This is a genomic window from Kitasatospora sp. NPDC001225, from assembly GCF_053597855.1.
On record NZ_JBSFJC010000010.1, the window covers coordinates 1 to 102,358 of the forward strand.

Below are 102,358 nucleotides of genomic sequence, written 5' to 3' on the forward strand. Positions count from 1 at the left end.
ACCTGGTCGCCCACCACCGCACCGGCCTGCTGGTGCCGCCCCGGGACGCCGCCGCGGTGGCCCGGGCGGTCGCCGAGCTGGCCGCCGACCCGGCACGGCGGGCCGGGTACGGGCAGGCCGGGCGCGCCGAGGTGACCGCGCGCACCTGGGAGGCGGTCGGGGACCTGCTGCTGCGGCACTACGCCGAGGTGCTGGCGGAGCACCGCGGAGTGCGGCTGCCGTCCGCCGCCCCGGCGTCGGCCGCGCCGGTGGCGCCCGCCCTGTCGGAGGAGCTGCCGGCATGAGCTCCGTTCCCGACGGCGGGGCGCCTACGGCCGGCGCCTCGCCGATCGCCGGTGAGGCTCCGATGGCCGGCAGGGTCTCGGCGACCGGCGAGGCGCTGACGATCGTCCGGCTCGCCAACTTCGTCACCCCGGTCTCCGGCGGCCTGCGCACCGCACTGCGCCACCTCGGTGCCGGGTACCGGGCGGCCGGGCACCGTCCGGTGCTGATCGTCCCCGGGGAGCGGCGCTCCGAGGAGGAGACCGAGCAGGGCGTGGTGGTCACCCTGCCCGGCCCGGTGCTGCCGGCCAGCGGCGGCTACCGGCTGCTCACCGACCGGAGGGCCGTCGCCGCCGAGCTGACCAGGTTCTCCCCCGACCGGCTGGAGGTGTCCGACCGCACCACGCTGCGCTGGACCGGCGCCTGGGCGCGGCGGCACGGCGTGCGCTCGGTGATGGTCTCGCACGAGAGCGCCGCCGGCCTGCTGCGCACCTGGGGCCTGCCCGGTCCGCTGGCGGGCGCGACGGCCGACCGGTTCAACGCGGCCACCGCCCGCGCCTACGACTCGGTGCTCTGCACCACCGACTGGGCGGCGGCGGAGTTCCGGCGGATCGGCACCCCGAACCTGGTCCGGGCCCCACTGGGGGTGGACCTCGACGCGATGCGGCCGCTGCCGCCGACCGCACGGGCGGCCGAGCGGGCCCGGTACGCCGCTCCGGACGAGACGCTGCTGGTGCTCTGCTCCCGGCTCTCCGCGGAGAAGCGGCCCGAGCGGGCGATCGAGGCGCTGGCCGTCCTGCGGGCCCGGCGGCGGCCCGCGGTGCTGGTGGTGGCCGGCACCGGCCCGCTGCGGGACCGGCTGGCGGCGCGGGCCGCGCGGCTGCGGCTGCCGGTGCGCTTCCTCGGGCACCTGGGCGAGCGGGCGGAGCTGGCCCGACTGCTGGGCTGCGCGGACGTGGTGCTCGCCCCCGGCCCGGTGGAGACCTTCGGGCTGGCCGCGATGGAGTCACTGGCCTGCGGGACCCCGGTGGTGGTCAGCCGCTCCTCCGCGCTGCCCGGCCTGGTCGGGCTCGCCGGGGTGGCGGCCGTCGACACCGGCGACGGATTCGCCTCCGCCGTACGGCAGTTGCTGGGTCGGCCGGAGGAGCTGCGACGGGCCTCCGCCCGGGCCCAGGCCGAACGGTACGGCTGGCCGGCGGCGGTGGCGGCGTTCCTGGCGGCACACGGTGTACGCGACGACGAGGCGGTGGACGGAGGTCGGGGGTCAGGATGAGCATACTGGAGGCCGGGCGTGGCCGGGCCGCGGAAGAACGCCCCACGGCCGGCGAGCTGCTGCGCTTCGTCGCCCTCGGAGACTCGCTCACGGAGGGGGTCGGGGACCAGGTCGGCGAGGGCTGGCGCGGCTGGGCCGCCATCCTCGCCCACGCGCTGCCGCCCGAGGATCGGGACGTCGAGTTCACCAACCTGGCGTACAGCGGGGCGCTCACCACGGAATTGATGACACGTCAGTTACCGGGCGCGCTGGCTCTGCGGCCGCAGCTCGCGGCGGTGGTGGTCGGCGGCAACGACACCCTGCGCTCGGGCTTCGACATCCGGCGCGCCACCCTGGAACTGGACGCCACGATGGGGGAACTGTCCGGCCACGGCGCCAGGCTGCTGACCGCCTGCCTGCCCGACCCGGGCAGCCTGCTCCGGCTCCCGGCGCCGCTCGCCCGTCCCCTGGCGCGCCGGATGCGGGCGGTCAACACCGTGGTGCACGCCCTCACCGAACGCCACCGGGCGGTGCACCTGCACATCGCCGAGCTGCCGTGGCTCACGGAGCGCCGGCTGCTGAGCGTCGACCGCCTGCACCCCAGCGCCGAGGGCCACCACCTGATCGCCCGGCGCTTCCACGACCTGCTCACCGAGGCCGGCCACCCCCTCGGCCCGCCCCCGACCGCCGCTCCCGCCGAACCACCGCCGGGCCTGGCCGCCGACCTCTGGTGGATGGCCACCCGGGGCACCCGCTGGCTCGCCGCCCGCAGCACCGACCTCCTGCCGGGCCTGCTCGTACTGGCCGCCGCGGAGGGCGTCGCCCGCCTGCGCGGCGGGAGCCGGCGGCACGACGAGCAGATGGCCCGGGCCGCGGCGCAGGCCCTCGCCTCGCTGGGGTGAGGAGCGCGCCGGGGTGGCGGGGACGGCGAAGGCGGTGGAACCGGGGACTGTTGCGGAAGTGCGCGCGGCGGCGGGAGTGGCGTAGTACTTGTGGAGGGTCCCGGAGGCATTCCCGTTCTTGTCTGGAGTCGTCGATGTCCGTTCGCCGTGTCGTGCCCAACATCCGGTCGGAGGCCGCGCAGGAGAGCCGGGAGTTCTACGGCCTGCTGGGCTTCGAGGAGGTCATGAACCACGGCTGGATCATGACGCTCGCCTCCCCGTCCAGTCCGGCGGCGCAGGTCAGCTTCATGACCGGCGACAGGACCGCGCCGGTCACCCCCGACCTGAGCGTCGAGGTCGACGACGTGGACGCGGCCTACGCGGCCGTGCTGGCCGACGGTGCGGAGATCGTCCACCCCTTGCAGGACGAGGAGTGGGGCGTACGGCGGTTCTTCGTCCGCGACCCCAACGGCCGTGTGGTCAACGTCCTGGGCCACCGCTGACACCGCCGCTCCCCCACGACCGGGGACGGTGCCGGTCACGGCCGGGATCGGCGGGGCCGCTCGGCGGGAACCATCGGGGTGGCCCGGGTTGTCGTGTCCGGGGAGAGCGTGACGGAGGGAGTCGGGGTGGAGAGCTCGGGCGCGGTGGGCCGGGACGTCATGGCGGCGGCGGGGGTGCTGTTCTCCGACGGGGCCGGGCGGCTGCTGGTGGTGCGGCTGCCGTACGACCGGAAGCACCCGGTGGCGATCCCGGGCGGCGGGTGGGAGCCGACGGACCGGTCGCCGAGGGAGACCGCCCTGCGGGAGATCCGGGAGGAGCTGGGGTTCACGCCCCGGTTGGGGCCGCTGGCCGGCGTGGACTGGGCGCTGCTGCGCGAGGGCGACCGGCCGATCGTCGTGTACCTCTACTGGGCCGAGCCGCTGACGGCGGAGCAGGTGGCGGCGTTCCGGCCGGACACGGCGGAGGTCGGCGGCTGGACCTGGCTGACGGCGGAGCAGGCCGGACACGCCCTGCCACCGCGGCTGTCCCGCCGGGTGACGGCCTGTCTGCGGGCACCGGGCGACACCGGGCCACTGGAGCTGGAGGACAGCCGGCCGGTCGGCCACACGCTCGGGCGGTTGCCCGCCGACGCGCCGGCGCCCGAGTACACCGGACTGGCCGCCGCACCGGGGCTGACGCCGTCCGCCGAGGAGCCGCCGGAACCCTCGCAGCCGCCGATGGACCGGGCGACCTACTACGCCACCCGGCCGCGCATCCGGACCAAGGCGCGGGCACTGTTCACCGACGCCGCCGGCCGGGTGCTGCTGGTGCGGCTGCGGCCGTGGGACGGGCCGCTCGGGCAGGTGCCGCACTGGACGCTGCCGGGCGGCGGGGTCGAGGCGGACCGGGAGATGCCCCGGGCGGCCGCCCGGCGGGAGCTCCGCGAGGAGCTCGGCTGGGACGTGGAACCGGGGCCACTGCTGGCGCTGGACTGGCAGCCGGGTGCGGCGGCCGACCCGGAGGCGGACCCGGCGACCGGCCGGGACACCGCCGTCCTGGTGTACGTGTTCGACGGGGGCACGGTGACGGAGCGGATGCTCGACTCCCTCGTGCTGCCGGAGGACGAGCTGGTCGAGTGGCGGCTCTGCGACCCGGCCGAGGCGCGGACGCTGCTGACCGGCCCGTCCTGGGACCGTACGGCCGCCGCACTGGCCGCCCGGGAACGGTCGGGCGGACCGGTCGAGCTGGTGCGCGGGCGGAGCGTCGGGCCGGACCTGCCGCAGGGGTGAGGCCGGGTGGACGGAGCCCGGCGGGGCATGAGCCGCCGCCGGGGCCTCGTCCGCTTCCTCGCACGTCGGGCGCGGTGGGCCGGCGCGGCGCTTCGGGGCGCCGCGTCAGACCTCCAGCTCGGCCTCGATCCGGCCCAGCTGGTGGCGGGCCATCGCGAGGTTGGCGCGCGCCTTGTCCAGCGCGAGGTAGAGGAACAGGCCCTTGCCGGTACGGCCGGTGAGCGGGCGGATCAGGTGGTACTGGCTGGTCAGGGTGATCAGTATGTCCTCGATCCCGTCCTGGAGGCCGAGCATGTCCATGGTGCGCATCTTGGCGCGGACCACGTCGGTGTTGCCGGCGGCGGCGACGTTGAGGTCCAGGCCGCCGGGGCCGTCGAGGGTGGCCAGCGCCATGCCGCTGTTGTAGTCCACCAGGGCCGCGCCGATGGCGCCCTCGATGCTGGTCATGGCGTGCTTGAGCGCGCCGGCTGCGTCGGTCATCTGGGTAACTCCCGTTCTTTGGTGGGTGGTTCGGTTTCGGGCGGTGCGGTTTCAGGCGGTGCGGTTTCAGGCGGTGCGGTGGTCTGGTGGCGCGGTCAGCCCGCGTCGCGCGGGTCCTTGGGCACGAGGGCGTCGTTGAGCAGCTCCGCGATGCGCTGCGCGCTGCGGCGGGCCTCCAGGTGCAGCCGGCCGACGTTGACGTCGGGGTGCGCCAGCAGCGTCAGCACGCAGCTGCCGCCGGCCGCGTAGGTGGCGACGTAGCCGTTCTCGCCGCGCACCAGCGACTCGCGGAACTCGCCCTGGCCGGTGGTGTCGGCGAGCCGCTGGGCCAGCGAGAGCGAGGCCGCCGTCATCGCGGCCAGACCCGAGGGCTCGGTGCCGTGGGTGTCGTGCGCGATCAACAGGCCGTCCACGCTGGCGACCAGACCACCCGCGAGGTGCGGGACGCGGTGTTTGACGGCGCGCAGTTCGGCGAGCAACTCGGTCTCCAAGGCGATCAGTTGTCTCCTTCCGACACGCTGCTTGAGTGCCCGCCTCATGGCCGGAACGACGGGGTCGCGGGCGGGGAATGGGTCAAAGTCGGGCCTCCAGAAGGTCTCGGACCCGGGTCAGCAGCGCGATGTCCGGGTCGGGAACGGTCAGCGGGTGGGCCGCTGCCGTGGTGGGCGGGCGTTCTGATCGCGTGGGGGCGTCGGTCCCGGCGTCGGTCCCGGTGTCGGTCCCGGCGGGGGTGCCGCCGGCGGGGGTGCCGGTACGGGCTGCGGCGGGGTCGGCCGTGACCGGGGCTCCGGGGAGTCCGGCACCCCGGAGGCTGGCGCCGGGGATCCTGCGGTGCAGCCCTCCGGCCGGTCCGCTCGTGACCGGTGGGGGAACTTCGGGTGCCGGTACGGCCGTTGGCGACACCTCCGGCACCTGGGCCACCGTCGGCACGTCGGGCGGGCGCGGCACGTCGGCCGGACTCGGCGCGTCCAGCAGCCCGGCGGCGGCGAGCCGTCGGACGTCGGCCGTCACGCCGAAACCGGAGCGGCCGAGCAGCCGGGCCAGGTCGGCCGGGGTCCTGCGGCCGTCGGCGTGGTCCAGCAGTTCGCGGCGCCGGCGACCGGACGGGCGGTGGGAGGCTCGGCGGACGTGCTCGACCGGGCGGACGGGCGCGGTGTCGAGCTGCCCCCACGGCCAGATCCCGTCGAGCAGCTGCCGACGGCGTGCGACCTCGCGACGGATCCGGGCCGGGTCGACGTCCGCGACCGGTCCGAGCCAGTGCCTGGCGTCGGCCTCGAACCGCCAGACTCCGCCGCCCGGGTCGGCGAGGACGAAGAACGAGGCGTCGAACAGCGTTCCCAGGTGGCCGAGTTCGAGCTCTCCCCGGGTGAGCAGCCGCCGTTCGACGAGCTCCTCGCCGACCCTCGACCGAGGTCCGTGGATCCGGAGCAGCTCCGCCCAGCCCTCGGGGGTGATCCGGCCGCAGCCGATGAGCAGGTCGGCCAGGCCGGGGGCCCGGGAGGACTGGGCGGCGGCCACCCGCCCGTCGACCAGGTGGAGGCTGCCGAGCGGTCCGTGCAGGGCGCCGGTGGCGCGACGGTCGGCGAGCAGGGCGAGCGCCTCGCCCGGGGTCCTCGGGGTGGCGGCCCCCGCCCAGGGCGGCGGCGCGGTGCCGGTCGCGGCGGTCACGCGCTCACCCCAGCACCAGTTCGTCGGTGAGCGCCTGGAGGCGGAAGCGGGCGGCGGCGAGGTTGCCCTCCGCGCGGTCCAGCCAGAGGTGCAGCACGAGCCTGTTGTCGAAGACGGTGTCGATGAAGCGGATCAGGTGGTAGCTGCGGCCGGCGGTGACGATGATGTCCTCCAGCGGGGCCCGCCGGTCCTCCGTCACGGTGAAGGTCTGGCTCTCAACGGCCGCCCGCACCAGGTCGGTTGCCTCGGCGGCGGAGGTTTCGTGCTCTCCGGTCGGGCTGTCCCCGAGGCTGCCGAGGGCGAGCCCGCTGCTCCAGTCGACCAGGCTCGCGGCGCGGGCCCCGGGGATCGCCATCGCTCCGGAGAGGCATTCGTCGATACCGGGCACACCGGCTCCTTCGCGGGGTCTGGGCGGCCGGACGCAGCGCGGCGCCGACCGGTTCACCACCAGCAGTGGCTAGTTCGACACGGAAGGCTACTGCCGGATTCCATCGGACGAACATTCCGATGGCATATTCACACCGGCAACGGCCAGTTCCGGCCGAGAATTGACGATGCATCAGACCGGGATGGGAGGTGACGCCACTGGTGGGCCAGGGCGGTTGGAGCGCCGTTCACCGGCCGCCTGGCACGGGACCTTGGCCGATACCGGGCCGTGCCGGAGGGTTTCGTCATCGAAAGTGCGATAAGAGGACGAGCTCATGGAGCGCGAACACGCCGAAGGGGCCCGTTCCGTTGGACGGAACGAGCCCCTTCGATGGGAGCGCCAGGCCCGGATCGCACGGACTCTCCCTACTGAAAGTAGGGCGTGCTCTGGTAGCACCGCTGACGCCTGTTCGAGATTCGTTTCCCGGAAGATCACTTCCTCTCGACGGGAAGAACACTAGCAGGCCATCACGCCTGGTCAGAAATCGCGACCGGGGAGCCGCCGGGCGCTGCCGGGCCCGCCGGTGCCGGTCAGCCCAGCAGCGCCCGGTAGCCCCCGATCAGGGCGGTGAGCCCGAGTTCGAAGGCCCGGTCCGCGCGCTCGCGCCCGACGGGGACGGCGTCCAGGGCGTCGGCCAGCCTCGGGGTCGCGGCGCGGTCGACGGCGTCGACCATGACGTCCGGGGCGACCAGGTCCAGCGCCGAGCCCAGGATGAAGCTCTCCAGGGCGGTGATCAGGCCCATCACGTCCTGCGCGGCGAAGCCCGCGTCCTCCAGGGTGGCGACGGCCCGCTCGTACAGCTCGTGCATGAACGATTCGGCAAGCGGCGCGGTGGCGAGCAGCCGGACGATGCCGGGGTGTTCGGCGAAGGCGTCCCGGTAGGCGTGCGCCCAGGTGCGCAGCGCGGCGTCCCAGGGCTGGTCCCACATCGACTGCTCGCCGATCGTGCGCACCAGCTCGGCGCGCATCAGGGCGACGATCTCGGCCCGGCCGGCCACGTGGTGGTAGAGCGCGGAGGGGCTGACCTTGAGCGCACCGGCCAGCGCGGGGATGGTGAGGTCCCCCGCCTCGTCGACCAGCCGGAGCGCGGTGTCCACGATGCGCTGCCGGTCCAGCAGGGGTGTGCGCGGCCTGGGCATGCCCGGTTCCTCACCTTCGGGGCCGCCGGGCGGCCCGTCGGCCCCCGACAGACCAAGATCGTCGTTATCCAAGCGTTATTGAACGGCTTTCAGTAAAACCCTTCCGCACCCGCCGGTGCCGCGCCTACGGTAACCGAACCCCATTCGGTTAGGCAGGCCGCGCACCCGTCGGCCCGCCCTGCCCCGGAGAGGACGCACACCCCCGTATGCGTGCCGAAACGATCTTCACCGGCGGCCGGATCCACACCGGAGACCCCGCCCTCCCCCGCACCCACGCCCTCGCCGTCAGCGCGGGGCGGATCGCCGCCCTCGGCGACGCCGCCCTCGCCCTGCGCGACGAAGGCACCGAGACCGTCGACCTCGACGGCGGCGCCCTGCTGCCCTCCTTCGGCGACGGCCACGTCCACCCGCTGCTCGGCGCCATCGGCCTGCGCGGCGTGCCCGTCCGCGACTGCACCAGCGTGGCGCAGGTCGTGGCGGCCGTCCGCGACTGGGCGCGGCGCCACCCCGAGGCCGAGTGGATCACCGGCGACGCCGTGGATCCGTCACTGGCCGAGGGCGGGCTGTTCGACGCCCGGCTGCTCGACGCCGCCGTACCCGACCGGCCGGTACTGCTGCGCACCATGGACCACCACACCGGCTGGGCCAACAGCGAGGCTCTGCGCCGGGCCGGGTACGGGCCGGACACGCCCCAGCCGGTCGGCGGCGAGATCGTCCGACGGCCGGACGGCAGCCCGCTCGGCACCCTGCGCGAGTTCGGTGCGCTCAACCCCGTCCTCGCGCTCGTCCCGCCGCGGCCACTGGCCGAACAGGTCGCCGCGCTGCGGGAGACCACCGCCGCGCTCGCCGCCGCCGGACTCACCTGGCTCCAGGACGCCTGGGTCGAACCCGCGCAGGTGGACACCTGGCTGGCGGCCGTCGCCGAGCAGGACCTGCCGGTCCGGGCCGGACTCGCCCTGCTGCTCGAACCGGACGGCTGGCGCGAGCGGCTCCCCCGCCTGGCCGCCGACCGCGACCGGGTCGAGGCCGCCGGGCGCGGGCGGCTCAGCGCGCGGGCGGTCAAGTTCTTCGCCGACGGCGTCATCGAGTCCGGGACGGCCGCGCTGCTGGAGCCGTACAGCGACTGCCCGCACTCCCACGGCGTCGCCAACTGGACCGGCGCCGAGCTGGCGGAGGCCGTCACCGCCGTGGACGCGCTGGGCTTCCAGCCGCACATCCACGCGATCGGCGACCACGGCGTACGGATCGCGCTGGACGCCGTCGAGGCCGCCGCCCGCCGCAACGGGCAGCGCGCCCGCCGGCCGGTGATCGCGCACGTCCAGCTGGTCCACCCGGACGACCTGCCGCGGTTCGCCGAACTCGGGGTGATCGCTAACTTCGAACCGCTGTGGGCGCAGACCGACCCGCTGATGACCGAGCTCACCCTGCCCCGGATCGGCCCGGACCGCGGCTCCCGGCAATACCAGATCGCCGCCCTGCTACGCGGCGGCGCCCGGGTCTCCTTCGGCAGCGACTGGCCGGTCACCCGCTACGAGCCGCTCGCCGGGCTGGCCACCGCCGTCACCCGGCAGACGCCGGACGGGCTGCCGGACGGCGGCTGGCTGCCCGAGGAGCGGATCGGGCTCACCGAGGCGCTGGCGGCGTACTCGGCGGGCGTGGCGCACCAGGCCTTCGAGGAGGCCGAGTGGGGCGTACTGCGGCCGGGCCTGCGGGCCGACCTGGTGCACCTGGCCACCGATCCGTACGCGGTGCCGGCCGGTGAGCTGGCCTCGATCGAGGTGGCCGGCACCTGGCTCGGCGGACGGCGCACCCACGGTGGGCCGCCCGGCGGCGACCGCTCGACGCGCTGAGGCGCGCCCCGGCCGGCTGTCCGGCTGCGGCTGGTCCGGCTTGTCTGGCTTGTCCGGCTGCGGCTGGTCCGACTTGTCCGGCTTGTCCGGCTGTGGCTCGACGCGCTGAGACGTCCTGGCCGCCCCGCCGCCCCGCCCGGACGGATGTCCCGACCGGTTCCGGCCGTCCCCCACGGCGTCCGTGCCTCGTTCCCCGGTCGGCGGCCGACGCGTCCGCGCCGCCGACCGCCCTACCCTCGTACCCACGACCCCAGGAGAGCTCCCCCATGACCCTGCCCTCCGACGCGGCCTCCCCCGCCGCACTCCGTCCCCTCGACCCCGGCGCCCCTTCCGCCCCCACCTCCCCCGGCACCCCCGGCGGGCTGGAGCGCGGGGTGCTCGGCACCGGCGACATCGTCTTCTTCGTCGTGGCCGCCGCCGCGCCGCTGACCGTGATGGCCGGCGTGGCGCCGTTCGCCATCTCCTTCGGCGGCATCGGCGCGCCGGTCGCCTACCTGGCCACCGGCGTGGTGCTGGCGCTCTTCGCGGTCGGCTTCACCACCATGACCGCGCACATCCGCAACGCCGGCGCCTTCTACGCCTACGTCACCCGCGGCCTCGGCCGGGCGGCCGGGCTGGGCGCGGCACTGCTCGCGGTGCTCTCGTACAACGCGATCCAGATCGGCATGTTCGGCGCCTTCGGGTTCTTCGCCCACACCACGGCCGAGGACCTGCTCGGGCTGGACCTGCCCTGGCCGGTCTGGGCGCTGCTCGGGGTCGCGGTGGTCTGGTTCCTCGGCTTCCGCTCGATAGACCTCGGGGCCAAGGTGCTCGGGGCGCTGCTGATCGCCGAGACCGGCATCCTGCTGGTGCTCGCGGTGGCGGTGCTGGTCAAGGGCGGGGCGCACGGGCTGAGCCTGTCCTCGTTCGCCCCGGAGCACGTGTTCTCCGGCGGGATGGGCGGGGTGCTCGGCCTCTCCTTCGCCGCCTTCATCGGCTTCGAGGCGACCGCGATCTACCGTGAGGAGGCCCGGCAGCCGCAGCGGACCGTGCCGCGCGCGACCTACGCCGCGATCGTCTTCCTCGGCCTCTTCTACACCTTCGTCACCTGGATGATCGTGCAGGCCTTCGGCGACACCGGGGCCGTCGCGACCGCCACCGCCGACCCGGCCGGGATGTTCTTCACCGCGATGACCGACTACGTCGGCGGCTGGGCGACGGACGTGCAGCGGGTGCTGATCGTCACCAGCCTGCTCGCGGCGCTGCTCGCCTTCCACAACACCATCACCCGGTACGGCTACGCGCTGGCCACCGAGCAGGCAGCCCCGGCCGTGCTGGGCCGGGTCCACCCGCGGCACGGTTCGCCGTGGATCGGCGGCATCGTGCAGTCGGTGGTGGCGGCGGTGGCCGTCGTGGTGGCCGCGCTGATCGGGGCGGACCCGTACAACCAGTTCTTCCTCTGGGCGAACTCCCCCGGGGTGGTCGGCATCCTGGTGCTCCAGGCGCTGGCCGGTCTGGCCGTGTTCGCCTTCTTCCGCCGCAACCGGGCGGCCGCCGCGAGCGCCGGGGCGTTCCGTACGGTCGTGGCGCCGCTGGCCGCCACCGTGCTGCTGTGCGGGGCCACCGCGCTGGTGGTGTGGCGGCTCGACCTGTTCACCGGCGCCGGCCCGGAGGTCAACTGGCCGCTGGTCGCGATCGTGCCGGTGGTGTTCCTGACCGGCGTCGGGATCGCGCTGCGGCTGCGGGCCCGACGGCCGGAGGTGTACGCGCGGCTCGGAACGACCGAGGTCGACGCGGGCTGAGCGGCAGCGCCGGGCAGCGAGCGCCGGGCAGCCGGCGAGGCCCGGCCCGGACCGGTGACGGCTCCGCCTCCTCCGGGCCCGCTCAGGCCCGGCCCGCTCAGGCCCGGCCGACGGCCTCGGCGAGGAGCCGGTAGGAGTCCAGCAGCGCGGCGCGGTCGTAGGTACTGGTGGTGACCAGGAACTCGTCCGCCCCGCTGCGCTCCACCAGCGCCAGCAGCTCGGCGGCGGCCTGCTCCGGGGTGCCCGCGATGTGCCCCTTGAGCGACTGCTCGTACGCGGCCCGCTCCCGGACGGTCATCTCCCGGGCGAGGATCTCCGCCGCCGGGGCCAGGGGCGGGAACTCGCCATGGGTACGGGAGTACGCGCCGGACCAGGCCTCCGGGACGAGCAGCTCACGCGCCCGCTCGGCCGTCTCGGCGACCGCCACCGTGCCCGAGACCACCACGTACGGCTCGGCGGCGTGCGCCGAGGGGCGGAACCGGTCGCGGTAGCGGTCGATCGCCGCGAGCATCCGGTCCTCCCCGTGCGGGGCGGCGATCACCAGCGGCAGCCCGGCGTCGGCGGCCAGGTCGGCGCCCGCGCCGGTGGCCAGGACGAAGGCCGGGACGTGCAGGCCCTCGGCCGGCCGGGCGTGGACCCCGCGGTGCGCCTGCTGCGAGCTGTCGAAGTAGCCGAGCAGTTCGGCCAGCTGGGCACCGAACTCGTCCGCTGCGCCCTTCTCGCGCCCGAGCGCCCGCCGGACGCCGTCGGTGAAGCCCACCGAGCGCCCGAGCCCCATGTCGATCCGCCCCGGGAACAGCGCGGCCAGCACCCCGAACTGCTCGGCCACCACCAGCGGCTGATGGTTGGGCAGCATCACCCCGCCGGTGCCGACCCGGATCCGGGAGGTGGCCGCCGCCACGGCCGCCGCGAGCACGGTGGGCGCCGACCCGGCCACCCCCGGCACGCCGTGGTGCTCGGAGACCCAGAACCGGTGGTAGCCGAGCCGCTCCGCCTCGCGGGCGAAGGCCACCGTGTCCCGCAGTGCCCGGGCCGGCTCCTCACCCTGTCTGGTCCGGGAGCGGTCGAGCACGGAGATCCTGGTCGTGGGCGCAACGCTGGTCACGTCGGTGGACAACGCCCTCCTTCCGCGCGGGCATTCCCCGGGCGGCCCCGGGCCGGGGCCGGCGGCCGTCGGCCGGCCGGTCAGGCGCCCGCCCCGGGTATTCGGCCCCGGCGGGCGTCCGCGTCCGCGGCACCGGCCTTGGTCTTCCGGCGGCCCCAGGGCTTGTACACCGACAGGACCACGGTGAACAGGTAGAGCGACAGCGCCACCGCCGGGACGATCACCGTGTTGTACCGGACGAAGCCGAGGTCCGCCGCCGTGATCGGGCCGGTCGGGTGCGCGTCCACCATCCGCACCGCGTCGTGCAGCCGGTCACTGAGCGCGAAGACGGAGGCCGCCATCGCCCCCAGCGTCAGCCAGAACTTGGTACTCACCCAGTAGTACCGGAACAGCCCCCAGGAGGTGCCGAGCCCGAGCGCCACCCCGCTCAGGAAGGTCAGCAGGCTCAGCGGCAGGATCAGCACGTCGCCGAGCAGGCCCATCGCCCGGTAGGCGGTGCGCAGCCGGTCGGCGTCGCCGGCGCCCACGGCCGTCAGCGCTGTCACCGCCAGGGTGAGCAGGCAGAGCATCAGCGCCAGCCAGCTCACCGAGGCGGTGATGTGCAGGACGACCAGGCGTTTGCGCGCCGCCGGTGTCAGGCGGCGGCCCGCGGACCGCCGCCTGACACCGGACGCCGGTTCGGACGCCGTGACGGCGCCGGTGGGCGAGCGCACGGGGTACCTCCTTCGAGTCGGGGCCACGAGGACGGCCCCAGGCTCTCCCGTCCGATCCTCATCGGGCATCTGACGGTGGAAGTAACCTCGCCTACTCCCCGGCGAGTACACGCACCGGGCGACAGCCGGAGCGCTCCTCCCCGAGGAGCAGCGGGAAGGAGGGGCCGGAGACAGCGGCCGCAGCTCCCCCGGAGCCGGCCTCAGTCGGTCACCGCGAACCCCTGCGCCGCGCCCAGCTGCTGCAGCGAGGCCTGGCCGGGGATCCCGTCCGCCGCCCCCGCCTGGTACCCGCAGCGCCGCTGCCAGGCCGCGTACGCGGAGACCGTCCGGGTGCCGAACGAGCCGTCCACCCACCGCTGGTCGAGCAGCCCCTCGTCCGCGAGCGCCTGCTCCACGATGGCCACCTCGGACCCGTACGTCAGGTGCCCCTGGGCTGCCCCCGGGTCGGTCCCGGCGGCCGCGACCACGTGGGACACCGAGACCGTCCGCTGCCCGGGCAGGTAGCCGAGCAGCCGGCGCAGCGAGCTCTCCCCCGGGACGCCGTCCGCCGCCTGCCCGGCGTAGCCCAGACTCCCCTGGTAGTCCGCGTAGTTCTCGGTGTCCGCGTCCGTCCAGTTCGGGCCGGGGCCGGAGCGGTAGTGGTCGCCGAAGCCGTGCGCGACCAGCGCCCGCCCGACCACCGTCACCTGGTAGCCCTGGGCGCCGTAGCCGTACGGCAGGCCGTTGATGCTGACCTGGTAGCGGGCGGTCGTGACCGGGGGCACCGGCTGCTGCTGGGGCGGGATGCCCGGGGAGCCGGGCCCGGTCGTGAGGTCGGGCCAGGAGCCGGGGTCGGTGTGGTCGTTGTACGGCACGTGGGCGTGCGCGTACCAGCCGCCGAGGGCCTCCCAGGTCCGCTCGTCGCGGTGGCCGGAGAAGTCGGTCGGCCGGCCCATCGGCCAGATGTCGGGCACGCCCCAGGAGGAGATCCAGGCGTGGATCCGGTCCCAGCCCGCGCACGGGGTGTCGACCAGGCGCGGGTAGACGGCGCCCTGGTAGCGGCAGTAGGGGAAGAACACCGCCTCGATCTGGATCACCACCCGCCCGGCCCGGTTGGTGCGGGTGGGGCTCTGGCTGGGGCTGAGCAGGCTCTTCGAGCGGGAGTCGGCCGGGAACAGCTGCGCCGTGCGGCCGCTGAACGGGTCCCAGACCAGGTGCGGCGCGTCGCCGGCGCCGCTGCCGGTGAAGTAGCCGACCAGGTCCTCGTAGGAGCACCAGTCCTGCGGCGCGGCGGCGGTCGCGTTGCGGTCCCAGGTGATGTGGGCGATGGCCTTCGGCGGGTACTGCTGATCGGTCGGCGCGTGGTCGCCGAGGTCGTGGATCTCGGCACCGGGCAGCCACAGTTCGGGCATCGTGGGCTCCTCCGAACGGCGTGAGGGCATCACCTCCGGTATCGGCAGGCAGGGCTCACGGATTGACCCCGACGGCGCAAAACCCCGGCAATGAACCCCCCGTACCCGTCCGGCCGTTCGACTCAGCGAGGGCTCTTCGTCCTCGCGTGCGATTCGGCCGCCCGTGCGGGGACGGCCGGTCGCACGGAAGGGGGCGCATTCCACCCCGTCGGGGCGCCGCTGTCAATCGTTGACTTCACAAGTGGTCTAGTCCACGGTGGTCCGGCAGACCGGCCCGAGCCGCCGTCCGGGGTCCCCCTGTGCGCTCAACTGGCAATCACTGCACCGAATCTGACGATCCGATGGAGAAACCCGCACCATGCAAAGAGTCTGCCTCGCCCTGCCCACCATGCGGTCCTGCCCCGACACCATCGCGGAACTCGCCGAGGAGGCGGCCTACGCCGTCGCGACCTTCGGGGTCGAGGTGCACCTGCTCGTCCTCGACACCACCGACGCCGTCGCCTTCGCGGAGAACGCGGGCGCCGTGGCCGCGCTGGAGCCCACCCCCGGCGTGGTCGTCCACCATCTCGGCGAGGCGCGGCAGCGGGAGTTCCTGCGCCGGGTGGCCGAGCGCTCCGGCGCCGCCGACCCCGAACTGCTGCTCGACATGATGCTGCCGCCGGCCGTCGCGTACGGCTCCTGCGTCAACCGGCTCTTCCTCGGCGCGGCCGCCCTGGGCTGCACCTCGGCGCACCTGCGCAACGACGACGCCGACTTCCAGGTCGTCGACGGCCGGAAGGTCTTCCCGATCCACCACGAGCTGCTCTCGATCGGCCGGCCGGCCGGCGAGGCGGCGGCCGTCGTGTCCCGCTCCGAGCTCGACCCGGCCGACGCGGACAAGCCGGTGATGCTGGTCAGCGGCTCCTTCATCGGCGAACTCAACGTGGACATCAGCGAGATCCACGAGCTGGACCCGGCCGTCTACCGCGAGGTGGTGCGCCTGTGGACCCCGCCGGTGTGGTCGGAGGAGGAGCAGGACGCGATGGTGGACGTCTCCTTCAAGGGCGCCGGCTCCGAGCCGTTCACCACCGACGAGTCCGTCCTCGGCGTGCCCGACATCTGGGACGTCTACATGTGCAACATCGCCCTGGACCACCGGGCCTACGAGGTGCTGCCGCTGCTGCCCTCGATCGAGACGATCGGCAGCGACTACGCCCTGCTGCACGCCATGGTCCACTCCCGGCTGCCCGGCGTCGTCCACAACCGCCACATCGTCAACTACTACACGCCCGAGCGCCGCACCGGCTCCGGCTTCGTCAACTACCAGCTGCGGTTCGTCAAGTTCCTGCTCTCGATGCTGTACCTGTACCCGGTCTACGGCGGGATGATCGACCTCGGCCGCGGGCTGCTGGACGAGCGGCACGGGCTGAAGGTCGAGCCGCTCATCGACCTGGTGCGCGGCAGCGTCGACTGGGACCGGGCCGGGAACGAGCACTGCCTGGACGTCCTGGACCGCTCCTACCGCAAGCTGGGCGGCAAGTACGCCGAGCTCGCGGACGTGGTGGCCGAGCGGCGGCAGCAGCTGCTGGACGAGGCGCGGGCGGACGCCGAGCGCTGGGCGGTGCTGGTGGAGGCCTGGGCGGCACTGGTGGCCGCCTCCCGCGCCGAGGGGCTCGGCGCCTCGGAGGTTCCGGCCTAGTGGGCGAGGACCTCCGGATCCGGCTCCTGGCCGACGGCGACTGGGACGCCGTGGTCGCGCTGGAGTACGACGCCTACGCGGCCGACGGCCTGTCGGAGGGCCGGGAGGCGCTGCAGTCCCGCGCCCTCGGCTCGCCGGAGACCTGCTTCGTGCTGGAGCAGGGCGGCACGGTCCGCGGCTACCTGCTGAGCCTGCCGTACCCGCCGCTGCGCTGCCCGGACCTCGCCCGGGCGGAGGACGCGGTGCACGAGTCGGGCAACCTGCACGTGCACGACCTGGTGATCGCCGAGGACCTGCGCGGCCGGGAGGTCGCGCTGGGGTTCATCCGGCACTTCCGGGAGCGGGCGGAGGAGCTGGGCTTCGAGCGGATCTCGATGGTCGCGGTGCGCGGGGCGGACATCCTGCTGCGGCTGCTCGGCTACCGCGCGCACCGGGAGGTGGCGGTCCCCGCGTCCTACGGGCGACGCGCCGTCTACATGTCGATGCCGGTGCGCTGACCTGCGGGGATACCTGGACGACTGCCCACTCTTTTGGCCTAGTCCGGACGGCGAAGATCACCCCATCGGGTGAAGCTGGTGGCGGCTGCGCCCGCGCGCGCGGCCGCCGGCAGCACCCGTCCGTACGCCCGAGGGAGAAGCGCATGAAGGCCGCCGTCGTCCACGACTTCACCGCACCGCTGGCCGTCGAGGACCGCCCCCTACCGAAGCCCGCCGCGCACCAGGTCCGGGTCCGGATCGAGGCCTCCGGCCTCTGCCACACCGACATCCACGCCGCCCACGGCGACTGGCCGGTCAAGCCCAGCCCGCCGTTCGTCCCCGGGCACGAGGGCGTCGGCATCGTCGAGGCGGCCGGCGACCAGGTCCGGCACGTCCGGGTGGGCGAACGGGTCGCCATCCCCTGGCTCGCGGACGCCTGCGGGCGCTGCGACCACTGCGTCTCCGGCTGGGAGACGCTCTGCCTCCAGCAGCACAACAGCGGCTACTCGGTGGACGGCGCCTACGCCGAGTACGCGCTCGCGCACGGCGACTACGTCGGCCCCGTCCCGGACGGCATCGACCCGCTGGACGCCGCCCCGCTGTCCTGCGCGGGCGTCACCACCTACAAGGCGCTCAAGGTCTCGGACGCCCGGCCCGGCACCCGGGTGCTGGTCTCCGGCATCGGCGGACTCGGCCACCTGGCCCTCCAGTACGCCCGGATCTTCGGCGCCGAGACCATCGCCGTCGACGTCACCGACGACAAGCTCGCCCTCGCCCGCGAGCTCGGCGCCGACCACGTCCTGGACGCCCGCACCCAGGACGTCGCGGCCGAGGTCCAGGCCCTGGGCGGCGCCCACGCCTCGATCGCCCTCGCCGTCAGCAACGCCTCCTTCCAGGCGGCCTACGGCGCCCTGCGCCGCGGCGGCACCCTCGTCCTGGTCGCCCTCCCGGCCGAGGGCAGGCTCGAACTCCCGGTCTTCGAGACGGTGCTGAACGGCACCAAGGTGATCGGCTCGATCGTCGGCACCCGCGAGGACCTCGCCGAGGTCTTCCGCCTGCACGCCCTCGGCCGCACCCGGGTGATCCGCGAGACCCGCCGGCTGGAGGACGTGAACGCCTGCTTCGACGAGGTCCTGAGCGGCAAGGTCTCCGCCCGCCTGGTCTTCGACCTGCGCTGACACCCCCGCTCACCCCCGTCCACGGCGCGGGTCGGCCGACGGGCCGCGCCCGGCTACGTCCGGATCGCGTCTCAGTCGCGTCTCCGTTCGGTTCGGCATGGGTACGAACCGGGCCCCGGTCCGGGATCGTGGGGGCAACCACTCGTGCGGCAAGGGGAGTTGCCATGGGGGACGGCCGGGGCTTGGCACCGGATGCGGTGGCGGCGCTGCTGGGCGACGGGCCGCACCGGGCGGTGGCGGAGGTCGTCCGGGCGCGGTTGCGGACGGTGCCGGAGGGGGCCCGGGCGCTGACGGCGGCGGAGGCGAGCCCGGGGGACGCGCGGGCACGGGCGCTGCTGACCGCCGCCGTCGACCACCTGCTGGCCGCGGACCCGGCGTTCGCGCGGTACCTCGCCACCACCGGGCTCGGGAAACCGGCCGACCCGCCGACCGTCCAGCTGCGGAGCGAGCCCGGCACCGTGCAACTGCGGGTCGGACCACCGTCCACGCCGCCGACGACGAACCCGGCCACCGTCCAGCTGCGGCTCGACCCGGGGGCCGCCCGCGCCCGGACGCTCGCCGCCCGGCGGAGCGGCACCGGCATCGTGGTGGCGCTCGCCCTGGTGCTGATCGCCGCGCTGGTCGCGATCGGCATCCACCTGGGCTCGCGTCCGCTGCTGAAGCCGGGCGGGCCCGGACTGGCGCACGCCGCACCGCCGCTGGGCGACCCGGCGCTGGTCCGGGCGGTGCTGCCCGACGCGCGGGCGCTGCCGGGCGGCTGGCAGGTGCGGCGGGAGCCGACGGCGGGGACCGCCCGGGGCGGCGGGCTGCCGTGCCTGCTCCCGGACTCCTGCGACCTTCAACTCGCCTCCGCCACCGTGACCTTCGGTTCGGCCTCGGCGCAGACCGTGGAGTTCGGCGTGGCCTCCTTCGCCTCCCCCGAGGCCGCCGCCCGCGCCTTCGACCACACGCTCGACCGGACCGCCGGCACCGACCCGGCGGCGGCCGTCCCGCGGATCGGCGACCAGAGCGCCGTCCGCGTCCAGGGCTCCTCGTCGGCGGTGGCACTGGCCAGGGTCGGCAGCGTGCTGCTCGTCGTGCGCGAGGAGGGGTCGGGCGACCAGCTCACCGGGCCCGCGTTCACCGGCCTCGCCGAGCTGGTCGCCGAGCGTGCCCGGCAGGCGCAGGAGGGCCGCACGCCCGGTGCCGCCGCGGACGGCGCGAGCAGCTGACGGTCCGGTCCCGTCGAGGCGGTCCGGGACGGCCGGTTGCCGCCCGTCCCGGACCGCGGACCCGAGCGGGGAGCCGGACGACAACGGGGACCAGGAGCCAGGGAGCACCGGAGGCGCCGGGGAGCGCCACCAGGGCCGTCGCCCGAATGCGTGTATCGCTCTCTTGACTGGCGTCACCGAAGCGCCATACTGGGCCTCACTCCCCGCTCGCACAACGAGGTGCCCGCCCATGGAGCTCTCACCCTCGGCGCACGTGGACACGTTCTGTCGAGACCACCTCCCGCCCTTCGAGCAGTGGCCCGAACTCCTCTTCGAACTCCCGGAGTTGGCCTACCCCGACCGCCTGAACTGCGCCGCCGCCCTACTCGACGACGCCATCGAACGCCTCGGCCCGGACCGCCGCTGCCTGCTCACCCCCACCGGGAGCTGGACCTACGGCGAACTGCGCGGCCACGCAGACCGGATCGCCCGCCTGCTGACCGAGGACCTCGGCCTCGTCCCCGGCAACCGGGTCCTGCTGCGCGGCCCCAACACCCCCTGGCTGGCCGCCTGTTGGCTCGGCGTCCTGAAGGCCGGCGGGGTGGCCGTCACCACCATGCCACTGCTGCGCGCCGCCGAGCTGACCGAGCTCACCGGCATCGCCCGGCCCGCCCTCGCCCTGTGCGACCACCGCTTCCTGGACGAGCTGGACCGGGCCCGGACTCCCGGGCTGCGGGTCCTGCCCTACGGTGGCCCCGGCCCCGAGGACCTCACCGCCCGCTGCGCCGCCAAGCCCGCCGGCTTCCCCGCCGTCCCGACCGCCGCCGACGACGTCGCGCTGATCGCCTTCACCTCCGGCACCACCGGCCGCCCCAAGGCCACCCTGCACTTCCACCGCGACGTGCTCGCCATCGCCGACACCTTCTCCCGCCACCTGCTCCACCCCACCCCCGAGGACCTCTTCACCGGCACCCCGCCGCTCGGCTTCACCTTCGGCCTCGGCGGCCTGCTGGTCTTCCCGCTGCGGGCGGGCGCCGCCGGCCTGCTGCTGGAGCAGGCCACCCCCGAGCAGCTCGCCGAACACGTCCGCCGGCACCGGGTGAGCGTGCTGTTCACCGCGCCGACCGCCTACCGGGCGATCCTGGCCGCCGGGCTGGCCGACCGGCTGGCCGGGGTGCGGCACTGCGTCTCGGCGGGCGAGCCGCTGCCCGCCGCCGTCTGGCAGGCCTTCCACACGGCCACCGGACAGCGGCTGATCGACGGCATCGGCGCCACCGAGCTGCTGCACGTGTTCGTCTCGGCCGCCGGCCAGGACATCCGCCCCGGCTCCACCGGCCGGCCCGTCCCCGGCTTCCGGGCCGCGGTCCTGGACGGGCAGGGCCGCCCGGTGCCGGACGGTGAGCCCGGGATGCTCGCCGTCAAGGGCCCGACCGGCTGCCGCTACCTGGACGACGAGCGCCAGCTGGACTACGTCCGCGGCGGCTGGAACCTCACCGGCGACACCTACGTCCGGGACCGCGACGGCTACTTCTGGTTCCGGGCCCGCAACGACGACATGATCGTCTCCTCCGGCTACAACATCGCCGGGCCCGAGGTGGAACAAGCGCTCGCCGCCCACCCCGACGTGGCCGACTGCGCGGTGGTCGGCGCGCCGGACGAGCGGCGCGGCGCGGTGGTCAGGGCGTACGTGGTGCTGCGCGCGGGCGTACCGGCCGGCCCGGAGACGGCCCGCGCGCTCCAGGAGCACGTCAAGCGCGCCATCGCGCCCTACAAGTACCCGCGGGCGGTCGAGTTCGTGCCCGAGCTGCCGCGCACCGCGACCGGCAAGCTGCACCGCGCCGAGCTGCGCCGACGGGCCGCGCTGACCCCGGCCAGCGTCACCGTCGAGCGCCGGGTGGAGTGGTCCGACACCGACGCCGCCGGGCACTACCACTTCTCCGCCGTGCAGCGCTGGGCCGAGGCGGCGGAGGCGGCCCTGCTGCGCCGGCTCGGGCTCGCCGAGCTGTTCGGGCGGATACCCCGGGTGCACTTCGAGGCCGACTACCGCGAACGGCTCTGGTTCGGCGACCTCGTCCGCACCGAACTGCGGGTCGTCCGGGTCGGCGGCTCCTCCCTGCACTACGCCTTCGAGGTGCACGGCCCGCACGGACTGGCCGCGAGCGGGCGGATGTCGGTGGTGCACGCCGCGCCGCAGGACGGGGGCTCCCAGCCGTGGCCCGCGCAGGTCCGCCGCACGCTGGCCGAGGCGGGGCCGCAGCGGCCCGAGGTGCTCGCATGAGCACGGCACCGGACCGCGCGGGCCGACCGGACGCGGCTCCGCGGGCAGTGCGCCGGATCGCGGTGATCGGCGCCGGCCCCGGCGGGCTCTACTTCGCCGCCCTGGCCAAGCAGCTGGCACCCGACCGGGACATCACCGTCTTCGAACGGGACGGCCGGGACGACGAGTTCGGCTTCGGCGTGGTCTTCTCCGACGAGACCCTGGACGGCATCGCCCGGGCCGACCCGCTCGTCTTCGCCGCGATCAGCGCCGAGTTCGCCCGCTGGAGCGACATCGACATCCGCTACGCGGGCGAGGTCCGCACCAGCGGCGGCCACGGCTTCGCCGCCCTGGACCGCAACCGGCTGCGCGCCGTCCTCCGACAGCGCTGCGCCGAGCTGGCGGTGGACGTCCGCTACCGCACCCCGGCCCCGCCCGTCGACCGGCTGGCCGCCGAGTACGACCTGGTGGTGGCCGCCGACGGCATCCGCTCCGGCACCCGGGCCGCCCACCCCGAGAGCTTCCGCCCCGACCTGGACGAACGCCACTGCCGCTACATGTGGCTCGCCACCGACAAGGTCTTCGAGGCCTTCACCTTCATCGTCGAGCGGTACGACTTCGGCGTCCTCCAGGTGCACGCCTACCCGTACAGCGCCACCCGCTCGACCTTCATCGTCGAGGCGGCCGCGGACGCCTGGCGCCGCGCCGGCTTCGAGGCCCTGGCCGCACGGGAGTCGGCGCGCGGCGAGAGCGACCTGGCGAGCGTGCGGCGCTGCGCCGAGCTGCTCGCCGGGCACCTGGACGGCCACCGGCTGATCCCCAACGCCTCCCGCTGGATCCGCTTCACCACGGTCCGGAACGCGAGCTGGCGCCACCGCAACGTGGTCCTGCTCGGCGACGCCGCGCACTCCGCGCACTTCTCGATCGGCTCCGGCACCAAGCTCGCCCTGGAGGACGCCCTCGCCCTGGCCGCCGCACTGAGCGAACAACCCACCCTGGACGCGGCGTTGGCCGGATACGAGGCCGAGCGGCGCCCGGTGGTGGAGTCCACCCAGCGCGCCGCGCAGGCCAGCCTGGAATGGTTCGAGACCATCGGGCGGCGCACCGGGCAGGGGATCGACCGGTTCGCCTTCAACCTGCTCACCCGCAGCCGGCGGGTCACCTACGGCAACCTGCGGGCCCGCGACCCCGCCTTCGTGGACGCCGTGGACACCGCCTTCGGCGGCTCGCCCGGGGTGCCGCCGATGTTCCGGCCGCTGAAACTGGGCGCGCTGGAACTGCGCAACCGCGTCGTGGTGCCCCCGCTCGCCACCTTCACCTCCCCCGACGCGCTGCCCAGCGGCTTCGACCGCGCCCAACTGACCGGCCACGCGCTCGGCGGCGCGGGGCTGGTGATCGCCGGGATGACCGCGGTCAGCCCCGAGGGCCGGGCCACCGACCGCTGCCCGGGCCTGTGGGCCGACCACCAGGAGGCCGCCTGGCGCCGACTCGTCGACACCGTACGGGCGGTGAGCGACACCCCGCTCGGCATCCAGCTCACCCACGCCGGCCGCCGGGGCGCGACCGCCCTCCCCGGACCGGACGGCGTCGGGCGCCCGCTCGCCGAGGGCTGGCCGCTGATCGCCCCCTCGGCCCTCCCCTGGGACACCGGCAGCCCGGTGCCGCACGAGGCGAACGACATCCAACTGACCGCCGTCACCGCGGACTTCGCGGCCGCCGCCGAGCGGGCCGCCCGGGCCGGCTTCGACGTGCTGGAGCTCCAGTTCGGCCACGGCCACCTGCTCTCCTCCTTCCTCTCCCCGCTCACCAACCGCCGCACCGACCGCTACGGCGGTCCGCTCGCCCACCGGCTGCGGCTGCCACTGGAGGTGCTGACGGCGGTGCGCGCCGTCTGGCCGGCCGGGCGGCCGCTGCTGGTGCGGATCTCGGCGAGCGACTGGGCGCCCGGCGGCACCACCGAAGAGGAGGCCGTGGCGATCGGCCGCGCGCTCGCCGGGGCCGGGGCGGACGCGCTGGACGTCTCCACCGGCGAGGTGGTGGCGCACCAGCGGCCACCGTACGGGCGCGGCTACCAGACGCCGTTCGCCGAACTGGTCCGCACCGCCACCGGCCTGCCGACCATCGCGGTCGGCGCCATCTCCGGGTTCGACGACGCGGACTCCGTCCTGCTGGCCGGGCGGGCCGACCTGGTCGCGGTCGGCCGCGCCCACCTGTACGACCCGCTCTGGACGCTGCACGCCGCCGCCGAGCGGAACCACGCCGGGCCGGGCGCCCGCTGGCCCGAACCCTGGCGGGCCGGCAGCCGAAAGCCGCCCGGGCCGAACGCCGACCGGGTCGCCCCGCGCCTGCACCTGCTGCGCGAGCCGCCCCCGCCCGTCCACCGCCGCTGGTCACCGGACCTTCCGTGAGCGGCGCCCGAGCCCCTCGAGAAGCCGTCGCGTTCCCCACCGCAGCCCCCGAGGAGGGACGAGGAACCATGCCCGACCTGCCCCGCTTCACCGCCGCCGCCGTCCAGGCCGCCCCGGTCTACCTGGACCCGGCCGCCACCGTCGACAAGGCCGTCGCGCTGATCCACGAGGCGGCCGGGCACGGCGCCGAACTGGTGGTCTTCCCCGAGGTCTTCGTGCCCGGCTACCCGTACTGGAACTGGACGATGAACCCGGTGCAGGGCTCGCCCTGGTACGACCGGCTGTACCGGGCCGCCGTGGACGTCCCCGGCCCGTACGTCGACACCCTGCGGGCCGCCGCCCGGCAGGCCGGCGTGGTGCTGGTGATCGGGGTCAACGAACGCGGCCGGCCCGGCCTCGGACCGCTGTACAACACCCTGCTGATCATCGGCGCGGACGGCGAACTGCTCGGCGTGCACCGCAAGCTGGTGCCGACCTGGGCCGAGAAGCTGACCTGGGGGCAGGGCGACGGCAGCACCCTCACGGTGCACCCCACCGCCGTCGGCCCGCTCGGCGCGCTGGCCTGCGGCGAGAACACCAACCCGCTGGCCCGCTTCACGCTGCTGGCCCAGGGCGAACTCGTCCACGCCGCCTGCTACATCGCGCTGCCGGTGGGCCCCGAAGACTACGACATGGCGGACTCCATCGCCCTGCGCACCGCCGCGCACTGCTTCGAGGGCAAGGTGTTCTCGGTCGTCTCCTGCTCCACCGTCTCCCCCGAGATCGTGGACCTGATCGCCGGGGACGACCCGCGGCTCCGCAAGCAGCTCGCCCGCCCGCACAGCGCCCTGTCCGGGATCTTCGGCCCGGACGGCCGTGCCGTCACCGAACCGCTGGTGGACGAGGAGGGCATCGTCTACGCCGAGATCGACCTCGGCCGCTGCGTCCAGCCCCGGCAGATGCACGACATCGTCGGCCACTACAACCGCTTCGACGTCTTCCGGCTGCATGTGGACAACCGCCCGCTGCGGCCGCTGGTGTTCCCCGAGGAGGAGGCATGACCAGCCCCGAACGCACCCCCGGCCACGACGGTCACGACGACCAGGACCGTTACGACAGTCACGACGACGACCGGATCGGCCGGGCCAGGGTCACCGAGAGCCCGGAACTGCTCGCCTACTACGAGGAGTTGGCCAAGTACCAGGCCGGCGCCCTGTGGACGGTCGCCAACGAGATCGAGCCCTGGTACCCGCAGCCGAGGTCCGTCCCCGTGCTCTGGCGCTACGCCGACCTCCGCCCGCTGGTGCACAAGGCCCTGCCGCTGGTGAAGGCCGACGACGCCGGGCGCCGGGTGGTGATGCTGGTGAACCCCGGCCGCCGCGAACTGAGCGCCGCCGTAGGCCTGTTGTACACCGGGCTGCAGATCATGGGCCCCGGCGAGGCGATGACGGCGCACCGCCACCAGGCCTCCGCACTGCGCTTCGTCCACGAGGGCACCGGCGCCTGGACCGTCGTGGACGGGCAGAAGCTCAAGGTCGGCCCGCGCGACTTCGCGATCACCCCGAACAACACCTGGCACGAGCACGGCAACGAGGCCGACGACGCCCCGGTGATCTGGCAGGACGGCCTGGACATCCCGCTGGTCAACACCCTCGACGCCAACTTCTACGAGGTCCACCCGGAGCTGTACCAGCGGCCCGGGCCGGTCACCAACTCCTCGCTGCTCAGCTACGGCGGCAACCTGCTGCCGTACGGCGTCGAGAAGTGGACCCGCCCCTACTCGCCGCTGTTCGGCTGGCCCTGGGAGCCCAGCTACCACGCGCTCTGCCGACTCGCCCGCGCCACCGAGGGATCGCCCTTCGACGGCGTGGTCATGGAGTACACCAACCCCGTCACCGGCGGCCCGGTGATGCCGACCATGTCCGCCCACCTGCAACTGCTGCGACCGGGCCAGGCCACCCGCGCCCACCGGCACACCGGCTCGGTGGTGTACACCGCGGCCAAGGGGCGGGGCGTCTCGGTGATCGCCGGCCACCGCTTCGAGTGGCAGCGGGGGGACGTCTTCGTCGTCCCGTCCTGGGCCTGGCACGAGCACGCGAACCTCGACCAGGGCGAGGACGCCTGCCTGTTCTCCTTCAACGACTTCCCGGTGATGCACGCGCTCGGCCTCCACCGCGAAGAGGCCCACCCGGACGGGCAGCAGCCCACCACCACCGCCTGACCAGGAGCCCCACCGCCATGCACCTGTTGACCTTCCGAATCGCCGACCCCGCTGCCACCGCCGAAGCCGCAGCCGCCCCGCGCCTCGGCGCCCGGCTCGACGGCGACCGGGTCGCCGACCTGACCGCCCTGGCCTCCGCCGCCGGTGTTCGACTCCCGCCCGACCTCCTCGGGTTGATCCGTGCCGGGGAACCGGCCCTGGCCGTCGTCCGCGAGCTGCTCGCCGGCTCCCCGGCCACCAGGCCGCTCGCCGCGGTCTCGCTGTGCGCGCCGCTGCGCCCCGGCAAGATCGTCGGCGTCGGCCTCAACTACGTGGAGCACGTGGCCGAGTCGCACCGCACCCTGGACACCGACCGCGAACTCCCCGACCGCCCGGTGCTGTTCGGCAAGCCCTCGACCGCCGTCACCGGCCCGGGCGGGCCCATCCCGCACAACGCCGACCTCACCAAGCAGCTCGACTGGGAGTGCGAACTCGCCGTGGTGATCGGCGCGCCCGCCTTCCGGGTGGCCGAGGCGGAGGCGCTGCGGCACGTGTTCGGCTACAGCATCGTCAACGACATCAGCGCCCGCGACCAGCGCCGCTCCGGCCAGTGGTTCTTCTCCAAGGGCCAGGACGGCTACGCCCCCTTCGGCCCGGTCGTGGTGACCGCCGACGAGATCCCCGACCCGCAGCGGCTCGACCTCTCGCTGAAGGTCAACGGCGAGCCGCGGCAGGACTCCAACACCCGCCACATGCTGTTCGGCGTCGCCCGGCTGATCGCCGACATCTCCTCCGGCGTCACCCTGGAACCGGGCGACGTGATCGCCACCGGCTCCCCCTCCGGCGTCGGCGCCGGGATGGTGCCCCCGCGGTTCCTCCAGCCCGGCGACCTCGTCGAGGCCACCATCGAGCGGATCGGCACGCTCGCCAACCCCGTGGTCGACGCCCGCTGACCAGCCCCGACCGGAAAGGACCGTCCGCCCGATGACCACCTACCGGATCGGCCAGATCGTCCCGAGTTCCAACGTCACCATGGAGACCGAGGTCCCCGCCCTGTTGCGGGCCCGCGAGGCGGTCGCCCCCGAGCGGTTCACCTTCCACTCCAGCCGGATGCGGATGACCAGGGTCACCCCCGAGCAACTGCGCGCCATGGACGCCGAGTCCGACCGCTGCGCCGCCGAGCTCTCGGACGCCCGGGTGGACGTGCTCGGCTACGCCTGCCTGGTCGCGGTGATGGCCACCGGCCACGGCTACCACCGCGAGGCCGAGCGGCGGCTGCACCTGCGCACCATCCAGAACGGCGCCCCCGCACCCGTGGTCACCAGCGCCGGCGCCCTGGTCGCCGGGCTGCACGAACTCGGGGCCGCCAAGGTCGCGATGGTCACCCCGTACCTGCGGCCGCTGGCCCGGACGGTGGTCGAGTACCTCGCCGCGGAGGGCATCGAGGTGCTCGACCACGCCGCCCTGGAGATCGCCGACAACCTCGACGTGGCCGCCCACGACCCGGCCCGGCTGCCCGCGATCGCCCGCGGGCTCGCCCACGCCGGGGCGGACGCCGTGGTGCTCTCGGCCTGCGTGCAGCTGCCCTCGCTGTCCGCCGTCGAGGAGGCCGAGCAGCAGCTCGGCAAGCCGGTGGTCTCGGCCGCCGTCTGCACCACCCACCAGCTGCTGCGGGCCCTCGGCCTGCCCGCCTTCGCCCCCGGGGCCGGGACCCTGCTCTCCGGCGCCTACGCGTAGCGGGCGGTAGCGGTACGCGCAGGAGGCGTCACCCGTAGCAGGTGTTCCGTGCGCTTCCCGCCGGATCGGCGCATCCGGCAAAGATCGGCAAGACCCTTCCGATGACCCGCACCCTCGTTATGATCGCCACCAGTCGCCGGGGAGGAGGGCCCGCGAATGTCCGAGAACGCACCCCGGCCGAGCTCCCTGATCAACACCGTCTACGGCGAGTTCGTCCGCCGCCTCGGCGGCTGGATATCCATCGCCGACCTGATCGCCCTGCTGGCCGAGCTGGACGTCGACGGCCCGGCCGTCCGCTCGGCGACGTCCCGGCTGAAGAAGGCCGGCACCCTGCTCCAGGAGCGCCGCGGCGGAACCGGCTACCGGCTCGCCCCGGCGGTGGAGCCGGTCTTCGAGGAGGGCGACCGGCGGATCTTCCACAGCCTGGAGCCCGCCGCGCTCGCCGACGGCTGGGTGGTGGCGGTCTTCTCGGTGCCCGAGTCCGCCCGCGCCCACCGCCACCAGCTGCGCTCCCGGCTGAGCTGGCTCGGCTTCGGCAACGCCGCCCCCGGGGTCTGGCTGGCGCCCGCCCGGCTGCTGCCGGACGCCCGCCGGCTGCTGGACCGGCTCGGGCTGAGCGCCTACGTCCACCTGTTCCTCTCCGCCGAGTACGCCGGCTTCGCCGATCTCCGGACGGCGGTGGCGAGTTGGTGGGACCTCCCGGCGATCGAGGCGCAGTACGCGGCCTTCGCCGACGCCTGGCACCCGGCCGCCGAGGAGCGGCGCGACCGGTCGCCGGTCGACCCGGCCGAGGCGTTCCGCGCCTACGTGCCGATGCTCACCCAGTGGCGCCGCCTGCCGTACCTGGACCCGGGGCTGCCCGCGCAGCTGCTGCCCGCCGACTGGAACGCGGTGCCGGCCCGCGCGGTGTTCACCGAGTTGCACGGACTGCTCGCCGAGCCCAGTCTTCGGTACGTCGAGAAGGTCACCGGGCTGTCCCGCGCCCGGGTGTGTCCGGCGATCCAGGAGCCGCAATGACCGACCCCGCCCCCGCCGACCTGCTGATCCGGGCCGCCGCCGTACACACCCTGGTGCCCGGCGAGCCGCCCCGCCGGGCGGTCGCCGTCACCGGCGGCCGGATCACCGCCCTGTCCCCCGCGCCCGACGGCCTGGACGCCCTGGTCGGCCCGGCCACCGAGGTGGTGGACGCCCCGGGCTCGACGGTGCTGCCCGCCTTCGACGACACCCACACCCATCTGGTCATGGCCGGGCACAGTGTCCACGGCGTGCCCGTCCACCGGGCCCACGACCTCGCCGGGTTCCTCGCCCTGATCCGCGAGCGCGCCGCCCGCACCCCCGCCGGGGAGTGGATCCAGACCACGGTCAACTGGCAGGAGGTACTGCTGGCCGAGCAACGGATGCCCACTACCGGGGAGTTGGACGCGGCCACCGCGGACCACCCGGTGCTGGTACGCCGCGGCGCGTACAACATGGTGCTCAACTCGGCCGCACTGCGGCTGGCCGGGATCACCGAGGCCACCGAGACGCCGCCCGGCGGTGTGATCGAGCGCGACGGGCACGGACGGCTCACCGGCCGACTGGTCGACCGGGCGGTCGAGCTGGTCGAGCGGGTGCTGCCGCGCCCCACCCTCGCGGAGCGGATCGAGGGCCTGCGCGCCGCCTCCGCCGACTTCGCCGCCACCGGCATCGGCACCGTCCGCGACTGCCTGGTCCCGGTCGAGGACCTGGCGGTGCTGGACGCCGCGCGGGCCGAGGGCGCCCTGGCCGTCCGGGTCCGGGCGCTGGTCTCCGGCTTCGCCGCCCGCACGCCGGAGCAGGTGGACGCACTGCTGGAGCGGATGGACGCCTGGCGCTCCGCCGGCCGGGACGACGGCCGACTGAGCCTGTGGGGCGTCAAGTTCGGCATCGACGGCGGTTTCGAGGCGGGCGCCGTGGAGGAGCCCTACCGGGGGCAGCCGTGCTACCACGGCCGGCTGCTCTGGGAGCCTGCCGAGCTGCTCGCGGCGGTGGACCGGGTGGTCGGGCGGGGCTGGCGGGTCGGCGTGCACGCCTGGGGCGACCGCGGGCTGCGGGTGCTGCTGGACGTCTTCGAGCAGGTGGCCGCGCGCCGCCCCGGCCTGCCGCCCGGCACCCTGGTGGTCGAGCACGGCGGCCTGGCCCGCCCCGGACAGCGGGCCCGGGCGATCGCCCTCGGCATCCCGGTGACGGTCCAGCACCCGCTGCTGCACGACGGCGCGCTCACCCAGCAGCGGGCCTGGGGCGAGGAGCGCACCGCCGCGCTCTTCCCGCTGCGCGAGTGGCTGGACGAGGGCGCGCTGATCACCGGGGGCTCGGACTTCCCGGTCGGCCCGTACGGCGCGATGGTGTCGGTCTGGGGCATGACCACCCGGGGCACCACGGCCGGGGTGGTCGGCCCGGAGCACGCGATCGGCCGGGCCGAGGCGGTCGCCCTGCACACCGTGAACGCGGCCCGGCTGACCGGCGAGAGCGCGGTGCGCGGCAGCCTGCGGCCGGGGGCGTTCGCCGACCTCACGGTGTGGCCGGTCGATCCGCTGGACTGCCCGGTGGACGCGCTGCGCGACCTTCGCCCCACCCGCACGGTGGTCGATGGCCGCACCACGCACCGGAGTTGATGGATCGTCAGGCCGCCGCGAGCTCCCGCAGGTCGATGCCGCGGTGCAGCGCGCGCAGGTCCTCGTGCAGCGTGGACGGCGGAACGGCGAGCACCCCGCACCGGGCCCGGGCCAGGCACTGCCGGGTGACCGAGCGGCGCGTCAGCCCGCGCAGCCTGACCCGCAGGCCGCCCTGCTCGCCGGTGCTGACCACCAGCAGGTCGCCCGGACGGTCGGCGAGCCCGGTCAGCACCGTGGCGGCATCGCCGCGCACGACCAGCGGCCGCACCGGCACGCCGATCGGCAGACCGCCGAAGGCCTGCTCCAGCGCGCTCGCCATCCGAGCCTCGGCGAGCTCCTGCCAGGCGCGCAGCAGCGGCGGGCACGGCCGGGCCCGGTAGTTGCGCTCGCCGCCGACCGGCGTCCAGGCGAGCACCGGCACCAGCACCGCCTGCCGGACCCGGGCCTCCTCGGCCGCCCGGTGCAGGGCGGTCAGGCTGTGCAGGGAACCGCTGACTCCGACGATGACGCGGGCGCCGTCCGACATGATCCTTCACTTTCCGATGTCAAAACTCTTCAATGTCTGCGATTAGGTTGCCACACTCCCGATTTGGCCTGCAAATCGAAGGCATTAACTGAATATCACCGTGCATCGCTCGGTATACCCATGCCCTGGGCGCAATATTCGAGCACCTGTTCGAACAAGGGCGTACGCTGACCCCATGCACGGCACCGTCCACCTCCAGCCCTCGCTGTTCGACGACACCGACCGCGGCGGCGTCCGCCTCGGCCCGCTCGACGGCCTGCGACGGCAGCCGCTCGGCGACGGCGCCTGGCTCGACCTGCTCCCGGGCTGGCTGCACGGGGCCGACGAGCTGTTCGAACAGCTGGCCGCCACCGTGCCCTGGCGCGCCGAACGCCGCGAGATGTACGAGCGGACGGTCGACGTCCCGCGCCTGCTGGCCTCCTACCCGGCGCACGCCGAACCGCCGCACCCGGTGCTCGGCCTGGCCCGGGCCGCCCTGAGCGACCACTACGCCCGGGAGCTGGGCGAGCCGTTCCGCACCCTCGGACTCTGCTACTACCGGGACGGCCGGGACAGCGTGGCCTGGCACGGCGACCGGATCGGGCGCGGCGCCCGCGAGGACACCATGGTGGCGATCCTCTCCGTCGGCGAGCCGCGCACCCTGGCGCTGCGGCCCCGGTCCGGCGGCACGACCGTCGTCCGCCACCCGCTCGGCCACGGGGACCTGGTGGTGATGGGCGGCTCCTGCCAGCGCACCTGGGAACACGCGATCCCCAAGACCGCCCGCCCGGTGGGCCCGCGGATCAGCGTCCAGTTCCGGCCGCACGGGGTGTCCTAGGCATCGTCGTCGGGGACGCCCGCTTGCCGCGCACCCGCCGGGCGCGGAGGCTGACGGGTGGGGCCGTTGCTCCGGGCACCGGACGCCGGGCGCCGGACACCGGGTCCGCCAGGAGGACCGCATGCCGAAGCCGGGCAACTACCGCCCCGGGGTCCCGTGCTGGGTCGTGCTCACCACGCCGGACACCGCACGGGCGCAGGCCTTCTACGGCGCGCTGTTCGACTGGGAGTTCGTCCCGACCGGCCCCGCCGAGGCGGTGGCCACCCGGTACGGCGCCCAGGTCGCGGCCGTCGAACGGGCCCGGCCGACCGACCCGCCCGCCTGGACCACCTTCCTCGCCTGCCCCGACCCGCTGCGCACCGCCGCCGCCGTCCGGGCCGCCGGCGGCCGCCTCGCCCGCGAACCGTACGAGGTGCCCGAGCAGGGCCGCGCCGCGCTCGCCGTCGACCCGCTCGGTGCCCACTTCGGGCTCTGGCGGGCCGGCACCATCGACGGCGCCGGCCTGGTCGACGAGCCCGGCGCGTTCGCCTGGAACGAGCACCTCTCCCCCGACCCCGACGCCGCGCGGGCCTTCTACCGCCGGGTCGTCGGCTACAGCTACGACCGGCCGCGGGCGGGCCACACCCTCGCCCGGGTCGCCGGTCGGCCCGCGTGCAGCATCGGCCCCTCCGACCCCTCCAGCCCCTCCGGCCCGGGCGCCGGTTCGGAGGGAGGCGCACGCTGGCTGGTCCACTTCGCGACCGAGGACACCGACCGCGCGGCCGACCGGCTGCGCGCCCTCGGCGGCGCCGTCGTCACCGGTCCGGCGCCGGGGCCGTTCGGCCGCACCGCGCTGGTCCGGGACGACGCCGGCGCGGAGTTCGTGCTGGTCGCCGTCCCGGCCAGCGACTCCGCGGCCGCGGCCTGAGCCCGGGCCGCCGACGCTCCCGCCCTTCACCCGGGGAGCCGGCGAGGCCGCTGCCGTCCCGTCAACTTGCCTCTACGGCAAGAAGATTCGGTACGACCCCACCGCCCGAGGGCGGCCGGACCCGCCGACCCGGCTGTCCGTTGCGCCCGCTACCGTGCTGATATGAGTTCCTTCCTGCGCGCGTACCTGGTCGACCCCGCGGAGCTCCGTGCCCGCGTCGGCAGCGGCGACGACGGAGCGGTCGACGAGGCCCTCGCGTACTTCGGCCCGTCCCTGGACAGGTCCGACGAGCACTTCGCCGACGAGATCGCGCAGGGCGCCCCGACCGCCCAGGAGGCGCTGCGCGCCGTGGTGCACGGCGGGCCCTTCTCCGGGAACGAGGACCACGCCTTCCAGTACGGCTACGCGTACCGGCGGCTGTGCTGGCTGGTCGGACAGCCCCTGGAGGTCGACTCCTTCGGCCCGTTCCGGGGCAACTGGCTGGAGGTGGTCGACGACGGTCTGAAGGCGTACGGGATCACCGCCGTCTCGGTCGCGGACTTCCAGTACGGCGGCGGCCTTCCCACCGGACTGCCCTTCTGCGCGGTGCCGTCCTGCGGCACCTGGTCGGCCGGGGACTGCGGGCAGGCGCTGGACCGGTTCGACCGGGCCGGGCGCGAGGGCCGCGCCCCGGTGCCGGAGCGCGAGGTGGCCGAGGCCGTCGCGGAGGTCGTCGGCTGGCTCCGGATCGCACGGAGCCGGAAGGGCACCGACATCGTCGGCTTCGTCTCCTGAGCCGGTGTCGGCGCCCACGCCCGGAGCGCCCACCCTCACGTACGACAGGGAGTCCCGCACGACGACGGGACTCCCGGCCGCTCCGCACGCGCGGGCGATCAGTCCTTCACCGCACCGGCCAGCCCGGAGACCAGCTTGCGCTGCACCGCGATGAAGAAGATCAGCACCGGCACGGTCATCAGCGTGGACGCCGCCATGATGCCGCCCCAGTCGTTCTCGTCCGGCTTGAAGAAGACCAGCAGCGCCGAGGGCAGCGTCTGGTTCTGGGTGGCGCTGATGATGAAGGTCTTGGCGAAGACGAAGTCGTTCCACGCCGCGATGAAGGAGAACACGCTGGTCGCGGCGAGGCCCGGCGCCACCAGCGGCAGCAGGATCCGCCACAGGATGCGGGTCCGGCCGGCCCCGTCGATCTGCGCCGCCTCCTCGATCGAGACCGGGACGGCCGCGACGAAGCCGCGCATCATCCAGATCCCGAACGGCAGCGAGAACGCCAGCTGCACCAGGACCAGCGAGGCCAGGGTGTTCAGCCCGATGCCCGGGGCGAACCGTCCGGCGTCGCGGAACATGAAGAACAGCGGGATGGTCAGCGCCTCGACCGGGATCATCTGGGCGATCAGGAACATCACCATGATGGTGGTGCGGAACTTGAACCGGAACCTGGTCACGGCCACCGCCGCCAGGAAGACCACGATCGCCGACAGCACCACCACCGACAGCGCGACCACCAGGCTGTTCCCGAAGTAGCGGGCGAAGCCGTCCACGCTGAGCACCTGACGGAAGCTCTCCAGCGTGGGGTGGGCGGTCCACGGCCTGGGGTCGAGCGACTGGATCTCGCCCTTGGGCTTGAAGGCCGAGAGCACCATCCAGAAGATCGGGAAGGCGGTGACCACGGCCAGCACGATCGCGCCGCTGTTGGCGGCCAGCCGCCACCGGCCGCGGGTGTTCCGGCCCCGGGTGTTCCGGGGGCCGCCGGTGTTCCGGGGGCCGCTCCCGTCCTGGGGGCCGCCGGTGTTCCGGGCCGGCTTCACGGCCGGGGAGTTCGCCGGGGAGTTCGCCGGGCTCACAGTTCGTTCCCCGTCCGTCGCAGGGTGCGGATGTACAGGACCGTCGGGATCACCAGGATCAGCAGCATGATCACGCCGATCGCCGCGCCCAGCCCGTACTGCGAGGAGGCGAACGCCTTCTGGTACGCGTACACGTTGAGCACGAGGTTCTGGCCGGCGATGCCGCCGCCCTCGGTCATCACATAGATCTGGGTGAAGACCTTGAAGTCCCAGATCACCGACTGGATCACCACGATGGTCAGGATCGGGCGCAGCATCGGTGCGGTGATCCGGCGGAAGGTGGTCCAGGTGTTGGCGCCGTCCAGCGCGGCCGCCTCCATGATCTCCTCCGGGATGGCCCGGATGCCCGCGTAGAGGGTGACCATCACGAACGGGTAGGAGTGCCACACCACCACGGCGCCGACGATCAGGAACGCCGTCCACTTGTCGTAGAACCAGTTGAACTCGTGGAAGCCGGAGAGTCCGAGCCCCTCCAGGGTGTGGTTGACCAGGCCGAGGTTGGTGTCGAACAGGAAGCTCCACACCGTCGAACCGGTCATCGCCGGCGCCGCCCAGGCGGCCATCGCCGCGGTGGTCAGCACCAGCCGGGGCCACCGGCCGACCTTGGTGAGCAGCACCGCGAGGGTGGCGCCGACGGCCAGGGTGGCGACCACGCAGAACGCCGCGAAGCCGATGGTCTGGAACAGCACCGTCCAGAACTGCTCGTCCTCGAGGATCTTCGAGTAGTTGCCGAAGCCGACGAAGGAGGTCGGGGCGCCGCCCGAGGCCTGGGCCTGCCCGAAGTCCAGTACGGACAGCAGGCCGAGCTGGTAGATCGGGTAGGCGACCAGGGGGATCAGGATGACCGCGGCCGGCAGGAGCAGCAGCAGCGGGGGCCGCCGGCGCCGGCCGCCCGGGGGTGCGGCCGGCGCCCTTCCCCCACGGCGCCTCTGCGGGGAAGGCGGCGCCGGGGCGGTCGAGGTGGATACGGACACGTGCGGGACCTGCTCTCTGAGACGAACCGGGAGGGGGGCCGTCCGTACGCGGCCGGGGGCCGGCGGTGCGGCGCCGGTGGCTCGGTGCCGGCGGCGGGCGCGCCGACTCGACGCCGGTGCCGGCGGCGGTGGCGGTGACTCACATGCCGGCGGCGACGGTCGTGGCGCGCCCCCGCCGCCGGCGGTCGGCCGTCAGTGCGCGGCGAAGGCCGAGGAGACCTGCGCGGCCGCGTCGCCCGAGGCCTTGGCCACGTCCGCCTTGCCGGTGACGACCTGCTGGAGCATCGTCGGGATCACCGCCTGGGCGTCGATCTGCGCCCACGCCTGGTCGAGCGGGACGAACCTGGTGCCGGCCGCGATGGTGTCGGTGAAGGGCTTCAGGAACGCGTCCTTCGCCGCGACCTTGCCGCTGACGGACTTGAGCGTCGGCAGGTTGCCCATCGCGTCGTACATCTGCTCCTGGTACGCGGGGCTCGCCAGCAGTTCGGCGAACTCGACGGCCAGCGTGCGGTGCTTGGCCGCCTTCATCACGCCCAGGTTGTTGCCGCCGGCGAAGGCCGGGGCGATCGAGCCGGGCTTCTCGCCGGGCAGCGGCACCACGCCGTACTTGCCCTTGACCGCGCCCGCGTCCACCTTGCCGCGGTTGGAGTTGAGCAGCACCGCCATCGCCGACTTGCCGGCCGCGAACAGGTCGACGGTCTTGCCGCCGGTCAGGTCCGCGCACTGCTGGGCGGGGCAGCCGTCCGCGCCGAAGAGGTCGGTGTAGCGCTTGATCCCGGCCTGCGAGGCGGGCGAGTTGATCGCCGCCTTGAACGCGGCGCCGTCCTTGGTGGCGATGTCGCCGCCCGCGTCCCAGACGAAGGGCAGCGCGGCGAAGGTGTACTTGCCGCCGACGGCGATGCCGAAGGTGTCCGGGTGGGCGGCGTGGATCTTCTGGTTGGCGGCGACCAGTTCGGCGTACGAGGTCGGCGGGGTGAGGCCGGCCTCGGTGAACAGGTCGGTGCGGTAGTACAGCGCGCGCACGCCGACCCACCAGGGCAGGCCGTAGGTCTTGCCGTCCACCACGGCGGTCTTGGCGATCGCCGGGTCGAGGTCGCCCTTGTCCTGCCACGTGTCCAGCTCGGTGGTGATGTCGGCGAGGCCGCCGGCGGCGACGTAGCCGGGCAGGTCGGTGTTGCCGAACTCGACCAGGTCGGGGGCGCTGTTCGGGTCGTTGAACGCGCCCTTCATCTTGGCCGCGCGGGCCGAGGCGTCGGTGTCGATGTAGCTGACGTTGACGGTGACGCCCTGGTGGGAGGCCTGGAAGTCGGTCACGGCCTTGGCGATCACGGCCTCCTTGGCCGCGTTGCCCGCCTCGTTGTACAGCCAGACCTGCAGCGTGCCGGTCCGGTCGTCGGCGGCCTTGTCGCTCGCCGGCGAGGCGGTGCCGGGGGCACAGGCGGTGGCGGCCAGGCAGCCGGCGGCGAGCACGACGGCTGCGGCGGTCCGTCCGATGAGTCGCATGGTGGAGACCTCCCCTCCCGACAGCTGCCGCCGAGACGTCCGCCGCGGGGACGGGCACGTCGAAGCAGGCCCTGACCGGGGCCGATGGTGGGTGAAGTGGTGGGGGTACGGCAGGGCGCAGCGCTCGGGTGGGGCGACGTCGCCTGCTCGATGGCAGGGACGTTAGGCGGGGGCGATCGGCGCCAACAAGAGGGAGTTGGGGAAAGTTTTGCACTGCACAACGTTGTATCGAAGATGAGGCGATCCCGTCACGACCGGGTACGTTCTGACAACCGCCGCCGACCTGCGGGGGAACACCGGCAGAACGACACAGGGAACGGACCCATGACGGAGACGGCGCCCAAGAAACCCGCGACCGAACGCAACCAGTCCTCCTCGCTGCGCCGCGCGCTCGCCGTCCTCGGCTACGTCCGCGACCACGGCGACGGGCGCGGCGTGCCGCTCGCCCAGCTCGCCGACGGGCTCGGCCTGAACAAGAGCACCGTGCTGCGACTGGCCGGCCCCCTGCTGGACGAGCACCTCCTCGACCGGGACCGCGAGACCGGCTGGTTCCGGCTCGGCCACGGCTCCCTGCGGCTCGGCCAGGCCTACCTGACCACCCTCGACCTGCGCAGCGTCGCCGCTGAACACCTGCGGCGGCTCCAGCGCGAGGCGGGCGAGACCGTCCACCTGACCGTCTGGCAGGCCCCCGGGATCGTCTACCTGGACAAGGTCGAGGACGAGACCAACGTCCGGATGGCCTCCCGGGTCGGCAGCCGGGCCCCCGCCTACTGCACCGCCACCGGAAAGGCGATCCTCGCCTGGCTGCCCGAGGAGGCCGTCGCCGAGGTGGTCGCGGCCGGACTGCGCCCGGTGACCGCCTGGACCATCGCCGACGAGCCCCGGCTCCGCGCCGACCTCGCCCGCATCCGCGCCCGCGGCTACTCGATCGACGACCGCGAGAACGAGCCCGAGGTCCGCTGCGTCGCCGCCCCGATCTTCGACCACACCGGCGAGGTGACCGCCGCCCTGTCCGTCTCCGGCCTCACCTCACGGATGACCGCCGCCCGGGTCCGCGCCCTCGGCCCGGTGGTCGCCCAGGTCGGCCTACGGATCTCCCGCGAGCTGGGCTCCGACCGCCAGCCGTCCTGAGAACGCCCCGTCCCGAGAACGCCTCGCCCCGAGAACGCCCCGTCCTGAACGGTCGTCCGGCGGTCACCCTGTTCCCGGAAACGCGAACAGGGCCCGGCGCCGAACGAACGGCACCGGACCCTGTCCGACTCTGGAGCGCCAGGCCCGGGTCGCACGGACTCTTCCTACTGAAAGTAGGACGTGCTCTGGTAGCACCACTGACGCCTGACGAGGAATCCCTCCCTCGCGACGAGAAGTACAGTACCAGCTCCGTGATCATCCACCGAACCGGAGGGGAACCCCGCATGACGAGCGCTCGACCCGAGGCCGGTCCGCCTGCCGCCCCGACTGCCGCTCCGTACGCGGAAGGGCGGCTGATGGACGTCCACCTCCCGGCCGCCGGCACCGCCGGACCGGCTCCCGTCGTGCTGCTCTGGCACGGCAACGGCCCGAACGAGCGTGACGTGCTGCGGCCGCTGGCCCGGGAGGCCGCCGGGCTGGGGCTGCTGGTGCTCGTCCCGGACTGGAGCTCCGAGCAGCCGGACCGCGGCGGCGCCGAACTGCTCGCCTCGCTGGCCCAGGCCCGCCGGATCGCCGCCGAGCACGGCGGGGACCCGGCCCGCTTCGTGCTGGCCGGCTGGTCGATGGGCGGCCGCGAGGCGATAGCCGTGGCCACCCACCCGGACACCCCCGCCGAGCTACGGCCCGTCGCCGCCGTCGGCATCGCCTCGCACTACTCGACCACGGCCGTCACCACCGGCGAGGCCCCGCTCAACCACCTGGCCGCCGGCCCGTCCCCCGTCCCGCTCTGGCTGGTCCACGGCACGGCGGACGGGATCGTGGACATCGAGCACACCCGGCGGTTGAGCGCTGCTCTTACAAAGCAGATGTCGGCGGTACGGACCCTCGAACTGCCCACCGACCACGCCGGCGTGGTGATGACCGCCTACCGCCCCGAGGCCGGCCGCTGCCTTCCGGCCACCGATGCCGACACCCTGGCCGCCGGCCGGCGGACCGCCGCCGTCCTCGCCGAGGCGGCCGGGTCGGCCTGACCTCAGTTCCCCGCCGCCGGCTCCCGCAGCCCGCCACCGCGCTCCAGGGCCTCCAGCTCGCGCTGCAGCGGCGGACGCGGGACGGCCAGGACCGGGCAGGCGGCGTGCCGGACGCAGTAGGCGGTGACCGAGGGGTGCACCAGTCGGGCGAGGCGGCCGCGCTCCCGTCCGGCGCCGAGGACGAGCAGGTCACCGGGCCGGTCCGCGCACCGCACCAGCGTGTGGCCGGTGTCGCCGCGGACGGCCTGGCAGCGCAGCCGGACGCCCGCGTGGCGTCCGGCGAAGGCCTCGTCGAGGGCCTGCCGCAGCCGGGCCACGGCGGCGTCGCGGCCGGCCTCGATCACCGGCGGGCACGGGGTGCGGCGGTAGCCGAGTTCGTCGCCGGGCGGGGTCCAGCAGAGCACCGCGAGCACCTCGACGTCCGAGCGACGGGCCTCGGCCACCGCGCGGTGCAGCGCGGCGAGGCTGCCCAACGAGCCACTGATGCCGACCACGATCCGGCCTCCGTCCGCACCACTGTCCGTCATGGCCCGCCCTGCCTCTCCGTCCGCCCGCGCGCCCGGGTGCCCTCGCACCGGGCCGGACCGGACCGCGCCGATTCCACCCCAGCAAAGCGGCCCGCGCCCGTACGGCCACGGGCCGTTGACGCGGCTCTGACGCGGGGCCCGTCCTTCCGTACGCGTCCCTGATGCGGCACGGGCGGAAGCAGGCTCGGGCTTGCGGCGGGCTCAGGCTTGCGGCGGGCTCAGACTCTGGAGGGCTCCGGCTCAGGCGGGCTCAGAGTCAGGAGGGCTCCGGCTGCTCCGCCTCCCAGAGGTCCGCGAACATCCGGTCCAGGTGCTCCTCCCCGATCGGTGGGACCGGCAGCGGGTGGGTGGCCTGGGCGCGGAAGCCGTCGAGCAGCAGGGCGAGGTAGCGGCGCCAGAGGTCGGGGCGCAGCTCGGTGGCGGCCGGCAGGGCGCGGCAGAGCGGGCCGAGCAGGAAGAGCAGGTCCATGGTGACGACGTCGCGGCGCATGGTGCCCTGCTCCTGGGCGCGGGCGATCAGGGCGCCGACGGTGGTGGCGTGCCCGCGGCTGATCTCGATCATCCCGGGGATGGTCGGGATGGCCTGGGTGACCAGGTCGTTGATGCCCCGGTCGGCGGCGACCAGTTCGAAGATCCGCCCGAAGTACCGTTCGAGGCCGCTCCAGGCGTCCGCGTCGGCGAGCGCCTCCTCGCCCGCGGCGGCCAGGCCGCCCCCGGCGTCCGCGAACACCTCGCCGATCAGCGCCTCGCGGGTCGGGAAGTGCCGGTAGAGGGTGGCGTTGCCGACGCCCGCCTCCTTGGCGATCTGGTCCAGCGGCACGTCCAGGCCGTGCCGGGAGAACATGTCGCGGGCGGCGGCGAGCAGGAGGTCGCGGTTGCGCTGCGCGTCACGCCGGAGCCGCCCCGGGGGGTTCGCGCTGCTCGGTGGTGCCATGCCCCCGACCCTAGCAAGCGGCGGGCGGATCCACCCCGTCCCGCCTCCGCCCCCGTCGACCCGCTCAACTACCCTGTGGGGTTCGCGAGATGGACGGTACGCGGGCGTAGCACGGCACGCCGGCGCGAAGGGGGAGCAGGACGATGGCCACGGTGACGGAACTGCGGTACTACCCGGTGAAGGGCTGCGCGGGGGTGGCGGCCGCGCAGGCGGAGCTCACCCGGGCCGGGCTGGCCCACGACCGGGCGTTCATGGTGGTGGACGAGGAGGGCGTGTTCCGCTCCCAGCGCCGGGACCCGGTGCTGGCCACCGTCCGCCCGACGGTGGCGGAGGACGGCCGTTCGCTGACCCTGGCCGCCCCGGGGACGGAGCCGGTGTCGGTTCCGGTAGACACCGGGGGCCCGCGCCGCGAGGTGCGGCTGTTCGGTGCGCCGTTCTTCGGCATCGACCAGGGCGAGGAGGCCGCCGACTGGCTCTCCGGGGTGCTCGGCGCGCGCAGCCGGCTGGTCCGGGTGCCGCCGGAGCACGACCGGGTGACCGACGGGCTGGTCCCGGGCACCTCGGGCTACGCGGACAGCTGCGCCGTGCACCTGGTGTCGCACTCCTCGCTGGAGTACTTCAACGAGCTCTCCGGCACTCCGCCGCTGCCGATGGACCGGTTCCGCCCGAACGTGGTGGTGGACGGCTGGTCCGAACCGCACACCGAGGATCTGGCCCGCCGGATCGAGGTGGGCGGGGCCGAACTGGGCTACGCCAAGCTCGCGATCCGCTGCGCGGTGACGATGGTGGACCAGTCCCACGGCACCAAGACGGGCCCGGAGCCGCTGCGCACGCTGGCCCGGTACCGCCGGGCGGCGGCGGGCGGGGTGGCGTTCGGCAGCAAGTTCGCGGTGCTGCGGCCCGGCACGCTGCGGGTGGGGGACGAGCTGGCGGTGGGCGCCTGGGGGCCGTCCGAGCTCTGAGCCCGGGGGCGGCCGTAGCGACTACGGCTACGGTTACGGCCGCACGGCGGTGACCTCGGCGGGGAAGCCAGCCGAGGCCACCGTCGTGTCGGAGCGTCCGGGGACGGCCCCGGGGTGATCAGCGGACGGTCAGCAGGTCTGGTCGATCAGCGAGAACGTGGCGTAGTGGTCGCCGGTGTAGTAGTCCTCCTGGCTGGCCTGCCCGGTCACGATCCGGCGGGCGCCGCGGGTCGGGGAGCCCGGGGTGATGACGGTGTACTCGTGGTAGTAGCCGTAGGACTCGCTGGGCAGGACGCCCTCCCGGTTCTGGAAGACCACCCCGTCCTGGGAGTAGGGGAACGGTCCGCCGGAGGCGATCAGGTTGAGGGTGTCGGTGGCCTGCGACGGGAGGGCGGAGAGGCAGACCGAGCCGCTCACGTCGGCGTGCGCCTCGGTGGCGACGGCGACCGGGGCGAGGGTCATCAGGGCGACGGCGGTGACGGCGGCGGCGCGGGTCTTCCACGCGCGTAGAGTGCGAGTCATGTCCACCAGTCTGACGAGACACCGTCAGCTCCGGAAGCCCTCAGAAAAACTATTAACCAGCGAGTAACTACCCTTTACCTACGAGGACTTGAGCCGTACGCCGAGCCCCGCGCCCCTCTCCCGGAGCCGTCCGCGAAACGCCCACGAACCGCCCGTCCAGCGCAAGGGTCGACCGCCATCGAACTCATGTCGGAGCTGTCCCGACCGGACCGTGCCGCATAGAGTGCCGCCTAGCCGGACGGATCACGGCGGGGCCGGGACGACCGCCGGAACGATCGCCGGAGCAATCACCGGAACGATCGCCGGAACGACTCTGACGGGGTGGGCATGGGTACGGGCTCGGGCACGGCACTGACGGCCCACCAGCTGATCGGCCTGCTGGTCGATCCGGGCGGCTTCCGCGGCTGGGACGAGCCACCGGCCGTCGACCGGCCCGACCCCGGCTACCGCGCCTCCCTCGACCGCGCCCGCGAGCGCACCGGCCTGGACGAGGCCGTCCTCACCGGCGTCGGCTCGATCGACGGCCGGCCGGTCGCCCTCATCGCCTCCGAGTTCGGCTTCCTCGGCGGCTCGATCGGCGTCGCCACCGCCGAGCGGATCACCCGCGCCGTCGAGCGCGCCACCGCCGAGCGGCTGCCGCTGCTCGCCCTGCCGGTCTCCGGCGGGACGCGGATGCAGGAGGGCTCGGCGGCCTTCCTCTGCATGCTGCGGATCACCGCCGCCGTCCAGGCGCACCGCGCCGCCGGCCTCCCCTACCTCACCTACCTGCGCAACCCCACCATGGGCGGGGTCTTCGCCTCCTGGGGCACGCTCGGACAACTGGTCCTCGCCGAGCCCGGCGCCCGGCTCGGCTTCCTCGGCCCGCGCGTGTACGAGGAGCTGCGCGGCGTGGAACTGCCGCCGGACGTCCAGCGGGCCGAGACCCTCGCCGGCCAGGGACTGGTGGACGCCGTCGTACCGCCGCAGGAGCTGCGCGAGCTGCTCCGCCGCACTCTCGCCGTCCTCGCCGCCGCACCGCCGTCCCCTACTACAGACCCCACCGCCTCTCCGGCCCCCGCGCCCGTCCGCACTCATGGGCACCCCGACGCCTGGGACTCCGTCCTCCGCACCCGGCGCCCCGACCGCCCGGGCACCCGCGAGCTGCTGCGGCACACCGCCGAGGAGCTGGTGCTGCTGGACGCCCCCGGCGGGCGCGGCGGCGCACTGGTCCGGGCACTGGCCCTGCTCGGCGGCCGGCCCGTCCTGGTCGTCGGCCAGCAGCGGCAGACCCCCGAGCACGAGCGCCCCTTCACCGCCGCCGACCTGCGGGCCGTACGCCGCACCGCGCGCCTGGCCGAGCAGCTCGGACTGCCGCTCGTCACCGTGGTGGACACGGCCGGCGCCGAGCTGTCCGCCCAGGCCGAGCTGGACGGCATCGCGGTGGAGATCGCCCACTGCCTGACCACCCTGCTCGCGCTGCGCACCCCCGTCCTGGCCGTGCTGCTCGGCCAGGGGTCGGGCGGCGGGGCGCTCGCACTGCTCCCGGCGGACCGGGTGATCGCCGCCGAGCACGCCTGGCTGGCGCCGCTGCCGCCGGAGGGCGCCTCGGCGATCGTCCACCGGGACGGCGCGCACGCCGCCGAGCTGGCCCGCGCCCAGGGCATCGGGGCGCACCGGCTGGCCGAGGTCGGGCTGGTCGACGAGGTGGTCCCGGAGCTGCCGGACGCCGCCGAGGAGCCGACGGCCTTCTGCGCCCGGCTCGGGCACGCGGTCGGCGCGGCGCTCGGCGCCCTGTCGGCGACCACCGAAGCGGACCGGCTCGCGGCCCGGGCCGTCCGGCACCGACGGCTGGGCGACCTCCGTTAGGACCCGCCTCCCACCTCCTGCCGCTCGGCGCGGCGGTGTCGCGCCGCTCCCGCCGCTCGGGTGTGGCGCCGGTCTCAGCGCGGGGTTGATCGTCTGTACCCACCGTGCTTCGACCGGGCCGGCGAGTGACGCCCGCCGAGCCCCGCACGGTGAGTGCGCTCACACGTGATCAACACCCACGACGGGCGGTAGTAGACGCCCTCGGAACGCCCGCGCCACTCCGACACCCCCCGCGTTCGCGCAGCTCACCCCCGCTCCGCACGCTCCGCGCGACCGCCCCTTCGAATCCACGGCGGCCCCTTCCGTACGACCGTGGGTCGTACCGAGGGGGTCTTGGCGGGGGCCGATGCCGTCTGCCAACAATGGCTCAGTCGTCAGCCGCACCGGCACCTGTCCCGCCGGTGAACGGCTTGCTGCCGGGTCACGACCCCGCGACCGTCACGGCCCCTGTCCGGCCGAGGTCCGCGGCGGGGAGTGACCCGGCCCAACCCGATTGAGGTCCTGCTCTTTATGCCCGCTTTCAAGCTCCGTATGCGCACCTCCGCCGCGATCCTCGCCGGCGCCGCCGGTCTGACCGCCCTGGGCGCGGGTGTCCTGCCCGCCACCGCGAACGCCGCCACCGCCTCCCCGCAGGCCATCGCCGCCCAGATCGTCCCGGCCAACCAGCTGGCTTCCTTCAGCCAGATCATCGCCCACGAGTCGAGTTGGAACGTGTCCGCGACCAACGCGAGCTCCGGCGCGTACGGCCTGGCCCAGGCGCTGCCGGGCTCCAAGATGGCCTCGGCGGGCTCGGACTGGAAGACCAACCCGGCCACCCAGATCAAGTGGGCGCTGGACTACATGAACACCCGCTACGGCAGCCCGAACGCCGCCTGGAACTTCTGGCAGGCCAACCACTGGTACTAAGCCGACCCCATCGGCCCACCAGCCTCCGACCGTCACCTGACCACTCCCCCTCACCCCGGGGGTCGGACAGGGACCACCGGGGTGCCCGAGAGGGCCCGGACCCGCGCGATCCGCGTGGTCCGGGCCCTCTTGTGGTTCCCCGGCGCCCGTGGGCGGCGGGCTCTCGGGCTCCGACTCCTTGGGCCCCGGCTCCTTGGGCCCGGCTCCTTGGGCCCCGGCTCGGGGACTACAGCTCGTGGACTACAGCTCGCCGGTGAGTCCGAGCAGCTCGCGCATCCGCGCGTACTTGGCGGCCAGCCGCTCGGCGGTCGCCGGGTCCAGCACGGCGAGGCGGGCCGGATCGGAGTTGTGCGCCAGGTCCGCGCACTTGACCAGCAGCGCGCCCGGCGTGGCCAGGATGCGAGCCGTGTACTCCTCGACCGGCTCGTCCCGGCGCCGGGTGAGCGCGTCCACGATCGCCTTGGTCTCCTCCGGCAGCGCGGCCCCGGCCAGCCACTCCCGGCTCAGCCGGTCGTCCTCGACGGTGTCGTGCAGCCAGCCCGCCGCGACCTGCGCCGCGCTGCCGCCGCGCGCCGCCGTCCCGTGGGCGACCGCCGCGATGTGCTCGCCGTACGGGTGGCCGTTCTTGTCCACCTGCCCCCGGTGGGCCCGGCGCGCGATCGCCTCCACCTCGGACAGGCTCAGGTACTGGTCCTCCATCGGCTCATCGTAGGCCCGGGCGGTCGGCGTCGCTCCGGGCGGTCGACCGCGTTCCTGGCGGTCGGCCGCGTTCCTTGGCGGTCGGCCTCGTGCCTGGCCCGCCGATCCCACCGACGGCCCGACCCGGCTGGCGTGCCCGCGACAGGCCCGTTGATCACCTCGCCGACGGCCACTGGTTTACTGCCCCGGGGGGTTCAAGGGCTTCGGGGGGTCAGCGCGCTCGGGAGTCGGCGCCCCCGACGGGAGACCCCCGTCGCACCGGCAGATCCGCCCGAGCGATCCGAGGAACCATGCCAGCCCTGCACCCCCTGCTGTCCGCCTTCGCGCCGATCTGGGCGCTCACCGGCGTCGGCTACGTCGTCGGCCGCACCGGGCTGCTCGGGCCGCAGGCCGAGACGGTGCTCAACCGGTTCGTCTTCCACGTGGCGATGCCGGCCGCGCTGTTCCTGATGATCGCCCGCACCCCGCTGGACCGCTTCGCCAACGCCTCGATGCTCGCCTTCACCGCGGGCACGGTGGTCACGATCGGCCTCGGTCTGCTCGTCGGGCGGCTGCTGTTCCACCGCGAACCCGGCGAACTGGCCGTCGGCGCGATGGCCTCCGGCTACGTCAACTCGGCCAACCTCGGCATCCCGGTGACCATGCAGGTCCTCGGCGACGCCTCCTTCGTGGCGCCCGTGGTGCTGTTCCAGATCCTGGTGGTCACCCCCGCCGTCCTGGCCGTCCTGGACGGCGGCGCGGCCGGGCGGCGGGCGCTGCTCACCCTGCCCGTCCGCAATCCGATCCTGCTGGCCACCGCCCTGGGTGCCCTCGCCTCGGCGACCGGCGTGCACCTGCCCGCCGAGCTGAATCGTTCCTGCGAACTGCTCGGCGGCGCCGGCGTCCCGACCGCGCTGATCACCCTCGGCATATCGCTGCACAACCGCCCGCCGGCGGAGGGCCGTCCGCGCCGCACCGAGGTCGGGCTGACCGTCGCGCTCAAGACCCTGGTCCAGCCGCTGGTGGCCCTCGCCGTGGCCGGCCCGCTGCTCCACCTGCCCGCGCACCAACTGCTCACCGTGGTGCTGTTCTCCGCGCTGCCCACCGCACAGAACGTGTACACCTACGCCCGCGAGTACCGGCAGGGCATCGCCCTCGCCCGGGACGCGGTGCTCTGGTCGACGCTGGTGTCGATGGCGACGCTGTCGGTGATCAGCTGGACCCTCGGCCCCGCGTAGCCCCGGCCCTCCCTGGACGCTCAGTCCTCCCGGGCGGCCGCCACCACCCCGGTCATCGCCGTCAGGAAGCGCCGGGCCGCGTCAAGCTCCCCCGGCTCGAACTGCCGCATCGCCGCGACCAGATCGCCGATCAGCCCGCCGAAGAAGCCCTCCCCCAGCTCCATCGCCCGCTCCTCCACCAGCAGCCGCACCCGGCGCCGGTCCCGCGGGTCCCGCTCGCGCCGGATCAGCCCGAGCCGCTCCAGCCGGTCCACCAGGCCGGTCGTGCCCGCCGAGTTCAGCCCCAGCGCCTCGCCGAGCCGGCCCGGGGTGACCACCTCCCCGGCCCTGGCCGCGTCCAGCAGGTGGATCAGCGCCCGCAGATCGGTCGGATGCAGACCGTTGCGGGCCGCGAACTCGGCGCCGAACAGGTCGAGTTCGACCGTCAGGCCACGCAGCAGGTGCACCAGCCGCATCGGATCGGCAACCTCGGACACCCTGTCGTCCTTCCTCGGGGAGGGCATGTGCGACTATTCTCTCGCTCAGCGAGATACTTGTTCAGCGTAATACTCGTTCACCGCGACACTTGCTCGGCGAGTGGTCCAGCCGGCTCGGCCGCCATCACACCACACCCGCGGAGGCCCTCATGTCCGCCCGCACCACCCCCTTCCTCGCCGCCTACGACGCCCTGCTCGCCCGCTGGCCCGTCCCGGTCGAAGCGCTCACCGTCCGCACCGCCCACGGCACCACCCGGATCAACGCCTGCGGCCCCGCCGACGGCCGCCCGCTCGTCCTGCTCCACGGCGGCGGCGCCACCTCCACCCTGTGGTTCGCCAACGCCGGCGCCCTGGCCGAAGCAGGACACCGCGTCCTCGCCGTCGACCTCATCGGCGACCCGGGCCGCAGCGTCCACGACGGCGCCGCCCTCGACGGCGTCCCCGGCCTGCTCGGCTGGCTGGACGCCGTCCTCGACGGACTCGGCGTCCAACAGGCCGACCTCTGCGGCCACTCGTACGGCGGCTGGATCGCCCTGGAGTACGCCCTGCACGCCCCCACCCGGGTCGGCCGGCTCGCCCTGCTCGACCCCACCCAGTGCTTCGCCGGCTTCCGCCCCGGCTACCTGCTGCGCGCCCTCCCCCTCTTCCTCCCCCACCGCACCCCGGCCCGCGCCCGCGCCTACCTCGACTGGGAAACCGGCACCACCCCCCGCCCCGACCCCGCCTGGCGCGAGCTCTACGCCCTCGGCTACGCCGACTTCCCCGCCTCCCCCGTCGTCACCGGCCCCCGCCCCACCCCCGAACGCCTCCGCACCCTCACCACCCCCGTCCTCACCCTCCTCGCCGCCCACACCCGCACCCACGACCCCCACGCCGTCGCCCGAACCGCCCGCCACACCCTCCCCCAAGCCGAAGTCGCCATCATCCCGGCCACCTCCCACCACAACCTCCCCATGGCCGCCCCCCACGACCTCAACCCCCGCCTCACCACCTTCCTCACCCCCACCCACCACCCCTGACCACGTACCCCCGCAGCATGAGAAGTCAGCCCATCCGACTTCTCACGTCCCCCCACTCACTCGCACCAGGAGGCGCGGCCCGGATCCGCCACCGCATGCCGCCTATCAGTTTCCGCCGCGTCCACGCCTGCGGTCGGCCCGGCTTGATGCCCTGCGGCAGCAACGGTTCAAACCACGTCAACTGACTGTTCGTCAGATCTCCATGTCCCGCGGAGCGTGATCGTTTCACCGCCGAGATCCACTTTCGCGACAAGCCCTCGCGCACCCGCTCGCCAGGCAGCAGGCGCTTCACAGGCGGCCGGTCGGGACAGGGAGGCGATCAGTCCGGGCGGAGCCCTTGCAGGCCTTGCGCTTGCCCCGGCCGTCGTCCCACCGGGACTGTTCGCCGGGTTTGCAGCAGATCAGGGTGACGATCGAGACCCGTCGACGGGAGCGGACCTCGCTCCATCTCCCGCTTCACTTAAGCAAATTGCCACTCACTCAGCCCGGGAAGCGAGCGACTGCGGCCGGGCAGTAAGCACCACCTGATCACCGACGCCAACGGTATCCCGCTCGCCGCCCCCTGACCGGCGGGAACCGCAATGACGTCACCCAGCTCATTCCACTGCTTCAGGCACTGCCGTCCGTTCGCGGCAAGCGCGGCCGGCTCCGGCGCCGGCCCGACGCCGTGCTCGGCGACCGCGGCTACGACCACGACAAGTACCGCCGCCTGGTCTGGAACCTCGGCGTGAAGCCGCTCATCGCCCGCCGAGGCACCGAGCACGGCTCCGGACTCGGCACTCAACACGGGGTCGTGGAACGCGCCTTCGCCCACCCGCACTGGTTCCGACGCCTGCGCATCCGCTGGGAGATCCGCGATGACATGCACGAGGCCTTCCTGAGCCTGGGTTCCATCGGGCGCCGCATTCGCCTGCACCCATGCCGGGTTCAACCGCTGGTTGAGGCCGAGTTCGCATGCCCGCTCCTCCAGCCTGACCAGCGAGGTCGTATCGAGGACCTTCAACTCCCGAGGCACCGGCTCATCCGAGTTCATCGCCCCCATGCTGCCCGATGGCACCCCAGCGACTGGAACCGACCATCGAAGATCATTTCGTTAGGAGTTCTTACTCCTGGATGGTGGACCGACGCCGCGCACGTATCGCACGACGAGGGCGTACCCGCGGATCGACGGCTCTCAGCCTCTGCGGCGAGGCGGGTTCAACCTGAGCTTGTTCCTTATGGTGCGGCTCGGTTTCGCTAGCGGGGTGGGTGTGAGCGGACCGGTCCGGTCCGGTCGCGTTCGATCAGCGTGGCGGGGCGTTTGACGGTCTTGCCCACGTCGCAGCGGGGGGCTTGGTCCGGTTCGGGACGCCGGCCGGCCTGGGCCCGGGCGGGTCGGCTTGGGTGCACGTTGTCTGTAGTCGGCCCTACTCGGCGTCCTGTGCCTCGATCAGGTCGAGGTCGCGAACGCAGAAGGTGTGGTGCTCGAAGGTCTCCTTGAGCACCGTGCCGAGGCACTGCCGCACCAAGCGGCCCCGGGCGTACGGCGGCCAGACATCGTCGTCGGGCACCGGCGCTCGCGCTGCGAGCTGCACGGCGGTGACCTCATCGAGCCAGGCCTCAAGCTCGGCGGCCTGCGCGTCACGCACGCTCACGATCTCGTCGAGGGCCGGATCGAGCGAGAGGTCAAGCCCGTGCGCTCCACGGTAGGGCTCGACGGTCGGCCCAATGCCCATCGGCGTGAACAGCTCCGTCGAGCCCAGGCAGCAGCGGCGGAACCACGAGTCGTGGACGAAGACCAGGTGGCGCAGCGTCTGCACCGCCGACCACTCGTCGTTCACGCTGCGGCGCTCGATGCCGGGCGTACGGCGGATTCGCTCGATCGTGGCGGCCCAGCCGGCATGGAGCTGACGCGATGCCTCGCGCAGATCGTCAGGGTCCTCGGAGCGGATCAGCACCCGCACCGGATGACGCCGGTCGAGCTCTGCCTCGACGTACTCGGTGACCTCGACACCGTTCACTACGAGGTTGGTGACGTGCCCGTCGATCACGGCATCCTGCATGACGACGCCGATCAGGCGCGCCCCGGTCAGATCGCACTCGCGGAACTCCGCACTGTGCAGATCCTCGTCGATATATCGCGTCATGTCCGCATACTAGGTCCGAGCACCGACAAGCCAGCCTCCCCGGTTTGACTTAGCTTGTTCCTTGGCATCGGGCCCTGATTGTGCTCGTCGATGGCTCACTCGTTCGGGTGATCGGCGGACATGGGGACGGCCCGGTCGTGATCCTGACTCTGCGAGGAGATCGAGGAATCGACGACGGGGCCGTGCCGATGAGTGTGCTCCGACTTGCCACCCGGCGAGACATGTTCGTGGAACTGTCACTCTTCCGGGAGGACTACTACGCCAGCCTGTCCGCGCGGGCGGACGCGTTCTTTGAACCGACCGACGCGCTGCTGTGCCCGGATGCGCCCACCCGTACGCCGGTGGAGCTGTCACTGACCGCCGAGCACCACCGCGGCTACGGCTCCCTGTACGGCGCGCTCGACCACGGCCGTCTGGACACCGAGCTGCTGCGGGACCTGCTGGCCGAGCTGCCACTGCCCCGCTTCGCGGGCCGGATCGTGCTCACCGTGGACGTCTCGCCGTGGCTGCGCTCCGACGCCGCCTGCTCGCCCGAGCGGCTGTTCTGCCTGGTCCACGGCCGCGCTGGCCAGGCGTCCAACCACGTGGTGCCGGGCCGGCCCTACTCGTTCGTCACCGCGCTCACCCCGGACCGGACCTCGTGGACGCAGGTCCTGGACGTGGTCCGCCTCGGCCCGACCGACGATGCTGCGCTGGTGACCGCCGCCCAGCTGCGGCAGGTGGTCCGGCGCCTGGTCGCCGCGGGTCAGTGGCGCGACGGCGACCCGGACATCGTGATCGTGATGGACGCGGGCTACGACCCGATGCGCCTCGCGTACGTGCTGCGGGACCTGCCCGTCGAGGTCGTCGGCCGCCTGCGCTCGGACCGCGTCCTGCGACTGGCGAAGCCCGCCTACGTCTACGACCCGAAGGGCGGGGCCCCCGAAGCGCGGGCCCCGCTTCCCACTCGCCGACCCCGCCGCCTGGCCCGAACCCACGCTGACCACCAGGAACGACACCCCGCGCTACGGCAAGGCCGAGACGACGGCGTGGGACCGGTCCACCCCTACCTCACCCACCGCTCCGCCTGGATCGGCGACGACGGCGAACTCCCGCTGGTCAAGGGCACTCTGATCCGGCTGAAGGTCGACCACTTGCCCGGCGACCGCGACGCGCCACCGGTCTGGCTGTGGTCCTCCAAGACGGGCGCCACCGCCGATGACGGCGACTTCATCTGGTCGAGCTACCTGCGCAGATTCGACCCGGAGCACACCTGCCGCCTGTTCAAGCAGACCCTCGGCTGGGCCCGCCCCAGGCTCCGCTCCCCGGAGGCCGCGGACCGCTGGACCTGGCTCGTGATCGTCGCCCACACCCAGCTCCGCCTCGCCGCCCCACTCGCCGCCGACCAGCGCCGCCCTCGGGAGAAGACCAGCCGCCCCGGCGTCGCGCTGACGCCGACCCGCGTCCGCCGGGGGTTCCGGAACATCCGACCCCCACCTGCCCAGTCCGGCCCGTGCGCCCAAACCCAGCACGCCCGGCCCCGGCCGGCCACCCGGCATCCCGAACCGGACGAAGGCCACCCCCTGCGACGTGGGCAGAACCGTCAAGGTCCCCGCCACGCTGATCGAACGCGACCGAACCGGACCACAGCGATCAGCGCCCCGGTGAGCACGCCCCCACCCCGTTGGTCAAGGATCAACCTGAGTAACGGCGCAGGAAGTCGGCCAGGCGGCAGGATGTGGGACCCCGTTCCGGAAGGGGGCCGGGAGCAGGGACCGGATACAGCTGGGCGGCGGCGCTGGTGGAGGGTTAGGCCACGAGGTGCAGGGGTGGGTGTCGGAGGTGTGGGGGTGCGGGGGGCGTGCGTAGCGTTGCCGGATGACCGAAAGGACGCGGGGCGGCGGCGCGGCGCAGGTGAGTGCGGCTCATGTGATGGCGCCGGCGGTGGTGTTCGCCATTCCGGTGCTGAAGCTGGCGTGGACGCTCGGGGGTGGGGACGCGGCCCGGGACGCGCTGCTGGCGATGGGGCCGGCGAACTGGGTGGACGTCGTCATCGGGATGTTCTTCGCCGAGCCGGTGCTGGCGGTCGTGCTGGCGGCGGTGCTCTCCTACATCGGCTACGCCTACCGGGCCGCTCACGGCGGGGCCGCCCGGCGCCAGGGGCGGGCCCTGGCGGAGACGGCGGCGCGGGCGGCGATCCTGCCGGGGGCGCTCGGGGTGGTGGTCGGGGCGTTCAACGGGCTGTGGTGGGGTGTGGCCGCGGGCGTCCTGGGCTACCTGTTGCGGCTCGGCGTGGTGGCCGAGTACCGGACGGGCGCGCGCTCGGCCGACACCGGCCGGCGCACCGGGCGGACCGCCGTGGCCTTCGGGCCCCGGGCCGTCGAGGCGGCACGGGTCGCGGCGCTGCTGCTCTCCCTGGTGGTGCTTCCGGTGCTCTCGGTCGTCGCCGCCCTCGACGGCCGGTCCTGGACGAGCGTGCTGATGTGCGACGTCGACACCGGCGCCGGCCCGCAGCGCGCCCGGCTGGTCGAGCTGGACCGTCAGGCTCCGGGCGTCGTCGGCTGGGACGTTCCCGCCCACGAGGTGGTCAGCGGCACCAACTGCGCCACCGACCCGGACGACGTCCTCCGCGCCCCGTGGTGGCGCCGGTAGGGCCGACGACCGGACAGGCCGGTCCGATGATGGCCCTCCTCCCTCCGAGGCCATGGCGTACCTTCGCTGGAACGCGCCTCCGTGGGCGCCGTCCACGTCGATCGGGCGGCCGCCGGGCTGCCCGGAGCCGCTGCGGTCCGGGACGGGAGGGTGGCGCCGGTGGGGGCTCAGTAGATCAGGTAGCCCGGGCGGTGCCCTTCGTCGTCGATCTCCCCGGTCGCCTGGGCCCGCAGCTTGCGGGACAGTTCCTCCAGGGCGCGGGAGGCCGCGACCTCCTCGCCGATCCTGGCGAGCGGACGGTCGTCCGCGCTCTTCACGGACTCGCCGTGCGCGCTCAGGCCGGGCGCCCTGGCGCCGGTCAGCCTGGCGTCACACGCCGTGTGCACGCCGTCTTCCTCGAACCTCAGCTCCACGTCCCACTGGTTGTGCATGCCACACCTCCTGGCGGCGGCCCCCGTCGCGCCTGTCCGGACCGGCACGGACGGTGACCCGTGGCGGCCGCTCACACCAGCGTGCGCCTGCCCTGCCGATGGCGGCAAGCGCTGCCGGAGGGCCTGGTGGCCCGCCCCGCCGCGGGCGTGTCGTGCGATCGGCCCGGGCACCGGCCCGGCGGTAGGCTGACGGGAGCGGCCGCGACGCCCGACCCACCTCTCGGACTCGTCGGCGCGGCGCGGGCAGCGACAACCTGGTGGTCCCTCCGTGGCGGTCTTCCTCCTCGCTCTCAGCGCGGCCTGCTGTCTGGGGCTCGGCTTCGTCCTCCAGCAGCACGCGGCTCAGCAAGCCCCGCGCTCCGATCTGCTGCGCTGGCGGCTGCTGCTGGACCTGATGCGGATGCCGCAGTGGCTGCTCGGCACCGGGTTCATGGTCAGCGGGCTGATCCTCTCGGCGTTCGCGCTCAACCAGGGCGAGGTGTCGCTGGTCGAGCCGCTGCTGGCCACCAATCTGATCTTCGCGATGGCCCTGGCCCGGGTGCTGACCCGTCAGACCCTGGGCCGTTCCGGCTGGGCCGGGGTGGCGCTGCTGGCCCTCGGGGTGACGGCCTTCATCGTGGCCGGGCGGCCGACCGGCGGGGGGCCACCCGCCGGGGAGCTGCGGCACTGGCTGGTGGTGGGCACCGTGGTCGGGCTGGTGGTGCTGCTGGTCTCGCTGGCCCGCCGGCTGCCGCTGTTCGAGGAGGCGACCCTGCTGGCGCTCGCCGCCGGGCTGCTCTACGGCCTCCAGGACGCGCTGACCCGGACCACCACCCAGCGCCTCGACCACGAGGGCCTGGCCGCGGTGCTGCGCAGCTGGCAGCCGTACGCGGTGGTGGTGGCGGGGGTGGTCGGGCTGCTGCTGGTGCAGAGCGCCTTCGAGGCCGCGCCGCTGCGGATGTCCCTGCCGGCGCTGACCGCCGCCCAGCCGCTGGCCGGGATCGCCTGCGCGGTGGGTTTCCTCGGTGACCGGTTGCGGGTGACCCCAGGGGCGTTGGCGTGGCAGTCGGTCGGGCTGTTGGCGATCGTGATCGGGGTGATCGTGATCGGCCGCCATCCGGCGATGCCCGGGACCGCACGCGACACCCTGGAGAGCATCGGGGCGCCACCGGAGGACGAAGCCGGGGAAGAACCCGGGGACGAACCGGAGGACAAGGCCGGGGACGGAGCGGAGCAGGGCCCCGAGGGGGACGACCGCCCCGGGAGCACCGGCTAGGCCGCGATGTGCTGGAGCGCGCAGGCGGACGCCGTGGCCGGTGGGCTGGTCGCGGTCACGGGCGTGGCGTGTGTGGTCCGTGCCCGTCGGGCCGACCATCCCGAGCGTTTGCCGCTCGCCGCGCTCCCCCTGGTGCTGGGTGTGCACCAGCTGATCGAGGCGCTGGTCTGGCTCGGTACGGACGGCGGGCTGCCGGACGGCCTCGCCGGAGCGGCCCGCACCGCCTGGGCGGTGGTCGCCCTGCCGCTGCTGCCCGTCCTGGTCCCGGCCGCCGTGTGGTGCGCCGCCGTCGGACCGCGCCGACGGGTGCTCGCCGCGCTCACCCTGCTCGGTGCGGCGGTCGCCGTCCCGCTGGCCGTGGCCGTCGACTCCCATCCGGTGACGGCCGCCGTGCACGGCCACACCCTCGGCTACGCGGTCGGCATCCCGTACCCGGCCCTCCTGCTGGCCGGTTACCTCCTCGCCACCGTCGGCTCCCTCCTGGTGAGCGGCGACCGCCTGCTCCGCCGTCTCGGTCTCGTCACCGGTGCGGGCGCCGTCGTCTGCGCCCTGCTCTGGCACCTCGCCTTCGTCTCCACCTGGTGTGCCCTCGCCGCCCTGGCCAGCCTGTTGCTGCTCCACTGGGCGGGGCACCGCCCGGCGGACGAGCCCGGCCCGGTCACCGATCGGGCCCGCTAGCCGCACCCGGGGGGCGGCTTACGCGCTGCGCGCCGGTTCCGGCACGACGGCCGCGTCGGCCGCGCTGCTCGCGCCGCTCGCGCTGGCCACGCTGTCCGCTCGGCCCGAGCCGCCACGGAGGCGGTCCATCTCCCGCCACTCGGGGCGCAGCCCGGCCAGCGTGGTGGTCGCGAAGTACAGGGCGCCGGCCGCGATCAGGCTGGGTATGAGGCCGACCGTGGCGACCGCCGCACCGGCGACCAGGCCGCCGAGCGGGATGCCGGCCCAGGCGAGGGAGTCGCCGAGGGCGTGGACGCGGCCCAGCAGGTGGCGGGGCACCCGCTCGAAGAGCACCGCGCCGAGGATCGGGTTGAGGAAGCCGGAGCCGAAGCCGCCGATCGCGAAGACCGTGATCACCAGCCACATCGGCGCGCCGAGGGCGAGCACCAGGAAGCGCGGTGCGCCGCACAGCAGGAAGCCGGTGAAGAAGACCGTCCGGCGGGGCAGCCGGGAGGCGACGGCCGCCGCTATCAGGCTGCCGACGACCGCGGTGGCACCCATGGAGGCGGCCAGCAGGCCGATGGCGGCCGGTCCGTTGCCGGACTCCCGCGCCCAGACCGGGACGAGGACGGTGATGAACCCGGCATCGATCAGGTTGGTGATCCCGATCATCACGATCACGGTGAGCAGCAGCGGCTCCGAGCGCAGGAACGTGAAGCCCTCGCGGAACATCCGCCAGTAACCCGCGGGCTGCTCCTCCCCGGACGCGTCAACGGACGCGTCAACGGCCGGATCGGCGGACGGATCGGCGGACGCGGCAACGGCCGGATCCGCGGCCGTGACGGGCACCGCCGGGCGCCCCATGCCGCGCGGGAGCGCGACCGCGATGATCAGCGACCCGAGCGCGAAGGTGACCGCGTTGATCGCCAGCCCGGCCAGCGGGCCCATCAGGGCGACCAGCCCGCCGCCGACCGCCGGCCCGATGGTGGAGGCCAGCCGCTCGGTGACGCCCGACAGCCCGGTGGCGCGCTCCATCGGCACCCGGGCGTGGTCGGCCGCCTCCGGGACCATGACGGACTTGGCCAAGTCCCCCGGGCCGCGCATCGCCCCGATCACCGCGACCATCACCAGCAGCACCCAGAACGGGAGCAGCCCCTGCGCGTGCAGCAGCGGGACCAGCCCGGCCGCGACGGCGCTGACCGCGTCCGTCGTCCAGGACACCACGCGCGGCCCGAGCCGGTCGACTAACGGGCCCGTCAGCGCCTTGACCGCCACGTACGGCGCCATCTCGGCGAACGCGACGAGGCCCGTCATGGTGGCGCTGCCGGTGGTGGCCAGGACGAACCAGGGCAGGGCGATGGCCGAGACGCGCGTGCCCGTCACGGAGACGGCCATGGCCGTCAGCACCCCGGCCAGCGGGCGGAAGCTGCGCCCCGGCGCGTCGGTGGCGGTAGCAGCGGTGGCGGCGGTGCCGGTGGTCATGCGGTCTCCCCCTCGCTTGCGGTGGCGGTGGCGGTCGCGTCCGGCAGGAGGTGGACGACCACGGCCACCTGCTCGGTGCCCTCCGGCGCGGGCCCGCCGTGGTCGATCTGCCGGTAGCGCCGGACCACCTCGAACAGCTCGCCGGACAGCTGCTCGGCCTCGGCGGGCGTGAGCTGCAGGACCCGGTCACTGAGGTCCGTCACCCGGCGCCACTCGCGCGGCATGGTCTCGAAGGCGTCCAGCGTGCGCTGGGCGGTCTGGGTGTGCGCGGCCAGGACGGACCGCAGGAAGCCGGCGGCCGTGTCGAGCTCGTCGTCCGCCATGTCGTCCACCGTCCAGACGGTGAGCGGGTGGGCCGAACGCCACCACCGCTCGCGGGCGTTGCCGCGCTCCTCGTCCTCCTCGACGAAGCCCGCGGCGGCGAGCTGGCGCAGGTGGTAGCTGGTGGCTCCGGAGTTGAGCCCCAGCTGCTCGGCGAGCCTCGTCGCCGTGGACGGGCCGTGCTTGCGCAGGAGCCCGACCAACTGCATCCGCACGGGATGCGCCATCGCCCGCATGTTCTTGGCGGTGATGGCGATGTGCGGGTCGTCGCTGTGCTTCCAGCCGCGTTCTTCGGTCATGGCAGGAGACTAGAACCCCAAAGAGTTCTTTGCAAAGGATTTTTTGCGAAAGATCTTTTGCGAAGAAGTCCTTGCGGTTACTCGATCCGCAGTAGGCCACGCCTCCGGGCCCCGCCGGTCGGCGGGTGCCCGGCCGGCCGCTCGGCGGGGGCCCCGGAGCGGACCGCGACCCGGAGCGGGATTGTCACCCGGGCGGCCGAGGCGCACGCTGGCAGGAAGGGCCCGGAAGTCGGCCCACCCCGGTCGGCCGCGGATTCGATGACGGCCGCCGGGGAGCACGAGGGGCAGGGCGATGGCACGCGGGAGGCTCTGGGGCTACGTCGCGTCGGGAGCCAAGGCGCTCGGCGCGTTCGGCGGCACCGTCGGCGCGGTCGGCACCGGGCGCCGGGGCGGGTCCGGGCGCGTGGGCGCGGCGGCGCCGGCCGGGGCCGAGGAGGGCCCCGGCCCGTACTCGCCCGGCGCGATGGCCGCGCCCAGGGCGCTCGACCGCACCGAGCTGGAGCGGCTGCGGTGGACCGGCCGGCAGGCCGGCTGCGAACCGATGGCCCGGCACGTCCAGGTGGCCGACGTGGTCCGCCGGGTGGTGCGCGGCGGCGGGCGGGCGGCGGCCGTCACGGTCCGGGTGGCCCCCGGGCTCCCGGTGGTGGCCGGGGACGCCCGCCGGCTGGAGGCCGTCCTCGCCGGGCTGGTCGACCACGCGATCCGGCGCAGCCCGCTGGGCGGCCGGGTGCTGGTCCGGGCCGACGTGGCGGGCGGCGCGTCCGCGCTGCGGGCGCCCGGACGGACGGCGGCGACCCGCGCCCGGGTGGAGGTCCGGGTCTCCGACCGGGGCGCCTACGAGCCGCCCGAGGCGCGCGAGCGGCTGATCGCGGGCGTGCGGGCGGACGGCCCGGTCGGGCCCGCCCTGCACCGCCTGGTGGTGGCCGCGGGCGGCCGGCTCGCGGTGGAACCGACCCCCGGCGGCGGGCTGACCATGGTCCTGCTGCTGACCGTCGCGTACGACTGACGGAGTACACGAGGAAGTACACCCGGCGCCCCCGCCCCACCGACCCTAGACTTGCCCCATGCCCCGGCTCAACGACCAGGTCAGGGAGCTGCTCCAGGAGTACGCCGACCTGATCAACATCACCGGCGGGGACGCCTTCCGGGCCCGCGCCTACGAGAAGGCCGCCCGCGCGGTCGGCGGCCACCCCGAGGACCTGGCCGGCCTGGACGTCAAGGGCCTGCAGCAGATCCCCGGCGTCGGCAGGTCCACCGCCGAGAAGATCGCCGGGTACCTCGCCACCGGGACCATCCCCGCCCTGGAGGCGCTGCGCGCCGAGGTCCCGTCCGGCGTACGGGAGATGACGGCCGTCCCCGGGGTCGGGCCCAAGCGCGCCCTGGCCCTCTACCGCGACCTCGGGATCGCCTCGGTGGACGAACTCGCCGCGGCCGCCCGGGCCGAGCGGCTCGCCGACCTGCCCGGCTTCGGCGAGCGCAGCGGCGAGCGGATCCTGCACGGCATCGAGCTGATGCGGCAGTCCGGCGGCCGCACCCTGCTGGACGCCGCCACCGAGCTGGCCGAGCAGCTGGTCGCCGCGCTCTCCGCCGTCCCCGGCTGCACCCGCTGCGCGTACGCGGGCTCGCTGCGCCGGATGCGCGAGACGGTGGGCGACATCGACGTGCTCGCGACCGCGGCGGACTCCGCCCCGCTGATGGCCGCGCTCACCGAACTCCCCTACGTCGCCGAGGTGATCGGCAGCGGCGGCACCAAGACCTCGGTCCGTACCACCCAGGGCGTACAGGTGGACCTGCGGGTCCTCCCGGAGGAGGACTGGGGAGCTGCGCTGGTCTACTTCACCGGCTCGAAGGCGCACAACATCCGGCTGCGCACGATGGCCGTCCGGGCCGGGCTGAAGCTCTCCGAGTACGGGCTGTTCGAGGTGGACGGCGGCGCCAAGGTGGTCTCGGAGACCGAGGAGGAGGTGTACGCGGCGCTCGGCCTGCCGTGGATCCCGCCGCCGCTGCGCGAGGACCGGGGCGAGATCGAGGCCGCGCTGGAGGGCGGACTCCCGGACCTGGTCCAGGAGTCCGACCTGCGCGGCGACCTGCACACCCACACCGACCTGACCGACGGGCTCGCCACCCTGGAGGAGATGGTCGACACCGCCGCCGCCCGCGGCTACTCCTACTTCGCCGTCACCGACCACGCCCCGGACCTGGTGATGCAGCGGATGACGGACGAGAAGATGCTCGCCCAGCGCGAGCAGCTGCGGCAACTCGCCGACCGGCACAAGAAGTTGCGCCTGCTGCACGGCACCGAGCTGAACATCGGCCCGGACGGCGGGGTGGACTGGCCACCGGAGTTCCTGGCCGGCTTCGACGTCTGCGTGGCCTCCGTGCACTCGCACTTCGCCCTGGACCGGGCCGCCCAGACCCGTCGGCTGATCCGCGCCTGCGAGAACCCGTACGTGCACGTCATCGGACACCTCACCACCCGCCGGATCGGCCGGCGCGGACCGATCGACGTCGACCTGGACGCCGTGTTCGAGGCCGCCGCGCGCACCGGCACCGCGATCGAGATCAACAGCTCCCCGCAGCGGCTCGACCTGCGCGACGAGGACGTCCTGCGGGCGAGGCGGCACGGCGTGCGGTTCGCGATCGACAGCGACGCGCACGCCACCGGCCAGCTCGGCTACCCGCGCTACGGCATCGGCACGGCGCAGCGCGGCTGGCTCACCGCCGAGGACGTGGTCAACACCTGGACCTGGCAGAAGCTGAAGCACTTCCTCCGCAAGGACGCGGTGCCCAGGTAACCCTGGGCAGGCCCGCCGCCGACGGGCCCGCCGAAGGGCACCCGCCGAAACGTCACTCCCCGCCGAAGGAGGCCCCGGGCGAGGCCAGCACCCGGGCCGCGCTGCGGTGCCCGAGGCCGGCCGCGCGCCCGAGGTCCCCGGTGTCCAGGAAGCCGGCCAGGAACCCCGCCGCGAAGGCGTCCCCGGCCCCGGTGAGGTCGCGCACCTCCGCCACCGGCGGCACCGGCACCATGACCAGCGGCTCGCCCGGGACGTCGACGGCGGTCGCCTCGGCGCCCGCCTTGGTGACCACCGTGGTGGCCGCCAGCCGGGCCCGCTCCGGCCCCGGCAGGCCGCCGACCAGCAGTCCGAGGAACGCCGACTCGGAGCGGTTGGCGAACACGAAGGTCGGCGCCAGCCCGGCCAGCAGGGCCAGGAAGCGCTCCCGGCCGAAGCGCTCCAGCATCCCGGTCGAGGAGGCGTCCACCGAGGTGGTGCCGCCCGCCCGCCGGACCCGGGCGAGCGCGTCCACCGCCGTACCGCCGACCGGCTCGCCGTCGAAGGAGTAGGCCGGCACGTGCAGGTGGGTCAGTCCGGCCAGCCAGGCGTCCGGGACCCGCTCCAGCAGCGTGGCGGCGCCCCGGTCGGGCAGCATGGTCCGCTCGCCGCCCTGGTCGATCAGCACCACGACGCTGCCGGTCCGGCCGCGCCGGGAGACCCGTACGTCGACGCCGTGGCCGGTCAGTTCGGCGACGACGCCGTCCCCGACCGCGTCCTCGCCGACGCAGCCGAGGAAGCGGGCCGGGTACTGCCCGGCGGCGAAGCAGGCGACGTTGGCCGCGCTGCCGCCGCGCCGCCGGAAGACCCGGGCGCCGGAGTCGGTGCCGTGCCGCAGCGGGCCGTCGGCCCAGACCACGATGTCCTCGACGAGGTCCCCGAGCACCCCCAGCACGGCTCAGGCCCCGGTCTCGACGGCGCCCGCCGAGGCCGCAGCACCCGCCGCAGCAGCACCGGAGGCACCGGACGCACCACCGGCCAGCGCCGTCGCGATCTCCCCGCCGAGCCGGACGTTGCCCCGGTACACCTCGACGTTGACGTCCAGGCTGCGCCCGCCGGTGTCCCGCTGGATGAAGTCGAGCAGGAACGGCGTGGCGGCGTTCCCGGTGACGCCCTGCCGCTCGGCCTCGGCCCAGGCGCGGGCCAGGATGCCGTCCAGTTCCTCCGGCGGCAGCTGCTTGGCCGGGTCGACCGGGTTGGCGATCAGGACGGCCTGCGGCAGGCCGAGCCGGTCGCGGGCCTCGATCACCCCGGCGGCCTGCTCGGGCGACTCCACGCTGAAGTTGATCTCGTGGCCGGAGTCGGTGACGTAGAAGCCGGGGTACCTGCGGGTGCGGTAGCCGATGACCGGGATGTTGTACGTCTCGAAGCGTTCCAGGGTGGCCCGGATGTCGAGGATGGACTTCACGCCCGCGCTGACCACGGTGACCGGGGTGGCGGCCAGGGCCGTCAGGTCGGCCGACTCGTCGAAGCTCTCCGAGGCGCCGAAGTGCACGCCGCCGAGGCCGCCGGTGGAGAAGACCCGGATGCCGGCGCGGTGGGCGAGGAAGGCGGTGGCGGCGACGGTGGTGCCGCCGTGCCGGCCGAGCGCGGCGACCACCGGGAGGTCGCGCAGGCTCACCTTGTCCAGGCCGTCGGCGGCGGACAGTTCGGTGATCTGTCCGGTGCTCAGCCCGACCGTGGGCACCCCGGCGTGCACCCCGATCGTGGCGGGCACGACGCCCGCCGCCCGCAGCTGCCGCTCCGCCTCCAGCGCGACGGCCAGGTTGCGCGGCCGCGGCAGGCCGTGGGTGAAGATGGTCGACTCCAGGGCGACCACCGGCCGGCCGTCGGCGAGCGCCCGGGCGACCTCCTCGGAGACCTGGACGGCGGGAGCGGCGGGGGGAAGAAGTCCGGTCATGATGCGAACTCTCTGTGAGGCTGCCGCTGCGGTGGGGCAACGTGCTGCTCAGCGTATGGACGGTTCACATCGGAAACCAGAATGAGTACCGAGGTTTCTGATAGGCCATCACCTATTGGTTCGTCTACCCTGCCACCCATGGGTTTCACCTTGCGCCAGCTCCAGGTCTTCCTGACCGTCGCCGAGACGCTGCACTTCGGGCGGGCCGCCGAGCGGCTGCACATCTCGCAGCCCACGGTCAGTCAGGAGGTCGCCCGGCTGGAGCGGACCGTCGGCGTCGAGCTGTTCGACCGCAGCCGCCGCTCGGTCGCGCTCACCGAGGCCGGCGAGGTGATGGCCGCCGAGAGCACTCTGCTGCTCCGGCAGGCCGAGACGCTGCTGACCCGGGTGCGGCTGCACGAGGAGTCCCGGCTGGGCACCGCCCGGATCGTCGCCTCGCCGAGCGTGGTGAACCGCCTGCTGCCCGCCGTGGTCAGCCGGGCCGAGCAGGAGCTGCCCGCGCTCGACACCGCCGAACTGGCCGTGGACACCGGGCAGGTCTCCGCCACCCTGGCCGCCGAGCTGGCCGACATCGGGCTCGGCCGCTTCCTGGACGAGGTGGACGGCTACCGGCTGGAGCGGATCGCCGACGAACCGGTGCTGGTCGCGCTCGGCCGGGACCACCCACTGGCCCGCCGGAGCAGCCTGCGCCTGGCCGAACTGCGCGACCTGCCCCTGCTGTTGTGGCCGCGCGAGCAGCACCCCCGCTACTACGACCACGTGCTCGGCCTCTGCGCGGAGCACGGCGTGGACCCGCCGGTGCTGGTCAGCCCGCCCCGGATCGTCGGCTCCCGGCTCTACCTGCTCGCCCGCAACCGCGCCTTCTCGCTGGTGCCCGGCTCGATGACCGGCCACCTCACCGAGGACGTGGCCACCGTACGACTGGAGGGGCGGGCCGCGCTGCCGCTGGAGATGCAGTGGCGGACGGACGACCGGCGGCCCCGGCTGGCCTCGCTGCGGGACCTGATCCGGCAGGAGGCCGCGGAGTTGGAGGACCGCTGACCCGACGCACTCCGTGACCGGCGCGACCCGACCCGACCCACTCCATGACCGGCGCGACCCGACCCGACCCACTCCCCGACCGACCCGACCCACCCGCCGGCCCGGATCCGGTCGGCGCGAATCCTTGACGCTGGCATGCCACCCCCGGAAGGATTCCCGGATCATCCGACCGGCCCGCGGCACCCGCCCGCGGGCCGCCCGACCCCGGGAACCCGCCTTGGCCCTGCGCCCGTTGCTCCGCCGCACCGCCGGTCTGATCGGCGCCGCCGTCCTCACCCTGGCCGGCACCCTCACCGCCGCTGCCCCGGCCCACGCCGACTTCGGCACCGACTACCACGACCCGGTCACCGCCACCAAGCCGCTCACCCGCCCCGACACCCGCTCCTGCACCGTCGAGGTGATGCACGAGCGCGAGTTCCGCAACGGGTACGGCAACCCGCCGGACACCCCGTACAACGCCACCCTCGCCCCGCCCGCCGACTGCGCCGGCCCCTGGTCCGCGGTGGTCATGGACCTCCACGGGCAGGTCGCCGGGCGGCAGTTCGACCGGATCTTCAGCGTCCGCGTCGGCGGCGTCCAGGTGCTGCTCTCCTCCACCCCGGAGCCGTCCAAGGACGGCATCGCCTGGAACGTCGAGCACGACGTCACCCGCTACGCCCCGCTCTTCGCGGGCGGCCCGCAGGAGTTCTCCTTCGACCTCGCCAACGTCACCGACGCCACCTACACCGGCGTCTTCACGATCAGCGCGAAGCTGACCTTCTACACCGCGGACGGGCACTGGCCGGCCGCCCGCTCCGCCGACCGGCTGCTCACCACCGGCCCGTTCGGGCTCACCCAGGCCGCCCCCGCCGCCGGGCGCGACCTCGTCTTCCCGCAGAACCTCGAACGCCTCACCGCCGAGGTCTACGCCCGGGGCGGCGGCGCCTGCGAGGAGTTCGCCTACGCCTCCGCACCGGACGCCTTCGCCGCCGCCAACCCCGGCAGCGGCATCTGCGGCAAGGGCCCGTTCCGCGAACTGCGGCTCACCGTGGACGGCCGGGTGGCCGGCGCGGTCTGGCCGTACCCGGTGATCTACACCGGCGGCTGGGACCCATTGCTCTGGCGGCCCGTGCCCGGCGTCTTCGCCTTCGACCTGCCCGCCTACCGGCTCGACCTCACCCCGTACGTCGGACTGCTGCTGGACGGCCGGCCGCACAGCGTGGGCGTCACCGTGAACACCGCCGAGGCGCAGAGCAACGACGTCTGGACCGGCCAGGTCAACCTCTTCGCCGAGACCGACCACGGCGCCGCCCGCACCACCGGACAGCTCACCGACCACCGGGTCGCCCCGGAGGCCACCGTCGCCACCGACCTCGCCGACCACGGCGGCGGCAGCGGCGGCAGCGGCGACTGGACGGTCACCGCCGCCCGCGACGACCTCGCCCGGGGCTGGGTGCAGACCTCGCACGGCCGGATCACCACCGAGGTCCGCGACAAGCTCGCCTTCCGCTCCGCCCAGCGGCTGCGCGACGGCGGCAACGACGTGACGCTGCACAACGGCACCGACCTCACCCGCACCACCGCGACCTGGGGCGGCGGCCCGCACCGCACCACCACCGTGCACGAGGGCGAACCGCTGGACGTCAGCTACCGGGTGAGCCGCGACGCGGCCGGGAACACCGACCAGACCACCGCCATGGAGCTCGGCTACCACCGCGAGGCCACCGCGGCGACCGGCGGCCACGTCACCGAACGCTCCACCGTCGACCACACCCTGCGCCCCACCGCCCGGCGGCACGACGGGGACCGCACCGTCCGGACCGGCGGCAGCACGGAGGAGTACCGCAGCACCGGGCCCGACGGGCCGTACCAGCGGACGCTGACCTTCGTGGACGGCTGGCCGCGCTCCTGACGGAGGTCTCGTCGCCCGGCAGTCCCGCCAGCCGATTAACCCCGGATTGCCCGAGTTACGAAAATTGGTTGGATTCATACCGTTCACCCCTGGTGCACAGCCCGCAGGAGGCGCATGATGGGAGATGGACCTGCGAGGTAGCTGAAGGAGTTCGACCGCAGGAGGCAGTGGCGACGGATCGAGACGGATCAGGGTCCGACGCTGGATGACTACCTCGGTCGACGATCGAACTACCGGCCGGAGGACTCACGTCCGGAGGCCACCCCCACCTCGTAGGTTCCGCGCGTCCACGGAGCATCCCCTCGGCCCCGTGGGCGCGCACCCGTCTCCGCGGCACCGCCGCTACCGCTCCTGCGCCGCCCAGCCCATCTCCCAGGCGTGCACCGCGATCCCGACCCGGTTCGCCACCCCGAGCTTGCGCTGGACGCTGGCGACGTGGGTCTTCACCGTCCCCGGCGAGATGAACAGCTCCGCGGCGATGTCCGCGTTGGTGCGGCCCGCCGCGACGTGCCCGGCGATCTCCACCTCCCGCTCGGTCAGCGGCACCACAAGCGCGGGCCGCCGCCGCTCCGGGCGGCGCGGAGCCGTCACGTGCCGCAGCAGCCGGACGGTGACCGACGGGCTGATCAGGCTCTCCCCGTCCGCCGCCGCCCGCACCGCCTCGGCCAGCAGGGACGGGCCGGAACGCTTCAGCAGGAAACCGGACGCCCCGTGCCGCAGGGCCGGGTACACGTACTCGTCCAGGTCGAAGGTGGTCAGCACCACGACCCGCACCGGCTCCGCCACCCCCGGCCCGGCCAGCCGCCGGGTCAGCTCCAGTCCGTCCATCCGCGGCATCCGGATGTCCACCAGCGCGACGTCCGGCCGCAGTTCGGCCGCCAGCTCCAGTGCGGCGAGCCCGTCCGCCGCCTCGCCCACCACCTCGATGTCCGGCTGGGCCGTCAGGATCCGCCGCACACCGCGCCGTACGGCCTCCTGGTCGTCCGCGATCAGGGTGCGGATCACCCGCGGGCCGTCGCCGTTCGTCCTCGTCACGCCCAGCAGTGTGACGCACGGGTGACGGACGGGAAAGTTCACGCGGCGGACCCGGCTCGGTTCACCTTCGTCCGGTGGGCTGGCCGCCATGAACGATTCCAGTGGACGTCTCCCCGTCAGCAGGCGCGGGCTCCTGGCCGGGGCGACCGGCGTCGGCCTCGGCGGTGCCGTGTCCCTCTCCGGCGTCTCGGCCGCCCCCGCCGCCGCCTCCCCGGTGCTCTGGCAGCGGCCGGACCGCTCCGGCGCGCCGCGGGTGGCCGGCCTCCACCTCCAGTTCGGCTCGGACGCCTCCCGCGAGGTGGTGGTCTCCTGGCACACCACCCGGTCCGTCGGCAACCCCCGGGTGGTGTACGGGACTTCGAACGGCGGCTTCGGCCGGACGGTCCAGGCCGCGACCCGCACCTACCGGGACGCCGCGTCCGGCACCGAGGTCCAGACGCACCACGCCCGGCTGACCGGCCTGCGCGCCGACACGGACTACGTCTACGCCGCCGTCCACGACGGCACCACCCCCGAACTCGGCACCGTCCGCACCGCCCCGCGCGGCCGGTCCGCCTTCACCTTCACCAGCTTCGGCGACCAGGGCACCCCGACCCTCGGCAAGAAGACCGCCAACGGCTACGTGAACGACAACCTCGGCAGCCCCGCCGCCGGCGACACCACCGCCGGGGTCGAGCGGATCGCCCCGCTGTTCCACCTGCTCAACGGCGACCTCTGCTACGCGAACATCGCCACCGACCGGGTCCGCACCTGGTCCGACTGGTTCGAGAACAACACCCGATCGGCCCGCCACCGCCCCTGGATGCCCGCGGCCGGCAACCACGAGAACGAGAAGGGCAACGGCCCGATCGGCTACGGCGCCTACCAGGCGTACTTCGAGCTGCCGGACGCCCGCTCCGACGCGGAGACGCGCGGCCTGTGGTACTCGTTCACGGCCGGCTCGGTGCGGGTGATCAGCCTCAACAACGACGACGTGGCCTACCAGGACGGCGGCAGCAGCTACGTCCACGGCTACTCCGGCGGCGCCCAGCAGCGCTGGCTGGAACGGGAGTTGATCGCGGCCAACGCGGACCCGGGGATCGACTGGATCGTGGTCTGCATGCACCAGGTGGTGATCTCCACCGCCGACAAGTTCAACGGCGCCGACCTCGGTGTCCGCGAGGCCTGGGTGCCGCTGTTCGACAAGTACGGCGTGGACCTGGTGGTCTGCGGCCACGAGCACCACTACGAGCGCTCGCACCCGATCCGCGGCCAGCAGCCGACCGACACCCGCACGCCGATCCCGGTCTCCACCGGCACCGAGACCATCGACACCACCAAGGGCACCGTCCACATGGTCATCGGCGGCGGCGGCACCTCGGCCCCGTCCAACCAGCTCTTCTTCAGCCCCGCCAAGGCCCGGGTGATCACCGGCGTCGGCGCCGTCGACCCGGCCACCGGCAAGCGCCCGCCGGTGTACGTCATCGAGGACGCCCCCTGGTCCGCCTTCCGGGACGCCGACAACCCGTACGGCTTCGCCTCCTTCGACGTCGACCCGGGCGGGCGCAACGGGCAGACCACCATCGGCGTCACCTACTACTCCGTCAGCGGGCCGTACGGGGACCTCGTCCCGGTCGACCGCTTCACCCTGACCCGCCCGCGCGGCACCCGGGGCGGCGGCCGGGCCCACTGAGCGCGACGCGCCCGGAAGCGGGGGCAGCCTTGCGGCGCCGGCCGACGCCGCAGGGCGCGTGCCTCAGCGACCCGGCAGGGAGCAGCTGACCCGCCAGCCCCCGGGCGTGCCCGGGCCGGCGGTCAGCGAGCCCCCGTGGGCGGCGGCGCGGGCGGTGAGCCCGGCCAGGCCGGTGCCGCCGGCACCGGGGCGGCGGCGCAGCAGCGGCTTGCGGGACGGGCCGCCGTCGTCGGTGACGGTCAGCTCGACCGTGCCGTCCGTGCCGGGGGCCACCCGGACGGTGACCTCGGTGGCCTGCGGCGCGTGCCGACGGATGTTGGTGAGGGCCTCCAGGACGACGGCGTACGCGGTCGCCTCGGCCTCGGCGGAGAGCCGGCCGGCGGTCTCGGGCGCCAGCTCGGCGGTGGCGCGCGGGGCACCGGCGGTGCCGCCGGCACCGGTGGCGCCGAAGCGGGTGACCAGTTCGGGGAGGTCGGCCAGGCCCAGCCGGCGCGTGGTCGCGCCGTCGGACTCCTCCTCCCGGTCCGGCGGATCGGACCGGCCGTCCCGGCCGCCCTCTCCGCCCGGCTCGCGCAGGGCGCCGACCATCTCGTCCATCGAGTCCAGCGCCCGCAGCCCGGCCTCCTCCAGGCGCCGCAGCAGTGCGGCGGTCTCCCCCGGCTCCTGGTCCGGGAGTTGACCGGCCTGGGCCTCCAGCACGATGCCGGTGATCTCGTGCGCGACGAAGTCGTGCAGCCCCCGCGCCACCTCCAGCCGCTGTTCGCGCCGGGCCCGGGCGACCGCCCGCTCCCGTCGGGCGTCCAGGACCCGCAGGTAGAGGGCCGCCCCCGCGACACCGAGCAGCGGCAGCAGCGACAGCAGCACCCCGACCACCGACCAGGCCGCGCCGCCCTGCGGCGTCCGCAGGGAGAACCGCAGCGGCAGCAGCACCGCCGCGAGCCCGAGCAGCCCGCCGACCGGGCCGACCCGGCGGTCGGACAGCCCGCGGACGGCCCGGAAGAGCAGCCCGAGCAGGGCGAGCCACTCGAACGGCAGCCAGAACGCGGGCAGCCGGTACGGCCCCGGGTAGACCAGGTCGACCAGCAGCGAGGCCCCGGCCACCGCCCCGACCGCCGCACCGAGCGTGATCCGCCCGGCGGGCCAGGGCAGCAGCGCCACCACCGCGGCGAACGCCGCCGTCAGGGCGAGCAGCGCGGCCGCTGCCCGGGCGTCCGGTTGCGCCAGCAGGACGGGCGCCAGCAGGGCGAGCGCGGAGACGGCGGCGAGCGGCCGGCGGATCCGGGCGGAGCGGGGTCGGGCGGAACTGGTTCGGGCTTCGGTGCGCACCCACCGAGCCTAGGGGGCAGCTCTCCCGGGGGAGGCCGGTTCCTTCCCGGGGAGGAGCGACCCACCGTCAACTCCCCTCCGCAGCGGGAGGTCCGCGCGGCCGGGCGGAAGCATGCTGAGTGGCACCGGAACGACCGAGCCCGAAGGAGAACCCACCCCCATGAACCGCCGCCTCGCCACCGCCGCCGTCTCGCTCCTCCTGCTGACCGCGACGGCCGCCACCGCCGCACCGGCCGCCGTCGCCGCACCGACCACCACCGTCGCACCGGTCCCCGCCGCACAGGCGTCCGCAGCACAGGCGTCCGCCGCGGAACCGGCCGACCCCGCGGGCGGCTTCGGACCGGTGAGCGTGCGCGGCACCGGCAACACCGTCCTCACCACGGCCTTCCAGGGCTTCGAGGGCGACCCGGTGCAGATCTCGGTGGACGCCCGCACTTCCACCAACACCGATCCGCGCGGCACCGCGGGCCACTTCCACGTCCGTCACGTGCACACCGACGGCCGGCTGGTCGCCGACTTCGAGGGCGACATCACCTGCCTGGCCGTCGGCGGCCGGGAGGCGATCGCCACCGGGGTGATCACCAAGAGCGAGGCACCGTGGTTCCCGGGCCTGGAGCTGACCGGTCAGAAGGTCGCGCTCTCGGTGGAGGACAACGGGCGGCGCGGGGACCGGATGGGCTGGGTCTGGGGCGTGTTCGGCCAGCCGGTCTCGGACTGCCAGGGCACGGTACCGTTCATCCGCACGACCAGTGGTGACTTCTCCGTGCGCGGCTGACACCCGGCCGACCAGGCCTGCCCGGGCCGCTCGGGTCCGACCGGGGCGACGCGCATGGTCGCCCGAGCACCCGCAGACCTGGAGGCCCCGATGCCCCTCGACCATCCGACCACCCCGCCGCGGGCGGGTGCGGGGTTCAACGACCGCACAGGGGACGGCCGTTGAACCCCGCACCCGGCCTTCGGCCGCCGGACTACGCCCGACTCGCCGCCGTCGGGCCGTACTTCGCGCTGGACACCGCACCGGCCGACCGGCCGCCCGAGGGCTTCCGGCCGCTGGCCGAGCTGTACGGCACCGGGCCGGACGCGCCATTGGCGGCGCGGCTGCGGGTGGTGGCGCGGCGGCTCGGCACCGACGAGCCCCGGGTCGCCGCCTCGATCCTGCACCTGGGACTGGCCGCCCGCTTCTGGTCGGTGGGCCTGGGCTCGGCCGTCCTGCTGGGGACGGTCCCGACCCTGGAGCACGCCTGGGTGCGGATCCCGGACCAGGGCCCGCTCGACCTGTGGACCCCGCCGGAGCCCGTCCGGCCGCCCGCCGTTCCGTCCTCCGGGCCGACCGCCGGGAAGGCCGCCGGGACGCTCGCCGACCAGCTGCACGAGGCCGTCCTGCTGGGCCAGTTGGAGCCACTGGCGACGGCCGTACGGGCGGCCGCCCCGCTCTCCCGCCGCCTGCTGCTCGGCAACGCCGCCTCCGCGCTGGCCGGGACGCTGCGGATCCTGGACGCCCATGCGCCGGTCGCCGCACGGGCGTTGGTGGCGGAGCTGCTGGACCGTCCGCCGCTGGCCGGGTCGGGCACCCTGCGCACCGGGCCGCGCGGTACGGCGTTCCGCCGGAACAGCTGCTGCCTCTACTACCGGCTGGGTCCGGGCGCCGGTCTCTGCGGCGACTGCTGCTTCAGCACGCCGCCCGGCCGCGGGAAGCGGAACGACTAATACCTTCACAAATGAAGGTCATATCGGCTTGCCGGCACCGTCCGGTCAACCGTCAGCCGCGCACCACCGTCCAGTCCACCGCCGCCGACGGCACCCCGGCCCGCTCTGCCGCCGGGTCCGCGAGCAGCCCGCGCGCCAGCGAACCCACCGGCAGGGCCGGGGTGGTGGCGGCCAGCACCCGCCCCTCGCCGTCGAGCAGCGCGGCCTCACCGGCCAGCTCCCGCAGCGGCGGCACCAGCAGCCGTTCCAGCGCGGCCAGCGGGACGTCCCCGGCCGCGACCCCGACGAAGCCCGAGCCCGGGACGACCACCGGCCGGGCGCAGCACAGCACGTACCGGTCGGCACAGAGCAGGTCGACCTGCGGCCCGGCCACCACGGCCCGCCCCTCGTCCCGGGGCCGGGCGAACCAGGGCAGCACCCGGTAGTCGTAGAACTCGGCGTCCGCCGGGTCGAGCACGAGCCGCAGCCGCCGCTCCCCGGCCCCGCGCGCGCCGCGGTACCACCACTCCGCGTGCAGGTCCGCGTCGGCGAGCGCGCCGGGTGCCACGACCGCTCCGCAGCCGAACCAGCGCGAGCCGGGCCGCGCCAGCAGTTCGCCCACCACCCCGCGCACCGCGGCGAGTTCGGCGGCCCCGGGCCGGCGGCCCTCGGCGGCCGCCCGGGTCCAACAGTCGGCCGCGGCCGCCCGCAGGCCGTCCAGTTCGGCGAGCACCTCGTCGACGGCTGCGGCGGCCCGTCGGGCGCAGCGCTCGACGGCGGCGGGCCCGCCGCGGGCTCGGGCAACGGGCAGGGCGGGGCTGGACGCGCTGGTCATGACGGCTCCGGCGGCGAGGGAGGGTTCCGGCGGCAACGGGCTTCCGGCAACGGACTTCCGGCGAGGGGCGGCTCCGGGAGCAACGGGTTCCGGGAGCAACGGGCCCCGGCTCAGCCGTCGTCCGCCAACTCCAGGTGCCGCCGGACCAGATGGTGGACGCAGGCCACCGCGTGCGCCTCGGCCGCGGCCCGGGCGCCGGCCGCGTCGCCGGCCAGCACCGCGACCAGGATCTCCCGGTGCTGCTCGGCGAAGCGCTCCTGGTCCGGCCCGTGCGGGGCGGGCAGCCAGAGCAGCGGGCCGAGTTCGGCCTGGAGCCGGACGGCGAGCTGGGTGAGCCGCACCGACTGGGCGGCGACGGCGAGTTCGATGTGGAAGCGGGCGTCGGCGCGGCACCGCTCGGCGGGCCCGGCGGCGTCGCGCAGGTCGTGCACCAGCCGGGTGAGCCTGGGGCCGAGGTCGGCCGGGGCGCGTTCGGCGGCGAGCCGGGCGGCGGTGCCGAAGACGGCCAGCTCCTCGTCGCCGAGGTCGCGCAGGTCGACGGTGGCGAGGTCGCGCAGCCGGGCGAGCTGGAGGTGCTGGGAGCCCTCGGCGGGGGTGCGGACGAAGCTGCCGCCGTTGCGGCCGCGCCGGGTCTCGATCAGCCCGGCCTCGCGGAGCAGGGCGAGGGCCTCGCGGACGGTGCCGTTGGCGACGCCGAGCTGGTCGGCGAGGTCGTTCTCGCTGGGCAGTTGGTCCCCGTCCGCGACCAGCCCGAGGGCGATCGCCTCGGTGATCCGGCGGGCCACCGCGTCGGCGCGACCGAGGTCGGCGAGCGGCGCGAGGACGGCGCTGAGCAGCGGGGTCGCACTGCCGATGGTCGTCACACCGCCCCCTCCTCGATCACCGTCGCCGGGTCGCCCGTCGCCGGATCACCCGCCTCCGGATGAGCGTCTCCGAACCGCCGTCTCCGAACCGCCGTCGCCGGATCACCGTCCGACCGGATGTTTCCCGCAGGGTACCTCCCGGTCGAGCGCGCACCCTTGCCGCTAGAAACTCAATCTCGTATGTTTTCCCGCAGCCTCGGCCCGAACAGCACCCCGCAGCACTCCCCCACGCATCACGACGACGCGTCACGACGACGCGTCCTGACGACGCATCACGACACGTTCCCAGGAGCAGGTCATGACCGATGCCAGTGCCCGTGCCACCGCCCACTCCCCCGACCCGGACACCGAACGGCTGGCCGCCCTCGGCTACACCTCCGAGTTCAAGCGCGACATGAGCCTCTGGGCGAACTTCTCGCTCGGCTTCACCTATCTCTCCCCCGTGGTCGGCGTGTACACACTCTTCGCCACCTCGCTCCAGACCGCCGGGCCGCCGATGGTCTGGAGCTTCCTGATCGCGGGCCTCGGCCAGCTGCTGGTGGCCCTGGTGTTCAGCGAGGTGGTCGCCCAGTTCCCGGTGGCCGGCGGGGTGTACCCGTGGGCGCGCCGGCTCTGGGGCCGCACCTGGGGCTGGCTGACCGGCTGGGTCTACCTGCTGGCGCTGATGTCCACCATCGCGGCCGTCTCCTACGGCGCCGGCCCGTACGTGGCCGCCCTCCTGGGCGTCGAGCCGAGCACCGCGACGACCGTCTGGTGCGCGCTCGGCCTGCTGGCGCTCGCCACCGTGATCAACCTCGGCGGCACCCGGGTCCTGTCGGCGGCGGCCATGTTCGGCTTCGCCGCCGAGCTGCTCGGCGCCCTGGCGGTCGGCGCCTGGCTGCTGCTGACGCACCGCTACCACGGCCTCGGCGTGGTCTTCGACCGCTTCGGCGCGGGCGGCGACGGGAACTACGCCGACGCCTTCCTGGCCGCCGGGCTGATCGCGGTCTTCCTGTTCTTCGGCTTCGAGGCCTGCGGCGACGTCGCCGAGGAGGTGGCCGATCCGGGTCGACAGATCCCCAAGTCGATGCGGCGCACCATCTACGTCGGCGGCGCGGCGGCGATCGGGGTCAGCCTGGCCCTGGTGATGTCGATCCAGGACATCGGCGCGGTGGTCTCCGGCGACGACAAGGACCCGGTGGCCAAGGTGCTGCACGACGCCTTCGGCGCGGCCGGCGCCCGGGTGGTGATCGGCGTGGTGCTGATCTCCTTCCTGTCCTGCGTGCTGAGCCTCCAGGCGGCGGCGAGCCGGCTCGCGTACTCCTTCGCCCGGGACCGGATGATCGCGGGCAGCCGGCTGCTGGCCACCGTCTCGGGCCGGCTGCGGGTGCCGCCGTACGCGCTGCTGCTCGCCGCGGCGCTGCCCGGCGTGATCATCGTGGGCGCCTCGGCGCTCTCCGAGGGCGCCCTCACGAAGATCATCTCCTTCTCCAGCATCGGCATCTACCTGGCCTTCCAGATGGTGGTGCTGGCCGCCCTGCGGGCCCGGCTGCGCGGCTGGCGCCCGAGCGGGGACTTCCGGCTCGGCCGCTGGGGCCTGGCGGTGAACATCGGCGCGCTGGTCTACGGCGTCGCCGCGATCGTCAACATCTGCTGGGGCCGCACCCCGGACGCCGCCTGGTACGACAACTACCTGGTGCTGCTCTCGGCGGTGGTCGTGCTCGCGGCCGGCGGCCTCTACCTCCTGCTGGCCCGCCCGCACCTGCGCGGCGACGCCCCCTCGGGCGACGCGACGGCCGGTGGCCCGGCGACCGGCGGCGCGACGGCCGCGGCCGGGGCGGCCAGGGGGCGGTCGTGACCGGGCTCCCGCTGGACGGCGTCCTGGTCGCCGACTTCGGCCGGGTCCTCGCCGCGCCCTACCTGACCATGCTGCTGGCCGACCTCGGCGCCGACGTGATCAAGGTCGAGCAGCCCGGCACCGGCGACGACACCCGCGCCTGGGGCCCGCCGCACGCCCAGGGCGAGGCCACCTACTTCCTCTCCGTCAACCGCAACAAGCGCTCCCTCACCCTCGACCTGCGCGACCCGGCCGACCACGCCCGCGCCGTCGAACTCGTCCGCCGCGCCGACGTACTGGTGGAGAACTTCCGCCCCGGCACGATGGCCCGCCACGGCCTCGGCCCGGACCGCGCCGAGGAGCTCAACCCGTGGCTGGTCTACTGCTCGATCACCGGCTTCGGCTCCGGCGAGGGCGCCGGACTGCCCGGCTACGACCTGCTGGTGCAGGCCGTCGGCGGACTGATGTCCGTCACCGGCCCGGCCCCCGGCGAGCCGGTGAAGACCGGCGTCGCACTGGTGGACGTCCTGACCGGACTGCACGCGGCGGTCGGCGTGCTGGCCGCGCTGCGCGAGCGCGAGGCCACCGGCCGGGGCCAGCTGGTGGAGCTGAACCTGCTCTCCACCCTGCTCTCCGGCCTGGTCAACCAGTCCGCCGGCTACACCCTGGCCGGCGCCGTGCCCGGCATCCTCGGCAACCGCCACCCCTCCATCGCCCCGTACGAGGTGTTCGCCGCCGCCGACCGTCCGCTGGTCGTCGCGGTCGGCAACGACCGGCAGTTCGCCGCGCTCTGCCGGGGCGTGGGCGCCCCCGAACTGGCCGCCGACCCGCGCTTCGCCACCAACGCCGACCGGGTCGCGCACGTGGGCGCGCTGGCCCGCGAGCTCACCGCCCGGCTCGAACGCCGCACCGCCGCCGAGTGGTTCGCGGTCCTCACCCCGCTCGGCGTGCCCTGCGGACCGGTCAACGACCTGGCCGGGGCCTTCGCCCTCGCCGACTCGCTCGGCCTGCACCCGCGGGCGCCGCTGCCCGGCCCGGACGGCCGCCCGCTGGAGCTGGTCGCCAACCCGATCGGCCTCTCCCGCACCCCGCCCCGCTACCACCTGCCCCCGCCCCGGCTCGGCGAGCACACCGCCGAGCTCACCGCCTGGCTGGACGCCCCGCACGACCGACACGCCCCGCACGACCAGGACGCCCCGACCTACCCGACCGACCCGTACGACAAGGACCCCGAGGACCGCCCATGAGCACCCCGCACCGCACCCGCACGCCAGGGTGACCCCGACGGGCACCGGCGAGATCCACACCCTGGTGGTCGGCCAGGCCCTCACCGGGCAGGCGGCGCACCGCCAGGCGCGTACGGGGGGACGCCGAGGCCCGCGTCCGGCTTGTCCAGGGCCGGGCGCGGGCCGCCGATCCCCACCCGGTGCCGATGCCCGCGGCACCCGGTGAAGCCTTCCGAGGGGCGCGGTCAGACCGCGACCGCCTCCTCCATCTCCTCCTCGGCCTCCGCCGGCGTCTCGACCGGACGGCGCCCGCGGCCCTCGTACATCGCCGCGGCCACCAGCGCCGCACCGCCGAGCAGCAGCCAGACCAGCAGGGTCACGACGTGCCCGCCGAGGCCCGCGCCGCCGTCGAAGTACATGATGCTGCGCGCGCCCTCCAGGAAGCCGGCGCCGGTCCAGAAGCCGTGCAGGCCGCCGAAGAACCCGTTCTGCAGCTCGGGCCGGTAGATGCCGCCGGAGGAGGTGAAGTTCAGCATCACGAACAGCACCATCAGGGCCAGCGTGGTCCACTTCTTCAGGAAGCTGTGCAGGCCGATGCCGATCAGCACGATGCCCGCCGAGTAGAGCCAGCCCAGCGCCCAGATCGCCGCGTAGTCGTGGTCGACCACGTGGAAGACCGGCCCGGCGGTGACGATGCCGATCACGCTGACCGCCAGCGAGACCGCCACCCCGACCAGCGCCCGGACCGCCATGCTCAGCCCCGCACCGGCGGCGCCGATCACCGCGACGCTGGCGTAGGAGCCGATGCTCAGTGCGACCAGCAGGAAGAACAGGCCCTGTCCGGTCGGGTCGCCCGCGGCCGGGGTGGTCAGGTCGGTGACGTGCAGCGGCACGCCCTGCCGGTCGGTGACGTTGGTGAACACCGCCGTGGCGGCCACCACCGAGGTGTCCGAGTTCCCCTTGGCGACGATCAGCTCGGGGCTCTTGGCGTCCGGCACGAAGGCGCCCACCAGGTCCCGGTCGCGCAGCTGCTGCTCGGCGGCGGCCCGGTCGTCTACGGTGCGGACGTCGAGCGCGTTCCCGGCCTTGCCCTGGATGGCCTGCGCCAGGCCCTGCGCCTGCGGCGTGGTGCCGACCACCGCCACCTTGAGGTGGTGGGGCTCGGGCTGGTGGAAGGCGCCCTGGTAGGCGAGCGCCATGCCCAGGCACATCAGCAGCGGGGTGATCAGGTGGATGGCCAGGTGCTTGAGCGAGTGCCCCAGGGTGGGCGCTGTGGCGGGGTTCCGGGGTGTGCTCATGGCGTTCGTACCGTCCTCCGGTGGCGTGTCTGTCAGCTTGATCATGAAGGTGGCAAATGCAACCAATGAGGGTGGTAAATGCAACCATCTATCGATGTAGCTTACAACTATCCGACACCGATCGGAAGCCGGGCCCCGAACAGGACCCGGCTCCCCGCCGCACTCGGCCCGGCTACCGCACCCGCACGCGGCCCGGCTACCCCGCCCGCGCTCAGCCCAGCTCGAACACCCCGTACGAGAACCCGTCCGCCCACAGCTCCCCGTCCGCGACCCGCACGCCCTGCACCTCCAGCGGCCGGACGCCCGGCGCCGACGGGACGCCCGCCGGCAGGCCCGGCAGCCGGACGGACGCCGGCTCCCGGCGGGGATTGACCGCCACCAGGTACCGCCCGGCCCGGGTGTACACCAGCGGGTAGCCGGCGTGCCGGACCTCCACCCCGCCGGCCGCGCCCAGCCCCGGGTGCGCCCGGCGCAGCGCGATCAGCCGCCGGACGGTGTGCAGCAGCGAGGTCGGGTCGGCGCGCTGGGAGAGCACGTCCGGACGGTGCGGGTCCGGGTCCACCGGCAGGTACAGCCGCTCGGGAGGGGCGCTGGAGAAGCCGGCGGTGGGGCCGGGCGTCCACTGCATCGGGGTGCGCGAGCCGGCCCGGTTGAACCGCGGCCCGAGGACGCTGCCCTCGGTGTCGGGCAGGCCCGGCAGGTAGCGCATGCCGATCTCGTCGCCGTAGTAGACCGCCGGGAGGGTGGGCCAGGTGAGCAGGAAGGCGAAGGCGGGGGCGAGCTGCTCCGCGGTGCGCGGGCCGGTGGCCAGCCGGGAGAAGTCGTGGTTGGCGGTGGGCAGCACGATCTGCCCGCCGCCCTCGGTGAGTTCGGCGGCGGAGCGCCAGGCGTCCAGGAAGGGCTGCGGGGTGCCCCGGCCCTCGGCCTCGAAGTAGCAGGCCTCCTGGTGCCAGAACTCCTCGACCGTCCCGCCGTTGTTGTTCCAGAGCGAGCGCAGCGGCAGGCCGTGGTCCGCGCCGCCGAAGTGCAGGAAGAAGTCGGCGTGGAAGCCGGCTGTGACGGCGGCGGCCGGGTCTCCCCACTCGGCGAGCAGGACGGCCTCGGGGTGGGCGCGGTCCAGCCAGTCGCGCAGCTCGGTCCAGAGCTTGGCGGTCTCCGCCTTGCCCGGGTCGTCCTTGACCAGCGAGTAGGCCATGTCCACCCGGAAGCCGGACACCCCGAGGCCGAGCCAGTGCGCCATGATCGCGCGCAGCGCCGCCCGGTTGGCGCGCGGGCCGTCCGCGTCCACCGCCTGCCGCCAGGGTTCCTCGGAACTGCCGCGCGCGTAGCCGAAGTTCAGCGCGGGCTGGCAGTCGAAGAAGTTCGGCAGGTACCAGCCGGGGCGGCTGCCGGGCGAGGCGACGAAGCCGTCCACCGGGCGGTCGGACCAGATGTACCGGTGGTCGGACGGGTCCTCGGCGGAGGCCAGGAACCAGGGGTGGCGGTCGGAGGTGTGCCCGGCCACCAGGTCCAGCAGGACCCGGATGCCCTTGCCGCGGGCGGCCTCCACCAGGGCGGCCAGGTCCTCGGTGCTGCCGTAGCGCGGGGCCGGGGTGAGGTAGTCGGCGACGTCGTACCCGGCGTCGCGGAACGGCGAGGCGAAGCAGGGGTTGAGCCAGACGGTGTCGACGCCGAGCCAGGCGAGGTGGTCCAGGTGCTCGGCGATGCCGGCGAAGTCGCCGATGCCGTCGCCGTCGGAGTCGGCGAAGCTCTGGGGGTAGATCTGGTACAGCACGGCGTCGGCGAGCCAGTCGGGGCCGGGGCGGGTCGAGGTCATGGGCGGTTCCTCCTGCCGGGTCCGGGGCCCGGGGCTGGCCGGGCGGGGAGGGGGCTGGGCCGGGACGGGCTCGGCCGGGGCCGAGCCGGGTGCCCCCGATTCTCGTCCAATCCCGGCCGTCCCGACAGCCCGCCTCACCACGCCGCGAGCGCCGACGACCCGCTACGCCCCCGCCGCGAACACCGGTGGCCCGGCTACGCCCCCGCCGCAGATGTCGACGGCCCGCTACGCCCCCGCCGCCCCGGCGCAGGCCGCCGTGAACGCCCGGGCCCGCCGGGTGATCTCGGCCCAGTCCCCCGCCGCGACCACGTCCGGCGGCACCACGTCCGTCCCCGCGCAGACCGCGAGCGCGCCGTGCGCCAGGAACTCGGCGGCGTTGCCCGCGTTCACCCCGCCGGAGGCCACCAGCGGCACGTCGGGGTACGGGCCGCGCAGGTCCTTGAAGTAGCCGGGCCCGAACGCCCGGGCCGGGAAGATCTTGACGGCGGCGGCCCCGAGGTCCACCGCGTGCGCCACCTCGGTCGGAGTGAGCGCCCCGAGCACCACCGGAACCCCGGCGGCGGCCGCCGCGCCGGCGACCTCGGGGCGGCAACCGGGGGTGACCAGGAAGGACGCCCCCGCCTCGACCCCGCGCCGCGCCTGCTCGGCGGTCAGCACCGTTCCGACGCCGACCCGCCAGCCGGCCTTCGAGGCCCGGAGCAGATGGTCCGTCACATCCGGTGTGGTGTAGGTGAATTCGGTCAGGTTGATGCCGCCCTCGGCGAGGGCCGCGCAGAGCGCGGCGGCGTCCGGGATCCGGGGTGCGCGGACCACCGCGATCACCGGTTCGTCGCGCAGTCCGGAAAGCCCGGTCGGAACGGAGGGGTCGGAGGAGGGGTCGGTCGGGGCGGACGGCTCGGTCATATGGCCAGGGTTCCTCGGTCGGTTCGGCGCAGGGCACGCCCGGGTCGGGCGCCGGTGGTGCGGCCCCCCCGGACGACGGCGCTGCCGTTGACGTACACGTACTCGATGCCCTCGGCGGGCAGCCGGGGGTCCTCGAAGGTGGCGGCGTCCCGGACCTTCCCGGGGTCGAGGAGCACCAGGTCGGCGTGGTGGCCGGGGGCGATCCGGCCCCGCCGGTCCAGCCCCAGCCGGGCGGCGGGGCGGCCGGTCATCCGGGCGATCGTCTCCTCCAGCGTGAGAACTCCCAACTCCCGGCTGTAGTGGCCGAGGTAGCGCGGGAAGGTGCCCCAGGCGCGCGGGTGCGGCCGGGCGCCGACCAGCAGTCCGTCGCTGCCGACGGTGTGCGCGCGGTGGCGCATGATCGCCCGGACGTTCTCCTCGTGCCCGACGTGCTGGAGGATCGTGGTGGCCAGCCCGTCCCGGCGCAGCAGGTCCAGGAAGACCTCGGTGCCGGTCCGCCGCTCCTCGACGGCCAGTTCGGCGACGGTGCGGCCGACCGTCCCGGCGAGCGGGGCCGAGCCGACGCCGGAGATCTGGATCGTCGCCCAGTCGGTGACCACGCCGTGGCAGCCGTCGCTGCCCTTCTCCTCCACCTCGTACCGGATCCTCGCGCACTGCGCGGGGTCGTCGAGCCGCGCCAGCGTCGCGGCCGGGCCGCCCTCGGTGGCCCAACTCGGCAGCAGGGCGGCCAGGGTGGTGGAGCCGGGCAGGTAGGGGTAGCTGTCCAGGGTGAGGTCGACGCCGTCGGCGAGCGCCCGGTCGAGGAGCTCCAGCAGCTCGCCAGCCCGGCCCCGGTTGACCCCGAAGTTCATCGTGGCGTGGGTCAGGTGCAGCGCGCAGCCGCTCCGCCGGGCGATCTCCACCATCTCCGCGTAGCCCTCCAACGCCCCTTCACCGTACGAGCGTTGGTGCGGGGCGTGGAAGCCGCCGTAGGCCGCGACGACGGTGCACAGCTCGACCAGCTCGGCGGTGTCCGCGTACATCCCGGGGGTGTAGCTGAGGCCGCTGGACATGCCGACCGCGCCGTCCAACAGGCTCTTCGCCAGCACCTGCCGCATCCGGTCAATTTCGCCGGGGGTGGGCGGACGGTTGGCCCAGCCCATGACGAGCATCCGCAGCGTGCCGTGCGGGACGAGGTAGCAGGCGTTGACGGCGACGCCGCTGCGGTCGATCCGGTCGAGGTAGCCGGCGACGTCCCGCCAGTCCCAGTCGAAGCCGTCCGGATCGCCGTTCCAGCCCGCGAGTTGGCGGCGCAGCGCGGGCAGCGTGGCATCGTCCACCGGGGCGTAGGACAGGCCGTCCTGGCCGAGGACCTCGCAGGTGACGCCCTGGGTGACCTTGGCCGGGTGCTCGGGTTCGCGCAGCAGGGCGAGGTCGGAGTGGGCGTGCATGTCGATGAAGCCGGGGGCCAGTACCAGCCCGTCGGCGTCCACCACCTCGGCCGTGCCGAGGCCCCTGCCGATCCCGCCGATCCCGCCGGTCCCGCCGCCCTCACCGGACTCGCCGGTCTTGGCGATCTCGACGATCAGGCCGTCGGCGATCCGGACGTCCGCCCGGTAGCGCTCCGCGCCGGTGCCGTCCACCACGGTGGCGCCCCGGAAGACCGTCGCGCCCCCGCGGGCCGCTCTCTCCCCGGGCATCAGAAGAACGTCCTGACCAGGCCGGTGACCTTCGGCTCGGCAGCGTCCGCGGAGTCCAGCACCGGGATCGCCGTCCACTTGTCGAAGGCGGTGCAGGGGTGCGAGACGCCCAGCCGCAGCACGGCGCCGATCGGCGCGAGGTCGCCCGCGTCCCGCAGGAAGGCGTGCTGGTCGTTGAGTGCCGTGATCCGGGCCGCCGTTCCGGTCAACTCGGCGCCGCCGCGCACCCGTTGCGGCTCCGGCAGGCCCTCGTCGAAGGGCAGGTCGCGCTTGCCGGCGTCCAGCAGCGCGAGCTGCGGCTCGGGCCGGGAGACGACCCGGGCCCAGCCGTGCAGCGCACCGCGGAACGGCGTCCGCCCGCCGTCCCGGGCCAGCGGCGAGATGCCCCGGTAGAAGCCGTCGTCGTGGGCGATGTACGCGCCCGAGCGCAGCACCGTGAACGACTCCGGCAGGTTCGCCAACTCCTCGACCACCAGGTCGAAGTAGGCGCTGCCGCCGGCCGAGACCACCGGCGGGGTGCCGTCCGGGTAGGCGCTCGCCAGCCGGCCGTGCAGCTCGCCGAGCTCCCGCAGGTAGCCGCGGACGGCGGCCAGCCCCTCGGCCGAGGCGTCGTGCGCGATCGCGCCCTCGTAGCCGCCGATGCCCGCCAGCCGCAGGGTGGGGGCGCGCAGCACCGCGGCGGCGACCTCGACGGCGGCGTCCGCGCCGCGGGCGCCGGTCCGCCCGCCGGGGCCGCCGAGCTCGACCAGCACCTCGACCGGCCGTTCGGCTCCGGCGGCGCGCAGCGCCTCGTCCATCAGCCGCACACTCTCGACGGAGTCGACCCAGGAGAGGAAGGCGAAGTCCGGGTCGGCGGCGAGTTCGTCGGCGAGCCAGGCCAGTCCGGCCGGGTCGAGCAGGGCGTTGGCGAGCAGGATGCGCTGGACCCCGAAGGCCCGGGCGATCCGCACCTGCGGCAGGTTGGCGAGGGTGATGCCGTGGCTTCCGGCGTCGAGCTGCGCCTGCCAGAGGGCGGGCGCCATGGTGGTCTTGCCGTGCGGGGCGAGCGCGACGCCCGCCTTGGCGCACCAGTCGGCCATGGTGCGGACGTTGTGGTCGAGGGCGGCGCCGTCGAGGGTGAGCAGCGGGGTGCCGAGCGAGGAGAGGGTGGGGCCGGTGGCGAGCCACTCCCGCGTGCTGCGGCCCCACGACTGCGGCGGAGCGGCTTTGAACCGCCAGTCGAGCGGTTCGTCGGCCAGGGCCGCCACCGCTCCCCGGGCGATCCCCGGCCCGGTACCGCTGCTTGCGAAGGTCTGCTCCACCGTGTTCCTCCATCCGCACAGGTTGCAACATGCGCAACGAGGGTTGCACATGCTGGCAACACGGTTCTAGCATCGGCGCCGGATCACGGTCAACGGACCGGGCTCCCGGTCGACGGGGTCGGCTCACGTGCGGTGCTCGCGGAGAAACGCGGTGCTCACGGACGAACGCGGCGTTCACGCGCCACGGAGTCGGCCCGGTGGGCCCGCTCTCGACGGAACGGCCGCAGACGAGGAGCCCCGCACATGCCGCGACAGGACACCCAGGGCCCGACCCGCCCCGGCGCTCCCCCGACGGCCGTGTGCGTGGGCGAGTCGATGGCCGTCCTGCTGCCGGACCGCCCGGGCCCGCTGGAGTCGGTGGAGAGCTTCCGTCTCTCGGTCGGCGGCGCGGAATCCAACGTGGCGGGCGCGCTGGCCGCGCACGGCGTGCCGACCGCCTGGATCAGCCGGGTCGGCGACGACGGCTTCGGCCGCCGGCTGCTCGCCGAGGTCGCCGCCCGCGGCGTGGACGTCTCGGCGGTCGCGGTCGACCCGCACCGCCCGACCGGCCTCTACCTGAAGGAGGTCGGCGGCACCACCGGCGACCGCCACGACCTCGGGCCCGGCCGCAGCCGGCTGCACTACCACCGGCGGGGCTCCGCGGCCGCCGCGCTCTCCCCCGGCCTGCTCGCCGACCCGGCCGCCGCCGCGCTGCTGGCCGGCGCCCGGCTGCTGCACCTGTCCGGCATCACCGCCGCGCTCTCCGACGACTGCCTGGCCCTGCTGCGCGCCCTGCTCGCCGACCGCCGTCCGGGCCGCCTGGTCAGCTTCGACCTCAACTGGCGCCCCTCGCTCTGGCTCGACCGCGACCCGGCCGTCCTGCCGCCGCTGCTGGACGCCGCCGACCTGCTGCTGCTCGGCGCCGACGAGGCCGAGGCCGCCTTCGGCACCGGCGACCCGGCCGAGCTCCGCCGCCGCTTCCCCGCCCCGGCCACCGTCGTGGTCAAGGACGCGGCCCGGCAGGTCACCGCCCTGGATCAGGACGGTACGGCGGTCACCGAGCCGGCCCTCGCGGTCGAGGTGGTCGAGGCCACCGGCGCCGGCGACGCCTTCGCGGCCGGCTACCTGGCCGGCACCGTCCGGGGCCTGGACCAGCGGCGCCGACTGCGGCTCGGCCACCTGAGCGCCGCCTGCGCGCTGACCGCCCCCGGCGACCAGGCCGAGCTGCCGGACGCCGCCGTGGTGGCCGCCCTGCTCGACGCCTCCCCCGCCCAGTGGGCCGCCACCCGGGTCACCCCGGAGGGCATCACCGGCCCGTCCCTGCCCGCCGGCGTCGCACGCCCGGCCGACCGGACGCGGTGCGCCGACCGGTCGTCGTCCGCCGACCGGGCCCGGGCACAATGAGCGGGAACCCCAGCCCTCGAAGCGGAGCACGATGAGTCAGACCGTCACCCGCGCCCTGCGCATCCTCGCCGAGCTCGGCGAGGGCGAGCGCTCCCTCGACCAGCTCGCCGAGGTGCTCGGCGTCCACAAGACGACCGTGCTCCGACTGCTGCAGAGCCTCGAAGAGGAACGGTTCGTCTATCGCGACGCGGCCTACCGCTACCACCTGGGCGCCGGCCTCTTCGCGCTCTCCGGTCTGGCCCTGGAGCAGCGCGGCGTGCGCCGGATCGCCGCCCCGCACCTGGCCGAGCTGAACGCCGCCACCGGCCAGACCGTGCACCTGGCCGCGTACGAGGGCGGCGAGGTGGTCTACATCGACAAGTTCGACTCCCGCCACCCGGTGCGGATGTACTCCCGGATCGGCCTGCGCGCCGCCCTGCACAGCGCCGCCGTCTCCAAGGTGCTGCTGGCCGACCTGCCGCTGCCGGAGCGGCGCCGGGTGGTGGCCGGGATCGACTTCGTCCGGCACACCGAACGCACCCTGACCTCCCCCGAGGCGCTGCTCGCCGAGCTGGAGAGGGTCGCCGCCCAGGGCTGGGCGCAGGACCACGCCGAGCACGAGTCCTTCATCAACTGCGTGGCCGCGCCCGTCCGGGACGCCAGCGGGCGGGTGGTCGCCGCCGCCTCGATCTCCGTCCCGGACGTCGTCCTGCCGTACGAGCAGGTGCTGGACCTGCTCCCGCAGCTGCTCGCCACCACCCGCGCCGTCTCGGCCGACTGCGGCCGCCCCGACCACAACTGACGAACCGTCACACAACGTAAGGAACCCGATGTCCGCCGAGCACCCCCAGACCTTCGAGAAGACCGAGATCCGCACCGACGGCGCCCCCGCCCCCGCCTGGATGTTCTCCCAGGGCGTCCGCAAGGGCCCGTTCCTCCAGGTCTCCGGCCAGGGCCCGCAGGACCCGGCCACCGGCGAGTACCTGCACCACGGCGACGTGAAGGCGCAGACCCGCCGCACCCTGGAGAACGTCAAGGCCATCGTCGAGGCCGGCGGCGCCACCATCGAGGACGTGGTGATGTTCCGCGTCTACCTCACCAAGCGCGCCGACTTCCCGCTGATGAACGAGGTCTACGCCGAGTTCATCGACGAGAACGTCAAGCCCGGCGGCGTGAAGCCGTGCCGTACCACCGTCTTCGTCGAGCTGCCGCAGGAGCCGATGCTGGTCGAGATCGACGCCCAGGCCGTCATCGGCTGACCCGGCCCCGCCCGACGGAAGGGCCCGGACGCCACCCGCGCGTCCGGGCCCTTCCGCCTGCCCGGGCCCGCCCGCTCGCCCCACCGCCTGCTTGCCACACCCCCAGCCGCACATTAGGTTAGGCTCACCTAACTAACTGGAGGTCCGTCCATGAGCCTGCCCACCGGCGACACCGAGGTCCCCGAGCCCAGCACCGCCGACCGGATCCACAGCCTGCTCAGCACGACCTCCTCACTCACCGTCCGCGCCCTGGGCGAGCACCACCACCTGGACACCCCGGTCTCCGTGCACGGCTCCCGGCTGCGGCTGCGCGCCGCCCTGGACGACCCGCTGACCACGGCCGCCGTCGGCGCCGCCGAGGGCCTCGCCGTCGTCCTCGACGTCACCGACATCGCCCCCGTCGCCGTCCGCGACCGCGTCCGCGCCCGCCTCACCCTGGCCGGCCGACTGCGGCCGGCCCACCTCACCGACGACGGCCTCGGCGTGCACCTGCGGGTGGACGTCGCCCACGCCGTCCTCGCCACCCCGTACGCCACCGGCGCGATCACCGCCGCCGACCTCGCCCTGGCCACCCCCGACCCGCTGGCCCGGTACGAGGCCATGCTGCTCACCCACCTCGCCGACGACCACGCCGAGGCGCTCGACGTCCTCACCCGGCTGCTCGACCCGGCCGTGCTCGCCCACGCCCCGGAGGTCCGCCCGCTCGCCCTGGACCGCCACGGCCTGGTGCTGCGCCTGGACCACTCGCACGGCCACCGCGACGTCCGCCTGGTCTTCCCCGAACCCGCCCGGGACACCGACGACTTCGGCCACCGGATGCACGAGCTGCTGGCCGCCGCCCAGTACGGCCTGCCGGTCCACCGGCGCTGAACCCGGGCCCGCCCGGCGCGAACGCCCGGGCCCGCCGGCCACCGCGGCCCCGGCCCGGTCACCGCTCGACCGCGTCCTCCAGCACCACCCGCCCGATCCGCGCGTACAGCCCGGGCCGCCACCGGCGCACCGCGAGCGCCAGCCCGACCCCGCCCGCGAACACCCCGATCACCAGGTACGGGATCAGCCGGAACAGCAGCGTGTGCGCCGCCTCCCCCGCCGCGGCGTCCCGGTTGAGCACCAGCAGCACCACCACCCCGGCCATCGCCACCCCGCCCGCCAGCGGCGCGGCCAGCGTCCGGAACCAGTGCGCCGTCTCCGGGTGCCGTCCGCGCACGTGGAAGTACCCGACCACGGCGAAGGAGCAGAGCGTCTGCACGACCAGGATCGCCATCGTCCCGAGCAGCGCCAACAGCGTGTACAGGTGCGCGTACGGGTCCATGCCGGCCGCCAGGAACCCCGCCACCAGCCCCACCGCGATGACCGACTGCGTCACCGAGGCGATGTGCGGCGAGCCGTGCCGCGGATGGGTGCGGCCGAGCGCCGGGTGCAGCAGCCCCTCCCGCCCGATCGCGTACAGGTACCGGGCCGCGCACTGGTGGAAGGCCATCGCGCAGGCGAACGAGCCGGTGACGACCAGCCATTGGAAGACCTTCACCGCCCAGGCCCCCAGGTGCGCGGCGAGCTGGTCGAAGAACAGGCTGTTGCCGTCCTTGCCCGGCACCGCGCCGCCCGCCACCGCGACCGCCCGCTCGACGCCGTTGCCGGACACGATCATCCAGGACACGAAGACGTAGAGCAGCCCGACCCCGATCACGGAGATCAGCGTGGCCCGCGGCACCACCCGCTTCGGGTCGCGGGACTCCTCGCCGTACATCGCGGTGGACTCGAAGCCCACCCAGGACCAGAACGCGAAGAACAGTCCGAGTCCGGCCGCCGAGGTGCCCGAACTCCCCACCCCCTTCAGCGCGTTCAGCGGGTTCAGGGTCCCGGCCGCGAGCCCGTCCGGCCCGCCGCCGGAGAGCAGCACCGCCAGTGAGACCGCCGACAGGACGCCGATCTCCAGCACCAGCGCGACCCCGAGCACCCTGGCCGTCAGATGCAGGTCGAACCAGCCCATCACCCCGATCACCGCCGCCCCGAACAGCGCGTACCAGCCCCAGCCGACGTCCACCCCCAGCTGCGAACGGACCAGCCCGCGCAGCGAGTACGCGAAGAAGCCGAGGGCCGCGGCCTCGGTGACGACGTACGCGAGCACCGCGAGCAGCCCCGAGGCCATCCCCGCCACCCGCCCCAGCCCGTGCGAGACGTAGCCGTAGAACGCGCCGGCCGCGGTGATGTGCCGGGCCATCGCCACGTAGCCGACCGAGAACACCGTCAGCACCACGGTCGCCACGATGTACGCCGCGGGCGCGCCCGCGCCGTTGCCCTGACCGACGATGATCGGCAGGTTGCCGGTCATCGCGGTGATCGGGGCGGCGGTGGCGAGCGCCATGAACACCACGCCGACCAGGCCGACCGAGTCCGCCTTCAGCCGGTCGACCCCGCCCGCCCCGGGCCGCTCCCGCCCGGCCGTCTCCCCCGCCACGCCCCCGCTGCGGACCGCCATCCGGCCTCCTCGCCTCCCGGCCCGCCCGACCGCCGGACCGGCCGGGCACTGACCGTCCGCCAGCATGGCGCCCCGGAGGCGCCCGGAGATCCCGGCGACCACCCTGTGGGACACCGGAGTTGACGCTTCGTTCGATCTCTCGAACACCCCGGGCGGGCCCGGGAACGAAAGCGGCCGGCCCGGCCGCACGAGGAGGTCCTCATGCGGCCGGGCCGGCCTGGGCGTGTCCCGCGCCCATGTCCGCCGTGCGGCGATCACCCGGTCGAGCGGTCACCCGACATGACCATCCCGGGCGATCGGTTCGCCCGCAGCGGCGGTGGTTCCTGGTACCCCGGAGCTCTCGGGGTCAGAGCGCGACGCCGTGCGCGCGCAGGTAGGCGACCGGGTTGATGTCCGAGCCGTACTCCGAGCCGTTGCGGATCTCGAAGTGCAGGTGCGGGCCGGTCACGTTGCCGGTGGCGCCGGAGAGGCCGATCTGCTGGCCGGCGGTGACGGTCTGACCGATCCTCACACCGATCGAGGAGAGGTGCGCGTACTCGGCGTAGTGGCCGTCGGCGAGCCTGATCTCGACCTCGTTGCCGTAGGCGCCGCCGTTGCCGGCCTTGACCACGACACCGTTGGCGACGGCGCGCAGCGGGGTGCCGGTGGAAGCGACGAAGTCCTGGCCGGTGTGGTGGCCGGAGGCCCACATCGAACCGGCCACGCCGTAGGCGGTGCCGAGCCGCGGGCTCGCCAGCGGGGCGACGAAGCCGGAGGTGGCGGCGGCGACCGGAGTGGCGGTCACGGCCTGGGCCGGAACGGCGACCTGGAGCTGGGTCTCGAGCTGCGCGGACGGCTTGGCGACCTCGGTCTGCACCTGGACCTGGGCCTGCGGCTTGGCGGCCTGGGTCGCCGGAGCGGACGGCTTGGCGGGCTTGGCCGGAGCGGCGGGCTTCGCCGGGGCGGCGTCGGCGGCCGGAGCGGCGGCGTGGCCGGACAGCGCGAGCTGCTGGCCCGGGAAGATCAGGTTCGGGTCGGCGCCGACGACCGAGCGGTTCTGCTCGTACAGCGCGTGCCAGCCGCCCTCGACGTTCTTGGCGTCGGCGATCTTGGACAGGGTGTCACCGCTGACGACGCGGTAGCTCTCCTGCGCGGCCTGGGCAGCCGGAGCGGCGGCCCGCGTGGCCTGCTTGACCTCGGTGGAGGCGGCGGCCGGAGCGGCCGGGGTGTGGGCCTGGGCGCTCATCGCGGTGACGAGCGGGAGGGCGAAGGACACACCGGTGACGGCGGTGGCGATGCCGATGCGGGCGGCGCGGGGCAGGGCGATACGACGAGCCTGTGCAGGCATGGAATTTTCCTCTCCGACGCCTGCGAGGTGAGCTGTCGGGTTCGGGCTGGAGTTGCCCGGCCGCTTGCGCGGCTTCACCCCAAGCCGGTCCTGGACGCCCGCGCCCTGAGGCGCGAACTCCGGTCCGGCGACTTACCTGTGGGTCCCCCGCTCCTGCCGTACAGAGTTCGTTTCGAACCACCGGGCAGCGGCAGGACTCGGCGTTCCACCCGGCGGATCCGTCCGGACTGGCCGGGCGGTCGCTGAACTAAAACCCATCCGTTCGGGTGAAGCAATGTCGATCTCTTGAAACGGCAACGATCCCCCCTGTCCCAGTGACCCTCCGCAGGCCCGAGCCCACGGTGCGTACACAACCCATTCACCCCCCGCCACTGATCCACGACCCTGCGCCGAGATCGGCCACGCCGCGCACCCGTCCGCTCACGCACCGCCAGCCGCCAACACACCCACCGGTGACCCTTGTCACGTGCGCCTCAGCAGCGCAGGATTCGCCCGTGGCCACCTCCGAGGCCGGCACCCTGCGCCTGGGCACCGCGCAGGGTCGCTGGGTACTAATGGCGACGGTGCTCGGCTCCAGCATGGCGATGCTGGACGGCACCGTGGTGAACGTCGCGCTGCCCCGGATCGGCGCCGACCTCGGCGCCTCCCTCGCGTCCCTGCAATGGACCCTGAACGCCTATCTGCTCACCCTGGCGGGCCTGATCCTGCTCGGCGGCGCGCTCGGCGACCGCTACGGGCGGCGCAAGGTCTTCCTGATCGGCGTGGTCTGGTTCGCCGTCGCCTCCGCGGCCTGCGCCGCCGCGCCGAGCATCCATGTGCTGATCGCCGCCCGCGCCGTCCAGGGCATCGGCGGGGCGCTGCTCACCCCCGGCTCGCTCGCCATGCTCCAGGCCGTCTTCCACCCTGACGACCGCTCGGCGGCGGTCGGGCTCTGGTCCGGCCTCGGCGGGGTGTCGGCGGCGGTCGGCCCCTTCCTCGGCGGCTGGCTGGTGGACGGCCCCGGCTGGCGCTGGATCTTCCTGCTGAACCTGCCGCTCGCCGCCGCCGTGATCGCGGTCACCACCCGGTCGGTGCCGGAGAGCCGGGACGAGGGCGCCTCCGGCCGCTTCGACGTCCTCGGCGCCGTGCTCGCCGCCCTCGCCCTCGGCGCGATCACCTACGCGCTGACGGCGGCCGGCGAGGGCCTGTCCCCCGCCGTCTGGGTCAGCGGGGTGCTCGGAGTGGCGCTCGGCGTCGCCTTCGTGGCGGTCGAGCGCCGCGCGCCCGATCCGATGCTGCCGCTCGGGCTGTTCTCCTCCCGGCTGTTCACCGCCGTGAACCTGGTCACCCTGTGCGTGTACGCGGCGTTCAGCGGCGTCTTCTTCCTGCTGGTGGTGCAGCTCCAGATCGTGTCCGGCTTCTCGCCGCTGGTCTCGGGCTTCGCACTGGTGCCGATCACCGTGCTGATGCTGCTGCTGTCCGCGCGCGCCGGGCGGCTCGGCAAGCGGATCGGCCCGCGCATCCCGCTGACCGTCGGCCCCCTGCTGTGCGCCGCCGGGGTGCTGCTGATGCTGCGCGTCGGCCCGGACTCCTCCTACTGGGTGGACGTGCTGCCCTCCGTCACGGTGATGGGCTGCGGCATGACGCTGCTGGTCGCACCGCTGACGGCGACCGTGCTGGCCGCCGTCGAGGTCCGGCACGCGGGCATCGCCAGCGGGGTCAACAACGCCGCCGCCCGCGCGGCCGGCCTGCTCGCGGTCGCCGCCCTCCCGGCGCTGGCCGGGCTGAGCGGCGACGCCTACCGGGTGCCCTCCTCGGTCGACTCCGCCTTCCACACCGCGATGCTGATCTGCGCGGGCCTGCTGGCCGCCGGCGGGCTGATCGCCCTCGCGACCGTACGGGGCAACGTGCTCGCCGCCGACGACCAGCAGGTGGCCGAGCCGAACTGCGACTGGCCGTGCGGCACCACCACCCCGCCGCTGGACCCGGGCCACGTCCCCACGACGCGCGAGGGCCCCGCCACCGGTCCGGCGGCGGGGCCCTCGGCTCAGGGCTGACGAGACGTCAGAGGATGTCGCCGGGCGCGTACTTGGCGGCCTCCGGGTAGGCGGCCGCGACGGCCTCCACCTGGCGGACCACCTCGGCGACCTGGGCGCCGGCCGCGCCGGTGAAGGACAGCCGGTCGGCGAGCAGCGCGTCCAGCGCGGCCCGGTCCAGCGGGATCCGCTCGTCGGCGGCCAGCCGGTCCAGCAGCTCGTTCTCCCGGGCGCCCGCGCGCATCGCCAGCGCGGAGGCGACGGCGTGCTCCTTGATGACCTCGTGCCCGGTCTCCCGGCCGACGCCCGCGCGCACCGCGCCCATCAGCACCTTGGTGGTGGCGAGGAACGGCAGGTAGCGGTCCAGCTCGGCCTCGATCACCGCAGGGAAGGCGCCGAACTCGTCGAGGACGGTCAGGAAGGTCTCCAGCAGGCCGTCGAAGGCGAAGAACGCGTCCGGCAGCGCGACCCGGCGCACCACCGAGCAGGAGACGTCGCCCTCGTTCCACTGGTCGCCGGCCAGCTCGCCGGTCATCGAGGCGTAGCCGCGCAGGATGACGGCCAGGCCGTTGACGCGCTCGCAGGAGCGGGTGTTCATCTTGTGGGGCATCGCGGAGGAGCCGACCTGGCCCTCCTTGAAGCCCTCCGTGACCAGCTCGTGGCCGGCCATCAGGCGGATGGTCTTGGCCAGGCTGGACGGCGCGGCGGCCAGCTGGACGAGGGCGGTGAGCACCTCGAAGTCCAGCGAGCGCGGGTAGACCTGGCCGACGCTGGTCAGCACGTTCTCGAAGCCGAGGTGCCCGGCGACCCGGCGCTCCAGCTCGGCCAGCTTGTCGGTGTCGCCACCGAGGAGGTCGAGCATGTCCTGGGCGGTGCCGACCGGGCCCTTGATCCCGCGCAGCGGGTAGCGGGCGATCAGCTCCTCCAGGCGGCGGAAGGCGACCAGCAGCTCGTCGGTGATCGACGCGAACCGCTTGCCCAGGGTGGTGGCCTGCGCGGCCACGTTGTGCGAACGGCCGGCCATGACCAGCTCGGCGTGCTGGGCGGACAGCTTGGCCAGGCGCACCAGCACGGCCACCGTGCGGTCCCGCACGTGCTCCAGGGACTGGCGGATCTGCAGCTGCTCGACGTTCTCGGTCAGGTCCCGGGAGGTCATTCCCTTGTGGATCTGCTCGTGCCCGGCGAGCTCGCTGAACTCCTCGATCCGGGCCTTCACGTCGTGGCGGGTGACCCGCTCACGGGCGGCGATCGAGCCGAGGTCGACCTGGTCGATCACCCGCTCGTAGTCGGCGACGGCGGTCGCCGGAACCTCGACGCCGAGGTCCTGCTGGGCCTTCAGGACGGCGAGCCACAGGTGGCGCTCGAGGACCACCTTGTGCTCGGGGGACCACAGCTGGGCCAGGGTCGCCGAGGCGTACCGGGAGGCCAGGACATTGGGGATCTGGGGCTTCGCGCTCACGCTTCGCAAGAGTAACAGCCGAGGTCACGCCGGACGTCGGCGGAGTGGGGTAGGCTGGGTCAATTGAGCGCCTTTCAGATGACGCTTCGCAGCCTTCTCACCGCAAGGATACCACACCGATGAGCGAACCGCCAGTGACCGCGCGGGACTCCAGCGCCCTCGCCGCGGCCCTGCGCACCGAGCAGGCCCACCTCACCCGGCTCTACGCCCGGCTGGACGCCGAGCGCGAACGGGCCCGCCGCACCGCCGACGGCACCCACGACGGCGCCGGGTCCGGCGGCACCCACCAGGCCCGGCTGGAGCGCGAGGTGCGCTCCCGCGAAGCCGCCCGCCACGCCGCCCGACTGGAGGCGGTCGAGCGCGGCCTCTGCTTCGGCCGGCTCGACGAGCGCGACGGCACCGTCCACTACATCGGCCGCACCGGCCTGACCGACGACACGTACGAACCGCTGCTGCTCGACTGGCGCGCCCCGGCCGCCCGCCCCTTCTACACCGCGACCCCCGTCCACCCCGGCCCGGTGGTGCGCCGCCGCCACCTGCACACCCGGGGCCGCACCCTCACCGGCCTCGACGACGAGGCGCTCGACCTCGCCGGGCTGGACGACTCCGGCCGCCGCGCCCTGGTCGGCGAAGCCGCCCTGCTCGCCGCCCTCGACCGCGAGCGCACCGGCCGGATGGGCACCGCCGTCGCCACCATCCAGGCCGAGCAGGACCGGGTGATCCGCTCCCCGCTGCGCGGCGCCCTGGTGGTCCAGGGCGGCCCCGGCACCGGGAAGACGCTGGCCGCCCTGCACCGCGCCGCCTACCTGCTGTTCACCCACCGCGCCGCGCTGGAGCGCCGGGGCGTCCTGGTGATCGGCCCCAACCCCGGCTTCCTGCGGTACATCGAGGAGGTGCTGCCCGCCCTCGGCGAGACCGAGGTGGTGCTCCGCACCGTCGCCGAACTCCTCCCCGGCCTCGCCGCCACCGGCACCGACGACCCCGCCGCCGCCTTCGCCAAGGGCGGCCCCTGGATGGCCGGGGTGCTCCGCGCCGCCGTGGCCGCCCACCAGACGGCCCCCGTCGAGGGCCTGGACCTCGGCGAGGGGCTGCGGGTCTCCGCCCGGGCCTGCGCCGAGGCCCGGGACGCCGCCCGCGGCCTGCGACTGCCGCACAACCGGGCCCGCGCCTTCTACCTGGGCACCCTGCTCGACGCCCTCGCGATCGGCCAGGCGCTCACCCTCGGCCGCCCGTACGACGACGAGGAGGCGCACTACGCCCCGCGCGAGCTGTGGGAGCGGCCGGACGTCCGCGCCGCGCTCGACCCGCTCTGGCCCCGGCTCACCCCGCAGCAGCTGCTCGAACGCCTGCTCACCGACCGGGAGTTGCTCGCCGCAGCGGCCCCCGAGCACGCGACCGCCCTGCTCCGCCCGCCCGGCTCCGAGTGGACGGCCGAGGACGTCCCGCTGCTCGACGAGGCCGCCGAACTCCTGGGTATCGAGGGGCCCTCGGCCCCCACCGGTCAAGACCCGGACGAACTGGCCTTCGCCCAGGGCGTGTTGACCATCACCGGGCAGACCGACGACGCCCTACTGGACTCCGCCGCCCTGGCCGAGCGCTTCCGCGACGACGGCCCGTACCGCTCCACCGCCGAACGTGCCGCCGCCGACCGCACCTGGGCGTACGGCCACGTCGTCGTGGACGAGGCGCAGGAGCTGTCCGCGATGGCCTGGCGCGCCGTCCTGCGGCGCGTCCCGACCACCTCGCTCACCATCGTCGGCGACCTCGCCCAGACCGGCTCGCCCGCCGGCGCCCGCAGCTGGGCCGAGACGCTCGACCCGCACCTGCCCGGCCGCTGGCGCGAGGAACGGCTCACCGTCAACTACCGCACGCCGGAGCCCGTCATGGCCCTCGCCGCCGCCGTGCTGCGCACCGCCGTACCCGGCCACCGGCCGCCCGAGGCCATCCGACCGGGCACCGAGCGGCCCCGCGCGGTCCGCGTCCCGGCGGGCGGCTTCGCCGCCGCGCTCGCCCGGCTGCCCGTCGGCCCGGGCACCCTCGGCGTGATCGCACCGGACGCCCTGGCTACGGAGCTGGACGCGCTCACGGTCGCGGACGCCAAGGGGCTGGAATTCGACGCGGTCGTGGTGGTCGAGCCGGCCGCGCTCGCCCCGCGCGACCTCTACGTCGCCCTGACCCGGACCACCCGCTCACTCACCCTGCTCCACCACCGGCCGCTGCCACCGGAACTCGCCGGGCTGCTCTGACCGGGACGAAGCACTGGTGGCGTACGGGCGGCGCGGGGTCCTACTGCGCGCCGCCCGTACGACCGGCCAGCACCGGCAGCACCTGGGAGCAGATCGAGTGCAGGGCGATCCGCTGCTCGTCGGTCATCGCCTCGAAGGCCTGGTGGGTCCGGGCCATCTCGCCGCGGATGCGGTTCAGGATCTCCCGGCCCTCGGCCGTGATCACCACGATCTTCACCCGGCGGTCACCGGCCGCCGCCTCCCGGTTGGCCAGGCCCAGCGACTCCAGCCGGTCCACGATCCCGGTGACGTTCGAGGCGTCGCAGCCGAGCCTCCCGGCCAGCGCCCGCATCGGCACCGGCTCCTGCACCGCGCCCAGCGCCTTGGCCTGCGAGGAGGAGAGCCCGTGCCGGGCGGCGGCGGCCGCGAAGTCCTGGAAGTACGCGGCACCGACGGAGGCCAGCGCCTCCATCAACTCGGCGTTGGTCGGTACGGTCGTCGTCGCTGTCGAACCCATGGGGCCAGAGTACGACCAGGTGCTTCAGCAACTCAAGCTTTGACCACGGCAACCGTCCGCGAGCCGCCCCGGAACCCTCCGGTGTCAGAGCACCAGCTGGTCGAACAGCCGCCGGAGCTCCGCCTCCGGGTCCGCGGTCAGCCCGGTGTGCACCGGCCCCGGCTGGACGATCGCGCTGCGCGGCGCGGTCAGCCAGCGGAACCGCTGCCCGGCGCTGTCCCCCGCCGCCGGACCGGCCTGCGGGCCGCCGTGGCAGACCGCCTCGATCCCCTGCAGCGCCCGCCGCACGCCCTGCACGTCCGCCACCGGGTCCAGCGCCAACAGCCGGGCCTGGTCCAGGTGGGTCCGGGCGGCCAGGTGCGATTCCTGTCGGCAGTACAGCAGCACCCCGACGTTGACGCACTCGCCGCGCTCGACCCTCGGCACCGCGCGGATCACGGCGTACTCGTAGTCGTGCAGCTCGACGGTGGCCGGCAGCACGGACAGCGTGAACTCGGTCATGCGGGCACCTCCGGCAGCCAGTCGCGCGGACCGGCCAGTCGCTCGGTCAGCTGGGTCCGGTACGCGGCGCGCACCTCGTCGGGCGAGTCGAAGCCGAACTCGTCCACCAGCCAGACCTCGGGGATCTGCGCCACCGCGCCCTCGATCGCCGCCTCGGCGAGCGGCGCGAGCGCCTTGTCGGCCGCCGCCAGATCCGGCCGGGCCCCCAGCAGCGCGTGGTCGGAGGCGTCGTACGGACGGCGGATCCAGGCGGCGGCACCCGGCCAGTTGTGGTGGAAGATCAGGCTCGCGCCGTGGTCGATCAGCCGCAGCCCGCCGGTCGCCACCAGCAGGTTGGGGTTGCGCCAGGAGCGGTCGACGTTGCCGATCAGCGCGTCGAACCAGAGCACCTGCCCGGCGAGCTCCGGATCCACCTCGAAGCAGAGCGGGTCGAAGTTGAGCGCGCCGCTGACGAAGGCCATCCCGAGGTTGGTCCCGCCGCTGGCCCTCATCTGGTCCTGGATCTGGTGGTCCGGCTCGCTGCGCGCGAGCACCGGGTCCAGGTCGACCGTCACCAGCTCCGGCACCGGCAGCCCGAGCCGCCGGCCGAGCTCCCCGGCCAGCACCTCCGCGACCAACGCCTTGCGGCCCTGCGCCGCACCGACCCATTTCAGCGCGTACAGCCGCCGATCGTCGGCCTCGACCAGGCCCGGCATCGAGCCGCCTTCTCGCAGTGGCGTCACGTACCGGATCGCCGTCACCTCGGGTAGCACGGCCGACAGCCTATCGGTGTCGCCGCCCTTTCCTCTCTCCCCCTCCCGCCGCCACCCCGTTCTCCCTCTTCTCCCTCTTCTCCCTGCCCTCCTCCACCCCACCCCCACGGCCCCACCCCGGTGGCAGCCCCCGCTGCTCCGTGCGAGTGTGGCGGACAGTAATGGGGACCTTCACGGCAAAGGGATGAGCGATGGAACGACCTCGGATCCTGATCGTGGGCGGTGGCTTCGCCGGCCTGGAGTGCGCCCGCCGCCTCGAACACAAGCTGTCACCGTCGGAGGCCGAGATCTCGCTGGTCACGCCGTTCAGCTACCAGCTCTACCTCCCCCTCCTCCCCCATGTCGCGGCCGGCGTCCTCACCCCGCAGTCCGTGGCCGTCTCGCTGCGCCGCACGCTGCGCCGCACCCACATCGTCCCCGGCGGCGCCATCGGTGTGGACCCGGCCTCCAAGGTGTGCGTCGTCCGCAAGATCACCGACGAGGTGGTGGCGCAGAAGTACGACGTCCTGGTGCTCGCCCCCGGCAGCGTCACCCGCACCTTCGACATCCCCGGCCTCACCGACTACGCCCGCGGCATGAAGACGCTCGCCGAGGCGGCCTACGTCCGCGACCACGTGATCGCCCAACTCGACCTCGCCTCGGCCACCTTGGACCAGAAGGAGCGCGAGTCCCGGCTCCAGTTCGTGGTGGTCGGCGGCGGCTACGCGGGCACCGAGACGGCCGCCTGCCTCCAGCGCCTGACCACCGCCGCCGCCCACCGCTACCCGCGGCTGGACGCCCGGCAGATCAAGTGGCACCTGATCGACATCGCCCCGAAGCTGATGCCGGAGCTCGGCGACCCGCTCGGCGAGGCCGCCCTGGAGGTGCTGCGCGACCGCGGCATCGAGGTTTCGCTGGGCGTCTCGGTGGCCGAAGTCGGCGCCGAGACGGTCAAGTTCACCGACGGCCGGGTGCTCCCCTGCCGCACCCTGATCTGGACGGCCGGGGTGGCCGCGAGCCCGCTGATCGGCACCCTGGACGCCGAGACGGTCCGCGGCCGGCTCGCCGTGACGGCGGAGATGCGGGTGCCGCAGTTCGAGGGCGTGTTCGCGCTCGGCGACGCCGCCGCCGTCCCCGACCTCGCCAAGGGCGACGGCGCGGTCTGCCCGCCGACCGCCCAGCACTCCGCCCGCCAGGGCCGCGCGGTCGCGAACAACGTGATCGCCTCGCTCCGCAACCAGCCCCTGGAGCCGTACTACCACAAGGACTTGGGCCTGGTGGTCGACCTCGGCGGCAAGGACGCGGTCTCCAAGCCGCTCGGCATCGAGCTGCGCGGGGTGCCCGCCCAGCTGGTGGCGCGCGGCTACCACCTGATGGCGATGCGCACCAACGCGGCCAAGTTCCGGGTGGGCGCCAACTGGCTGCTCAACGCGACCGCCGGCGACGACTTCGTCCGGACCGGCTTCCTCGCCCGCCAGCCCGCCCGGCTGCAGGACTTCGAGTACACCGACGCGTACCTGACGAAGGATCAGGTCATCGCGCACGCCCAGTCCCTGCTCGCCAAGGGCTGAGCACGGCGGAACGGCGGAACGGTGCCCCCACGGCCGAGGCCGCGGGGGCGCCGAACGGTGTGCTCACCGTGCGGTCAGGTACATCCCGCTCGCGTCCTGCCCGGCCGTGTTGCGGCACGCGTAGTCACCGCTCGGGCGCGCCCACAGCAGCGTCAGACAGCGCCCGACCGCCTGCTGGCCGTAGTAGTTGGGGTGCATCGACTCCTGCAGCACGCCCTGCGTGGAGTTGAGGCCGCCGTCCAGGAAGCGCGCCCACTCGCTGGTGGTCGCGGACGGGCCGGAGCTCGCGGTCGGCTGCCGGGTGGCCGTCGAGCAGACCTCGCGGCCCTGCAGCATGTCCGACAGGTCCAGGAACTGCGCGCCCTTGGCGGCGGCGACGCCCGCCAGCGCCTGGGAGATCTGCGGCACCATCGAGTCGCGGGCCCAGTCGGCGTCGCCGTCCCAGAACGGGCAGCCGCCGGTGTTGGAGCGGGTCCAGCCGCTCTCCGGGTACCGCATCTCGGCGCCGCGCGGGATCGGCGACGGGTAGGACTGCAGCACCAGGCGGTAGTCCGACTGCGCGTAGCCGGCGCCGGTCATCACCGCGCGGATCTCGTCGATCGCCTTGCCGACCCCGGCCATCGCGGCGGGCATCTTGGCGTCGATCCCGGACTGCGCGGAGTCGTGGCAGTAGGAGTACCAGATCAGGTAGTCCTGCACGCAGGTGGAGATGACGTCCGAGAAGCCCAGGTCGTTGCCGCCGATCGACAGGGTGATCAGCTTGACGTTGTTCTGCCGTGCCACGGTGGCGAGTTGGTCGGCCTGCGGGGCCTCGCCCTTGAGCGACTGCCCGCCGTTGGCGGCCCGGAAGACGTTGGCGCTGACGGCGCCGGAGCAGGCCAGGTCGATCTCGTTCTGGGCCCCGGTCGAGGCGCTGAGCACCTCGGCGACGTCCGAGCGGTCGCACCCGCTCGCGGCGGTGGCGCCGTAGACCCGCGAGGGGTCGTACGAACTGCCGGTCCAGGCCCGGTCGGTGCCGTTGCGGCCGCCGCCGGTGCCGGCCGCGTTGCCCTTCCAGCGGCCGGCCTCGCCGGAGATGTAGCTGTCGCCGAGGGTGACGCTGGCGGTGGGCCCGGACGGCAGGACGGCCGGTGCGGCCGGGGTGGACGGAGCGGCGGAGGCCGGCGAGGCGACGGCCAGGCCCGCGACGGCGATCGGGAGGGCCAGGGCCGCGGCGAGCAGTCGTCGGCCGGGGCGAGGGGCGCTGCTGGTGCTTCGGGCACTGCGGGTGCTGCGGGCGCTGCTCGAACAGTTCTCGGGCACTGCGGAACTCCTGCGGCTCGGTCCTCCCGGGGAAACGGGGAACGGGAGGACGCCTGGGTGAGGGTGGGCCGCCGGCCGGTGGCGCGATGAAGATGACATGCGCGCGCCCACCACCGCTAGGCGTCTGCGGGAGGTTTCCGCTTTTGTTACCGCCGGGTTCAGACCAACCGGGCGGGCGACGCCCGGACGCCGCCCGCGGTTCACACCCGCCACACCTGTCCCACCCGCCCCGCACCCCAGGGCCCGACCACGACTCACACCAGCCGCGACCCGCCCCCGCCCGCCCCCAGCACCGCCGCCAGGTCCTCCGCCAGCTCCCGCGCCTGGGCCGCCTCCAGCCGCGCCGTGGTGAACCGCAGCCCGGGCGGCGACTGGATCCGGTACCGCGCGCCGGGCGCCGCGACCCAGCCGCGCTGCACCAGCGCCGCCAGCACCGAGGTCTCGTCCGGCACCGGCACCCAGACGTTCAGTCCGCTCCGCCCGTGCGCCGCGATCCCGCGCGCCGCCAGCTCGTCCAGCAGCGCGTCCCGCCGGGCCCGGTACGCGGCGGCCACCCGGTCGGCCGGCGCGGCGTCGCCGCTCCACAGCTCCGCGACGGTGCGCTGCAGCAGGTGGCTGACCCAGCCGGCGCCCAGCCGCAGCCGGCCGGTCACCCGTCCGATCGTCTCCTCGTCCCCGACCGCCACCGAGACCCGCAGGTCCGGCCCGTACGCCTTGGCCGCCGAGCGCACCACCGCCCAGTGCCGGGTGCCCGCCCCGACCAGCGGGTGGTACGGCTGGTCGACCATGCCGTGCCCGTGGTCGTCCTCGATCAGCAGCACCCCGGGGTGCTCGGCCAGGACGGCCTTGAGCGCCTCGGCCCGCCGCGCGGTGAGCGCCGCACCGGTCGGGTTCTGCGCCCGGCTGGTGACCACCACGGCCCGGACGCCCTCGGCCAGCGCGGCGGCCAGCGACCCCGGCAGCGGGCCCTCGTCGTCCAGCCGGACGGGCACCTGCTTCAGCCCCAGCGCGGGCAGCAGGTCGAGCAGGCTGCCCCAGCCCGGGTCCTCGACGGCCACCGCGTCGCCGGGGCGCAGCCGGGCGCCGAGGATCCGTTCGACGGTGTCCAGCGAGCCGGAGGCGACGGCGATCGGGCCGCCGGGCAGGCCGTCGGCCTCGAAGGAGGCGCGGGCGAGCGCGAGCAGCCGCGGGTCGACGCCGGCGTGCCCGTACAGCACGGGGTCGGTGCGCGCGGCCTCGGCGGCGGCCGCGAGGGCCTGGGCGAGGTCGGGCAGCAGGGCCGGGTCGGGGTTGCCGGTGGACAGGTCGCGGGCGTGCGGCGGGACGGGGATGCGGATCTGGTCGCGCGGGGTGAGCGCGGGTCTGGGCAGGATGCGGCTGCCCTTGCGGCCGGCGGTCTCGATCACGCCGCGGTCGCGCAGCAGCCGGTAGGCGGCGGCGACGGTGTTGGGGTTGACGCCCAGTTCGGCGGCGAGGTCGCGCAGCGGGGGCAGCGCGGTTCCCGGGGCGAGCTGCCCGCTGCTCACGCCCTGCTCGACGTGGGCCGCGATTTCGCTGGCGCGTCGCCCTTTCAGCGGATAGTCTCCTAGCACAAAGCTAAGTATGCACTAGTACATAGAGGATGTCATGTCGGCCAACCCGGAAGACTCGCCCAGCTACTCCCGCACCCCCAGGACCACCCCCACCCGCTACCGGGACCGGGCCACCTGGGAGCAGGAGGCGATCCACGCCATCCTCGACAGCGCCTACATCTGCCACCTCGGCTTCGTCGTCGACGGCGCCCCCGTGGTCCTGCCGACGATCTTCGCCCGGGTCGGCAGCCGGCTCTACGTCCACGGCTCCACCGGAAGCCGCCCGATGCGCAACGCCTCCGGCGAGCAGGGCATGCCGGTATGCGTCACCGTCACCCAGGTCGACGCGCTGGTGCTGACCAAGTCCGCGTTCAACCACTCGGTGAACTTCCGCTCGGTGGTCGCCCACGGCACCGCGCACCAGGTCACCGACCCCGAGGAGCTGGACGTCGCGCTCGCCGCCCTGGTCGACCACGCGATACCGGGGCGCTCCGCCGAGGTCCGTCCGGCCAACGCCAAGGAGCTCGCCGCCACCGCCGTCGTCCGGCTGGAGCTGGACGAGGTCTCGGCCAAGACCCGGGAGGACGGCGCCGCCGACGACCCGGAGGACACCGGCCTGCCGTACTGGTCCGGGCTGATCCCGGTCACCACCGTGCACGGCACCCCCGAGCCGCACCCCGGCACCGCCGTCCCGCTCCCCGCGCACCTGCGCGGCTACCCCCGCTGACGGGAGGCCCACCCGTGCTGATCAGATCCTGGGACCGCGGCGACGAGGCCGAGTGGCGCGCCTGGCTGGCCGAGGGCCGCGACTTCGGCCTGCTCGCCGCCAACGGCGGCCCCGGCGAGGGGCCGGTGCTGGTCCCGACGCACTTCCTGATGGACGCCGACCGCGGCGAGATCCTGCTCCACCTCGCCGCGCCCAACCCGCTGCTGGCCGCCGTCCGGGCCGACCCGAAGGTCACCCTCGCGGTCACCGACGGCTACGCCTTCGCCCCGGGCCACTGGCGCGGCGCACCGGGCACGCCCACCAGCTACTACGCCTCGGTCCACTTCCACTGCACCGCCGAGGTGGTGGAGTCCGCGGCCGGCAAGGCCGAGATCCTCAACCGCCAGCTGGCGCACTTCCAGCCCGAGACGCCGGAGGTCCGGGTGGTGCCCGGCGAGGGCGAGCTGGCCCGGCAGCTGCCCGGCCTGCGCGGGCTCCGGCTGACCGTCGACGAGGTGCGGGCCAAGTTCAAGTACGACGACAAGAAGCCCGCCGAGGCGCAGTACGCGATCGCCGACCGGCTCGCCGAACGCGCCGACGGCCGGGGGCGCGGCCGCGACCAGTACGCCGCCGCCCGGGCCCAGCTGCTCCGCCGTCACCGGCGGCGCACCGCCGAGCCGCGGGGCGCGGCCGGCCCCGTCGGCGCGCGGGGTGGGGCCCAC

At 74.5% G+C, this 102,358-nt stretch carries 88 protein-coding genes, 5 pseudogenes and 1 riboswitch; of the genes and pseudogenes, 53 read left to right on the plus strand and 40 right to left on the minus strand.

The features are described 5' to 3' along the window. The 5 genes and pseudogenes from ACWDCZ_RS05350 to ACWDCZ_RS05370 form a co-directional block, all read left to right on the plus strand. Positions 1-284, plus strand: a pseudogene (locus ACWDCZ_RS05350) (glycosyltransferase family 4 protein); the annotation flags it as partial. A gap of 62 nt (positions 285-346) precedes the next feature. Then, positions 347-1,534 carry a glycosyltransferase gene (locus tag ACWDCZ_RS05355; protein WP_449815302.1) on the plus strand — a complete coding sequence of 396 codons (1,188 nt, stop codon included), beginning with the start codon at positions 347-349 and terminating at the stop codon, positions 1,532-1,534. Further along, positions 1,531-2,415 carry an SGNH/GDSL hydrolase family protein gene (locus ACWDCZ_RS05360; RefSeq protein WP_449815258.1) on the plus strand — a complete coding sequence of 295 codons (885 nt, stop codon included), beginning with the start codon at positions 1,531-1,533 and terminating at the stop codon, positions 2,413-2,415. The genes ACWDCZ_RS05355 and ACWDCZ_RS05360 overlap by 4 nt, the downstream gene beginning before the upstream one ends. 134 nt (positions 2,416-2,549) lie before the next feature. Further along, the gene (locus ACWDCZ_RS05365) at positions 2,550-2,897 is read left to right on the plus strand and encodes a VOC family protein (RefSeq protein ID WP_117492302.1); all 348 of its coding nucleotides are present in this window, start codon (positions 2,550-2,552) and stop codon (positions 2,895-2,897) included. 108 nt (positions 2,898-3,005) lie between these two features. Then, complete coding sequence (locus tag ACWDCZ_RS05370; RefSeq protein ID WP_449815259.1) at positions 3,006-4,166, plus strand: NUDIX hydrolase; 1,161 nt, start codon at positions 3,006-3,008, stop codon at positions 4,164-4,166. Positions 4,167-4,271: 105 nt separating this feature from the next. Here the strand turns inward: ACWDCZ_RS05370 and ACWDCZ_RS05375 are convergent, their stop codons facing one another. The 5 genes from ACWDCZ_RS05375 to ACWDCZ_RS05395 form a co-directional block, all read right to left on the minus strand. Further along, on the minus strand, positions 4,272-4,646 hold the full coding sequence (locus tag ACWDCZ_RS05375) for a hypothetical protein (protein WP_449815260.1): 375 nt from the start codon (positions 4,644-4,646) through the stop codon (positions 4,272-4,274). 95 nt (positions 4,647-4,741) lie between these two features. Further along, positions 4,742-5,137, minus strand: coding sequence for a roadblock/LC7 domain-containing protein (locus ACWDCZ_RS05380; RefSeq protein WP_310593218.1), 396 nt, complete (start codon positions 5,135-5,137; stop codon positions 4,742-4,744). 82 nt (positions 5,138-5,219) lie between these two features. Then, positions 5,220-6,314 carry a hypothetical protein gene (locus ACWDCZ_RS05385; protein WP_449815261.1) on the minus strand — a complete coding sequence of 365 codons (1,095 nt, stop codon included), beginning with the start codon at positions 6,312-6,314 and terminating at the stop codon, positions 5,220-5,222. A 4-nt stretch (positions 6,315-6,318) separates the two neighbouring features. After that, positions 6,319-6,702 (minus strand): hypothetical protein, encoded by a 384-nt coding sequence (locus ACWDCZ_RS05390; RefSeq protein WP_074004516.1) that lies wholly within the window; start codon positions 6,700-6,702, stop codon positions 6,319-6,321. Positions 6,703-7,271: 569 nt separating this feature from the next. Then, positions 7,272-7,880 carry a TetR/AcrR family transcriptional regulator C-terminal domain-containing protein gene (locus ACWDCZ_RS05395; protein ID WP_049652049.1) on the minus strand — a complete coding sequence of 203 codons (609 nt, stop codon included), beginning with the start codon at positions 7,878-7,880 and terminating at the stop codon, positions 7,272-7,274. 206 nt (positions 7,881-8,086) lie between these two features. On the opposite strand from ACWDCZ_RS05395, the gene ACWDCZ_RS05400 reads away from it, so the two are divergent. Together ACWDCZ_RS05400 and ACWDCZ_RS05405 are read left to right on the plus strand one after the other, a co-directional pair. Further along, positions 8,087-9,730: an amidohydrolase gene (locus tag ACWDCZ_RS05400; protein ID WP_449815262.1), complete on the plus strand. Its 1,644-nt coding sequence runs from the start codon at positions 8,087-8,089 to the stop codon at positions 9,728-9,730. 266 nt (positions 9,731-9,996) lie between these two features. Next, positions 9,997-11,511 carry an APC family permease gene (locus ACWDCZ_RS05405; RefSeq protein WP_449815263.1) on the plus strand — a complete coding sequence of 505 codons (1,515 nt, stop codon included), beginning with the start codon at positions 9,997-9,999 and terminating at the stop codon, positions 11,509-11,511. A gap of 97 nt (positions 11,512-11,608) precedes the next feature. Here the strand turns inward: ACWDCZ_RS05405 and ACWDCZ_RS05410 are convergent, their stop codons facing one another. From ACWDCZ_RS05410 to ACWDCZ_RS05420, 3 genes are all read right to left on the minus strand, one after another. Further along, positions 11,609-12,616, minus strand: a complete 1,008-nt coding sequence (locus ACWDCZ_RS05410; RefSeq protein ID WP_449815303.1) for an MsnO8 family LLM class oxidoreductase — start codon at positions 12,614-12,616, stop codon at positions 11,609-11,611. 80 nt (positions 12,617-12,696) lie between these two features. After that, on the minus strand, positions 12,697-13,329 hold the full coding sequence (locus ACWDCZ_RS05415) for a DUF2269 domain-containing protein (RefSeq protein ID WP_449815264.1): 633 nt from the start codon (positions 13,327-13,329) through the stop codon (positions 12,697-12,699). 200 nt (positions 13,330-13,529) lie between these two features. Further along, positions 13,530-14,720, minus strand: a complete 1,191-nt coding sequence (locus ACWDCZ_RS05420; RefSeq protein WP_449815265.1) for a peptidoglycan-binding protein — start codon at positions 14,718-14,720, stop codon at positions 13,530-13,532. A gap of 358 nt (positions 14,721-15,078) precedes the next feature. Between ACWDCZ_RS05420 and ACWDCZ_RS05425 the strand changes: the two genes are divergently transcribed. The 13 genes and pseudogenes from ACWDCZ_RS05425 to ACWDCZ_RS05485 all read left to right on the plus strand — a co-directional run bounded on the left by ACWDCZ_RS05425 (position 15,079) and on the right by ACWDCZ_RS05485 (position 30,456). Continuing rightward, entirely contained in the window at positions 15,079-16,398 is a 1,320-nt protein-coding gene (locus tag ACWDCZ_RS05425; protein ID WP_117492314.1) for a DUF6271 family protein, read from the plus strand. Beyond that, entirely contained in the window at positions 16,398-16,895 is a 498-nt protein-coding gene (locus ACWDCZ_RS05430) for a GNAT family N-acetyltransferase (RefSeq protein ID WP_049652045.1), read from the plus strand. Before ACWDCZ_RS05425 ends, ACWDCZ_RS05430 begins: the two co-directional genes overlap by 1 nt. A gap of 143 nt (positions 16,896-17,038) precedes the next feature. Next, complete coding sequence (gene adhP / locus ACWDCZ_RS05435; protein ID WP_449815266.1) at positions 17,039-18,052, plus strand: alcohol dehydrogenase AdhP; 1,014 nt, start codon at positions 17,039-17,041, stop codon at positions 18,050-18,052. A gap of 182 nt (positions 18,053-18,234) precedes the next feature. After that, positions 18,235-19,263, plus strand: a complete 1,029-nt coding sequence (locus ACWDCZ_RS05440) for a hypothetical protein (protein WP_449815267.1) — start codon at positions 18,235-18,237, stop codon at positions 19,261-19,263. 229 nt (positions 19,264-19,492) lie between these two features. After that, positions 19,493-21,100 (plus strand): annotated as a pseudogene (locus ACWDCZ_RS05445) (AMP-binding protein); the annotation flags it as partial. 75 nt (positions 21,101-21,175) lie between these two features. After that, positions 21,176-21,520 (plus strand): annotated as a pseudogene (locus ACWDCZ_RS05450) (acyl-CoA thioesterase); the annotation flags it as partial. Continuing rightward, a complete protein-coding gene (locus tag ACWDCZ_RS05455; RefSeq protein ID WP_449815268.1) occupies positions 21,517-23,907 on the plus strand; it encodes an oxidoreductase in 2,391 nt (796 codons plus the stop codon). The pseudogene ACWDCZ_RS05450 and the gene ACWDCZ_RS05455, both read left to right, overlap by 4 nt. Positions 23,908-23,975: 68 nt before the next feature. Then, complete coding sequence (locus tag ACWDCZ_RS05460) at positions 23,976-24,947, plus strand: carbon-nitrogen hydrolase family protein (protein ID WP_049650647.1); 972 nt, start codon at positions 23,976-23,978, stop codon at positions 24,945-24,947. After that, the gene (locus ACWDCZ_RS05465) at positions 24,944-26,107 is read left to right on the plus strand and encodes a cupin domain-containing protein (RefSeq protein ID WP_449815269.1); all 1,164 of its coding nucleotides are present in this window, start codon (positions 24,944-24,946) and stop codon (positions 26,105-26,107) included. The genes ACWDCZ_RS05460 and ACWDCZ_RS05465 overlap by 4 nt, the downstream gene beginning before the upstream one ends. A 17-nt stretch (positions 26,108-26,124) precedes the next feature. After that, positions 26,125-27,039, plus strand: a complete 915-nt coding sequence (locus ACWDCZ_RS05470; protein ID WP_449815270.1) for a fumarylacetoacetate hydrolase family protein — start codon at positions 26,125-26,127, stop codon at positions 27,037-27,039. A 31-nt stretch (positions 27,040-27,070) separates the two neighbouring features. Further along, a complete protein-coding gene (locus ACWDCZ_RS05475) occupies positions 27,071-27,823 on the plus strand; it encodes a maleate cis-trans isomerase family protein (RefSeq protein WP_049650649.1) in 753 nt (250 codons plus the stop codon). A gap of 156 nt (positions 27,824-27,979) precedes the next feature. Next, positions 27,980-28,840 (plus strand): PaaX family transcriptional regulator, encoded by an 861-nt coding sequence (locus tag ACWDCZ_RS05480; protein WP_449815271.1) that lies wholly within the window; start codon positions 27,980-27,982, stop codon positions 28,838-28,840. Continuing rightward, positions 28,837-30,456 carry an amidohydrolase gene (locus ACWDCZ_RS05485; RefSeq protein ID WP_449815272.1) on the plus strand — a complete coding sequence of 540 codons (1,620 nt, stop codon included), beginning with the start codon at positions 28,837-28,839 and terminating at the stop codon, positions 30,454-30,456. Before ACWDCZ_RS05480 ends, ACWDCZ_RS05485 begins: the two co-directional genes overlap by 4 nt. 7 nt (positions 30,457-30,463) lie before the next feature. Here ACWDCZ_RS05485 and ACWDCZ_RS05490 read toward each other — a convergent pair whose 3' ends face one another. Next, positions 30,464-30,982 carry a universal stress protein gene (locus ACWDCZ_RS05490; protein ID WP_074004506.1) on the minus strand — a complete coding sequence of 173 codons (519 nt, stop codon included), beginning with the start codon at positions 30,980-30,982 and terminating at the stop codon, positions 30,464-30,466. A 175-nt stretch (positions 30,983-31,157) separates the two neighbouring features. Between ACWDCZ_RS05490 and ACWDCZ_RS05495 the strand changes: the two genes are divergently transcribed. The 3 genes from ACWDCZ_RS05495 to ACWDCZ_RS05505 all read left to right on the plus strand — a co-directional run bounded on the left by ACWDCZ_RS05495 (position 31,158) and on the right by ACWDCZ_RS05505 (position 33,480). Further along, positions 31,158-31,799 (plus strand): alpha-ketoglutarate-dependent dioxygenase AlkB, encoded by a 642-nt coding sequence (locus ACWDCZ_RS05495; RefSeq protein ID WP_049650653.1) that lies wholly within the window; start codon positions 31,158-31,160, stop codon positions 31,797-31,799. Positions 31,800-31,920: 121 nt separating this feature from the next. Further along, positions 31,921-32,706 (plus strand): VOC family protein, encoded by a 786-nt coding sequence (locus ACWDCZ_RS05500; RefSeq protein ID WP_449815273.1) that lies wholly within the window; start codon positions 31,921-31,923, stop codon positions 32,704-32,706. A gap of 162 nt (positions 32,707-32,868) precedes the next feature. Beyond that, the gene (locus ACWDCZ_RS05505; RefSeq protein WP_449815274.1) at positions 32,869-33,480 is read left to right on the plus strand and encodes a DUF7691 family protein; all 612 of its coding nucleotides are present in this window, start codon (positions 32,869-32,871) and stop codon (positions 33,478-33,480) included. 98 nt (positions 33,481-33,578) lie between these two features. On the opposite strand, the gene ACWDCZ_RS05510 is transcribed toward ACWDCZ_RS05505, so the two are convergent. From ACWDCZ_RS05510 to ACWDCZ_RS05520, 3 genes are all read right to left on the minus strand, one after another. Continuing rightward, positions 33,579-34,403 carry a carbohydrate ABC transporter permease gene (locus ACWDCZ_RS05510; protein ID WP_049650666.1) on the minus strand — a complete coding sequence of 275 codons (825 nt, stop codon included), beginning with the start codon at positions 34,401-34,403 and terminating at the stop codon, positions 33,579-33,581. Between the two features lie 137 nt (positions 34,404-34,540). Beyond that, positions 34,541-35,518 carry a carbohydrate ABC transporter permease gene (locus ACWDCZ_RS05515; protein WP_049650656.1) on the minus strand — a complete coding sequence of 326 codons (978 nt, stop codon included), beginning with the start codon at positions 35,516-35,518 and terminating at the stop codon, positions 34,541-34,543. 192 nt (positions 35,519-35,710) lie between these two features. Further along, positions 35,711-37,021 (minus strand): extracellular solute-binding protein, encoded by a 1,311-nt coding sequence (locus ACWDCZ_RS05520; protein ID WP_117492337.1) that lies wholly within the window; start codon positions 37,019-37,021, stop codon positions 35,711-35,713. Positions 37,022-37,345: 324 nt separating this feature from the next. On the opposite strand from ACWDCZ_RS05520, the gene ACWDCZ_RS05525 reads away from it, so the two are divergent. Then, positions 37,346-38,152, plus strand: a complete 807-nt coding sequence (locus tag ACWDCZ_RS05525) for an IclR family transcriptional regulator (protein ID WP_049650658.1) — start codon at positions 37,346-37,348, stop codon at positions 38,150-38,152. A 284-nt stretch (positions 38,153-38,436) separates the two neighbouring features. Further along, positions 38,437-39,183 carry an alpha/beta hydrolase family protein gene (locus tag ACWDCZ_RS05530; RefSeq protein WP_449815275.1) on the plus strand — a complete coding sequence of 249 codons (747 nt, stop codon included), beginning with the start codon at positions 38,437-38,439 and terminating at the stop codon, positions 39,181-39,183. A 2-nt stretch (positions 39,184-39,185) separates the two neighbouring features. Here the strand turns inward: ACWDCZ_RS05530 and ACWDCZ_RS05535 are convergent, their stop codons facing one another. Both ACWDCZ_RS05535 and ACWDCZ_RS05540 read right to left on the minus strand, forming a co-directional pair. Next, complete coding sequence (locus ACWDCZ_RS05535) at positions 39,186-39,710, minus strand: universal stress protein (RefSeq protein ID WP_074004499.1); 525 nt, start codon at positions 39,708-39,710, stop codon at positions 39,186-39,188. A 256-nt stretch (positions 39,711-39,966) separates the two neighbouring features. Further along, positions 39,967-40,644, minus strand: a complete 678-nt coding sequence (locus ACWDCZ_RS05540; RefSeq protein WP_117492341.1) for a TetR/AcrR family transcriptional regulator — start codon at positions 40,642-40,644, stop codon at positions 39,967-39,969. Positions 40,645-40,787: 143 nt separating this feature from the next. Here ACWDCZ_RS05540 and ACWDCZ_RS05545 point away from each other — a divergent pair, with 143 nt between their 5' ends. After that, the gene (locus ACWDCZ_RS05545) at positions 40,788-41,606 is read left to right on the plus strand and encodes an MOSC domain-containing protein (RefSeq protein WP_449815276.1); all 819 of its coding nucleotides are present in this window, start codon (positions 40,788-40,790) and stop codon (positions 41,604-41,606) included. Positions 41,607-41,735: 129 nt separating this feature from the next. On the opposite strand, the gene ACWDCZ_RS05550 is transcribed toward ACWDCZ_RS05545, so the two are convergent. Beyond that, on the minus strand, positions 41,736-42,068 hold the full coding sequence (locus ACWDCZ_RS05550; protein WP_049650667.1) for a ribonuclease: 333 nt from the start codon (positions 42,066-42,068) through the stop codon (positions 41,736-41,738). Positions 42,069-42,455: 387 nt separating this feature from the next. Here ACWDCZ_RS05550 and ACWDCZ_RS05555 point away from each other — a divergent pair, with 387 nt between their 5' ends. Together ACWDCZ_RS05555 and ACWDCZ_RS05560 are read left to right on the plus strand one after the other, a co-directional pair. Beyond that, positions 42,456-43,973: a carboxyl transferase domain-containing protein gene (locus ACWDCZ_RS05555; protein WP_449815277.1), complete on the plus strand. Its 1,518-nt coding sequence runs from the start codon at positions 42,456-42,458 to the stop codon at positions 43,971-43,973. Between the two features lie 510 nt (positions 43,974-44,483). Then, positions 44,484-44,879 (plus strand): aggregation-promoting factor C-terminal-like domain-containing protein, encoded by a 396-nt coding sequence (locus ACWDCZ_RS05560; protein WP_049659347.1) that lies wholly within the window; start codon positions 44,484-44,486, stop codon positions 44,877-44,879. Between the two features lie 240 nt (positions 44,880-45,119). On the opposite strand, the gene ACWDCZ_RS05565 is transcribed toward ACWDCZ_RS05560, so the two are convergent. Next, positions 45,120-45,578 (minus strand): HD domain-containing protein, encoded by a 459-nt coding sequence (locus tag ACWDCZ_RS05565; RefSeq protein WP_449815278.1) that lies wholly within the window; start codon positions 45,576-45,578, stop codon positions 45,120-45,122. A gap of 290 nt (positions 45,579-45,868) precedes the next feature. On the opposite strand from ACWDCZ_RS05565, the gene ACWDCZ_RS05570 reads away from it, so the two are divergent. Beyond that, complete coding sequence (locus ACWDCZ_RS05570) at positions 45,869-46,795, plus strand: AEC family transporter (RefSeq protein WP_449815279.1); 927 nt, start codon at positions 45,869-45,871, stop codon at positions 46,793-46,795. 20 nt (positions 46,796-46,815) lie between these two features. On the opposite strand, the gene ACWDCZ_RS05575 is transcribed toward ACWDCZ_RS05570, so the two are convergent. After that, a complete protein-coding gene (locus tag ACWDCZ_RS05575; protein ID WP_449815304.1) occupies positions 46,816-47,250 on the minus strand; it encodes a MarR family transcriptional regulator in 435 nt (144 codons plus the stop codon). A gap of 170 nt (positions 47,251-47,420) precedes the next feature. On the opposite strand from ACWDCZ_RS05575, the gene ACWDCZ_RS05580 reads away from it, so the two are divergent. Continuing rightward, entirely contained in the window at positions 47,421-48,290 is an 870-nt protein-coding gene (locus tag ACWDCZ_RS05580) for an alpha/beta fold hydrolase (protein ID WP_449815280.1), read from the plus strand. 494 nt (positions 48,291-48,784) lie between these two features. Beyond that, positions 48,785-49,176, plus strand: a pseudogene (locus tag ACWDCZ_RS05585) (transposase); the annotation flags it as partial. 520 nt (positions 49,177-49,696) lie between these two features. Here ACWDCZ_RS05585 and ACWDCZ_RS05590 read toward each other — a convergent pair. Continuing rightward, on the minus strand, positions 49,697-50,416 hold the full coding sequence (locus ACWDCZ_RS05590; protein ID WP_049655934.1) for a DinB family protein: 720 nt from the start codon (positions 50,414-50,416) through the stop codon (positions 49,697-49,699). 221 nt (positions 50,417-50,637) lie between these two features. Between ACWDCZ_RS05590 and ACWDCZ_RS05595 the strand changes: the two are divergent. Then, positions 50,638-51,360: pseudogene (locus ACWDCZ_RS05595) on the plus strand (transposase); the annotation flags it as partial. 913 nt (positions 51,361-52,273) lie between these two features. After that, complete coding sequence (locus ACWDCZ_RS05600) at positions 52,274-53,047, plus strand: hypothetical protein (protein ID WP_449815281.1); 774 nt, start codon at positions 52,274-52,276, stop codon at positions 53,045-53,047. 167 nt (positions 53,048-53,214) lie between these two features. On the opposite strand, the gene ACWDCZ_RS05605 is transcribed toward ACWDCZ_RS05600, so the two are convergent. Continuing rightward, positions 53,215-53,478: a dsRBD fold-containing protein gene (locus ACWDCZ_RS05605; protein ID WP_049655929.1), complete on the minus strand. Its 264-nt coding sequence runs from the start codon at positions 53,476-53,478 to the stop codon at positions 53,215-53,217. Positions 53,479-53,746: 268 nt separating this feature from the next. Here ACWDCZ_RS05605 and ACWDCZ_RS05610 point away from each other — a divergent pair, with 268 nt between their 5' ends. Then, a complete protein-coding gene (locus ACWDCZ_RS05610) occupies positions 53,747-54,733 on the plus strand; it encodes a DMT family transporter (protein ID WP_449815282.1) in 987 nt (328 codons plus the stop codon). A gap of 6 nt (positions 54,734-54,739) precedes the next feature. Next, the gene (locus ACWDCZ_RS05615) at positions 54,740-55,411 is read left to right on the plus strand and encodes a DUF6629 family protein (RefSeq protein WP_449815283.1); all 672 of its coding nucleotides are present in this window, start codon (positions 54,740-54,742) and stop codon (positions 55,409-55,411) included. Positions 55,412-55,429: 18 nt separating this feature from the next. On the opposite strand, the gene ACWDCZ_RS05620 is transcribed toward ACWDCZ_RS05615, so the two are convergent. Together ACWDCZ_RS05620 and ACWDCZ_RS05625 are read right to left on the minus strand one after the other, a co-directional pair. Further along, the gene (locus ACWDCZ_RS05620; RefSeq protein ID WP_449815284.1) at positions 55,430-56,872 is read right to left on the minus strand and encodes an MFS transporter; all 1,443 of its coding nucleotides are present in this window, start codon (positions 56,870-56,872) and stop codon (positions 55,430-55,432) included. Further along, complete coding sequence (locus ACWDCZ_RS05625; RefSeq protein WP_049655922.1) at positions 56,869-57,492, minus strand: ArsR/SmtB family transcription factor; 624 nt, start codon at positions 57,490-57,492, stop codon at positions 56,869-56,871. Before ACWDCZ_RS05625 ends, ACWDCZ_RS05620 begins: the two co-directional genes overlap by 4 nt. 292 nt (positions 57,493-57,784) lie before the next feature. On the opposite strand from ACWDCZ_RS05625, the gene ACWDCZ_RS05630 reads away from it, so the two are divergent. Together ACWDCZ_RS05630 and polX are read left to right on the plus strand one after the other, a co-directional pair. Further along, complete coding sequence (locus ACWDCZ_RS05630; protein ID WP_380741317.1) at positions 57,785-58,498, plus strand: sensor histidine kinase; 714 nt, start codon at positions 57,785-57,787, stop codon at positions 58,496-58,498. Positions 58,499-58,556: 58 nt separating this feature from the next. Next, a complete protein-coding gene (gene polX / locus ACWDCZ_RS05635; RefSeq protein ID WP_117492354.1) occupies positions 58,557-60,287 on the plus strand; it encodes a DNA polymerase/3'-5' exonuclease PolX in 1,731 nt (576 codons plus the stop codon). 52 nt (positions 60,288-60,339) lie between these two features. Here the strand turns inward: polX and ACWDCZ_RS05640 are convergent, their stop codons facing one another. Next, the gene (locus tag ACWDCZ_RS05640) at positions 60,340-61,218 is read right to left on the minus strand and encodes a carbohydrate kinase family protein (RefSeq protein WP_117492356.1); all 879 of its coding nucleotides are present in this window, start codon (positions 61,216-61,218) and stop codon (positions 60,340-60,342) included. A 3-nt stretch (positions 61,219-61,221) separates the two neighbouring features. After that, positions 61,222-62,223, minus strand: a complete 1,002-nt coding sequence (locus ACWDCZ_RS05645) for a pseudouridine-5'-phosphate glycosidase (protein WP_063780274.1) — start codon at positions 62,221-62,223, stop codon at positions 61,222-61,224. 138 nt (positions 62,224-62,361) lie between these two features. Between ACWDCZ_RS05645 and ACWDCZ_RS05650 the strand changes: the two genes are divergently transcribed. Next, a complete protein-coding gene (locus ACWDCZ_RS05650) occupies positions 62,362-63,264 on the plus strand; it encodes a LysR family transcriptional regulator (RefSeq protein ID WP_049655825.1) in 903 nt (300 codons plus the stop codon). 217 nt (positions 63,265-63,481) lie between these two features. Next, on the plus strand, positions 63,482-65,155 hold the full coding sequence (locus tag ACWDCZ_RS05655; protein WP_449815285.1) for a peptide-N4-asparagine amidase: 1,674 nt from the start codon (positions 63,482-63,484) through the stop codon (positions 65,153-65,155). A 342-nt stretch (positions 65,156-65,497) separates the two neighbouring features. On the opposite strand, the gene ACWDCZ_RS05660 is transcribed toward ACWDCZ_RS05655, so the two are convergent. Then, complete coding sequence (locus ACWDCZ_RS05660; protein ID WP_449815286.1) at positions 65,498-66,190, minus strand: response regulator; 693 nt, start codon at positions 66,188-66,190, stop codon at positions 65,498-65,500. Positions 66,191-66,278: 88 nt separating this feature from the next. On the opposite strand from ACWDCZ_RS05660, the gene ACWDCZ_RS05665 reads away from it, so the two are divergent. Next, positions 66,279-67,862: a purple acid phosphatase family protein gene (locus tag ACWDCZ_RS05665; protein WP_449815287.1), complete on the plus strand. Its 1,584-nt coding sequence runs from the start codon at positions 66,279-66,281 to the stop codon at positions 67,860-67,862. A gap of 63 nt (positions 67,863-67,925) precedes the next feature. On the opposite strand, the gene ACWDCZ_RS05670 is transcribed toward ACWDCZ_RS05665, so the two are convergent. Continuing rightward, complete coding sequence (locus tag ACWDCZ_RS05670; protein WP_449815288.1) at positions 67,926-69,188, minus strand: sensor histidine kinase; 1,263 nt, start codon at positions 69,186-69,188, stop codon at positions 67,926-67,928. A 160-nt stretch (positions 69,189-69,348) separates the two neighbouring features. On the opposite strand from ACWDCZ_RS05670, the gene ACWDCZ_RS05675 reads away from it, so the two are divergent. Next, a complete protein-coding gene (locus ACWDCZ_RS05675; RefSeq protein WP_375875388.1) occupies positions 69,349-69,963 on the plus strand; it encodes a hypothetical protein in 615 nt (204 codons plus the stop codon). 161 nt (positions 69,964-70,124) lie between these two features. Beyond that, positions 70,125-70,895, plus strand: a complete 771-nt coding sequence (locus ACWDCZ_RS05680) for a (2Fe-2S)-binding protein (RefSeq protein WP_449815289.1) — start codon at positions 70,125-70,127, stop codon at positions 70,893-70,895. 52 nt (positions 70,896-70,947) lie between these two features. On the opposite strand, the gene ACWDCZ_RS05685 is transcribed toward ACWDCZ_RS05680, so the two are convergent. Further along, positions 70,948-71,709, minus strand: a complete 762-nt coding sequence (locus ACWDCZ_RS05685) for a cache domain-containing protein (protein ID WP_449815290.1) — start codon at positions 71,707-71,709, stop codon at positions 70,948-70,950. A 110-nt stretch (positions 71,710-71,819) separates the two neighbouring features. Then, complete coding sequence (locus ACWDCZ_RS05690; RefSeq protein ID WP_234348498.1) at positions 71,820-72,572, minus strand: FadR/GntR family transcriptional regulator; 753 nt, start codon at positions 72,570-72,572, stop codon at positions 71,820-71,822. 298 nt (positions 72,573-72,870) lie between these two features. On the opposite strand from ACWDCZ_RS05690, the gene ACWDCZ_RS05695 reads away from it, so the two are divergent. Further along, positions 72,871-74,409 carry an APC family permease gene (locus ACWDCZ_RS05695; RefSeq protein ID WP_449815291.1) on the plus strand — a complete coding sequence of 513 codons (1,539 nt, stop codon included), beginning with the start codon at positions 72,871-72,873 and terminating at the stop codon, positions 74,407-74,409. Positions 74,410-74,477: 68 nt separating this feature from the next. After that, complete coding sequence (locus ACWDCZ_RS05700) at positions 74,478-75,635, plus strand: CaiB/BaiF CoA transferase family protein (protein WP_449815305.1); 1,158 nt, start codon at positions 74,478-74,480, stop codon at positions 75,633-75,635. A 224-nt stretch (positions 75,636-75,859) separates the two neighbouring features. Here the strand turns inward: ACWDCZ_RS05700 and ACWDCZ_RS05705 are convergent, their stop codons facing one another. The 5 genes from ACWDCZ_RS05705 to ACWDCZ_RS05725 all read right to left on the minus strand — a co-directional run bounded on the left by ACWDCZ_RS05705 (position 75,860) and on the right by ACWDCZ_RS05725 (position 82,611). Continuing rightward, complete coding sequence (locus tag ACWDCZ_RS05705) at positions 75,860-76,912, minus strand: hypothetical protein (RefSeq protein WP_449815292.1); 1,053 nt, start codon at positions 76,910-76,912, stop codon at positions 75,860-75,862. Positions 76,913-77,123: 211 nt separating this feature from the next. Next, the gene (locus tag ACWDCZ_RS05710; RefSeq protein WP_449815293.1) at positions 77,124-78,728 is read right to left on the minus strand and encodes an alpha-amylase family glycosyl hydrolase; all 1,605 of its coding nucleotides are present in this window, start codon (positions 78,726-78,728) and stop codon (positions 77,124-77,126) included. A 225-nt stretch (positions 78,729-78,953) separates the two neighbouring features. After that, on the minus strand, positions 78,954-79,631 hold the full coding sequence (locus ACWDCZ_RS05715; RefSeq protein ID WP_449815294.1) for a bifunctional 4-hydroxy-2-oxoglutarate aldolase/2-dehydro-3-deoxy-phosphogluconate aldolase: 678 nt from the start codon (positions 79,629-79,631) through the stop codon (positions 78,954-78,956). After that, positions 79,628-81,310 (minus strand): N-acyl-D-amino-acid deacylase family protein, encoded by a 1,683-nt coding sequence (locus ACWDCZ_RS05720; protein ID WP_449815295.1) that lies wholly within the window; start codon positions 81,308-81,310, stop codon positions 79,628-79,630. The genes ACWDCZ_RS05715 and ACWDCZ_RS05720 overlap by 4 nt, the downstream gene beginning before the upstream one ends. Next, positions 81,310-82,611 (minus strand): type III PLP-dependent enzyme domain-containing protein, encoded by a 1,302-nt coding sequence (locus ACWDCZ_RS05725; RefSeq protein ID WP_380775514.1) that lies wholly within the window; start codon positions 82,609-82,611, stop codon positions 81,310-81,312. The genes ACWDCZ_RS05720 and ACWDCZ_RS05725 overlap by 1 nt, the downstream gene beginning before the upstream one ends. A 243-nt stretch (positions 82,612-82,854) precedes the next feature. On the opposite strand from ACWDCZ_RS05725, the gene ACWDCZ_RS05730 reads away from it, so the two are divergent. The 4 genes from ACWDCZ_RS05730 (at position 82,855) to ACWDCZ_RS05745 (ending at position 86,102) form a co-directional block, all read left to right on the plus strand. After that, a complete protein-coding gene (locus ACWDCZ_RS05730; protein WP_449815296.1) occupies positions 82,855-83,994 on the plus strand; it encodes a sugar kinase in 1,140 nt (379 codons plus the stop codon). A gap of 31 nt (positions 83,995-84,025) precedes the next feature. Then, positions 84,026-84,775 carry an IclR family transcriptional regulator gene (locus ACWDCZ_RS05735; protein ID WP_049652384.1) on the plus strand — a complete coding sequence of 250 codons (750 nt, stop codon included), beginning with the start codon at positions 84,026-84,028 and terminating at the stop codon, positions 84,773-84,775. A 28-nt stretch (positions 84,776-84,803) separates the two neighbouring features. Beyond that, the gene (locus tag ACWDCZ_RS05740) at positions 84,804-85,232 is read left to right on the plus strand and encodes a RidA family protein (RefSeq protein WP_380667869.1); all 429 of its coding nucleotides are present in this window, start codon (positions 84,804-84,806) and stop codon (positions 85,230-85,232) included. A gap of 150 nt (positions 85,233-85,382) precedes the next feature. Continuing rightward, positions 85,383-86,102: a DUF2470 domain-containing protein gene (locus ACWDCZ_RS05745; RefSeq protein ID WP_416874541.1), complete on the plus strand. Its 720-nt coding sequence runs from the start codon at positions 85,383-85,385 to the stop codon at positions 86,100-86,102. 58 nt (positions 86,103-86,160) lie between these two features. Here the strand turns inward: ACWDCZ_RS05745 and ACWDCZ_RS05750 are convergent, their stop codons facing one another. Together ACWDCZ_RS05750 and ACWDCZ_RS05755 are read right to left on the minus strand one after the other, a co-directional pair. Further along, positions 86,161-87,711, minus strand: coding sequence for an APC family permease (locus ACWDCZ_RS05750; protein WP_449815297.1), 1,551 nt, complete (start codon positions 87,709-87,711; stop codon positions 86,161-86,163). 346 nt (positions 87,712-88,057) lie between these two features. Beyond that, positions 88,058-89,038 (minus strand): M23 family metallopeptidase, encoded by a 981-nt coding sequence (locus ACWDCZ_RS05755; RefSeq protein WP_449815298.1) that lies wholly within the window; start codon positions 89,036-89,038, stop codon positions 88,058-88,060. A gap of 2 nt (positions 89,039-89,040) precedes the next feature. Beyond that, a riboswitch (cyclic di-AMP (ydaO/yuaA leader) is annotated at positions 89,041-89,178 on the minus strand. Positions 89,179-89,592: 414 nt separating this feature from the next. On the opposite strand from ACWDCZ_RS05755, the gene ACWDCZ_RS05760 reads away from it, so the two are divergent. Then, positions 89,593-91,074 (plus strand): MFS transporter, encoded by a 1,482-nt coding sequence (locus tag ACWDCZ_RS05760; protein WP_449815306.1) that lies wholly within the window; start codon positions 89,593-89,595, stop codon positions 91,072-91,074. A 7-nt stretch (positions 91,075-91,081) separates the two neighbouring features. Here ACWDCZ_RS05760 and purB read toward each other — a convergent pair whose 3' ends face one another. Next, positions 91,082-92,512: an adenylosuccinate lyase gene (gene purB / locus ACWDCZ_RS05765; protein WP_049652391.1), complete on the minus strand. Its 1,431-nt coding sequence runs from the start codon at positions 92,510-92,512 to the stop codon at positions 91,082-91,084. A 119-nt stretch (positions 92,513-92,631) separates the two neighbouring features. Between purB and ACWDCZ_RS05770 the strand changes: the two genes are divergently transcribed. After that, a complete protein-coding gene (locus tag ACWDCZ_RS05770; RefSeq protein WP_449815299.1) occupies positions 92,632-94,758 on the plus strand; it encodes a HelD family protein in 2,127 nt (708 codons plus the stop codon). A gap of 40 nt (positions 94,759-94,798) precedes the next feature. Here ACWDCZ_RS05770 and ACWDCZ_RS05775 read toward each other — a convergent pair whose 3' ends face one another. The 3 genes from ACWDCZ_RS05775 to ACWDCZ_RS05785 form a co-directional block, all read right to left on the minus strand. Then, the gene (locus ACWDCZ_RS05775) at positions 94,799-95,254 is read right to left on the minus strand and encodes a MarR family winged helix-turn-helix transcriptional regulator (protein WP_049652396.1); all 456 of its coding nucleotides are present in this window, start codon (positions 95,252-95,254) and stop codon (positions 94,799-94,801) included. Positions 95,255-95,338: 84 nt separating this feature from the next. Further along, positions 95,339-95,755, minus strand: a complete 417-nt coding sequence (locus tag ACWDCZ_RS05780) for a DUF3037 domain-containing protein (protein ID WP_049652398.1) — start codon at positions 95,753-95,755, stop codon at positions 95,339-95,341. Continuing rightward, positions 95,752-96,507 carry a HipA family kinase gene (locus ACWDCZ_RS05785; RefSeq protein WP_049652400.1) on the minus strand — a complete coding sequence of 252 codons (756 nt, stop codon included), beginning with the start codon at positions 96,505-96,507 and terminating at the stop codon, positions 95,752-95,754. The genes ACWDCZ_RS05780 and ACWDCZ_RS05785 overlap by 4 nt, the downstream gene beginning before the upstream one ends. A gap of 191 nt (positions 96,508-96,698) precedes the next feature. Here ACWDCZ_RS05785 and ACWDCZ_RS05790 point away from each other — a divergent pair, with 191 nt between their 5' ends. Beyond that, complete coding sequence (locus ACWDCZ_RS05790; RefSeq protein ID WP_049652402.1) at positions 96,699-98,057, plus strand: NAD(P)/FAD-dependent oxidoreductase; 1,359 nt, start codon at positions 96,699-96,701, stop codon at positions 98,055-98,057. Between the two features lie 63 nt (positions 98,058-98,120). Here ACWDCZ_RS05790 and ACWDCZ_RS05795 read toward each other — a convergent pair whose 3' ends face one another. Both ACWDCZ_RS05795 and ACWDCZ_RS05800 read right to left on the minus strand, forming a co-directional pair. Next, on the minus strand, positions 98,121-99,359 hold the full coding sequence (locus tag ACWDCZ_RS05795; protein ID WP_449815300.1) for a GDSL-type esterase/lipase family protein: 1,239 nt from the start codon (positions 99,357-99,359) through the stop codon (positions 98,121-98,123). Positions 99,360-99,613: 254 nt separating this feature from the next. Then, a complete protein-coding gene (locus ACWDCZ_RS05800; RefSeq protein ID WP_380744731.1) occupies positions 99,614-100,951 on the minus strand; it encodes an aminotransferase class I/II-fold pyridoxal phosphate-dependent enzyme in 1,338 nt (445 codons plus the stop codon). 34 nt (positions 100,952-100,985) lie between these two features. On the opposite strand from ACWDCZ_RS05800, the gene ACWDCZ_RS05805 reads away from it, so the two are divergent. Together ACWDCZ_RS05805 and ACWDCZ_RS05810 are read left to right on the plus strand one after the other, a co-directional pair. After that, on the plus strand, positions 100,986-101,657 hold the full coding sequence (locus tag ACWDCZ_RS05805) for a pyridoxamine 5'-phosphate oxidase family protein (RefSeq protein ID WP_049655499.1): 672 nt from the start codon (positions 100,986-100,988) through the stop codon (positions 101,655-101,657). A gap of 14 nt (positions 101,658-101,671) precedes the next feature. Beyond that, on the plus strand, positions 101,672-102,358 hold a 687-nt coding region (locus ACWDCZ_RS05810), incomplete at its 3' end, for an FMN-binding negative transcriptional regulator (protein ID WP_449815301.1).

Coding starts and splice junctions, on each gene's coding strand:
- ACWDCZ_RS05355 (WP_449815302.1), top strand. CDS start 347: ATGGCCGGCAGGGTCTCGGCGACCGGCGAGGCGCTGACGATCGTCCGG.
- ACWDCZ_RS05360 (WP_449815258.1), top strand. CDS start 1,531: ATGAGCATACTGGAGGCCGGGCGTGGCCGGGCCGCGGAAGAACGCCCC.
- ACWDCZ_RS05365 (WP_117492302.1), top strand. CDS start 2,550: ATGTCCGTTCGCCGTGTCGTGCCCAACATCCGGTCGGAGGCCGCGCAG.
- ACWDCZ_RS05375 (WP_449815260.1), bottom strand. CDS start 4,646: ATGACCGACGCAGCCGGCGCGCTCAAGCACGCCATGACCAGCATCGAG.
- ACWDCZ_RS05395 (WP_049652049.1), bottom strand. CDS start 7,880: ATGCCCAGGCCGCGCACACCCCTGCTGGACCGGCAGCGCATCGTGGAC.
- ACWDCZ_RS05400 (WP_449815262.1), top strand. CDS start 8,087: ATGCGTGCCGAAACGATCTTCACCGGCGGCCGGATCCACACCGGAGAC.
- ACWDCZ_RS05405 (WP_449815263.1), top strand. CDS start 9,997: ATGACCCTGCCCTCCGACGCGGCCTCCCCCGCCGCACTCCGTCCCCTC.
- ACWDCZ_RS05420 (WP_449815265.1), bottom strand. CDS start 14,720: ATGCCCGAACTGTGGCTGCCCGGTGCCGAGATCCACGACCTCGGCGAC.
- ACWDCZ_RS05425 (WP_117492314.1), top strand. CDS start 15,079: ATGCAAAGAGTCTGCCTCGCCCTGCCCACCATGCGGTCCTGCCCCGAC.
- adhP (WP_449815266.1), top strand. CDS start 17,039: ATGAAGGCCGCCGTCGTCCACGACTTCACCGCACCGCTGGCCGTCGAG.
- ACWDCZ_RS05455 (WP_449815268.1), top strand. CDS start 21,517: ATGAGCACGGCACCGGACCGCGCGGGCCGACCGGACGCGGCTCCGCGG.
- ACWDCZ_RS05460 (WP_049650647.1), top strand. CDS start 23,976: ATGCCCGACCTGCCCCGCTTCACCGCCGCCGCCGTCCAGGCCGCCCCG.
- ACWDCZ_RS05465 (WP_449815269.1), top strand. CDS start 24,944: ATGACCAGCCCCGAACGCACCCCCGGCCACGACGGTCACGACGACCAG.
- ACWDCZ_RS05470 (WP_449815270.1), top strand. CDS start 26,125: ATGCACCTGTTGACCTTCCGAATCGCCGACCCCGCTGCCACCGCCGAA.
- ACWDCZ_RS05475 (WP_049650649.1), top strand. CDS start 27,071: ATGACCACCTACCGGATCGGCCAGATCGTCCCGAGTTCCAACGTCACC.
- ACWDCZ_RS05480 (WP_449815271.1), top strand. CDS start 27,980: ATGTCCGAGAACGCACCCCGGCCGAGCTCCCTGATCAACACCGTCTAC.
- ACWDCZ_RS05485 (WP_449815272.1), top strand. CDS start 28,837: ATGACCGACCCCGCCCCCGCCGACCTGCTGATCCGGGCCGCCGCCGTA.
- ACWDCZ_RS05490 (WP_074004506.1), bottom strand. CDS start 30,982: ATGTCGGACGGCGCCCGCGTCATCGTCGGAGTCAGCGGTTCCCTGCAC.
- ACWDCZ_RS05495 (WP_049650653.1), top strand. CDS start 31,158: ATGCACGGCACCGTCCACCTCCAGCCCTCGCTGTTCGACGACACCGAC.
- ACWDCZ_RS05500 (WP_449815273.1), top strand. CDS start 31,921: ATGCCGAAGCCGGGCAACTACCGCCCCGGGGTCCCGTGCTGGGTCGTG.
- ACWDCZ_RS05505 (WP_449815274.1), top strand. CDS start 32,869: ATGAGTTCCTTCCTGCGCGCGTACCTGGTCGACCCCGCGGAGCTCCGT.
- ACWDCZ_RS05520 (WP_117492337.1), bottom strand. CDS start 37,021: ATGCGACTCATCGGACGGACCGCCGCAGCCGTCGTGCTCGCCGCCGGC.
- ACWDCZ_RS05525 (WP_049650658.1), top strand. CDS start 37,346: ATGACGGAGACGGCGCCCAAGAAACCCGCGACCGAACGCAACCAGTCC.
- ACWDCZ_RS05530 (WP_449815275.1), top strand. CDS start 38,437: ATGACGAGCGCTCGACCCGAGGCCGGTCCGCCTGCCGCCCCGACTGCC.
- ACWDCZ_RS05535 (WP_074004499.1), bottom strand. CDS start 39,710: ATGACGGACAGTGGTGCGGACGGAGGCCGGATCGTGGTCGGCATCAGT.
- ACWDCZ_RS05540 (WP_117492341.1), bottom strand. CDS start 40,644: ATGGCACCACCGAGCAGCGCGAACCCCCCGGGGCGGCTCCGGCGTGAC.
- ACWDCZ_RS05545 (WP_449815276.1), top strand. CDS start 40,788: ATGGCCACGGTGACGGAACTGCGGTACTACCCGGTGAAGGGCTGCGCG.
- ACWDCZ_RS05550 (WP_049650667.1), bottom strand. CDS start 42,068: ATGACCCTCGCCCCGGTCGCCGTCGCCACCGAGGCGCACGCCGACGTG.
- ACWDCZ_RS05555 (WP_449815277.1), top strand. CDS start 42,456: ATGGGTACGGGCTCGGGCACGGCACTGACGGCCCACCAGCTGATCGGC.
- ACWDCZ_RS05560 (WP_049659347.1), top strand. CDS start 44,484: ATGCCCGCTTTCAAGCTCCGTATGCGCACCTCCGCCGCGATCCTCGCC.
- ACWDCZ_RS05565 (WP_449815278.1), bottom strand. CDS start 45,578: ATGGAGGACCAGTACCTGAGCCTGTCCGAGGTGGAGGCGATCGCGCGC.
- ACWDCZ_RS05570 (WP_449815279.1), top strand. CDS start 45,869: ATGCCAGCCCTGCACCCCCTGCTGTCCGCCTTCGCGCCGATCTGGGCG.
- ACWDCZ_RS05575 (WP_449815304.1), bottom strand. CDS start 47,250: ATGCGGCTGGTGCACCTGCTGCGTGGCCTGACGGTCGAACTCGACCTG.
- ACWDCZ_RS05580 (WP_449815280.1), top strand. CDS start 47,421: ATGTCCGCCCGCACCACCCCCTTCCTCGCCGCCTACGACGCCCTGCTC.
- ACWDCZ_RS05590 (WP_049655934.1), bottom strand. CDS start 50,416: ATGACGCGATATATCGACGAGGATCTGCACAGTGCGGAGTTCCGCGAG.
- ACWDCZ_RS05600 (WP_449815281.1), top strand. CDS start 52,274: ATGACCGAAAGGACGCGGGGCGGCGGCGCGGCGCAGGTGAGTGCGGCT.
- ACWDCZ_RS05605 (WP_049655929.1), bottom strand. CDS start 53,478: ATGCACAACCAGTGGGACGTGGAGCTGAGGTTCGAGGAAGACGGCGTG.
- ACWDCZ_RS05615 (WP_449815283.1), top strand. CDS start 54,740: ATGTGCTGGAGCGCGCAGGCGGACGCCGTGGCCGGTGGGCTGGTCGCG.
- ACWDCZ_RS05620 (WP_449815284.1), bottom strand. CDS start 56,872: ATGACCACCGGCACCGCCGCCACCGCTGCTACCGCCACCGACGCGCCG.
- ACWDCZ_RS05625 (WP_049655922.1), bottom strand. CDS start 57,492: ATGACCGAAGAACGCGGCTGGAAGCACAGCGACGACCCGCACATCGCC.
- ACWDCZ_RS05630 (WP_380741317.1), top strand. CDS start 57,785: ATGGCACGCGGGAGGCTCTGGGGCTACGTCGCGTCGGGAGCCAAGGCG.
- polX (WP_117492354.1), top strand. CDS start 58,557: ATGCCCCGGCTCAACGACCAGGTCAGGGAGCTGCTCCAGGAGTACGCC.
- ACWDCZ_RS05645 (WP_063780274.1), bottom strand. CDS start 62,223: ATGACCGGACTTCTTCCCCCCGCCGCTCCCGCCGTCCAGGTCTCCGAG.
- ACWDCZ_RS05650 (WP_049655825.1), top strand. CDS start 62,362: ATGGGTTTCACCTTGCGCCAGCTCCAGGTCTTCCTGACCGTCGCCGAG.
- ACWDCZ_RS05665 (WP_449815287.1), top strand. CDS start 66,279: ATGAACGATTCCAGTGGACGTCTCCCCGTCAGCAGGCGCGGGCTCCTG.
- ACWDCZ_RS05675 (WP_375875388.1), top strand. CDS start 69,349: ATGAACCGCCGCCTCGCCACCGCCGCCGTCTCGCTCCTCCTGCTGACC.
- ACWDCZ_RS05685 (WP_449815290.1), bottom strand. CDS start 71,709: ATGACCAGCGCGTCCAGCCCCGCCCTGCCCGTTGCCCGAGCCCGCGGC.
- ACWDCZ_RS05695 (WP_449815291.1), top strand. CDS start 72,871: ATGACCGATGCCAGTGCCCGTGCCACCGCCCACTCCCCCGACCCGGAC.
- ACWDCZ_RS05700 (WP_449815305.1), top strand. CDS start 74,478: ATGCTGCTGGCCGACCTCGGCGCCGACGTGATCAAGGTCGAGCAGCCC.
- ACWDCZ_RS05705 (WP_449815292.1), bottom strand. CDS start 76,912: ATGAGCACACCCCGGAACCCCGCCACAGCGCCCACCCTGGGGCACTCG.
- ACWDCZ_RS05710 (WP_449815293.1), bottom strand. CDS start 78,728: ATGACCTCGACCCGCCCCGGCCCCGACTGGCTCGCCGACGCCGTGCTG.
- ACWDCZ_RS05715 (WP_449815294.1), bottom strand. CDS start 79,631: ATGACCGAGCCGTCCGCCCCGACCGACCCCTCCTCCGACCCCTCCGTT.
- ACWDCZ_RS05720 (WP_449815295.1), bottom strand. CDS start 81,310: ATGCCCGGGGAGAGAGCGGCCCGCGGGGGCGCGACGGTCTTCCGGGGC.
- ACWDCZ_RS05730 (WP_449815296.1), top strand. CDS start 82,855: ATGCCGCGACAGGACACCCAGGGCCCGACCCGCCCCGGCGCTCCCCCG.
- ACWDCZ_RS05735 (WP_049652384.1), top strand. CDS start 84,026: ATGAGTCAGACCGTCACCCGCGCCCTGCGCATCCTCGCCGAGCTCGGC.
- ACWDCZ_RS05740 (WP_380667869.1), top strand. CDS start 84,804: ATGTCCGCCGAGCACCCCCAGACCTTCGAGAAGACCGAGATCCGCACC.
- ACWDCZ_RS05745 (WP_416874541.1), top strand. CDS start 85,383: ATGAGCCTGCCCACCGGCGACACCGAGGTCCCCGAGCCCAGCACCGCC.
- ACWDCZ_RS05750 (WP_449815297.1), bottom strand. CDS start 87,711: ATGGCGGTCCGCAGCGGGGGCGTGGCGGGGGAGACGGCCGGGCGGGAG.
- ACWDCZ_RS05755 (WP_449815298.1), bottom strand. CDS start 89,038: ATGCCTGCACAGGCTCGTCGTATCGCCCTGCCCCGCGCCGCCCGCATC.
- ACWDCZ_RS05760 (WP_449815306.1), top strand. CDS start 89,593: ATGGCGACGGTGCTCGGCTCCAGCATGGCGATGCTGGACGGCACCGTG.
- ACWDCZ_RS05770 (WP_449815299.1), top strand. CDS start 92,632: ATGAGCGAACCGCCAGTGACCGCGCGGGACTCCAGCGCCCTCGCCGCG.
- ACWDCZ_RS05775 (WP_049652396.1), bottom strand. CDS start 95,254: ATGGGTTCGACAGCGACGACGACCGTACCGACCAACGCCGAGTTGATG.
- ACWDCZ_RS05780 (WP_049652398.1), bottom strand. CDS start 95,755: ATGACCGAGTTCACGCTGTCCGTGCTGCCGGCCACCGTCGAGCTGCAC.
- ACWDCZ_RS05790 (WP_049652402.1), top strand. CDS start 96,699: ATGGAACGACCTCGGATCCTGATCGTGGGCGGTGGCTTCGCCGGCCTG.
- ACWDCZ_RS05805 (WP_049655499.1), top strand. CDS start 100,986: ATGTCGGCCAACCCGGAAGACTCGCCCAGCTACTCCCGCACCCCCAGG.